This is a genomic window from Mycobacterium sp. NGS62 (assembly GCF_059812285.1).
On sequence record NZ_JCALCK010000002.1, the window covers coordinates 1 to 114086 of the forward strand.

At 66.8% G+C, this 114086-nt stretch carries 106 protein-coding genes and 7 pseudogenes (1 of these 113 running past the window's edge); 71 read left to right on the forward strand and 42 right to left on the reverse strand.

All coding sequences use genetic code 11. The annotated features are described in order from the left end of the window. Positions 1-57: 57 nt before the first annotated feature. The 3 genes and pseudogenes from AC5Y49_RS04760 to AC5Y49_RS04770 form a co-directional block, all read right to left on the reverse strand. Positions 58-1677: a helix-turn-helix domain-containing protein gene (locus AC5Y49_RS04760; RefSeq protein WP_499884669.1), complete on the reverse strand. Its 1620-nt coding sequence runs from the start codon at positions 1675-1677 to the stop codon at positions 58-60. 446 nt (positions 1678-2123) lie between these two features. After that, a complete protein-coding gene (locus AC5Y49_RS04765) occupies positions 2124-3083 on the reverse strand; it encodes a cation diffusion facilitator family transporter (RefSeq protein WP_499884670.1) in 960 nt (319 codons plus the stop codon). A 118-nt stretch (positions 3084-3201) separates the two neighbouring features. Continuing rightward, positions 3202-3352, reverse strand: a pseudogene (locus AC5Y49_RS04770) (transposase); the annotation flags it as partial. A gap of 311 nt (positions 3353-3663) precedes the next feature. Between AC5Y49_RS04770 and AC5Y49_RS04775 the strand changes: the two are divergent. Continuing rightward, positions 3664-3813, forward strand: a pseudogene (locus AC5Y49_RS04775) (IS1380 family transposase); the annotation flags it as partial. Between the two features lie 121 nt (positions 3814-3934). On the opposite strand, the pseudogene AC5Y49_RS04780 reads toward AC5Y49_RS04775, so the two are convergent. Beyond that, positions 3935-5376 (reverse strand): annotated as a pseudogene (locus tag AC5Y49_RS04780) (IS1380 family transposase). A 75-nt stretch (positions 5377-5451) separates the two neighbouring features. Here AC5Y49_RS04780 and AC5Y49_RS04785 point away from each other — a divergent pair. Next, positions 5452-6724 (forward strand): annotated as a pseudogene (locus AC5Y49_RS04785) (IS1380 family transposase); the annotation flags it as partial. Between the two features lie 345 nt (positions 6725-7069). On the opposite strand, the pseudogene AC5Y49_RS04790 reads toward AC5Y49_RS04785, so the two are convergent. Beyond that, positions 7070-7342: pseudogene (locus AC5Y49_RS04790) on the reverse strand (ATP-binding protein); the annotation flags it as partial. A gap of 20 nt (positions 7343-7362) precedes the next feature. Between AC5Y49_RS04790 and AC5Y49_RS04795 the strand changes: the two are divergent. Next, a pseudogene (locus AC5Y49_RS04795) lies at positions 7363-7620 on the forward strand (ATP-binding protein); the annotation flags it as partial. 1181 nt (positions 7621-8801) lie between these two features. Here AC5Y49_RS04795 and AC5Y49_RS04800 read toward each other — a convergent pair. Continuing rightward, on the reverse strand, positions 8802-9419 hold the full coding sequence (locus AC5Y49_RS04800) for an LmeA family phospholipid-binding protein (protein ID WP_499884671.1): 618 nt from the start codon (positions 9417-9419) through the stop codon (positions 8802-8804). Positions 9420-10097: 678 nt separating this feature from the next. Here AC5Y49_RS04800 and AC5Y49_RS04805 point away from each other — a divergent pair. From AC5Y49_RS04805 to AC5Y49_RS04815, 3 genes are read left to right on the forward strand one after another with little or no spacing between them, the layout of a single operon-like run. Further along, the gene (locus tag AC5Y49_RS04805; protein WP_499884672.1) at positions 10098-10382 is read left to right on the forward strand and encodes a DUF1490 family protein; all 285 of its coding nucleotides are present in this window, start codon (positions 10098-10100) and stop codon (positions 10380-10382) included. An 8-nt stretch (positions 10383-10390) separates the two neighbouring features. Further along, the gene (ctpC, locus tag AC5Y49_RS04810) at positions 10391-12643 is read left to right on the forward strand and encodes a manganese-exporting P-type ATPase CtpC (RefSeq protein ID WP_499884673.1); all 2253 of its coding nucleotides are present in this window, start codon (positions 10391-10393) and stop codon (positions 12641-12643) included. Between the two features lie 24 nt (positions 12644-12667). Then, positions 12668-13258, forward strand: coding sequence for a class I SAM-dependent methyltransferase (locus AC5Y49_RS04815; protein ID WP_499886224.1), 591 nt, complete (start codon positions 12668-12670; stop codon positions 13256-13258). A 179-nt stretch (positions 13259-13437) separates the two neighbouring features. On the opposite strand, the gene AC5Y49_RS04820 is transcribed toward AC5Y49_RS04815, so the two are convergent. Continuing rightward, the gene (locus AC5Y49_RS04820; RefSeq protein WP_499886225.1) at positions 13438-14058 is read right to left on the reverse strand and encodes a cation efflux transmembrane domain-containing protein; all 621 of its coding nucleotides are present in this window, start codon (positions 14056-14058) and stop codon (positions 13438-13440) included. 400 nt (positions 14059-14458) lie between these two features. Between AC5Y49_RS04820 and AC5Y49_RS04825 the strand changes: the two genes are divergently transcribed. Further along, the gene (locus AC5Y49_RS04825; protein WP_499884674.1) at positions 14459-14902 is read left to right on the forward strand and encodes a cation transporter dimerization domain-containing protein; all 444 of its coding nucleotides are present in this window, start codon (positions 14459-14461) and stop codon (positions 14900-14902) included. A 129-nt stretch (positions 14903-15031) separates the two neighbouring features. Here AC5Y49_RS04825 and ctpC (AC5Y49_RS04830) read toward each other — a convergent pair whose 3' ends face one another. From ctpC (AC5Y49_RS04830) to AC5Y49_RS04845, 4 genes are all read right to left on the reverse strand, one after another. Then, positions 15032-17209 (reverse strand): manganese-exporting P-type ATPase CtpC, encoded by a 2178-nt coding sequence (gene ctpC, locus AC5Y49_RS04830; protein ID WP_499884675.1) that lies wholly within the window; start codon positions 17207-17209, stop codon positions 15032-15034. Between the two features lie 9 nt (positions 17210-17218). After that, a complete protein-coding gene (locus tag AC5Y49_RS04835) occupies positions 17219-17497 on the reverse strand; it encodes a DUF1490 family protein (RefSeq protein WP_499884676.1) in 279 nt (92 codons plus the stop codon). Positions 17498-17678: 181 nt separating this feature from the next. Continuing rightward, complete coding sequence (locus AC5Y49_RS04840) at positions 17679-18356, reverse strand: TIGR03089 family protein (protein ID WP_499886227.1); 678 nt, start codon at positions 18354-18356, stop codon at positions 17679-17681. A gap of 34 nt (positions 18357-18390) precedes the next feature. Next, the gene (locus AC5Y49_RS04845) at positions 18391-19854 is read right to left on the reverse strand and encodes an LCP family protein (protein ID WP_499884677.1); all 1464 of its coding nucleotides are present in this window, start codon (positions 19852-19854) and stop codon (positions 18391-18393) included. Positions 19855-19931: 77 nt separating this feature from the next. On the opposite strand from AC5Y49_RS04845, the gene rfbD reads away from it, so the two are divergent. Genes rfbD through manB form a run of 3 tightly spaced genes read left to right on the forward strand, consistent with a single transcriptional unit; the run spans position 19932 to position 22763 of the window. Further along, positions 19932-20801: a dTDP-4-dehydrorhamnose reductase gene (rfbD, locus tag AC5Y49_RS04850; protein ID WP_499884678.1), complete on the forward strand. Its 870-nt coding sequence runs from the start codon at positions 19932-19934 to the stop codon at positions 20799-20801. Between the two features lie 16 nt (positions 20802-20817). Beyond that, positions 20818-21687 (forward strand): glycosyltransferase family 2 protein, encoded by an 870-nt coding sequence (locus tag AC5Y49_RS04855; protein WP_499884679.1) that lies wholly within the window; start codon positions 20818-20820, stop codon positions 21685-21687. Between the two features lie 2 nt (positions 21688-21689). Beyond that, positions 21690-22763 carry a mannose-1-phosphate guanylyltransferase gene (gene manB / locus AC5Y49_RS04860; protein WP_499884680.1) on the forward strand — a complete coding sequence of 358 codons (1074 nt, stop codon included), beginning with the start codon at positions 21690-21692 and terminating at the stop codon, positions 22761-22763. A gap of 261 nt (positions 22764-23024) precedes the next feature. Here manB and AC5Y49_RS04865 read toward each other — a convergent pair whose 3' ends face one another. Continuing rightward, positions 23025-23369 carry a transposase gene (locus tag AC5Y49_RS04865; RefSeq protein WP_499884681.1) on the reverse strand — a complete coding sequence of 115 codons (345 nt, stop codon included), beginning with the start codon at positions 23367-23369 and terminating at the stop codon, positions 23025-23027. 86 nt (positions 23370-23455) lie between these two features. Between AC5Y49_RS04865 and AC5Y49_RS04870 the strand changes: the two genes are divergently transcribed. Further along, on the forward strand, positions 23456-24967 hold the full coding sequence (locus tag AC5Y49_RS04870; protein WP_499884682.1) for an HNH endonuclease signature motif containing protein: 1512 nt from the start codon (positions 23456-23458) through the stop codon (positions 24965-24967). Here the strand turns inward: AC5Y49_RS04870 and AC5Y49_RS04875 are convergent. The 3 genes from AC5Y49_RS04875 to cofD are packed head-to-tail and all read right to left on the reverse strand — an operon-like array spanning position 24916 to position 27865. Continuing rightward, positions 24916-25509: an NUDIX hydrolase gene (locus AC5Y49_RS04875; protein WP_499884683.1), complete on the reverse strand. Its 594-nt coding sequence runs from the start codon at positions 25507-25509 to the stop codon at positions 24916-24918. The two genes, AC5Y49_RS04870 and AC5Y49_RS04875, sit on opposite strands and share 52 nt — an antisense overlap. Further along, a complete protein-coding gene (locus AC5Y49_RS04880) occupies positions 25506-26879 on the reverse strand; it encodes a coenzyme F420-0:L-glutamate ligase (RefSeq protein ID WP_499884684.1) in 1374 nt (457 codons plus the stop codon). The genes AC5Y49_RS04875 and AC5Y49_RS04880 overlap by 4 nt, the downstream gene beginning before the upstream one ends. Next, complete coding sequence (cofD, locus tag AC5Y49_RS04885) at positions 26876-27865, reverse strand: 2-phospho-L-lactate transferase (RefSeq protein ID WP_499884685.1); 990 nt, start codon at positions 27863-27865, stop codon at positions 26876-26878. Before cofD ends, AC5Y49_RS04880 begins: the two co-directional genes overlap by 4 nt. Positions 27866-28243: 378 nt before the next feature. Between cofD and AC5Y49_RS04890 the strand changes: the two genes are divergently transcribed. Beyond that, complete coding sequence (locus tag AC5Y49_RS04890) at positions 28244-28576, forward strand: WhiB family transcriptional regulator (protein WP_499886229.1); 333 nt, start codon at positions 28244-28246, stop codon at positions 28574-28576. A 10-nt stretch (positions 28577-28586) separates the two neighbouring features. Here AC5Y49_RS04890 and AC5Y49_RS04895 read toward each other — a convergent pair whose 3' ends face one another. Beyond that, positions 28587-29009: a metallopeptidase family protein gene (locus tag AC5Y49_RS04895; protein WP_499886231.1), complete on the reverse strand. Its 423-nt coding sequence runs from the start codon at positions 29007-29009 to the stop codon at positions 28587-28589. Positions 29010-29161: 152 nt separating this feature from the next. Here AC5Y49_RS04895 and AC5Y49_RS04900 point away from each other — a divergent pair, with 152 nt between their 5' ends. The 5 genes from AC5Y49_RS04900 to AC5Y49_RS04920 all read left to right on the forward strand — a co-directional run bounded on the left by AC5Y49_RS04900 (position 29162) and on the right by AC5Y49_RS04920 (position 34343). Further along, a complete protein-coding gene (locus tag AC5Y49_RS04900) occupies positions 29162-29593 on the forward strand; it encodes a DUF3499 domain-containing protein (protein WP_499884686.1) in 432 nt (143 codons plus the stop codon). Positions 29594-29689: 96 nt separating this feature from the next. Beyond that, positions 29690-31090: a phosphomannomutase/phosphoglucomutase gene (locus tag AC5Y49_RS04905; RefSeq protein WP_499884687.1), complete on the forward strand. Its 1401-nt coding sequence runs from the start codon at positions 29690-29692 to the stop codon at positions 31088-31090. Beyond that, positions 31087-32190, forward strand: coding sequence for a TobH protein (locus AC5Y49_RS04910; RefSeq protein WP_499884688.1), 1104 nt, complete (start codon positions 31087-31089; stop codon positions 32188-32190). The genes AC5Y49_RS04905 and AC5Y49_RS04910 overlap by 4 nt, the downstream gene beginning before the upstream one ends. A gap of 9 nt (positions 32191-32199) precedes the next feature. Further along, the gene (gene manA, locus AC5Y49_RS04915; protein WP_499884689.1) at positions 32200-33426 is read left to right on the forward strand and encodes a mannose-6-phosphate isomerase, class I; all 1227 of its coding nucleotides are present in this window, start codon (positions 32200-32202) and stop codon (positions 33424-33426) included. Beyond that, positions 33423-34343: a cation diffusion facilitator family transporter gene (locus tag AC5Y49_RS04920; protein ID WP_499884690.1), complete on the forward strand. Its 921-nt coding sequence runs from the start codon at positions 33423-33425 to the stop codon at positions 34341-34343. Before manA ends, AC5Y49_RS04920 begins: the two co-directional genes overlap by 4 nt. Here AC5Y49_RS04920 and AC5Y49_RS04925 read toward each other — a convergent pair. Beyond that, entirely contained in the window at positions 34304-35707 is a 1404-nt protein-coding gene (locus AC5Y49_RS04925) for an FAD-dependent oxidoreductase (RefSeq protein WP_499884691.1), read from the reverse strand. The two genes, AC5Y49_RS04920 and AC5Y49_RS04925, sit on opposite strands and share 40 nt — an antisense overlap. Positions 35708-35761: 54 nt before the next feature. Here AC5Y49_RS04925 and AC5Y49_RS04930 point away from each other — a divergent pair, with 54 nt between their 5' ends. The 6 genes from AC5Y49_RS04930 (at position 35762) to ahcY (ending at position 41211) form a co-directional block, all read left to right on the forward strand. Beyond that, the gene (locus AC5Y49_RS04930; protein WP_499884692.1) at positions 35762-37267 is read left to right on the forward strand and encodes an amino acid permease; all 1506 of its coding nucleotides are present in this window, start codon (positions 35762-35764) and stop codon (positions 37265-37267) included. 101 nt (positions 37268-37368) lie between these two features. After that, on the forward strand, positions 37369-38580 hold the full coding sequence (locus AC5Y49_RS04935) for an alkane 1-monooxygenase (RefSeq protein ID WP_499884693.1): 1212 nt from the start codon (positions 37369-37371) through the stop codon (positions 38578-38580). After that, a complete protein-coding gene (locus AC5Y49_RS04940) occupies positions 38580-38804 on the forward strand; it encodes a rubredoxin (protein ID WP_499884694.1) in 225 nt (74 codons plus the stop codon). Before AC5Y49_RS04935 ends, AC5Y49_RS04940 begins: the two co-directional genes overlap by 1 nt. Then, positions 38801-38983, forward strand: a complete 183-nt coding sequence (locus AC5Y49_RS04945; RefSeq protein WP_499884695.1) for a rubredoxin — start codon at positions 38801-38803, stop codon at positions 38981-38983. The genes AC5Y49_RS04940 and AC5Y49_RS04945 overlap by 4 nt, the downstream gene beginning before the upstream one ends. Next, positions 38980-39603, forward strand: coding sequence for a TetR family transcriptional regulator AlkX (gene alkX / locus AC5Y49_RS04950; RefSeq protein ID WP_499884696.1), 624 nt, complete (start codon positions 38980-38982; stop codon positions 39601-39603). Before AC5Y49_RS04945 ends, alkX begins: the two co-directional genes overlap by 4 nt. A gap of 135 nt (positions 39604-39738) precedes the next feature. After that, entirely contained in the window at positions 39739-41211 is a 1473-nt protein-coding gene (gene ahcY / locus AC5Y49_RS04955; RefSeq protein WP_499884697.1) for an adenosylhomocysteinase, read from the forward strand. An 88-nt stretch (positions 41212-41299) separates the two neighbouring features. Here the strand turns inward: ahcY and sigC are convergent, their stop codons facing one another. Continuing rightward, positions 41300-41854 carry an RNA polymerase sigma factor SigC gene (gene sigC, locus AC5Y49_RS04960; protein WP_499884698.1) on the reverse strand — a complete coding sequence of 185 codons (555 nt, stop codon included), beginning with the start codon at positions 41852-41854 and terminating at the stop codon, positions 41300-41302. 62 nt (positions 41855-41916) lie between these two features. Beyond that, positions 41917-42675 carry a DUF2275 domain-containing protein gene (locus AC5Y49_RS04965; RefSeq protein WP_499884699.1) on the reverse strand — a complete coding sequence of 253 codons (759 nt, stop codon included), beginning with the start codon at positions 42673-42675 and terminating at the stop codon, positions 41917-41919. A gap of 99 nt (positions 42676-42774) precedes the next feature. On the opposite strand from AC5Y49_RS04965, the gene AC5Y49_RS04970 reads away from it, so the two are divergent. The 16 genes from AC5Y49_RS04970 (at position 42775) to AC5Y49_RS05045 (ending at position 58792) form a co-directional block, all read left to right on the forward strand. After that, positions 42775-43086: a PE family protein gene (locus tag AC5Y49_RS04970; protein WP_499884700.1), complete on the forward strand. Its 312-nt coding sequence runs from the start codon at positions 42775-42777 to the stop codon at positions 43084-43086. Then, entirely contained in the window at positions 43083-44696 is a 1614-nt protein-coding gene (locus AC5Y49_RS04975) for a PPE family protein (RefSeq protein WP_499884701.1), read from the forward strand. Before AC5Y49_RS04970 ends, AC5Y49_RS04975 begins: the two co-directional genes overlap by 4 nt. 19 nt (positions 44697-44715) lie before the next feature. Then, positions 44716-45009: a type VII secretion system protein EsxG gene (gene esxG / locus AC5Y49_RS04980; protein WP_499884702.1), complete on the forward strand. Its 294-nt coding sequence runs from the start codon at positions 44716-44718 to the stop codon at positions 45007-45009. Between the two features lie 17 nt (positions 45010-45026). Next, the gene (locus AC5Y49_RS04985; RefSeq protein ID WP_499884703.1) at positions 45027-45317 is read left to right on the forward strand and encodes a WXG100 family type VII secretion target; all 291 of its coding nucleotides are present in this window, start codon (positions 45027-45029) and stop codon (positions 45315-45317) included. Between the two features lie 71 nt (positions 45318-45388). Further along, a complete protein-coding gene (locus AC5Y49_RS04990) occupies positions 45389-46021 on the forward strand; it encodes a dTMP kinase (protein WP_499884704.1) in 633 nt (210 codons plus the stop codon). A gap of 53 nt (positions 46022-46074) precedes the next feature. Continuing rightward, positions 46075-46761: a two-component system response regulator MtrA gene (mtrA, locus tag AC5Y49_RS04995; protein WP_015354856.1), complete on the forward strand. Its 687-nt coding sequence runs from the start codon at positions 46075-46077 to the stop codon at positions 46759-46761. Between the two features lie 37 nt (positions 46762-46798). Beyond that, positions 46799-48445: an MtrAB system histidine kinase MtrB gene (gene mtrB / locus AC5Y49_RS05000; protein ID WP_499884705.1), complete on the forward strand. Its 1647-nt coding sequence runs from the start codon at positions 46799-46801 to the stop codon at positions 48443-48445. Then, positions 48445-50205, forward strand: a complete 1761-nt coding sequence (gene lpqB, locus AC5Y49_RS05005) for an MtrAB system accessory lipoprotein LpqB (RefSeq protein WP_499884706.1) — start codon at positions 48445-48447, stop codon at positions 50203-50205. Before mtrB ends, lpqB begins: the two co-directional genes overlap by 1 nt. Before the next feature lie 53 nt (positions 50206-50258). Further along, the gene (locus tag AC5Y49_RS05010; RefSeq protein WP_499884707.1) at positions 50259-50480 is read left to right on the forward strand and encodes an antitoxin; all 222 of its coding nucleotides are present in this window, start codon (positions 50259-50261) and stop codon (positions 50478-50480) included. After that, positions 50477-50860: a type II toxin-antitoxin system VapC family toxin gene (locus AC5Y49_RS05015; protein ID WP_499884708.1), complete on the forward strand. Its 384-nt coding sequence runs from the start codon at positions 50477-50479 to the stop codon at positions 50858-50860. The genes AC5Y49_RS05010 and AC5Y49_RS05015 overlap by 4 nt, the downstream gene beginning before the upstream one ends. 158 nt (positions 50861-51018) lie before the next feature. Next, entirely contained in the window at positions 51019-52485 is a 1467-nt protein-coding gene (locus AC5Y49_RS05020) for a glycoside hydrolase family 183 protein (RefSeq protein WP_499884709.1), read from the forward strand. 42 nt (positions 52486-52527) lie between these two features. Next, on the forward strand, positions 52528-53157 hold the full coding sequence (locus AC5Y49_RS05025) for a ComF family protein (protein ID WP_499884710.1): 630 nt from the start codon (positions 52528-52530) through the stop codon (positions 53155-53157). Between the two features lie 261 nt (positions 53158-53418). Next, positions 53419-54090: a ribosome hibernation-promoting factor, HPF/YfiA family gene (gene hpf / locus AC5Y49_RS05030; RefSeq protein ID WP_499884711.1), complete on the forward strand. Its 672-nt coding sequence runs from the start codon at positions 53419-53421 to the stop codon at positions 54088-54090. Between the two features lie 125 nt (positions 54091-54215). Continuing rightward, positions 54216-57044: a preprotein translocase subunit SecA gene (gene secA, locus AC5Y49_RS05035; protein ID WP_499884712.1), complete on the forward strand. Its 2829-nt coding sequence runs from the start codon at positions 54216-54218 to the stop codon at positions 57042-57044. A gap of 103 nt (positions 57045-57147) precedes the next feature. Then, positions 57148-57630: a cation:proton antiporter regulatory subunit gene (locus AC5Y49_RS05040; RefSeq protein ID WP_499884713.1), complete on the forward strand. Its 483-nt coding sequence runs from the start codon at positions 57148-57150 to the stop codon at positions 57628-57630. Positions 57631-57634: 4 nt separating this feature from the next. Next, positions 57635-58792: a cation:proton antiporter gene (locus AC5Y49_RS05045; RefSeq protein ID WP_499884714.1), complete on the forward strand. Its 1158-nt coding sequence runs from the start codon at positions 57635-57637 to the stop codon at positions 58790-58792. A 7-nt stretch (positions 58793-58799) separates the two neighbouring features. On the opposite strand, the gene AC5Y49_RS05050 is transcribed toward AC5Y49_RS05045, so the two are convergent. After that, positions 58800-59312 (reverse strand): Rv3235 family protein, encoded by a 513-nt coding sequence (locus AC5Y49_RS05050; protein WP_499884715.1) that lies wholly within the window; start codon positions 59310-59312, stop codon positions 58800-58802. 241 nt (positions 59313-59553) lie between these two features. Here AC5Y49_RS05050 and AC5Y49_RS05055 point away from each other — a divergent pair, with 241 nt between their 5' ends. The 4 genes from AC5Y49_RS05055 (at position 59554) to AC5Y49_RS05070 (ending at position 64065) form a co-directional block, all read left to right on the forward strand. After that, positions 59554-60960: a WS/DGAT/MGAT family O-acyltransferase gene (locus AC5Y49_RS05055; protein ID WP_499884716.1), complete on the forward strand. Its 1407-nt coding sequence runs from the start codon at positions 59554-59556 to the stop codon at positions 60958-60960. Positions 60961-60982: 22 nt separating this feature from the next. Then, the gene (locus tag AC5Y49_RS05060) at positions 60983-61480 is read left to right on the forward strand and encodes a DUF6912 family protein (RefSeq protein ID WP_499886234.1); all 498 of its coding nucleotides are present in this window, start codon (positions 60983-60985) and stop codon (positions 61478-61480) included. Positions 61481-61581: 101 nt separating this feature from the next. Next, on the forward strand, positions 61582-62718 hold the full coding sequence (locus tag AC5Y49_RS05065; RefSeq protein ID WP_499884717.1) for a ferredoxin reductase: 1137 nt from the start codon (positions 61582-61584) through the stop codon (positions 62716-62718). An 81-nt stretch (positions 62719-62799) separates the two neighbouring features. Next, positions 62800-64065, forward strand: a complete 1266-nt coding sequence (locus tag AC5Y49_RS05070) for a fatty acid desaturase family protein (RefSeq protein WP_499884718.1) — start codon at positions 62800-62802, stop codon at positions 64063-64065. 13 nt (positions 64066-64078) lie between these two features. Here the strand turns inward: AC5Y49_RS05070 and rsgA are convergent, their stop codons facing one another. Together rsgA and aroA are read right to left on the reverse strand one after the other, a co-directional pair. Further along, positions 64079-65059 carry a ribosome small subunit-dependent GTPase A gene (gene rsgA, locus AC5Y49_RS05075; RefSeq protein WP_499886237.1) on the reverse strand — a complete coding sequence of 327 codons (981 nt, stop codon included), beginning with the start codon at positions 65057-65059 and terminating at the stop codon, positions 64079-64081. Further along, complete coding sequence (gene aroA, locus AC5Y49_RS05080; RefSeq protein ID WP_499884719.1) at positions 65056-66339, reverse strand: 3-phosphoshikimate 1-carboxyvinyltransferase; 1284 nt, start codon at positions 66337-66339, stop codon at positions 65056-65058. Before aroA ends, rsgA begins: the two co-directional genes overlap by 4 nt. A 45-nt stretch (positions 66340-66384) precedes the next feature. Here aroA and AC5Y49_RS05085 point away from each other — a divergent pair, with 45 nt between their 5' ends. From AC5Y49_RS05085 to AC5Y49_RS05110, 6 genes are all read left to right on the forward strand, one after another. Beyond that, on the forward strand, positions 66385-67140 hold the full coding sequence (locus AC5Y49_RS05085; RefSeq protein ID WP_499884720.1) for an SOS response-associated peptidase: 756 nt from the start codon (positions 66385-66387) through the stop codon (positions 67138-67140). A 71-nt stretch (positions 67141-67211) separates the two neighbouring features. After that, entirely contained in the window at positions 67212-68756 is a 1545-nt protein-coding gene (locus tag AC5Y49_RS05090) for an aldehyde dehydrogenase family protein (RefSeq protein ID WP_499884721.1), read from the forward strand. Continuing rightward, positions 68753-69916: an NDMA-dependent alcohol dehydrogenase gene (locus AC5Y49_RS05095; protein ID WP_499884722.1), complete on the forward strand. Its 1164-nt coding sequence runs from the start codon at positions 68753-68755 to the stop codon at positions 69914-69916. Before AC5Y49_RS05090 ends, AC5Y49_RS05095 begins: the two co-directional genes overlap by 4 nt. A 51-nt stretch (positions 69917-69967) precedes the next feature. Continuing rightward, on the forward strand, positions 69968-70561 hold the full coding sequence (locus tag AC5Y49_RS05100) for a TetR/AcrR family transcriptional regulator (RefSeq protein ID WP_499884723.1): 594 nt from the start codon (positions 69968-69970) through the stop codon (positions 70559-70561). 20 nt (positions 70562-70581) lie between these two features. Continuing rightward, complete coding sequence (locus AC5Y49_RS05105; protein ID WP_499886238.1) at positions 70582-71391, forward strand: enoyl-CoA hydratase/isomerase family protein; 810 nt, start codon at positions 70582-70584, stop codon at positions 71389-71391. Next, positions 71388-72143 carry a class I SAM-dependent methyltransferase gene (locus tag AC5Y49_RS05110; protein WP_499884724.1) on the forward strand — a complete coding sequence of 252 codons (756 nt, stop codon included), beginning with the start codon at positions 71388-71390 and terminating at the stop codon, positions 72141-72143. Before AC5Y49_RS05105 ends, AC5Y49_RS05110 begins: the two co-directional genes overlap by 4 nt. On the opposite strand, the gene AC5Y49_RS05115 is transcribed toward AC5Y49_RS05110, so the two are convergent. Beyond that, positions 72134-72622: a YbaK/EbsC family protein gene (locus AC5Y49_RS05115; protein WP_499884725.1), complete on the reverse strand. Its 489-nt coding sequence runs from the start codon at positions 72620-72622 to the stop codon at positions 72134-72136. The genes AC5Y49_RS05110 and AC5Y49_RS05115 overlap by 10 nt on opposite strands. 3 nt (positions 72623-72625) lie before the next feature. Next, positions 72626-73474 carry an SDR family oxidoreductase gene (locus tag AC5Y49_RS05120; protein WP_499884726.1) on the reverse strand — a complete coding sequence of 283 codons (849 nt, stop codon included), beginning with the start codon at positions 73472-73474 and terminating at the stop codon, positions 72626-72628. Positions 73475-73749: 275 nt separating this feature from the next. On the opposite strand from AC5Y49_RS05120, the gene AC5Y49_RS05125 reads away from it, so the two are divergent. Further along, the gene (locus AC5Y49_RS05125; protein WP_499886240.1) at positions 73750-74400 is read left to right on the forward strand and encodes a sigma-70 family RNA polymerase sigma factor; all 651 of its coding nucleotides are present in this window, start codon (positions 73750-73752) and stop codon (positions 74398-74400) included. Further along, positions 74397-74705 (forward strand): mycothiol system anti-sigma-R factor, encoded by a 309-nt coding sequence (gene rsrA, locus AC5Y49_RS05130; RefSeq protein WP_499884727.1) that lies wholly within the window; start codon positions 74397-74399, stop codon positions 74703-74705. The genes AC5Y49_RS05125 and rsrA overlap by 4 nt, the downstream gene beginning before the upstream one ends. 36 nt (positions 74706-74741) lie before the next feature. On the opposite strand, the gene AC5Y49_RS05135 is transcribed toward rsrA, so the two are convergent. Together AC5Y49_RS05135 and AC5Y49_RS05140 are read right to left on the reverse strand one after the other, a co-directional pair. Beyond that, on the reverse strand, positions 74742-74816 hold the full coding sequence (locus AC5Y49_RS05135) for a 50S ribosomal protein bL37 (protein WP_003416889.1): 75 nt from the start codon (positions 74814-74816) through the stop codon (positions 74742-74744). Between the two features lie 70 nt (positions 74817-74886). Continuing rightward, complete coding sequence (locus AC5Y49_RS05140) at positions 74887-75585, reverse strand: hypothetical protein (RefSeq protein WP_499884728.1); 699 nt, start codon at positions 75583-75585, stop codon at positions 74887-74889. A 310-nt stretch (positions 75586-75895) separates the two neighbouring features. Between AC5Y49_RS05140 and AC5Y49_RS05145 the strand changes: the two genes are divergently transcribed. Continuing rightward, entirely contained in the window at positions 75896-76111 is a 216-nt protein-coding gene (locus AC5Y49_RS05145; RefSeq protein WP_065016657.1) for a biotin/lipoyl-binding carrier protein, read from the forward strand. Positions 76112-76148: 37 nt separating this feature from the next. Continuing rightward, positions 76149-77675 (forward strand): sensor histidine kinase, encoded by a 1527-nt coding sequence (locus tag AC5Y49_RS05150; protein WP_499884729.1) that lies wholly within the window; start codon positions 76149-76151, stop codon positions 77673-77675. Between the two features lie 188 nt (positions 77676-77863). Here AC5Y49_RS05150 and whiB1 read toward each other — a convergent pair whose 3' ends face one another. Then, positions 77864-78118: a transcriptional regulator WhiB1 gene (whiB1, locus tag AC5Y49_RS05155; protein ID WP_023371700.1), complete on the reverse strand. Its 255-nt coding sequence runs from the start codon at positions 78116-78118 to the stop codon at positions 77864-77866. Positions 78119-78374: 256 nt separating this feature from the next. After that, positions 78375-79340 (reverse strand): diacylglycerol/lipid kinase family protein, encoded by a 966-nt coding sequence (locus AC5Y49_RS05160; protein WP_499884730.1) that lies wholly within the window; start codon positions 79338-79340, stop codon positions 78375-78377. Positions 79341-79426: 86 nt separating this feature from the next. On the opposite strand from AC5Y49_RS05160, the pseudogene AC5Y49_RS05165 reads away from it, so the two are divergent. Continuing rightward, a pseudogene (locus tag AC5Y49_RS05165) lies at positions 79427-79856 on the forward strand (hypothetical protein). Here the strand turns inward: AC5Y49_RS05165 and AC5Y49_RS05170 are convergent. The 3 genes from AC5Y49_RS05170 to AC5Y49_RS05180 are packed head-to-tail and all read right to left on the reverse strand — an operon-like array spanning position 79808 to position 81980. After that, positions 79808-80290 (reverse strand): GNAT family N-acetyltransferase, encoded by a 483-nt coding sequence (locus AC5Y49_RS05170; RefSeq protein WP_499884731.1) that lies wholly within the window; start codon positions 80288-80290, stop codon positions 79808-79810. The pseudogene AC5Y49_RS05165 and the gene AC5Y49_RS05170 overlap by 49 nt on opposite strands. Further along, the gene (locus tag AC5Y49_RS05175; protein WP_499884732.1) at positions 80287-81384 is read right to left on the reverse strand and encodes an isochorismate synthase; all 1098 of its coding nucleotides are present in this window, start codon (positions 81382-81384) and stop codon (positions 80287-80289) included. The genes AC5Y49_RS05170 and AC5Y49_RS05175 overlap by 4 nt, the downstream gene beginning before the upstream one ends. Further along, positions 81381-81980: an acid phosphatase gene (locus AC5Y49_RS05180; RefSeq protein WP_499884733.1), complete on the reverse strand. Its 600-nt coding sequence runs from the start codon at positions 81978-81980 to the stop codon at positions 81381-81383. The genes AC5Y49_RS05175 and AC5Y49_RS05180 overlap by 4 nt, the downstream gene beginning before the upstream one ends. Before the next feature lie 126 nt (positions 81981-82106). On the opposite strand from AC5Y49_RS05180, the gene AC5Y49_RS05185 reads away from it, so the two are divergent. Then, complete coding sequence (locus tag AC5Y49_RS05185) at positions 82107-82901, forward strand: ParA family protein (protein WP_499884734.1); 795 nt, start codon at positions 82107-82109, stop codon at positions 82899-82901. Positions 82902-82903: 2 nt separating this feature from the next. Here the strand turns inward: AC5Y49_RS05185 and AC5Y49_RS05190 are convergent, their stop codons facing one another. Next, entirely contained in the window at positions 82904-84121 is a 1218-nt protein-coding gene (locus AC5Y49_RS05190; RefSeq protein ID WP_499884735.1) for an Rv3212 family protein, read from the reverse strand. Between the two features lie 20 nt (positions 84122-84141). Next, positions 84142-85632, reverse strand: coding sequence for a DEAD/DEAH box helicase (locus AC5Y49_RS05195; protein ID WP_499886242.1), 1491 nt, complete (start codon positions 85630-85632; stop codon positions 84142-84144). Between the two features lie 314 nt (positions 85633-85946). Between AC5Y49_RS05195 and AC5Y49_RS05200 the strand changes: the two genes are divergently transcribed. Continuing rightward, positions 85947-86642, forward strand: a complete 696-nt coding sequence (locus AC5Y49_RS05200; protein ID WP_499884736.1) for a ferritin-like fold-containing protein — start codon at positions 85947-85949, stop codon at positions 86640-86642. A 16-nt stretch (positions 86643-86658) separates the two neighbouring features. On the opposite strand, the gene AC5Y49_RS05205 is transcribed toward AC5Y49_RS05200, so the two are convergent. Next, positions 86659-87309, reverse strand: a complete 651-nt coding sequence (locus tag AC5Y49_RS05205; RefSeq protein ID WP_499884737.1) for an MmpS family transport accessory protein — start codon at positions 87307-87309, stop codon at positions 86659-86661. 191 nt (positions 87310-87500) lie between these two features. Between AC5Y49_RS05205 and AC5Y49_RS05210 the strand changes: the two genes are divergently transcribed. Beyond that, on the forward strand, positions 87501-87749 hold the full coding sequence (locus AC5Y49_RS05210) for a DUF3107 domain-containing protein (RefSeq protein ID WP_499884738.1): 249 nt from the start codon (positions 87501-87503) through the stop codon (positions 87747-87749). Here the strand turns inward: AC5Y49_RS05210 and fasR are convergent. Continuing rightward, entirely contained in the window at positions 87736-88392 is a 657-nt protein-coding gene (gene fasR / locus AC5Y49_RS05215; protein WP_499884739.1) for an HTH-type transcriptional activator FasR, read from the reverse strand. The two genes, AC5Y49_RS05210 and fasR, sit on opposite strands and share 14 nt — an antisense overlap. 180 nt (positions 88393-88572) lie before the next feature. Between fasR and AC5Y49_RS05220 the strand changes: the two genes are divergently transcribed. From AC5Y49_RS05220 to AC5Y49_RS05230, 3 genes are all read left to right on the forward strand, one after another. Beyond that, positions 88573-89625, forward strand: coding sequence for a DUF3152 domain-containing protein (locus tag AC5Y49_RS05220; protein WP_499884740.1), 1053 nt, complete (start codon positions 88573-88575; stop codon positions 89623-89625). Positions 89626-89715: 90 nt separating this feature from the next. Beyond that, the gene (gene moeZ, locus AC5Y49_RS05225; protein ID WP_499884741.1) at positions 89716-90894 is read left to right on the forward strand and encodes an adenylyltransferase/sulfurtransferase MoeZ; all 1179 of its coding nucleotides are present in this window, start codon (positions 89716-89718) and stop codon (positions 90892-90894) included. A gap of 36 nt (positions 90895-90930) precedes the next feature. Next, a complete protein-coding gene (locus AC5Y49_RS05230) occupies positions 90931-91785 on the forward strand; it encodes a TIGR02569 family protein (protein ID WP_499884742.1) in 855 nt (284 codons plus the stop codon). A gap of 45 nt (positions 91786-91830) precedes the next feature. Here AC5Y49_RS05230 and AC5Y49_RS05235 read toward each other — a convergent pair whose 3' ends face one another. Both AC5Y49_RS05235 and AC5Y49_RS05240 read right to left on the reverse strand, forming a co-directional pair. Beyond that, the gene (locus AC5Y49_RS05235) at positions 91831-92142 is read right to left on the reverse strand and encodes an MGMT family protein (RefSeq protein ID WP_499884743.1); all 312 of its coding nucleotides are present in this window, start codon (positions 92140-92142) and stop codon (positions 91831-91833) included. A 2-nt stretch (positions 92143-92144) separates the two neighbouring features. Beyond that, positions 92145-92918: an alpha/beta fold hydrolase gene (locus tag AC5Y49_RS05240; RefSeq protein WP_499884744.1), complete on the reverse strand. Its 774-nt coding sequence runs from the start codon at positions 92916-92918 to the stop codon at positions 92145-92147. A 128-nt stretch (positions 92919-93046) separates the two neighbouring features. Between AC5Y49_RS05240 and AC5Y49_RS05245 the strand changes: the two genes are divergently transcribed. The 4 genes from AC5Y49_RS05245 to AC5Y49_RS05260 all read left to right on the forward strand — a co-directional run bounded on the left by AC5Y49_RS05245 (position 93047) and on the right by AC5Y49_RS05260 (position 101331). Then, positions 93047-94153 (forward strand): hypothetical protein, encoded by a 1107-nt coding sequence (locus AC5Y49_RS05245; protein WP_499884745.1) that lies wholly within the window; start codon positions 93047-93049, stop codon positions 94151-94153. A gap of 9 nt (positions 94154-94162) precedes the next feature. Further along, a complete protein-coding gene (locus AC5Y49_RS05250; protein WP_499884746.1) occupies positions 94163-94855 on the forward strand; it encodes a hypothetical protein in 693 nt (230 codons plus the stop codon). Between the two features lie 87 nt (positions 94856-94942). Further along, on the forward strand, positions 94943-98080 hold the full coding sequence (locus AC5Y49_RS05255; protein WP_499884747.1) for an ATP-dependent helicase: 3138 nt from the start codon (positions 94943-94945) through the stop codon (positions 98078-98080). Beyond that, complete coding sequence (locus AC5Y49_RS05260) at positions 98077-101331, forward strand: ATP-dependent helicase (protein WP_499884748.1); 3255 nt, start codon at positions 98077-98079, stop codon at positions 101329-101331. The genes AC5Y49_RS05255 and AC5Y49_RS05260 overlap by 4 nt, the downstream gene beginning before the upstream one ends. On the opposite strand, the gene AC5Y49_RS05265 is transcribed toward AC5Y49_RS05260, so the two are convergent. Further along, the gene (locus AC5Y49_RS05265) at positions 101328-101711 is read right to left on the reverse strand and encodes a DoxX family protein (protein WP_499884749.1); all 384 of its coding nucleotides are present in this window, start codon (positions 101709-101711) and stop codon (positions 101328-101330) included. The two genes, AC5Y49_RS05260 and AC5Y49_RS05265, sit on opposite strands and share 4 nt — an antisense overlap. 39 nt (positions 101712-101750) lie before the next feature. On the opposite strand from AC5Y49_RS05265, the gene AC5Y49_RS05270 reads away from it, so the two are divergent. Both AC5Y49_RS05270 and nudC read left to right on the forward strand, forming a co-directional pair. Next, on the forward strand, positions 101751-102821 hold the full coding sequence (locus tag AC5Y49_RS05270) for a potassium channel family protein (protein ID WP_499884750.1): 1071 nt from the start codon (positions 101751-101753) through the stop codon (positions 102819-102821). Beyond that, positions 102799-103761 (forward strand): NAD(+) diphosphatase, encoded by a 963-nt coding sequence (nudC, locus tag AC5Y49_RS05275; RefSeq protein WP_499884751.1) that lies wholly within the window; start codon positions 102799-102801, stop codon positions 103759-103761. Before AC5Y49_RS05270 ends, nudC begins: the two co-directional genes overlap by 23 nt. On the opposite strand, the gene mrx1 is transcribed toward nudC, so the two are convergent. Further along, positions 103758-104009: a mycoredoxin Mrx1 gene (gene mrx1, locus AC5Y49_RS05280; RefSeq protein ID WP_499884752.1), complete on the reverse strand. Its 252-nt coding sequence runs from the start codon at positions 104007-104009 to the stop codon at positions 103758-103760. The two genes, nudC and mrx1, sit on opposite strands and share 4 nt — an antisense overlap. An 88-nt stretch (positions 104010-104097) precedes the next feature. Between mrx1 and AC5Y49_RS05285 the strand changes: the two genes are divergently transcribed. From AC5Y49_RS05285 to AC5Y49_RS05295, 3 genes are all read left to right on the forward strand, one after another. Next, on the forward strand, positions 104098-106200 hold the full coding sequence (locus tag AC5Y49_RS05285; RefSeq protein ID WP_499884753.1) for an ATP-dependent DNA helicase UvrD2: 2103 nt from the start codon (positions 104098-104100) through the stop codon (positions 106198-106200). Positions 106201-106301: 101 nt separating this feature from the next. Then, entirely contained in the window at positions 106302-106433 is a 132-nt protein-coding gene (locus AC5Y49_RS05290) for a hypothetical protein (protein ID WP_499884754.1), read from the forward strand. A gap of 127 nt (positions 106434-106560) precedes the next feature. Further along, on the forward strand, positions 106561-106830 hold the full coding sequence (locus AC5Y49_RS05295; protein WP_499884755.1) for a WhiB family transcriptional regulator: 270 nt from the start codon (positions 106561-106563) through the stop codon (positions 106828-106830). 83 nt (positions 106831-106913) lie between these two features. On the opposite strand, the gene AC5Y49_RS05300 is transcribed toward AC5Y49_RS05295, so the two are convergent. Genes AC5Y49_RS05300 through AC5Y49_RS05310 form a run of 3 tightly spaced genes read right to left on the reverse strand, consistent with a single transcriptional unit; the run spans position 106914 to position 110568 of the window. Then, positions 106914-108257 carry a macrolide-binding ATPase MABP-1 gene (locus tag AC5Y49_RS05300; protein WP_499884756.1) on the reverse strand — a complete coding sequence of 448 codons (1344 nt, stop codon included), beginning with the start codon at positions 108255-108257 and terminating at the stop codon, positions 106914-106916. A gap of 43 nt (positions 108258-108300) precedes the next feature. Beyond that, the gene (locus AC5Y49_RS05305) at positions 108301-109155 is read right to left on the reverse strand and encodes a cyclodehydratase (protein ID WP_499884757.1); all 855 of its coding nucleotides are present in this window, start codon (positions 109153-109155) and stop codon (positions 108301-108303) included. A gap of 36 nt (positions 109156-109191) precedes the next feature. After that, a complete protein-coding gene (locus tag AC5Y49_RS05310; protein ID WP_499884758.1) occupies positions 109192-110568 on the reverse strand; it encodes a zinc-dependent metalloprotease in 1377 nt (458 codons plus the stop codon). A gap of 112 nt (positions 110569-110680) precedes the next feature. Between AC5Y49_RS05310 and AC5Y49_RS05315 the strand changes: the two genes are divergently transcribed. After that, positions 110681-111703 (forward strand): YlbL family protein, encoded by a 1023-nt coding sequence (locus AC5Y49_RS05315; RefSeq protein WP_499884759.1) that lies wholly within the window; start codon positions 110681-110683, stop codon positions 111701-111703. A 91-nt stretch (positions 111704-111794) separates the two neighbouring features. Further along, positions 111795-114086 carry the 5' portion of a UPF0182 family protein gene (locus tag AC5Y49_RS05320; RefSeq protein ID WP_499884760.1) on the forward strand. It continues 696 nt past the right edge of the window, so 2292 of the gene's 2988 nt are visible here — the first part of the coding sequence; its start codon is at positions 111795-111797; its stop codon lies off the right edge, out of view.

A 114086-nucleotide genomic window follows, 5' to 3' on the forward strand; every position in this document is an offset into this window, starting at 1 on the left:
GGCCCTTGGTCCCTAGGGGCCCTTGGTCCCTAGAACTCATGGACTTGTCTTGAGTTTTCAGGCTGCTTTGAGTGGCAGTCTGGCGGCGTCGATGTACTGTACTACATGAGTATCGATGGTGTGCAAGGCTTTTCGGAGTTCTGGTGGTGCGGGTGGTTGGTCGGCGGCGAGCAGGGGGCGCAGCAGCCGGTCGTGGACTTTGGTGTAGAAGATCGCCACCCGTAGTCCCTGGTCGGTTAGCACGTAGGTGTTGGTGTGCGGGAGGCGTTCGATGAGCCCGTTGCGGCGCAGCCGGGCCAGGTCGTAGCTCATCTGGTTGACGGTGTATCTGGTGGCGAGCAGGGCGGTCACCTGGGCACGCAGGCTCCGATTGGTGAATCCGACCACGGCGTTGAGCGTGATACACAGGGCGCCGACCAGGGCCATGACCCGAGGGTCGCCGAACCGCAGGGCCGGGGCCCTCCTGCCGTCCGGGGTGAGCGTGGGCAGCGCGACCCGCTCAAAGGCTGGGCTCGCAAGGACACAGCTCTGGCCGACTCGTTCAGTATCGAGCAGTCGGCGGTTGACGTCACGCGCTTTGGCCTGCAGTTCATCAAGGAATCGCAGGCGTCGGTGACAGCCCAGGTCATCGGGTGAGTTGATGACGGCCTCGACGCGCAGCGCCCGCCCGTCTTTCAAATACTGTTTGATGCGCGAATGCTTGTAGAACGCATTGATGCTGACCTCGGTGCCGTAGGTAACGATCCTGGTCTTGTAGACCGGCGCGATCTTCGGGGGCCGACCGCGGCGTTCGTTGCGGCCGGTGAAGATCAGCTCCACGCTGTCGTGGCGGCCCAGATCGAGGTTGTCGGTCACCAACGCCTCGAAAAACGCCCGCGCCCGTCGAGGCGCGTCGAACACCAGGGTCCGCGACACCTCGATCTGACGTATGGAGAGCTCCCACCAGTACCCCGCGTCGCGGTCCGCGTCGGTTAACGGCAGCGGCAACCGGCTCATCCACCGCTGGAAAAACACCTCGATGGCGCCGGGACCGAGCCGATCGCAGATAGCCTGCAACGCGGCGGGATCGGCGCAGGTGGCGAACCCGTTGGACAGTTCGGTGAACTCAACACCCGCGGCGGCGGCCTGGCGTTTGGCCCATTCGTGGCCGTTGAGCCACACCTTGACCGGGTACGGAAAGTAAGCGCACACCTTGATGAACCCGGGGCCGAAATCGGCGTCCCAGACATAAAAGTAAAAACACGAGACCCGCCGGTCGGCCTTGAAAAACGAAAACCACGGAACGCCGTTATCGCCGGTGCGTTGCGCTGCAGCGAACACATTCTGGAACTCCTGAGCGGTCCCGATCGCGGCCACCCCGGACCGGCCGGTACGCGCCTGGGCGGCCAGATACGGCCGCATCACGTCGATCTTGCGGTCATCTTTGGAAAACCGCAGTACCGGGATCGCGTTATCGGCAGCGAAACGCTCCACCGCGTTGCGGAATGAAGTACCGATCTTGTCCATGATCGCCGGCGACGGGATCGGATAGCCCAAATGCGTAGTCATAAACGACACCACCTGACCACCCACCTGCAGGTTCGGCACATAGCCGTTGAAATAGATCCGATCCAGACATTCGATATCCAACTGCACATGCCCATCGAGCACATCGTTGACCGTTACCGTTGCAGCCATGCCCCCAAGCGTGGCCCCAACATACGGACCTGACCAGCCGCGTTCAGGGCCGGTGTCGGACCGCCAGCGCAACAACCGCATCACCGCACCCGAACCAACCAACCCGACCACCGCCTCGACGGTCCGAGGCCGGCCTCATTAGCTACTTCGACCTGAAAAAGTCGGCGCGTTGATCCGCGGTTGGATGGCGCTGAGCACAGAAGATGGCCACCCCTTGGGCTAGAAGGGATCGAGGCCGTCGTGTTGAGAACTGTAAATGATCAGCCGACGTTGTGGGACGCGATCTTGCCGGCCGAGCTGTTGGTGTTGCCCGACGAGTTGGCGCGGGTGGATGTCGCGTCGCGCGAGCTTGGTTCACGACAGATGCAAGGTGTCGGTCAGCGCCGTCCCGGCGTGCCCACGTTGGTGTCGCGGCTTCGCTTCGGACGCCCGTTTGCTCGCTGCGGTCAGAAGCCGGCGGATTGTTCGACGTGGCCGGCAGGCTCGACCTCGATTGTGGAATGGGTGACCCCGTAGCGTTCGGCAAGGAGTTGGCGGCTTGAGTCCAGCACGGCGTGCCAGTTGGCGCCATCGGTGATCACCACGTGCGCGGTGGCGGCCTCCATGCCGCTGGTGACCGTCCAGATGTGCAGGTCGTGGACCTCACGGACGCCTGGAAGCGCGGTCAGGTCACGGGCGGCGCCGTTGACGTCGACTCCGGGAGGTGCGACCTCCATGATGATGCGCAGCGCCTGACGCATGAGTTGCCAGGTGCGGGGCAGGATGAACAGGCCGATAGCCGCGGCGACGATGGCGTCGATGTAGCGGAATCCGGTGACCGCAATCACGATGGCCCCGACGACGACCCCGATCGACCCGAGCATGTCTGAGAGCACCTCGAGGTAGGCGCCCTTGACGTTCAGGCTCTCCTTGGCGCCGGCGGTGAGCAGCCGGAACGAAATGACGTTGACCGCCAGTCCGACCGTGGCGACGATCAACATCGGCACACCCAGTACCTCTGGGGGCGCCGCGAAGCGCCGCACTGCCTCGTAGAGGATGTAGAAGGCGACGCCGAATAGCAGCAGCCCGTTGATGATCGCGGCCAGCACTTCCAACCGGTATGTGCCATAGGTGCGCTGGTCTGCGGCCGGCCGCTTCGCCATGTAGATCGCGGACAAGGCGAGCCCGAGTCCGAGCACATCGGTACCCATGTGGGCAGCGTCGCTGATCAGCGCCAGGGACCCGGTGACAATACCGCCGATGACCTCCACAATGGCATAGGTGGCGGTCAATGCAAATGCGATCATCAACGGTTTTTGATGGCGTTCACCGGCGCTCCCGATGCGCGGGCCATGCGCGTGCCCGTCGCGATCGGGCTGGCTGGCTGCGGGCCCCACAGTGTTATCGCGCTTGCTGGATGAGCTCATCTGGATGTCTCCCGCGTTTAGCTAAATGACCACTACATGTTTCGCGCCGGCGAGCTGAGGGTTTCGTCGCCTTCACCATGTTGGCGCAGTTCACTCGCCATATTGCCAGTGGCGGCCGCAGATCGCAGGTCGTGCCCACGGTGGTGAGCGCCAGCCCTGCGTGCTTGCGCCACTCGGCAAGCCAGTCCGGGAAATGGCTGGCCGGACCGCCGCTTGGGAATCGCCACATCGCGCCTGGCGGCGCGGGTGTCGAGATCCCGGTGCCGATACAATTGCAGCGGTTGGACGCGCCGCGCCGCTTTCGCCAAGTCAGCGCGGCAGGGGCGTCGGCGTCCATTAATTTAACTGCATGTCGGTGTAGGCCGATAGCATTGTCGACCTTACGGCCATATAGCAACGCGACCTCGATGTTCGGTAGTTATCAGTGACATTCGATGCGGATGGGTAGGGTTCTGCTAGCCCGAATTTTTCGCGAGATGTAGTGAGTTTTGGGGGTGTAGGTACACGAAAGTGCCTGTCCTGCAAGGAATAATCGGACTTCTCCAGGGTTCGATATCGCTGACGGGAAGGCGCCTCGCAGGTGAAGACTATCGCGGTCGGGTCGCGGGTGAAAGTGTCGGCCGACCGTCAGGGTGTCGTGTCGCATGCCGGGATGGCCATGGTGCGCGAACTCGCCGACCGCACGGGGTTATCGGCGCAGGTCACCGTTGCTTTAGCCTCGATCCACCGACGGGCCTTGATGAATTGGTGCGCGGTCTTTGATCTTGATTGTGCGGCATTGTGACGTGAAGGTTCTGCTGGTCTACCCAGCATTTCCTGTGTGCTCCGGTCGGGCCTTGTCGGCGGGGTGGTCAAGCGGTCATAGGTAAGGGTGGACTGTAACCGATGGTGTTGTGCCACAGTGCAAGCCAATGTGTGGACCAGGGCCAGTGGCTGGGCAGGTGCAGGACTGGTCGGCGTTGCGGTCGGGCCAGTCGGGCTGGAACGTTGACGATTTTGCGTCGCAGCGTGGATCCGCGTGCCCTGGTGTGCTGGTCTCCGGCGAGCACGCCGGCGGCGCGTAGCAGGTTGTAGGAGATCGCGGCGCACAGCACCCAGGCGGAGTTCGCCCCGAAGCGTCCCGAGGGGATGTGGGCCAGCGGCCCGTCGATCAGGTCGGCGAACACGGTTTCGATGATGGCGTGTTGACGGTGGGTGATGTCAGCGTCGGCGACGGGGGCATTGGTGTTGGTGAAGAACGGGTGATATCGCCACACCGGGAACAGTGCGTCGGGGTACCAGGCGTCCTTGACCCTGCGCACGACCAGGCGGGCGGTGATCCGGTCCTTGGTGGATGCGAAAGCGGTGTAGGGGATTTCGGCGACTTCGGCATCGGAGATCCAGGCGCCGGTGTCGGGGTCGCGGACTGCGCCGGGGTAGGACACCGGGGTCCACGCCGTGTCGTCGATGGCGTTGATTGCCCGGTCCACCGCGGCGTTGCGGGTCATCACCAGGGAAAACTGGGCTCCTGTGCCCACACACGCCCGCACCACCTTGCGGTTGCCGTAGGCCGAGTCCCCGCGCACCAGGATCTGCCCACTCACGCCTGCGGCGCGGGCGGTGGCGATCGCTTGGGCGACCATCCGCCCGGCGCCTTTACCGGAGTTGGTTTTGCCGGCGCGCAAACGCATCCCGGCGATCACCGCCGCGGCGCCCGGGGCGCTGATCGTGGTGGCCAGCGGCGAGAGTCCCTGCGCAGGATCTGCTTGCCGGCGATCTTGGTGTGCCCGTAGGAGGCGCCCTGTTTGGCGTGCCCGTAGGTCGGGCGCAGTAGCGAATCGATATCGACGAACACCCGCTCATCGGCACCAGGCAGCAGCTCGACCCGCTCACACAACGCCACGAGATGCTCACGCAGCACCGACTCCAACTGGCGGGCATGTCCGAAGGTGAACTCCCGCAACAACGTTCCGACCGTCGAAGGTGCATACACCCCCTTGAAGAGGGTCTTCATCCCGCCCGATCGGATCAGGTCGATATCGTCGATGCAGTCGGCGCCAGCGCACATCCCGGCGACCACGGTGGCCAGCTTGGGCGCCGGGTTCGCCGCCCCGGACTTGATCCGCGGCACGCTGATGTGGACCTTGTCGGCGAGCAGTCGCCGTAGGCCGGTCTGCTCGGCCAACCCCATCACCGGGACCAGCCCGGCGCACGACACGAGATAGTCATCGTCGAACACCGCGGACTCCGCGGCAAACCTATGCGAAACTTGTCGTGCCTTTCCGAACTGGACTCGATTGTTGCCTGAGAACACCAATCATCCCAGCTCAGAGGGCACTTTCCTCGTTCCGACACTCACACAACAGCAGGTCAATCCATGGATCGAGGTTTAGCGGACACCTACCGCGGCCCGTGGGTGTACGCGCCCGGAGAGGTGTTCGCGGATCTGGCGGCCGCGGTCGCCGACGGCGCGGACTGCATCGACGGCGTCGGACAACTCTGCGGCGACCGTGAGCACGTTCTTGGGGCGAAGGCCTCGACCACCACGATGTGGCGGCTGGTCGACGAGCGCATCGACACCGCTCACCGACCCAGAATCCGTGCGGCCCAAGGCGTCGCCAGAGCGGCGGCGTGGGCAGCGGGGGCGGCGCCCGCCACTGGTGAGTGGTTGCATGTCGACATCGACGCCACCCTGGTGATCGATCACTCCGACAACAAGGAACTGGCAACGCCGACCTGGAAGAAGTCCTTCGGACACCATCCGCTGCTGGCGTTTCTGGATCGCCCGGCAATCGCCGGGGTGAGGCGCTGGCCGGGCTGCTGCGCAGCGGCCGCGCCGGGTCCAACACCGCCGCCGACCACATCGCCGTCCTGGACCAAGCCCTGGCATCCCTGCCGCCGGCGTGGCGGCCCGATCCCGGTCGTGGCGGCGATCCGGAGGCACCCAGGGTGTTGATGCGCTGCGACACTGCCGGGGCCACCCATGATTTCGCCACGGCCTGCCGCACCGCCGGGTGGGGTTCTCGTTCGGGTATCTCGTGGATTGGCGGGTGCAAGACGCCGTGGACACCCTCAACCTCGGCGACGCCTGGTATCCGGCGATCGACACCGACGGCGGTATCCGCGACGGCGCGTGGGTCGCCGAGGCCACCGACCTGGTCAATCTGTCCACCTGGCCGGCCGGCACCAGGTTGATCCTGCGCAAGGAAAGACCCCACCCCGGTGCACAGTTGCGGTTCACCGACGCCGACGGCATGCGGGTCACCGCGTTCATCACCGACACCCCCACCGGTGTGGTGCCCGGACAAGTCGCCGGTCTGGAGTTGCGCCACCGTCAGCACGCCCGCGTCGAGGACCGCATCCGCGAACTCAAGAACACCGGCCTGCGCAATCTGCCGTGTCACTCCTTTGACGCCAACGCCGCCTGGCTGGAAATCGTCCTGGCAGCCACCGATCTGGTCACCTGGACTCGGCTCCTCGGCTTCGCCGCCCATCCCGAACTCGGCCGCGCCGAGATCTCCACCTTCCGCTACCGGGTCCTACACGTGGCCGCCCGAATCACCCGCGGAGCACGACAGGTGCGGCTGCGTATCGACGCCACCTGGCGCTGGGCGGCGATCATCGCGACCGCCTGGCAGACCATCCGCACCGCCTTCGACTGACACCAACCTCCCGTGACCAACCAACACGAAAGAACCACAGGCCCTGGGAAAGCCCGCCCCACCCGGCGACACGGGACCACCCCAACGCGGCTCGACCCGCCCACACCGGCTCAACACGCTCTGGCCGCCCCCGCACACCATCAACACCAGCCGTACGAAAAATCGAGGCTAGCTTCTGAGGGGATTCGCTCCGCCGTGGTGGACGAAAATGTGCTGGTGTCCACCGGTCGTGTATGTGGTTGTGTCGCTTGCCAGGGTGATGGGACCACCGTTTTGCCATGAGCATGGGACCGGTTGTTTCTGGTTACTGGCCGTTGTGATGGTGACTGACGAGATGGCTGCCGGTCAATTCGGCTGGTCCGAATTGACCGGCGTTCCGGGGCGGGGTTTCTGGCGTTGCCGGTAGGACTCGCCCTCGACGACGAGTTCGTAGGCCGCGGATTGGAGGCGGTCCATCGCCGACTGCGTGAGCAGTGGGTCGGCCATCATGGTGAGAATCTCTGGGGGTTCGCGGTTGCTGGTGATGATCGTTGAGGCGGTGCGGTGGCGTTCCACGATGATTTCGTAGAAGTCATTGGTCTCGGTGGTTTCGAGCCGGTGCAACGCGAGGTCATCGATCTATGCCGACCTCGGCATAGATCGACGACGTCAGACTGCTGCCGGTGGGCACCGACGCCGCCGAAGGCCTCTACCGCGTCGTAGAAGCAGCCTACGAGCGCAAATCGGTGACGATGTCATCAAATCTGCATCCGAGCGGATTCGACGAGCTGATGCCCAAGACGCTGGCCACCGCCACCGTCGACCGGCTGCTGCACCACGCCCACCTGCGTCAGACCAGCGGTGATGCCGTCCGGCTGACCCAGGCACTGCAAGGACAGGGGGTCAAAGCCTTGACCGAACCAACCCAAGAACCACCAGTGGCCGACAACCTCATCACGGGCAGATCCGTGTCCGCCACCGGGCAGTTCTTAATGGCCACCAACGGGCAGTCCTCGTGGCCACCAGTGGGCAATTTCAAATGGCCATTGACACCCGACTACCACCTCGTGCCGCCCCCGCCAGCTCGATGCCGTAGTGGTCGAGCAGCCCGATGATCACAACACGCCGTTCGCGCCGACGGGCCACAGCTTCCACACGGTTCACACGGGGTTGCGATTCAGCCCGCCCGGGCCGACGATTTTGCCACAGCCCGGTGTGCGTGTGGGTGATTCAACACCGCTCGGCGCCTCGGCGCATCCGCGGCCAAGAGGATGACGGCGCATTGTCAGGGTTGGACGGCATCCCCGGCAGAGACGAAACCGTGCCACGCACGAAATTCTTGACGGCTGCGAGTGACTCGACATGGCCGTTGCGGATTAGTCCTGCAGCGTCGGCAACGTTTTCTCCCTTCTCGTCTAGCGATTTAGCGATAGCGGCGAGCCATTTCGAGAGCAGCGACACCCGTATGGACCGGGGTGTTGCCGGCGCGTGGACCGGCCATGGCGTGCCGCGGTGCGGTTCGGTCGGCCGGATCCGCGCAATCACTGACGAGCTGGTGCAGATCAGCTGTCGCCTCGGCGATTCCGGCACCAGTTTTCGTCGAAATTGGCGGCGGCCAGGTCGATGGGCGGCGATCATCGCAGCGTCCCTCTCGTGGTCGACAGTCGCCAGTATTGCATAGGTTTGCGACACCGGCGGTCCGCAACTATTTGGGCAGGCTCGTTAGGTACGGCACCGGCCGCCCACGACGCTGCCCGCGCGGACGTTCCAACCTGCGAGAGAGCCGGTGATGGCAAATCGCGGTCACAAGATCTATCCCGCCCAAGCGGCTGGCCTCTGCGTAGCGCTGTGTCAGTACCTGGACGGTTAGCAGGGCCACAGGCGTCCCCTCACCGCACACCTTCCTTAACACAGGATTCACACAATCTTGTCAAGCATCCCTTGAGTGTCGGACAGAGCCAGGGTTTAATGCGGTACCGGCCCGTGAGAGGTTGCGATGACCAGTCGCAGCCCGCAAACACAACAGATGATCGGACTGATTCGATCGCGTCAACCCGAGGTGCGTGGTCCTCAGCGGTTTGGGGTAGCTCGCGGTGTGTTAGAGCTTGCTGAAGCAGTCTTGACCGGACTGCGATTGCGAGGAGGCTGGGATGGTGGCGTTGCGCGTGGAGAACGTGGCCTGCACCCCGCTTTCGGTCACCTTCACGCTGTCGGCGCGGATGCCCAACGGGTAGTTTTTGGTGGTTTTGGAGGTGAGGTCGTCGAGGTGCTGTTGCACCGACTGCGTGGACATGTCAGAGCCTAACGCCTTCAGGTCGACCACCTGCAGCGACAGCCCGTTGTCGACGATCTGTGGTTTGACTGTGGCGCTGTTTAGCAGACCCTTCAAACTGACGGTGCCGCCGGCGGGGTTGGTTTCCACTTTGCTGGTCACCAGCTCGCCAATCATCGGGATGGCATCCTGAATCGACTGCTTGATGCCATCCGCCGACCAGGCGATGCTGCCGTTCAGCGCGCCGATGGTGCCCTTGGCGTCGCCAGTCTTGTTCACCCGGATGTTCTGGATGGCGATGCTGACCTGCATGCCTTTGGCGCTGCGCACCTGATTGCCCGCGGTCTGCACGGAGATGTCCGTGTAGTGGCTGGTGAGGTATTGCCACACCGGGGGCGCCGCGCTGAAAGACACGCTGGCGCTGTCTTCGACCTCGCACTGCACCCGCGTCAGCCATCACGCCGGCCGCGTAGTGCCGGGCGTAGAACTCGGCGCCGACCAGGCCGGCGACCACCAGCGCCAGCCCGGTCGCTACGATCAAAACGATGGTCTCGCGCCCGCGAACGATGCGCCGCTTCGGGGACGCCGGTGCTGGCGTGGTCGTTGTCGCCGACTGGCCGGGCGCAGGCCCTGCGGTCGGCGGCACGGGCCCGCGGCCACACGGGATCGGCTGCGCAGGTCGCGGCAGCACCGGACCGCCCGCAGGAATCCGGCGAGTTGGAGATGCCGATGGCATCCTGCCGGGCCGGGCAGGAAGAACCGGACCAGCCGGGCGACTCCATCTTGACCGGTCGCCGGGCGGCGGTCCTGGCGCATTCGTCACCCGTGCGGGTGTGCCCGAACAACCTAAACAGCGCGACCCCCTTGCGTGGGGCCCCACGTCAAGCCTGCCGACTCTAGGCTTACCGTCTTCGCAGTCTCGGCACGTGCCGCCCGCTCGTGTGAGATTGCAAAGCATCCTCCGCCTTCATCACCGCAACCGCGCTACCCCCAGTCGAGCAGCGGGAACCAGGCCATCTTGGATTTATTCTGATATTGCGATATGCTGATGTTTCTATATCGATGAGGGCCGGATGGGCGCTCGACACCGGCGGCAGAACAAAAAAGGAGATTGGGGTAGTAATGCTTCCGCATGGGCTTTTGGTCAAGGCAGCCAGCACGGTGTTCACCGGGCTAGTTGGGGTGAGCGCGTTTGAGGTGCTGCGTAAAGCGGTGGGCACCAAGCCGGTTCGGCGGGCCACGGTGGCGGCCGCGGAGTTGAGTCTGCGGGGAACGCGGCGCGCAGAAGTGGCCGCGGAGTCGACCCGACTGAAGGTGGCCGACGTGGTCGCCGAGGCCCGCGAGCGTATCGGCGAGGAGGCGCCTCCGCCGGCCGCGGCCGCCGAGGTCCACGACCACGACCACTGATCGCTGACATGACTGGTACCAACGACGCTGACTTGGTGGTCCTCTCGGACGCGGCCGGACGGATGCGAGTGCAGGTTCCGTGGGTGCGTGCGAATCCGCGGCGCGCCGTGGCGGTCGAGGAGGCGGTGGGCCGCGAGACCGGTGTGCGCACGGTGCACGCTTATCCCCACACCGGATCGGTGGTGGTGTGGTACTCACCGAAACGCTGCGATCGTTCGGCGATCATGGCGGCGATCTCGGCGGCCCAGCATGTGGCCGCCGAGCTGATCCCGGCGCGCACACCACGCTCGTCGGACGTGCGTAACACCGAGGTGCTGCGGCTGGTGATCGGGGGGGTCGCGCTGTTCCTGCTCGGGGTGCGCCGCTACGGTTTCCGACGGCCACCGCTGCTGGGTCCCAGTGGTCAGCTGGTGGCCACCGGCGCGACGATCTTCATGGGATATCCGTTCTTCCGCGGTGCGCTGCGCTCGCTGCGTTCAGGCCGCGCGGGCACGGACACGTTGGTGACGGTGGCTACGGTGGCCAGCCTGGTGCTGCGGGAGAACGTGGTGGCGCTGACCGTGTTGTGGCTGCTCAACATCGGCGAGTACCTGCAGGATCTGACGCTGCGGCGCACCCGCCGCGCCATCTCGGATCTGCTGCGGGGCACCGCGGACACGGCCTGGGTCCGGCTGGCCGATGGCACCGAAGTGCAGGTGCCGATCGATACCCTGCAGATCGGCGATGAGGTGGTGATCCACGATCACGTGGCGATCCCGGTCGACGGTGAGGTCATCGACGGTGAGGCGGCAGTCGACCAGTCCGCCATCACCGGCGAAACGCTGCCGGTCAGCATGGTCGTCGGGTCGGCGGTGCACGGGGGTTCGGTGGTGGTGCGCGGACGGTTGGTGGTGCGCGCGGCCGCGGTGGGCAACGACACCACCATCGGGCGCATCATCAGCCGCGTGGAAGAAGCTCAGCTTGACCGGGCGCCTATCCAAACCGTGGGCGAGAACTTCTCGCGGCGCTTTGTGCCGATATCGTTCATCGTGTCCGCGCTCACGCTGGCGCTCACCGGTGATGTTCGGCGCGCGATGACCATGTTGCTGATCGCCTGCCCGTGCGCGGTGGGGTTGTCCACCCCGACCGCGATCAGCGCCGCGATCGGCAACGGGGCGCGCCGCGGCATTCTGATAAAAGGCGGCTCGCATCTCGAACAGGCCGGCCGGGTCGACGCCATCGTATTCGACAAAACCGGAACCCTGACCGTCGGGCGCCCCGTCGTCACGAATGTCGTCGCCCTGCACAAAGACTGGCAACCCGAAGAGGTACTCGCCTATGCGGCCAGCTCGGAAATCCACTCCCGTCATCCGCTGGCCGAGGCGGTGATCCGCTCCACCGAGGAACGCCACATCATGATTCCGCCGCACGAGCAATGCGAGGTGCTGGTGGGCCTGGGCATGCGGACCTGGGCTGATGGCCGGGTTCTGCTGCTGGGCAGCCCGTCGCTACTGCGTAGCGAAAAAGTCACGGTGTCCAAGAAGGCCACCGAGTGGGTATCGCGGCTGCGCGGCCAGGCCGAGACCCCGCTGCTGCTGGCGGTCGATGGCAAACTGGTGGGGTTGATCAGTCTGCGCGACGAGGTCCGGCCCGACGCACCCGAGGTGCTGACGAAGTTGCGCGCCAACGGAATCCGTAGGATCGTCATGCTCACCGGCGATCATCCCGAAACCGCCGAGGTGGTCGCCCGTGAGCTCGGTATCGATGAATGGCGCGCCGAGGTGCTACCCGAGGACAAACTCCAAGTGGTACGCCAACTTCAAGACGAAGGTTACGTGGTCGGGATGGTCGGCGACGGCGTCAACGACGCCCCGGCGCTGGCCACCGCCGACATCGGCATCGCCATGGGCCTGGCCGGCACCGACGTCGCCGTCGAGACCGCCGACATCGCGCTGGCCAACGACAACCTGCAGCGCCTGCTCGACGTACCCGACCTGGGCGCCCGCGCAGTCGAAGTGATCCGGCAGAACTACGGTATGTCCATCGCGGTCAACTCGATCGGGCTGCTCATGGGCGCCGGCGGCGCGCTGTCCCCGGTGCTGGCCGCGATCCTGCACAACGCCTCCTCGGTGGCCGTCGTCACCAACAGCTCCCGGCTGATCCGCTACCGCCTCACCAACGGGCAACCACGGACCAACTCCGCCGACACCGTCCAAACAGACACGGCGCCAGCCTCACAGGGCGTGATAGCGGAGACCACCGTGGCTGAAATCGCACAGTGAGGAGCCTCGGTGCCGACAACGTGGTTGGACACTTTCACAAAGCAAGCCCGCCGGGCAGGAACATCCGCCTTCCCGCATCAGTTCGCGTTCGTCTTGGAAAACCCGATCCGCCGACTGCTATCCAATCCCGCGCACGTCGTCGACAGCCTCACGCTCACTGGTTCCGAACATGTCTTGGAAATCGGGCCGGGGCCGGGATTCTTCAGCGTGGAGGTCGCTCGTCGGCTGACCAGTGGCCGAATGGAGTTGCTGGACGTCCAGCCCGAAATGCTCGCCAAGGTACGACGCAAACTCGCCCGAACCGGGCAACCGAATGTGGGTTTCCATACCGGCGACGCAAGCGCCGGACTTCCGTTCCCGGACAGAACTTTCGACGTCGCGCTCCTAGCCTCGGTGCTCGGCGAAGTGCCCGATAAGGCCGCGTGCATCCGCTGCCTGGGCCGGGTTTTGAAGCCCGGCGGCTTGCTCGTGTTACTCGAACGCTTCCCCGACCCTGACCGCCTGAGCGTGCCGGAACTGCGGGGGCTCGTCGAGGCCGGGAATTTCGGTTTCCTCGACACCCACGGAACGATCTGGCACGACATCGTTCGGTTCAGGCGGCTCGGCATGTCGTGAGTGCCGCCTGTTGCGAACACACCCATGCTGACGTGCCCGGGCGCGGACGTGGCTCCGTCGGCGAAGGCGAACGACGCCGCGACAGCTTGGGTTCGGCGAATCATGTTTGAACACAAAATTCAGCAACAGTAAAAAGTTCGTGTGAGAGCATAGTCTGGGCTGAGACGTTTGACCGCGGTTCAGCAGCCGCAGTCTTCGCCGCGCCAGGACCGAAAGCCCTGCCAGACTGAGACGCCGGCGATCCCCAACCCGATCACCGGGTCCAGCCACCAACCACTCGACCAGTTGGCGGTAACCGCGAGACCGACCAACACCGCGGCGGCCTGCACGGCGCACAAATAGTTCTGGGCGCCCTCACCCGCGGTGGCCGACGATGCCAACCGCGCGCCGAGCCGACGCTGCGCGCGACCCAGCACCGCCATCGCCAGCAACTCGACCACAGCCAACACGATGCCGATGACACTGGTCTCGGGCTGGTGCTCCCCCGACAGGCTCTGGACCGATTCAGCGGCGATATACGGGGCCATCAGCCAAAACGACACCGCCACCAGGATCTGAGCCCGCCGCTCGGCGGTCTCGGACAGCATCCGCGAGCCCGTGAAGCGCCAAATCACCACCGCGCCGGCCAACCCCTCGGGCACACTACCCAGCGCCCAGCCGGTCAGGGCAATCGACCCGGCCGCCAACCCCTGCCACAGTCCTACCACGCCCTGGACGGCCACGAACGCCAGGCTGATCCAGGCCAGCAGCCGCGCCCAGCGAGCAGCCCGGCGCCAACCAGCATCGCGTGCAACCAGCATCGCATGAGCGTGACCGTGTTCTGCTCCGCAGACGTCGTCGACGAGCTCGGCGGGATGGTCGACGGGGCCGGAGGCGGTCACGACGCCGGTTCCATTGCAAAACCGTCCAGGCCGCACGGCGAACACGACACCACCGCAGGTCCCGGCTTCGCCGGGCTCACCGCATCAGCGGAGGTCATTATCGCCGCTCGGCGAAGATGCGGTAACGGGCGACAGGCGATCATCGCTTTCACGGTCAACTTTTCACTCATTTCGTTCTTGTCTTGATTTGTGACGACTTCACCGGTCTGACTAGCTCAACAGCGCGCGGCAGTGAGCATAAAGGTAGGTGTATGTGCTGGTGAGCCCGCACTCGACGGCGGCCACCGTCACCATATTAGGACCTAACTGGCCTGCACTCGTGACGACCCGCCCGTCGTTGCCACTATCGCGTGAGCAGCCGACCGCCGGCCCGGCCCAGGATCGCCCGCATAATGAGGGCGCTGGCGGTGCCGATCGTCTGGTGGTGTGGGTGACCGGCTTCGCCCGCGCCGACGCGATCGCCGCTTTGGCCGTCGCGGCGTTGACGGCCAAGATCGGCGCATGGCTGGCGACCGTCCCGCAGATGGTCGAGGTGCAGGATCTGCACGTTTCGGAAATCACCTCCGGCCAGGCGCCGCTGACCGCCCACATGCTCGTCGGCGACGACGCCGCCTGCCACGCGGTGCGCTCAGGAGCGCAAACGATGTTGCACAACGAGTTTGGGATTGAGCGCACAACCCTGCAAGTCCACCCCGCCGTCCCCGAAGGCCACGTGCGCGACGGTCACTGCGCCGAACCGCATGGACAAGTGCAGCACCCCTGATATCCGACCGGTGTGATTCCGGCAATCCGCCGTAGCCGTGTGCCCTGCCTGGCGTCACCTCGATGGCGGCATAGCACGGCCCGGACCGGCGAGTCGAGCAGGTACCTAGCATCCTTGGGGCGCCGTGGGTCACGCCGGTGCCGTGGTCCCTGTGGCTTCTGCCAGGCGGTATCGGATCAGCCGGGAACTGTTGGTGACAACCGCCACCGATGACGCGTTGTGCATGATCGCCGCGAGCACGGGGGATAGTGCGCCGCCGGCGCCGATGAGCAGCCCGGTGGCGTTGACCGCGATGGACATGCCGTAGTTCTGGCGGATGACCTTGACCGCTCGTGCGCCCAGGTCTGGCACGTCGAGGAGGCGTTGCAGGTTGTCGTTGGCCAATGCGATGTCGGCGGTTTCCACCGCGACGTCGGTTCCGGCCAGGCCCATGGCGATCCCGATGTCGGCGGTCGCCAGCGCCGGGGCGTCGTTGACGCCGTCGCCGACCATCCCGACAACGTGGCCCTCGTTCTGGAGCTGGCGTACCACTTCGAGTTTGTCATCCGGCAACACCTCGGCGCGCCACTCGTCGATGCCCAGTTCACGTGCGACCGCCTCGGCGGTCTCGGCATGATCGCCGGTCAGCATGACAATTCGGCGAACTCCCTTGTCCCGCAGCTTCTTCACAACATCAGCCGACTCGCGGCGGACCTCATCACGCAGGCTGATCAACCCCACCAACTTGCCGTCCACCGCCAGCAACAGCGGGGTCTCGGCCTCGCGCCGCAGCTTGTCGACCCACTCCGTTGCCTTCTTCGACACCCGCACACGTTCCTCGCGCATCAGCGACGGGCTGCCCAATAGCAAAATCCGCCCGTCGGCCCAGGTGCGCATTCCAAGGCCCACCAGCACCTCGCATTCCTCATGCGGCGGAATGATGATGCGGCGTTCTTCGGTCGAGCGGATCACCGCCGCGGCCAGCGGATGACGAGAATGGATCTCCGAGCTGGCCGCATATGCGAGCACCTGCTCGGGCTCCCAATCCTTATGGATCGCAATGATATTCGTCACTACCGGGCGCCCAACAGTCAGCGTGCCGGTCTTGTCGAACACGATCGCGTCCACCCGACCGGCCTGCTCGAGGTGTGAGCCGCCCTTGATCAGGATGCCGCGGCGCGCCCCGTTGCCGATCGCGGCGCTGATTGCCGTGGGCGTAGACAACCCCACCGCGCACGGGCAGGCGATCAAAAGCATGGTCATCGCGCGCCGAACGTCGCCGGTGAGCATCAAGGTGATCGCGGAAAGGATGAACGATGCGGGCACGAAGCGGCGGGAGAAATTCTCGCCGACGGTTTGAATCGGTGCCCGGTCGAGCTGGGCCTCTTCGACCCGGGTGACGATGCGGCCAATAACGGTTTGGCTGCCCACCGCGCTGGCGCGCACCACCAGCCGGCCGCGCACCACTACCGAACCGGCATGCACGTTGGACCCGACGACGATGCTGACCGGCAGGTTTTCCCCAGTGATCGCGGACTGGTCGACAATCGCCTCCCCGTCGATCACCTCGCCATCGACCGGTATCGCCACATGGTCGTGGACCACCACAGCGTCGCCGATCTCCACCGTATCGATCGGCACCTGGACCTCGGTGCCATCGTCCAGGCGAATCCATGCGGTGTCGGCGGTGCCGCGCAGCAGCTCGGAGATGGCCCGCCGGGTCCGCCGCACCGTGAGATCCTGCAAATATTCGCCGATGTTGAGCAGCCACAGCACGGTCAGGGCGACCACATTCTCGCGCAGGATGAGGCTGGCCACCGTTGCCGCCGTTACCAACGCATCGGTGCCGGCGCGACCCGAACGCAGCGACCGCAGCGCGCCGCGGAAGAACGGGTAACCCATGAACACCGTCGCGCCGGTCGCGACTAGCTGACCGGTCGGGCCCAGCAGCGGCGGTCGCCGGAAGCCGTAGCGGCGCATACCCAATAAGGCCAGCGCCGCCCCACCGATCACCATGCGCAACACATCGGTGTTGCGCACATCGGCCGACCGCGGGGAGCGCACCGGTATCAACTCGGCCGCGACATGGGCCGCACTGTCGACCGCCGCCAGCACCGCAGCGCGGTCGCAGCGCTTGGGCGAATACCACACGACCACCGATCCGGTATGCGGATAGGCGTGCACCGCCCGCACACCGTGCTGGCGGCCCACCGACTCCTCGACCGCAACGGCACGACGCGAATCCGAGCGAACCCATGGGACGACGACCCGCATCCGCCCGGCCGCCTCCGAAACAACCCCTAGCGCAGCATCATTGGCAACAGCCATATCCAGCGGTCAGTGGTCGTGGTCGTGGACGTCGGAGGCCGCTGGCGGAGGTACCTCTTCACCGATGCGCTCGCGGGCCTCGGCCACCACATCGGCGGCTTTCAGCCGGGCCGACTCCGCTACCACCTCAGCGCGCCGAGTCCCGCGCAATCCCACCTCCGTCGCCGCGACCGCGGCGCGCCGAACCGGAGCCTTGCCCACCGCCTTCTTCAAAACCTCATAGGCACTCACCCCGACCAGCCCGGTAAATACCGCAGCACCCGCCTTGCCCAATAGCCCATGCAGCATTACTAACCTTCCTCCCGTTCTTTTTTGCCCGGCACGAGTTCATCCGGCTTTCTGCCGACGTTAACATCAAAACATTGCCATATCAACATGGATTGGGACCCGCCGGATGCGCATGCGGGCGTAGCGGAATCGGCTTTATCGCATCGATGTTGATGGTCTTAGGCTGTCGCCTTCATGAGGACTACTCGAGGACGCGGGTGACTTTCTCGGTCTCCACCTTGCGCGGCAGCGCCGCGGCATCGGGGTTGGCCACCTGCACCAGCGACCCGCCGACCGCCAAGACCGCCAGCAAGCCGTCGATCAGCCCCGTCGGCTGGTCCCACGCGGCGGTGGAAAGTACCCGGTCCGATTCCGTCAGACCTCTTGCGGCAGCAGAAGTTTCGCAGTCGGCGAGCATGTCGTCGGCTGATCGGCCCGCCAGAGCGGGGCCGGGGTGCGGTTCGGCGACGATTTGGTCACCGTGGACGCGCACCGCGGTCGCGTAGTCGGTGACACCGATCGGCAGGTCGGGCGCCGGGCGGCCGAACGCATCCAGCGACATCACCGCGACCTCGGCGGCGCCGGTGGCGTCGGCCTCGTCGAGTCGGGCCGCGGTGCACAGCGCGATGTCTGCCTCGGGCCCGCCGAGCAGCACTTCGGCGCCGATCCACCACACGCCGAACAGCACCGCCGCCGTCTGCCAATGGGCCGGCAGCAGGACTGCCACCCGGCTGGCCGGCCCACCGCCCAACTCGTCGCGCAGCAGGTTGCCGGTCTTGGCGGCCCAGTTGGCCAGCGTCACCGCGGAGAGCTCGATGCGCTCGCCGGTCGCGTCGTCGTAGTAGGTGATGCGCGGGCCGACCGGATCGGCGCGCAGCATCGGGCCGAGAATCGCCTCGCTGAGGTTGATCGCTTTAGTTGACACACTCCGGATTGTCCGACCCGGCGGTCAGGATCGGTGACGGCGGGGGAGCGGTACTGTCGCTGGCGCCCGCGTTCGAGGCCGCCATCGGCATCACGCTGCCGTCCAGCCCGGACCCCGGACCGGTGTAATCGTTGGCCAGCACCACCCGCACCGACCCCGGCGGCACCGACGCATTGGCGATGACGGGCAGTCCGCCGAGATCTTTGGCGACCGCCTGCGCACCCAAGTCGTCGGCCTTGGCGGCCTGCACCTGACTGCCGGTCACGTGTCCCGCGTCGTTATTGGCGACACCGCCACTATTGAAACCCTTGGCTGCCAACACTTCTGAGACCGCCGCGGCCAGCCCGTTGATGTCGGTGTCGTTGAGGACGTTGGCGGTGGTCTTGGACGGTGTGTACGCGATCTCCTCGGTCTTGCCCTCGTCTTGGTTGTGCAGCAGGCCCGCGACCCAGTCTTGAACCTGACTCGGGTTCACCCGCACCACGCTGTGCATGCCGTCGTCGCTCCAGCCCGACTCGTCGAGCACCGGAATGGTGGCGAAGGCTACGTTCCCGCCGGCCAGCTTCTCCAGCTGCTTCACGAAATCCATGATGTCCCAACCGGAAGACAGCACCACCGAGCGCTGAATGGCGCCTTGGAGCCGGCCTAGAATGGCCGGACTGGACAGCGTCTTGCCGGAGATCACCTGATGGGCCAGCGACGCCATCACCACCTGCTGGCGCACCACCCGGTCGAGGTCACCGCGCGGTAGGTCGTGCCGTTGGCGGACAAAGCTCAGCGCTTGCGGGCCGTTGAGCTTCTGCCATCCGGCCGGGAAGTCTGCGCCGGAAAGTGGTTCGTACACTGGCTCTTTGAGGCACACATTGACTCCGCCGAGCGCATCGGTGATCAACGCGAATCCCAACAGCCCGATTTCGGCGTAGTGGTCGACCGTGACGCCGGTGAGGTCGGCGACCGTCTTGATCAGGGCCTCCCGGCCGGCTTCGGTTCCACGGCTCTCGGCCTCGGCCGCGTCGATCCCCGATTCGACCAGGCTGACCCGCTTTTCTTCCTTGACCTGGCCGTAGACGCCGTTGATTTTCGTCTTGCCCAGCCCGGGCGCCTGCACATAGGTGTCGCGCGGAATCGAGATTGCGGTGGCTGACTTCCCGCTGTTGGGCACCCGGACCAAGATGATCGTGTCGGTGTTGGTGGCGACCTCGTCGCCGGCCCGAAGCGTTGCCAATTCCTCGGCGCTCAGCGGGTTGCCGTGGGCGTCGGTGCGGCTGTCCATGCCGACCAGCAGGATGTCGATGGCGCCGTCGTCGCCGCCCTGGCCCAGTGAGGGAGCGAAGACGTGAAAGATCCCGTCCTCGAACGACCGGATTCTGCTCCACGCCACCCCGGTGCCGAGCACGACGACGACGGCCATCACGGTCGCAACCACACGAACCACACGTTCCGCAGGCATCACATTAGATTACTTACGCCACAGCTGTATCGCGGGTAGCCCGGGCTTCGGCGTGCCCGGGGCGTGCCAGACTTGTGACCGTGGAGGGCAGGATCGTGATCACCGGCGCCGGTGGGCAGGTCGGCAGCTTGCTGGCAGAACAGGCCGGCCAGCAGGGACGGGACGTGCTGGCGCTGACCTCGTCACAGTGGGACATCACCGACCCGGCCGCCGCCGACCGGTTCATCGAAAGCGGCGACGTGGTCGTCAACTGTGCGGCCTACACCGACGTCGACGGGGCCGAAAGCGACGAGCAGACCGCGCATGCGGTCAACACGGACGGGCCCGGGCACCTTGCGCGGACGTGTGCACGGGTGGGTGCGCAACTGATCCATATCTCCACCGACTACGTGTTCAGCGGCGACTTCGGCGGCTCGGCGCCGCACCCCTACGAGCCGGGCGATCAGACCGCGCCGCTGAGCGTGTACGGGCGTACCAAATTGTCCGGCGAACTGGCCGTGCTGGCGGCGCTGCCGGAGGCCACCGTGGTGCGCACCGCCTGGGTCTACACCGGCGCCGCCGGCAAGGACTTCGTCGCCACCATGCGCCGGTTGGCCGGCGGCGACGGCACCTTGGACGTGGTCGACGACCAGATCGGCTCACCGACCTATGCCGGTGACCTGGTGGGCGCGTTGCTGCAGGTGGCCGACGGCGGGGTGGACGCCCCGCTGGTGCACGCCGCCAACCAGGGCGCCGTCTCCCGGTTCGAGCAGGCCCGCGCGGTGTTCGAGGGCGTCGGCGCCGATCCCGAACGCATCCGCCCGGTGAGCAGCGACCGCATGCCGCGGCCGGCGCCGCGACCGCCCTACACCGCGCTGTCGGGCCGGGTCTCCGCGCAGGCGGGCCTCTCGCCGCTGCGGCCGTGGCGGGAGGCGTTGAGCCAAGCGCTGTCCGTGGCCGTTGACGCCTGACCGATACCCTCTACGGGTGAGTGACGTCCTGTCGGTCGTGACGGTGACCTATTCGCCGGGCCCGCATCTGGACCGGTTTTTGGCTTCGCTGTCGCTGGCCACCGAGCGGCCGGTGAGCGTGCTGATGGCCGACAACGGCTCGACCGACGGGGCGCCGCAGGCGGCGCTCGAGCGGTACCCGAACGTGCGGATGTTCTCGACGGGCGCCAACCTCGGCTACGGCACCGCAGTGAACCGCGGGGTCGCCCAATTGGGCGACGGTGAGGAATGGCTGATCGTGGCCAACCCGGACGTGCAGTGGGGTCCCGGCAGCATCGACGCGTTGCTGGACGCCGCCGCCCGGTGGCCGCACGCGGGCACGCTGGGCCCGCTGATCCGCGAACCCGACGGGTCGGTGTATCCGTCGGCGCGGCATCTGCCGAGCCTGGTCCGGGGCGGCATGCACGCCGTCGTCGGCCCGCTGTGGCGCGACAACCCGTGGTCGACGGCGTACCGCCAGCAGCGGCTGGAGCCCACCGAGCGGGCGGTGGGCTGGCTGTCGGGGGCGTGTCTTTTGGTGCGCCGCGCGGCCTTCGATCAGATCGGCGGTTTCGACGAGCGCTACTTCATGTACATGGAGGACGTCGATTTGGGCGACCGGCTCGGCAGGGCCGGCTGGCTGAACGTCTACGTCCCGTCGGCCGAAGTGCTGCATCACAAGGGCCACGCCGCTGGACGCGATGCGGCCCGCAACCTGGTTGCCCACCACGAAAGCACCTATAGATTCCTCGCCGACCGGCATTCTGGGTGGTGGCGCGCCCCGCTGCGCCGGGCCATGCGGAGCGGGTTGAAGGTGCGTGCGCGGCTGCAGGTGCGTAGCTCGCGGCGCAACCTGAAAGAAGGATGACGGTGGCGAACCCCCAAGTCGACGCGGTTGTGCTCGTGGGTGGCAAGGGCACCCGACTACGGCCGCTGACGCTGTCGGCGCCCAAGCCGATGCTGCCGACCGCCGGGCTGCCGTTCGTCACCCACCTGCTGTCGCGGATCGCCGCGGCCGGTATCGAGCACGTCATCCTGGGCACGTCCTATCAGCCGGCGGTGTTCGAGGCGGAGTTCGGCGACGGCTCCAAACTCGGTTTGCAGATCGAATACGTCACCGAAGAGCATCCGCTGGGCACCGGCGGCGGTATCGCCAACGTTGCGCCGCGGTTGCGCCACGACACCGTGATGGTGTTCAACGGGGATGTGCTCTCCGGCGCCGACCTGGGGCAGCTGCTGGATTTCCACCGCACCAACGAGGCTGACCTGACTCTGCATTTGGTGCGGGTCTCCGACCCGCGGGCGTTTGGTTGCGTCACCACTGAAAACAGCCGAGTCACCGCGTTTTTGGAGAAGACACAGGATCCGCCGACCGACCAGATCAACGCCGGCTGCTACGTGTTCTCCCGCGAGACCATCGACCGGATTCCGCGCGGCCGGGAAGTCTCGGTGGAGCGCGAGGTGTTCCCGGCGCTGCTCTCCGACGGGGTGAAAGTGTGCGGCTACGTCGACACGAGCTACTGGCGGGATATGGGCACGCCGGAGGATTTCGTGCGCGGCTCGGCGGATTTGGTGCGAGGCATTGCGCCGTCGCCGGCGCTACACGGGCATCGCGGCGAACAGTTGGTGCACGACGGCGCGGCGGTGTCGCCCGGCGCGCTGTTGATCGGCGGCACGGTCGTCGGGCGGGGCGCCGAGATCGGCCCCGGCGCCCGGTTGGACGGCGCGGTGATCTTCGACGGAGCGCGGATCGAGGCGGGCAGCGTGATCGAGCGCTCGATCATCGGCTTCGGCGCCCGGATCGGTCCGCGGGCGCTGATCCGCGACGGCGTAATCGGCGACGGCGCCGACATCGGCGCCCGCTGCGAGCTGCTGCGTGGCGCCCGGGTGTGGCCCGGTGTCTCGATCCCCGACGGCGGGATCCGCTACTCGACCGACGTCTAGGTGTTGGCTTTCCCGACGTCCGGGAGTTCGACACGTCGTGACCGTCAGCCCGCATCAACGCAGCGATTTTGCGGTAGCCCCATGCCGGCCATGTCGCGGCGTACTTGGCCGCCAGCGCTTCGATGCGGTCGACCACAGGAGCCGGCCAGGGCCCCTTGGCTGGTTGCCAGTGTCGCAGTTGGGCTCGTCGCCGCCGGTAGGTGCGCTCGGGGATTCCAGTCAATGGCGCGTACCTCGAAACCGGCAGACCCGCTGCTTCTCTTAGGGTTTCGAGGTCTGCGAAGGGACCTGGTCGGCGAACATCGCACCCCGTTGCCAGATCCGCAACTGCACCGTGGCTTCGGCCAATGCAAGCTTGAGCTGCTCGTTTTCCATCCGCAACCGGCGTTGCTCGGGACTGCCGGCCCGGCCCGCCGGCCCACCGGGGACTTCTTCCATCCGGGTCGCCCCGGCTTCGAGGAACTGGTGTTTCCACTTGGTCACCTGGACCGCACTGACCCCGCACCGCCGCGCGGCCTCGGCCCCTGTCATCTCCCCGGTAAGCACCGACAACACGATCCGCGTCTTGTCCTCGGCCGACACCTTCGACCGCCGCGACCTAGCCATCCCAGACCCCTTTCAGCCCTGCCGCCATCCTTGCCGACGGCCCTGCCAAAAAGTTTGAGTCAGTGGAGTCTGCTATACTCGAATGTATGTTCGATGAAGCGGCGCGGTTGGCGGTGATCGCCCGGTTTGATGAGCTGTTTGAGCGGCGTCATCCCTCGACCACACCAGAGTCGACCGCGCTGGTGGACCGGATCTGCGGGTCGGCGCGGGCGGAGAATCAGGCGGCCGCTGCCCAGCTGGTCGCGATCGGGGAGCTGTTCGGCTACCGGTTGTCGCGCTGTTCCAACACCGAAGAATGGGCCATCGATACCGAAGAGGCGGTGACTGCGGAGGTGGCCGCGGCGCTGCGGATCAGCCAGGGGTTGGCGGGAAGCCGGTTGCGGTATGCGCGGGCCATGCGCGAGCGGCTGCCGAAGCTGGCAGAGGTGTTCGAGGCCGGTGATATCGACTATCGGGTGTTTCAGACGATCGTGTTTCGCACCGATTTGATTACCGATCGCGACGTGTTGGCGACGGTGGACGGGCAACTGGCCGTCAATGTGCCGCGCTGGCCGTCGATGACCCAGGGGCGGCTTGCCGGGCAGATCGACAAGATCGTGGCGCGCGCCGACGCCGATGCTGTCCGGCGGCGCAATAAGCGTCAGGGTGATCGAGAGATTTGGATCGGCGACGGCGACGGAGGTATCTCCGAGATTCATGGCAGCCTGCTGACCTCCGATGCGCATGCTCTCGACAAGCAGCTGGATGCACTTGCTGCCACGGTGTGTGAGCATGATCCGCGTAGCCGCGATCAGCGCCGTGCTGACGCGTTGGGTGCGCTGGCCGCACACGCTGATCGACTGGGCTGTCGGTGTGGGCGATCTGATTGTGCTGCGGGAAAGCGGCCTGCTGCCACGCCAGTCGTGATCCACGTGATCGCCGAGCAGGCCGCGATCTGCGGCAGCGGCTCAGCGGTGGCTTCGCAGGTCGGTGCCGATGGGCTGATCCCGGCTGAATTGGTGGCGGAGCTGGCCACAACGGCCAAGCTGGTGCCGTTGGTTCACCCAGGCGATGCGCCACCCGAGTCGGGGTATGTGGCTTCGAAGGCGCTGGCGGATTTTGTGCGGTGCCGGGATTTGACGTGTCGCTGGCCGGGCTGCGACCGGCCGGCAGTCGACTGCGATCTTGATCATACGATCCCGTTCGCCGTTGGCGGGCCCACGCATGCGTCGAATCTCAAATGTTATTGCCGCACACATCATTTGGTGAAGACGTTCTGGGGTTGGCGTGATCAGCAGTTGCCCGACGGCACACTGATCTTGACGTCGCCTTCGGGGCAGACCTATGTCACCACGCCGGGCAGTGCGCTGCTGTTTCCCAGCTTGTGCCACTCCACCGGCGGCGTCCCGGCCATCGAAGCCGATCTCCCGGATGATTATTGCGGCGAGCGCACCGCGATGATGCCCAAACGCCGCCGCACCCGCGCCCAAAACCGAGCCCACCGCATCGCCGCCGAACGCCGAGCCAACCACGACGCCCGCGCAACACGGCGCGACGAGCGCATGAGCTACTTCGGACTGCCCCCACCCGATCCAGACGACGAACCACCACCGTTCTGAGTTGAGCCCACGCTCGAGGCCCGGGCGACCAGATACGCCAGCGCGGCGTCGCTGCCTGGCGGCAAGGCGTCGGCCGGCCACCACCGCAGATCATCTGATTCGTCGCTGACGACGATCTGCGCATCCGGCGGCGCGTGTGCGACGAACTGCAGGTCGAGGTGGCGGGTCGGCACCCCCAGCGAGCAGGTGACCGGATGTACATGCACGGCAGCGAGATCGGGTGCAAGCCGCAGGCCCGCGACACCGGATTCCTCGGTAGCCTCCCGCAGCGCCGCAGCTAGGATGTCGTCGTCGCTGTCTTCGCAGTGCCCGCCCAGCTGAACCCAGCGGCCCAGCCGCGGATGCAGGGTGAGCAGCACCTGGGCGCCGGCGTGATCGAGCACCAGCGCGGAGGCGGTGATGTGCCCGGGCACGCACTCCCGGCGGCAGGCGTCCTCGCGGGCATACAGGAAGGCCAGCACAGCATGCCGCAGTGCGTCCTGCGCCGGATCCGGTGCCTGCCAATCGGATAGCAGCGTGATCGCGGAGTCCCGCACGCTCACTTGCGCACCAGCAGATCGGCGACGGGTACCGGATCTTTGGGCTCCTGCGGCTGCGCCGGGTAGCCGATCGCGATGGCGCCCAACGGCTCCCAATCGCCCGGAAGTGCCAGCTCGTCGCGAACCAGGTCGGCGGCAAAGATCGTCGAGCCGATCCAGCAGCTGCCCAGCCCGCGTACCGCCAAGGCGACCAGCAGCCCTTGCACCGCCGCGCCCACGGCGACGGTGAACATGGTGCGCTCGGCATCGGTGCGGACAGCGTCGGGGTAGCTGTGCGCGCCGTCGGGGGCCAGCATCGGGACGATGACTTCCGGTGCGTCGTAGAGGATCTGACCGCGCGCCACTCGCCGCTCGATGGCATCGGCGGGCTTGCCGTCACCGGCCAGGTCGGTGCGCCACTTGTCGCGCAGGCGGTCCAGCAGGCGGGTGCGGGTCGAGGTGGTCTGCAGCCACACGAACCGCACCGGCCGGGTGTGGTGGGGAGCGGGTGCGGTGAGCGCCTCGGCGACAGCGGCCTCGACCAGGTGCGGCGGTACCGGTTCGTCGGCGAATTGGCGTACCGAGCGGCGCAGCAGCTGAGCTTGCCGGCGGCCCTGCTCCAGCGCTTCGGCGGTGCCGAGCCAAAACAGGTCTTCGGTGCCCGGCCGAACCAGGTGCCGCGCCGTCGAGCCGTCGTCGAGTACGGGCAGGCCGCGCACCACGGCCACCGGGATCGCGGTCAGTTTGCCCTTGACCAGATCGGCGGCCGCCGCGATCTCGTCGGCCACGGCGACTTCGGTGACGACCAACTCGTTGCCGTGCGGGTCGACGGCACCGGCATAGTTGTGTAGCACGGCCAAACCCGCCGAACCGACGGTGGCGTCGATCTGCCCGTTGCGCCAAGCGCGACCCATGGTGTCAGTGATCACCACGGCGACGGTGATTCCCAGCCGCTCGTGCAGCTGGGCGCGCAACGCCGCGGCGCTGGCGTCCGGGTCGACGGGCAACAGTGCCAGCTCCGCGGCGCCGACGTTCGAGCCGTCCACGCCTGCGGCGGCCTGCACCAGTCCCTGTCGGTTCTCGGTGATCAATGTGCGGCCCTTGCGGGCCAGTACTCGCACCGCCTCGCTGTCGACAAGCTTGCGCCGCAACGTGTCCCGTGCATCCGGGTCGTCGGGCGCTGGGACCAGTCGGCCTTCGCACTTGGACACCACCTTGCTGGTGACCACGACCACGTCGCCGTCGCGCAGCCAGGGTGCGGCCGCGGCGATCCCGGCGCTCAAATCGTCGCCCGGGCGGAATTCAGGAAGGCCGGTGACGGGCAAGATTTCGACCGCCGACGCGCTGCCGTGCTCGCGAGCGCTGCGCTGCTCTGGCTTGGCGTCGGGGGTCACGCCGCCACGCCTGCGAGTTCCAAACCGGCGCTGACCATCTGCGCCGTCGCATCGGGATCGGCCATCAGCAGTGGTATCGAGCGCACCGCCACACCGTCGATGTCGGCATGGTCACCATCGTGGATCAGCCAGCAATCCAGGATGCCGGTGGCTGCACGCGAGCCGTAGTGCCGACCTACCGCTTCGGCGGTGGATGGCACGCCGATGACGGTCAGGCACTCATGGGCCATGCCGCGCAGTGGTTTTCCACCGACAATGGGGGAGTAGCCGACGACGGGAGCACTGGTCGATCGCAACGCACCGCGGACGCCGGGAATGGCCAGGAGGGCACCGATGCTCACCACCGGGTTGGACGGCGCCAGCAGGACGATATCGGCATCGGCGATCGCATCCACGACTTCGGTTGTCGCCTGCGCCTTTTCGGCGCCAACAAAGGCGAAGCTGTGGGTGGGCACCTGGGCGCGATAGCGCACCCACCATTCCTGGAAGTGGATCGCGCGTTGGTCGCCGTCGGTGGGATCGGTGATGACCACATGGGTTTCGCAGCGGTCGTCGCTGACCGGCAACAGCGTTGCCCCCGGTTGCCACCGGTCGCACAGCGCCGCGGTGATCTGTGACAGCGGATAGCCGGCCCGCAGCATCTGGGTACGCACCAAGTGGGTCGCCAAATCGCGGTCACCAAGCTCGAACCAGTCCGGCTGCACGCCGTAGCGCACCAGTTCCTCCTTGGCGTGCCAGGTTTCGTCGCGATGACCCCAGCCGCGCTGTGGGTCGACGCCGCCGCCCAGGGTGTACATGCAGGTGTCCAGGTCCGGGCAGATACGCACGCCGTGCATCCAGGCGTCGTCGCCGATGTTGACGATCGCGGTCAGTTCGTGCTGGTCGCCTGCCGGCCCGGAGGCAAATTGGCCCAGGCCCAGCAGCCGTTGCACACCGATGAGGAAGCGGGCGCCGCCGACCCCGCCAACGAGAACCGTGACCTTCACATCGCACGACAGTACGCCCGGCGAGGATGCCCGCCGCACGGCGGCGTGAGGCACGCGACGGCGAGGTGGTCGGGTCCGCGCAGACGCGTCGACGACCACTCCGCGCCCGACACGCGGAGGGTCAACCGGGGCAGTGCCATCAAAAAATGGTCACGAGATGATATGGAATTCCGGCCAATCGCTTGACCTGCGGTGCTAACACGTGTGTAATCTCATCAGTGTCATTTCCCGGTTAGCCGGCCGGATTCGGTGTCGCAGACCGAGATTCGATCGTTTGTTCGAATCGAGATGGCCGCACATCAAAACAGTGGCGACATTCACGATCAACGAAACCAGGTGAGGAGGCGGAGCATGTCCTATGAACACCTTCGGGGCCTAATGGGAAGCACACCGCACACCACTGCCGGCTCGGCGATGATGGGGGCCACCGCACGACCCCATTTGAGTTTGGTGCCCGAAGCGCCGGAAGTCTTTGAGCCGGCGCCGGTTACACCCGACCAATGGCAAGACCGCGCCTTGTGCGCGCAAACCGACCCCGAGGCGTTCTTTCCCGAAAAGGGCGGCTCCACTCGCGAAGCCAAGAAGATCTGCCTGGGCTGCGAGGTGCGTACCGAGTGCCTGGAGTACGCCTTGGCGCACGACGAGCGCTTCGGCATCTGGGGTGGCCTTTCCGAACGGGAACGCCGCCGCCTCAAGCGCGGCATCATCTAGCCGCGCGGGGCTACTCGTCGTCGATCGTCGGGTCGATGACCGAGGGTTCGACGTCCAGATAGGTGGCCACCTGCGCCACCAGAATCTCGTGCAGCAAGTCAGCCAGTTCGACAGTGTCTTTGGCTCGTCGCTCGATCGGCTTGCGGAACAATACGATCCGCGCCCGGGTGGCGCTGCCTCGCACGTCGACACCGGCGGGGATCAACCTGGCCAGCGCGATGGGCCCGTCGGCGACCACCTCGGGCGGCCACTGCACGCTGGCGGGATCCTTGGCCGAGATCCGCGGGATCTCGTCGACCGCCACGTCCAGCCCCGACAACCGCTCCTGCCAGCGGCGCTCGATGGGCTCGTAGGCCTCGAGCACCGCCATATCGAACCGCTCGCCGCGCGTGCGCCATCCCGGCACCGTCGGCGGCAGCAGGGGACCGCGCATATCGCGGCCGCGGCGGGAAACCGGTCTGCGTACCGACCGGCCGGAGCTGCGCGAATCGCTCACGCGCCGATGGTAACGGTTGGGAATCGCGACCGACCGCAATGCGCGTGTCCGCCGCTGTGGGGGCCTTTGGGCGCGATAGCCTTCCGAACGTGAATCTTCCGCGTCGCTGCTGTCGGCCGGGGTGCCCGCACTACGCGGTGGCGACGCTGACGTTCGTCTACTCGGACTCGACGGCGGTGGTTGGCCCGCTCGCGACCGCGCGTGAGCCACACTCCTGGGACCTGTGCGTCAGCCACGCCAGCCGTATCACCGCGCCGCGTGGGTGGGAGCTCGTCCGGCATGCCGGCCCGCTGCCCCTCTATTCCGACGACGACGACTTGATCGCGTTGGCCGAGGCCGTGCGTGAGGGCCGCGAGGTGGTGGCGAGCGGACCACCGGTCAACGGGTTTTCCGAGGCTCACAACGGCGGTGTGTCGCCCGCGCTGCCCGACGGCGGCGTGCTGGCGTCGACCGCGCAACGGCCCGCCGGCACCGGGCGTCGCCGCGGTCACCTGCGGGTGCTTCCCGACCCCGCCGATTAATACGATCGATCGCCCGCACGCTTGCGGGCCGACCCGGCATGCATCCTCGCCGGGCTAAGCTGACGGCCAAGAGTCCCCATAGTCAGGAGCCTTTTCATGTCTCGGCCCGCCGCGGCTGTCAACCGTGTGATCAAGGCTTATGACGTGCGGGGCTTGGTCGACGACGAGATCGACGAATCGTTTGCCGCCGACGTCGGCGCAGCCTTCGCCAGGCTGGTACGCGACGACGAGGCGGGGCGGGTCGTCATCGGCTACGACATGCGGGACAGCTCACCGTCGTTGGCAAATGCCTTCGCGACAGGGGTCACCGAGCAGGGTCTCGACGTCGTCCGCATCGGCCTGGCATCCACCGATCAGCTCTACTTCGCCTCCGGCAAGTTGGACTGCCCCGGGGCGATGTTCACCGCCAGCCATAACCCGGCCGCCTACAACGGCATCAAGATGTGCCGGGCCGGGGCCAAGCCGGTCGGTGCCGACACCGGGTTGACCGCCATCCGCGACGATCTCGTCGCCGGCGTCCCGCATTACGACGGCGCGCCGGGCAGTATCACCGAGCAGGACGTGCTCGCCGACTACGGCGCCTTCCTGCGCTCGTTGGTAGACACCTCCGGACTGCGTCCATTGCGGGTGGCCGTCGACGCCGGCAACGGCATGGCCGGCCACACCGCGCCGGCGGTGCTCGGGGCCATCGAGTCGATCACGCTGTCGCCGTTGTACTTCGAGCTCGACGGCACCTTCCCCAACCATGAGGCCAACCCGCTGGACCCGGCAAATCTGGTGGACCTGCAAAAGCATGTGCAGACCAGCGAAGCCGATATCGGCCTGGCCTTCGACGGGGACGCCGACCGGTGTTTCGTGGTCGACGAGCGCGGCCGGCCGGTGTCGCCGTCGACGGTGACCGCACTGGTCGCCGCTCGCGAGCTCACCCGAGAAATCGGCGCGACCGTCATTCACAACTTGATCACTTCCCGTGCGGTGCCCGAATTGGTGGTGGAGCGCGGCGGCACACCGGTGCGCTCCCGGGTCGGGCACTCCTACATCAAGGCGCTGATGGCCGACACCGGTGCGATCTTCGGCGGCGAGCACTCCGCGCACTATTACTTCCGCGACTTTTGGGGCGCTGATTCCGGGATGCTGGCTGCACTGTATGTGCTGGCTGCGCTCGGCGAGCAGCAGCGGCCGCTGTCGGAACTCACCGCCGACTACCAGCGGTACGAATCCTCGGGCGAGATCAACTTCACCGTCGCCGACGCCGCGTCGGCCACCGAGGCGGTCCTGAAGTCTTTCGGCACCCATATCCACTCCATCGACCACCTGGACGGGGTGACGGTGGACCTGGGCGACGGTAGCTGGTTCAACCTGCGCAGCTCCAACACCGAGCCGCTGTTGCGGCTCAACGTGGAGGGCCGCTGCGCCGAGGACGTCGACGCGGTGGTGCAACAGGTCAGCGCTCAGATCAATGCCGACATCGCCGGGCAGACTCAGGCCCTCACGTGAACGCCACTCACGCCACCATCGACCTCGACGACGCCGACGCCCTGATCGCCGCCGACCATGACGGGTTGCTGCGTGCGGCGTCGATGGCGGGAGCGCAGGTGCGCGCGACGGCCGCGGCGATCGACGAGGGCGCCCTGGATCCGGTGCGCGGCGAAGATCGTTCCCGCACGGTGATCTGGGTGGCCGGCCGCGGCACCGCCGAGACCGCGGGCAGCCTGCTGGCCGCGACGCTGGGCCGGTCGGCCGCCGAGCCGATCGTGCTCGCCGCGGAGGCCCCGCCCTGGGTCGGCGCGCTCGACGTGCTGGTCGTGGCCGGCGACGACCCCGGCGATCCGGCGCTGGTGGGCGCTGCCGCCACCGGCGTTCGCCGCGGCGCGCGGGTCGTGGTCGCAGCACCCTACGAAGGCCCGCTACGCGACATCACGGCCGGGCGGGTGGCGGTGCTCGAGCCACGGTTGCCGGTTCCCGAGGAGTTCGGCTTGCCCCGGTACCTGGCCGCCGGCCTGGCCGCGTTGCACAGCGTCGACGCCGGCCTGCGCACCGACTTGGCTGCGCTGGCCGACGAGCTGGACGCCGAGGCGTTGCGCAACAGCGCCGGGCGTGAATTGTTCACCAATCCGGCCAAGGCGCTGGCCGCGCGGATATCGGGGCGCCGTGTCGCGCTGGCCGGCGACTGTGCGGCGACACTGGCGCTGGCCCGGCACGGGTCTTCGGCGCTACTGCGGACCGGTCATCGGGTGGTCGCCGCGACCGGCCTGGGGGATGCGCTGATCGCGCTACGCACCGGGCTGCCGCCCGGATTCCGGGATCCGGCCGACGCGCTGTTTCACGACGACCAGATCGACGGGCCGGTGCCCGAGCGGCTGCGGGTGCTGGCTCTGACGCTGGCCGCCGAGCGGACGGTGGTCGCGGCCAGAGTCGGCCGCCTCGAGGACGTCGACGTCGTGGGCGCGGAGGATGTGCCCGACGCGCCTGATGCCACCGAGGTGACCGGCGGGCCGTCGAGCCCGCTCGGTTCGCAGCGGCCCGAGCATCAGCTGGCAGTATTGGCTGTTCGGTTGGAGATGGCCGCGGTTTACCTGCGCCTGCTGGGGGAATAGACGACAGAAGTGGAACTACTACGGGGAGCGATACGGACGTACGCCTGGGGCTCGCGTACGGCCATCGCCGAATTCACCGGACGACCGGTCCCGGCTGCCCATCCGGAGGCCGAGTTGTGGTTGGGTGCGCATCCGGCCGACCCGGCCTGGCTGGAGACAGCGGGCGGCGAAACCTCGTTGTTGCAAACATTGGTCGCCGACCCCGATGGCCAGCTCGGCTCGGTGGCCCGGGCGCGGTTCGGCGATGTGCTGCCATTTTTGGTCAAGGTCCTCGCGGCTGACGAGCCGCTGTCGCTGCAGGCCCATCCCAGCGCCGAGCAGGCCGCCGAGGGGTACCTGCGCGAGGAGCGGCTGGGCATTCCGGTGTCGTCCCCGGTGCGCAACTATCGCGATTCCAGTCACAAGCCGGAGTTGCTGGTGGCGCTGCAACCGTTCGAGGCGCTGGCCGGGTTCCGTCCGGCGGCGCACACCATCGAACTTCTGCGGGCGTTGGCGGTCTCCGACCTCGACCCGTTCATCGAGCTGCTGAACGACCAGTCCGACGCCGATGGTTTGCGCGCGCTGTTCACCACCTGGATCACCGCTCCGCAGCCCGACATCGATGTGCTGGTGCCCGCGGTGCTCGACGGCGCTATCAACTACGTCAGTTCCGGCGCAACGCAATTCGCCGCCGAAGCCAAGACCGTGCTGGAGCTGGGTGAGCGTTATCCCGGCGACGCCGGTGTGCTGGCCGCGTTGCTGCTCAACCGCATCAGCCTGGCGCCCGGCGAGGCGATCTTTTTGTCGGCCGGCAACCTGCACACCTATCTGCGCGGCATCGCCGTGGAGGTTATGGCCAACTCCGACAATGTGTTACGGGGCGGCTTGACGCCCAAACACGTCGATGTGCCCGAATTGCTGCGGGTGCTGGACTTCACGCCCACCACCGAAGCGCAGCTGCGGCCGGCGACGCACCGCGACGGGCTGTCGCAGGTCTACGACACCCCGACCGACGAGTTCGCGGTGTCGGTGCTGACCCTCGATCACGACCATCTCGGTCACGAGGTCGATGCACCGTCGCGCCACGACGGTCCGCAGATCCTGCTGTGCACCGAGGGCCGCGCCACGGTGCACGGGAAAACCGCGGCGTTGACGCTCGAACGCGGCGCAGCTGCTTGGGTGGGCGCCGACGACGGGCCGATCCGACTGGTCGCTGACCAGCCCAGCAAGTTGTTCCGGGCCACCGTGGGCCTGTGAGCGAGGCCGGTAGCACCCGCGCGATTCTGGCCGCGCTGGCCGCCAACGCCGGCATTGCCGTCGCCAAGTTCATCGGGTTTTTGATCACCGGCAGTTCCTCGATGCTCGCTGAGGCGGTGCATTCGGTGGCCGATACGTCCAATCAAGCACTGCTGCTGTTGGGACAGCGAGAAGCGCGTAAACAAGCCGACGCCCTGCACCCGTTCGGATATGGCCGCAGTCGCTACTTCTGGTCGTTTGTCGTGGCGTTGGTGTTGTTCACCCTCGGTGCGGTATTCGCGCTCTACGAGGGCTACCACAAGATCACTCACCCCACCGAGCTCGATTCCGCGGTGGTGGCGCTGATAATCCTGTTTGCGGCAATCATGTTGGAAGCGTTCAGTTTTCGCACCGCCATGAAAGAATCGCGGCCGCTGAAGGGCGACGCGAGCTGGTGGCGATTCATTCGCAACTCGCGCAATCCCGAACTGCCGGTGGTGTTGCTGGAGGACACCGGTGCGCTCATCGGGTTGGTGTTCGCCCTGGCCGGCGTCGGCTTGAGCGTCGCCACCGGTGACCCGGTGTGGGACGGGATCGGCACCGTCGGCATCGGCCTGCTGCTGGGCCTTATCGCGATCATCCTGATGGTCGAGATGCACAGCCTGTTGATCGGCGAAGGCGCCACCATTGCCCAGACCCAAGCGATCCGGGCGGCGTTGGAATCAACCGAGCACGTCGACCGGCTGATCCACCTCCGTACCCAGTACCTGGGCCCCGACGAGCTGCTGGTGGCGGCCAAGATCGCGGTGGGTCCGCACGTCGAGTTGGCCACGGTCGCGGCCACCATCGACGCGGCCGAGGCCAACATCCGGGCCGCGGTGCCGGCGGCGCGGGTGATTTACCTCGAACCCGATCTGGATCGCGCGCTTTCGGGGTAGCCCCCGCCCCGGGATGGCCGGCGCTCGGTCAGCCAAAGTCGCATGTTGTGTCGGATCGCGCGGCCGACGAGCCGCGCCGAAGGCACCATGTAAAGGCTGTCGAGCAAGGAGAATCGACGCAAAAACCATTCGGCCAGAACGGGATCGGTCTCGGCGGCACCGAGGAACTGGTCGAACAAGTTACCGACCGTGCGATACCACCGCGGCATCGAGCCGCCGGCGTGATGAAACGAAAAGTCGCCGATAGCGTTCATCATCCACACCGGGAAGGTGGTCTTGGCGGTGGCCCGGTTCAGTTCGCTCGCTACATCGCCGTCCGGTTGCTGCAGCGCTCGGCGAAGGTGACCGGCCTGCAGCGACGTCATCGTCATCCCCTGCCCGAAGGTCGGGTCGAAGCTGGCTACCGCATCCCCGAGCGGCACGATCCCAGCCGGGAAGCGGTCGAGTTTGTCATAACGGCGCCATCTGCTGGTCGGGAAGCGGTGGAACGCCATCTCGCCGATCGGTTCGGACTGGTCGAGCGCGGCGGTGAATTCGGCGGGCAGCAGCTTTTTGGCAAGCGTCAGCATTTCGGAAAAGTCATGCGGTGGTTCGACTTTGGCCACGCCGAAGGTAGTCAGCATCCAAGTCCCGTCTTCGTAACCCAGCATCCCCAGGCCGAGTGGCTGCTGGCGCGATGCGCCGGCAACGACCACCCGCTCCCGGATGACTGCGTCAGGCAGACGGAACTGGTGTGAGGCATAGCCGATGCCGACGTCGACAACGTCCTCACGCGGCCGCTGATATCCCCACTGCTCCAGCCATACCGGTAGCCGGGTGCCCCGGCCCGCCGCGTCGACGACGAGGTCGGCGGCGACTTCGGTCGGGCCATCGTCGCCCTCGACCAAGACGCCGGTCACCCGGTGCGCGGCAGCATCGAACCGTGGTTCGCGGACCGCGCCGCGCTGGATCTCGACGTTGCCGATTTCGCGCACCCGGCGCCGGATCTGCCATTCCAGTTGCGGCCGGCTGGGTACATAGGCGGTGAACTCGTCGCGCAGGGTTCGCCCGGTTCCCAGCACATGGCCGGCGGCGCCGAAGTAAATGCAGTCCGGCCGGTTCTCCAGAATCGGCACCCCGGCGGCCACCATGTCGTCGAGCAGACCCGGGAACAACGCCTCGAATTCCACCGCGCCGCGCGCCATCAGCAGGTGCACATGCCGGCCCTGGGGGACCGCCGAGCGGTTGGCGGGGGCGCTGGGCATCTCGTCGCGCTCGAACACCGTCACCCGGTCATAGAAATCCGAGAGCACCCGCGCGGCGCAGAGCCCGGCGATGCTGGCCCCGATGACGGCTGCATGCCCCCGTGTGCTGTCCCCACCCATTAACCGCAGCGTACTCGGTACTGTGCCGTCAGATCGTGGGGAAAGGATGGGGGCATGGCCGGTCGATGGCGCACCAAATCAGTCGAACAATCGATCGCCGACACCGACGAGCCGAGCACTCGGTTGCGCAGGGAGCTGTCCTGGTGGCATCTGACCGTCTTCGGGGTTTCGGTGGTGATCGGCGCGGGGATCTTCACCGTCACCGCCTCGACAGCGGGCAACATCACCGGTCCGGCCATCTGGGTGTCGTTTTTGATCGCTGCATCCACCTGCGGATTGGCGGCGCTGTGCTACGCGGAGTTTTCCTCGACGCTTCCGGTGGCGGGCAGCGCCTACACCTTCTCTTACGCCACCTTCGGTGAGTTCCTGGCCTGGGTGATTGGCTGGAACCTGGTGCTGGAGTTGGCGATCGGCGCCGCTGTAGTGGCGAAGGGCTGGTCGAGTTACCTGGGCATGCTCCTCGGATTCCAAGCGGGCATAGTCATTTTCGATTCGGTCATGCTGGACTGGGGTGCATTGCTCATCGTCACGCTGGTGGCCACGTTGCTTGCGTTGGGCACCAAGCTCTCATCGCATTTCTCCGCTGTCGTCACCGCGATCAAGGTCGGCGTGGTGGTGTTGGTCGTGATCGTCGGGGCGTTCTACATCAAGCGCGCCAACTATTCACCGTTCATCCCGCCGCCGGAAGCCGACCACGCCGGAACCGGTGTCGACCAGTCGGTGTTGTCGCTGCTGACCGGTGCACAGACCAGCCACTACGGCTGGTACGGCGTGTTGGCCGGGGCGTCAATCGTGTTCTTCGCGTTCATCGGGTTCGACATCGTGGCCACGATGGCCGAGGAGACCAAGCACCCCCAGCGCGACGTCCCGCGCGGCATCCTGGCCTCGCTGGGAATCGTCACCGTGCTCTATGTCGCCGTGTCGATCGTGTTGTCCGGCATGGTGCCCTACACCGTGCTTCGGGACCGCCCTGATGGCCGGCACGCCAACCTCGCCACCGCGTTCACCGCCAACGGTGTGCATTGGGCCTCCAACATCATCTCCGTCGGGGCGCTGGCGGGCCTGACCACCGTGGTGATGGTGCTGATGCTCGGCCAGTGCCGGGTGCTGTTTGCGATGTCGCGCGACGGGTTGCTGCCCCGACAACTGGCCAGGACCGGCCCGCGCGGCACCCCGGTGCGCATCACCGTGGTGGTCGCGTTGCTGGTGGCGTTGGCCGCGTCGGCGTTTCCGATGACCAAGCTCGAAGAGATGGTCAACGTCGGGACACTGTTCGCCTTCGTGCTGGTGTCGGCCGGCGTGATCGTGCTGCGCCGGACCCGCCCGGACCTGCCGCGCGGCTTCCGCGCGCCCTGGGTGCCGTTGCTGCCGATCACGTCGGTGTGTGCATGCCTGTGGCTGATGCTCAACCTGACCGGGGTGACCTGGATCCGGTTCGGGGTGTGGATGGCCGTTGGCATCGTCATCTATGTCGGCTACGGGCGTCGGCATTCCGTCGTGGCAATCCGCGAGGCCGAGGCCGTCGACGTCCAGGTCGCCGCGGGCACCGCCACGCCCTAACTACTAATTTTACAAAATAGGGCTTTGTGTCTAGACAGGAGACACGAGAGTCGCTACTGTCAATCTCAACGTGCTTTGACTCACAAGGAGGGATTGACGATATGACCGCCGGACCCGGCCCGGACACGATGGTGTGGCAGGACAAAAAGCGCTACCTCTGGCTGCTTGGGCTGATCGCTCCGACCGCGTTGTTGGTGATCCTGCCCATCGTGTGGGCGATGAACCAGGCCGGCTGGCAGACCGCCTCGACGGTGCTGTTCTGGATCGGGCCGATCCTGGTCTATGTGGTGCTGCCACTGCTCGACCTGCGCTACGGGCCCGACGGACAAAATGCCCCCGACGAGGTGATGGAGCGGCTGGAGAACGACAAGTACTACCGCTACTGCACCTACATCTACATCCCGTTCCAGTACCTTTCCGTCATCGTCGGCGCTTATCTGTTCACCGCGTCGAACCTGAGCTGGCTAGGTTTCGAGGGGGCGCTCAACTGGCCGGCCAAGATCGGTTTGGCGCTGTCGGTGGGTGCGTTGGGCGGCATCGGCATCAACACCGCCCATGAGATGGGACACAAGAAGGACTCGCTGGAACGCTGGCTATCCAAGATCACTCTGGCGCAGACCTGGTACGGACACTTCTACATCGAGCACAACCGCGGCCACCATGTGCGGGTGGCCACCCCGGAAGACCCCGCGTCGGCCCGGTTCGGCGAGACGTTCTGGGAGTTCTTCCCCCGCAGCGTCATCGGCAGCCTGCGTTCGGCCTGGCGGCTGGAAGCGCAACGGATGCGTCGGCTCGAAAAGAGTCCCTGGCACCTGTCCAACGACGTGCTCAACGCCTGGCTGATGTCGGTGGTGTTCTGGGCGGTGATGCTCGCGATCTTCGGGCCGGCGCTGATTCCGTTCATGATCATCCAGGCGGTCTACGGATTCTCGTTGCTGGAGTCGGTCAACTACCTTGAGCACTACGGTCTGCTGCGACAACAACTTCCGAATGGCCGCTACGAGCGCTGTACGCCCGAACACAGCTGGAACTCCGACCACATCGTGACCAACCTGTTCCTGTATCACCTGCAGCGGCACAGTGATCACCACGCCAACCCGACCCGGCGCTACCAGACGCTGCGCAGCATGGCCGACGCGCCGAATCTGCCCAGCGGCTATGCATCACTGATCGGGCTGACCTACTTCCCGCCACTGTGGCGACGGCTGATGGACCACCGGGTGCTGGAGCACTACAGCGGCGACATCACCCGCGTCAACGTGCAGCCGCGGCTGCGGGAGAAGATGCTGGCTCGGTATGGGGCGGTGGCGTGATGGCGTCGTACCGGTGCCCGGGCTGCGGCTACGTGTACGACGAAGCCAAAGGCGCTGCCCGGGAAGGCTTTCCGGCCGGCACGCCATGGGACCGCGTTCCCGACGATTGGTGCTGCCCCGACTGTGGAGTTCGCGAGAAAGTCGATTTCGAGATGCGTCCGATGACGATGCGTGCCGGAACGGCACGAGGAGGAGTCGGACAATTAAAGGAGGTAACCCGATGAGCGACTACAAGCTGTTCGTCTGCGTCCAGTGCGGCTTCGAATACGACGAGGCCAAGGGCTGGCCGGAAGACGGCATCGCCCCCGGCACCCGCTGGGACGACATCCCCGACGACTGGAGTTGCCCGGACTGCGGCGCGGCCAAGTCCGACTTCGACATGGTGGAGATCGCGCGCTCGTGACAACTACCCTCACGCATGTGAAGCAACGGGTCCCGTACGCCGAGGCGTCGCGGGTCCTCTTGCGCGATTCGGTGCTCGACGCGATGCGCGAATTGCTGGGCACCCGCGACTGGTCGGCCATCACGCTTGCGGACGTGGCCGGCGCTGCGGGCATCAGCCGCCAGACCATCTACAACGAGTTCGGGTCGCGCCAAGGCCTGGCGCAGGGTTACGCGCTCCGACTGGCCGATCGGTTGGTCGATGCCGTCGCCGACGCGATCTGCTCCAACGTCGGCGATGTCTACGCCGCGTTCCTGGAGGGCTTCCGCAACTTCTTCACCGAGTCAGCCGCCGACCCGCTGGTCATCTCGCTGCTCACCGGAGTTGCCAAGCCCGACCTGCTGCAGATCATCACCATCGACAGCGGCCCGATCATCACCCGGTGCTCGCAGCGATTGACGGCCACGTTCCAGCACAGCTGGGTCAAAGCCAGCGAGGAAGATTCCGGCATACTGGCACGCGCCGTCGTGCGGCTGGCCATCAGCTATGTGTCCATGCCGCCGGAGGCCGATCACGACGTGGCCGCCGATCTGGCCCGGCTCTTCACTCCGGCCGCTGAACGCTACGGGGAGCTCGGTTAGCGGGCAGGTGGGCGCACGGCCCAGTGGAGCAATAGGGTTTAGTCGGGACCGACTGAACCCGGCATTCGCGCGCCGGCTGCGGCGGACTAATATGTATGCAAGCTAACTAGTTGACCAGACGAGGATTGGGCCTACATGACGACCACCGAAAACGCGCTGAGCGCCGACGTGCGCAACGGCATCGAATACAAGGTCGCTGACCTGTCGTTGGCCGACTTCGGCCGCAAGGAGATTCGGCTGGCCGAGCACGAGATGCCGGGCCTGATGTCACTGCGCCGCGAGTACGCCGAGGTGGCGCCGCTCAAGGGTGCCCGGATCTCGGGTTCGTTGCACATGACCGTGCAGACCGCGGTGTTGATCGAGACGCTGGTGTCGCTGGGCGCCGAGGTGCGCTGGGCATCCTGCAACATCTTCTCCACTCAAGACCATGCGGCGGCCGCAGTGGTCGTCGGCCCGCACGGCACCCCCGAGGAGCCGAAGGGCACCTCGGTGTTCGCCTGGAAAGGCGAGACGCTGGAGGAATACTGGTGGGCCGCTGAGCAGATGCTGACCTGGTCGGGCGAGCCGGCCAACATGATCCTCGACGACGGCGGCGACGCCACCATGCTGGTGTTGCGCGGCGCGCAATTCGAAAAGGCCGGTGTGGTGCCGCCTGCCGAGGAAGACGACTCGGCCGAGTACCGGATCTTCCTCGACTTGCTGCGCAATCGCTTCGAGACCGACAAGGGTAAGTGGACGAAGATCGCCGAGTCGATCAAGGGCGTCACCGAGGAGACCACCACCGGGGTGTTGCGGCTCTACCAGTTCGCCGCCGCCGGCGACCTGGAGTTCCCGGCGATCAACGTCAACGACTCGGTGACCAAGTCCAAGTTCGACAACAAGTACGGCTGCCGGCACTCGCTGATCGACGGCATCAACCGCGGCACCGACGTGCTGATCGGTGGAAAGAAGGCGTTGGTCTGCGGGTACGGCGACGTCGGCAAGGGCTGCGCGGAGTCGCTGGCCGGCCAGGGGGCCCGGGTCACCGTCACCGAGATCGACCCGATCAACGCGCTGCAGGCGCTGATGGAGGGCTACGACGTCAAAACCGTCGAGCAGGCCATCGGCGAGGCCGACATCGTCGTCACCACCACCGGCAACAAGGACATCATCACGCTGGAGCACATGAAGGCGATGAAGGACCAGGCGATCCTGGGCAACATCGGCCACTTCGACAACGAGATCCAGATGGCCGCGCTGGAAAAGTCCGGCGCCACCCGCGACAACATCAAGCCGCAGGTCGACGTGTGGACGTTCGGCGATACCGGCCGCTCGATCATCGTGCTGTCCGAGGGCCGGTTGCTCAACCTCGGCAACGCCACCGGTCACCCGTCGTTCGTGATGAGCAACAGCTTCTCCAACCAGGTGATCGCCCAGATCGAGTTGTGGACCAAGAACGACGAGTACGACAACGAGGTCTACCGACTGCCTAAGCACCTCGACGAGAAGGTGGCCCGCATCCACGTCACCGCGCTCGGCGGTGAACTCACGAAGCTGACCAAGGAGCAGGCCGAGTACATCGGCGTCGACGTCGAGGGCCCGTACAAGCCCGACCACTACCGCTACTAAGCGGGTTCGGTTCACCGAGATCGACGTTAGAGCTGATTTTCGCGAGAAAAGTGGCGCTACTGTCGATCTCGGTGAAAATGAGGAGCGGCTAGCCGGTCGCTTCGTCGCGGTCTAGTCCGGCCAGCAGCGCATCACGGGCGCGGGCGACGCGGGATCGAATGGTGCCCACCGGGCAGCCGCACACTGCGGCGGCGTCGGCATAGGACAGGCCGAGGAACTGCGTGAGCAGCAGCGCCTCTCGCTGCTCGGTGGACAGACCGGCAATCATCGTGGTCACCTCGACGAGGTCCTCGAATCCCCGGGTAGGGCGGTCGCGGTTGAGGAGCTGCTCAGGATCAGCACCGTGGGCGGTGCGAGGCCGGGACTGGGCATGACGGATGTGGTCGGCGACGACGCGTCGCGCGATGGCCAACAGCCAGGTTCGCGCGCTGGAACGCCCGGAGAAGCGCTGGATGGCGCCGATCGCCCGCAGAAAGGTTTCCTGAGCCAGGTCGTCGGCGCTGGTGCCGTCCGACAGGTACGCGACAAAACGCCACACGTCTTGTTGGGTGGCTTTGATAAACGCCTCGAGTGCCCGGGCGTCGCCGCGTGCGGCGGTCAAAGCTAGTGCGGTAACGGCCTCGTCGTCGCTACGCGCAGTCATGACCACTCACCTTAAACTCGACCGACCCACCCGTCTACGACGGGCCGTCGTAGACCATGATGTCAGGCCGCTGAACGATTGACCGGGCGCAGGTGTCCGCGCCGTCGAGCACTGGTCACCGCCGCGGTCAGCACAAGTTCGCTCGTGGCCGCGTCGCCGGCTGCGCTGGGCCGACCTGCTCCGGCGCGGTTTCGCGCCACCAGCAACGCGAACAACAAACCAACCAGCAACGGCAGGTGGCTGGCGACCCGAGAAGCGGTCACCTGCCCGGTGTAGCTGTCGACGGCCACATAACCCAGCAGCGCAACCGCATACGCGCCGGCGATCGCCGCGACACCTACCGCGGCGGTGGTCCAGATGCCCGCGGCAATCATCGCGGCTCCGAGCGCCAGTAACCATGCAGTGGACTCGTGCAGCAGGTGCGCGCCGGTTGCCGCGCCGTGCATGTGAGTGGACACCATGCCGAAATCGATGCCGGCGATCTGCGCCGACGCCAGCGCGACCTGGATCAGCCCGGCCATGATCAGCGCCCACCGGCGGTAGTCCGACGCCAGCCCTCGCCACCAACGCCGATGCAGCGCAACGGGCGCCACGCCGACAGCCGCCATGATCTGCTCGACCATGTCCGGTCCGTGGCCCGCTTCGAGCGAGGCCAGTTGTCGGGTCTGTACCGCCACGCCGATCAGCCAGGCACGGCAATCCGGACACGATCCCAGATGGGCATCGACCCGCTGGGCCGGCACCTGCTGCGGCTCGCCGTCCAGCCGCGCCGATAGCGCTTCACGCGCAACCTCACACCGCATCTTTGTATCGTCGCTCATTTCTGTGTCTTTTGCACAAAGGCTTCTTCGGCGGGAACCAAACCGCGCCGCGTGCCGACCACTGTAGGTACACAACGCGAGATTCCGGAAGGGGTGTTTGTGTCCCTGCGAGTTGTTCCCGAGGGCCTCAGCGCGACCAGCGCTGCCGTCGAGGCATTGACCGCGCGGCTTGCGGCCGCGGAGGCCGGTGCATCGCCGTTGATTTCGGCGGTGCTGCCGCCCGCCGCTGATCCGGTCTCGCTGCAGACGGCGGTCGGATTCAGCGCGCATGGCGCCGAGCATTCCGTGGTCGGCGCCCAAGGCGTGGCCGAGCTCGGCCGGGCGGGGGTCGGCACTGGTGAGTCCGCCGCCAGTTATGCCACCGGCGATGCCTCCGCGGCGTCGTCGTATCTGATCGCCGGCGGCCTATGACGGCGCCAATCTGGATGGCCTTGCCGCCGGAGGTGCATTCGGCAATGCTCAGCAGCGGCCCGGGCCCCGGGTCGTTGCTGGCGGCCGCAGCGGCGTGGTCGTCGTTGGGCGCCGAGTACGGTTCGGCGGCAGGCGAACTCAGCGCGGTGTTGGCCGGCGCGCAGGCGGTGTGGGAAGGCCCCAGCGCGGCGCGATATGTGGCCGCGCACGGGCCGTATCTGAGCTGGCTATCTGAGAGTGCCGAGAAGAGCACAGTCGCGGCGGCTCTGCACGAGACCGCTGCCGGCGCCTACGTGTCCGCGCTGGCCGTCATGCCCACGCTGCCAGAACTCGCCGCAAACCACGCCATCCACGCGACATTGGTGGCCACCAACTTCTTCGGGATCAACACCATCCCGATTGCGCTCAACGAAGCCGACTACCTGCGCATGTGGGTGCTGGCCGCCGAGACGATGACCACCTATCAGGTGGTCGCCGGGTCGGCTCTGGCCGCGGTGCCCGCGACGGTGCCTGCCCCACCGATCATGGTGCCGGGGGGTGAGGCCAGCACCGCGGCTGCGACAACCCAATCGGCCGCTGCGGCCCCGGCGGCTGACGCCGGCGCTCATCTCAACAGCGCGGATGCGAGTTCGTCGTGGCAAGACCGCCTGGCGGCCCGCCTCTCGGACATCACCCAGAACATCCTTTGGCCGCTCGGCAAGGAGATCTACCCCGATGGATGGCCGATTCCCGCGGTTCCGTTCGTCAATGGCATCACCTCAATCCTGATGCAGATCCCCGGAATGTCACCTGCGCTCGCAACCGCTATGGGCTGGTTCATCTTCCATTCGTTGATGCTGGTGTGGCCTTTCGTGCAGATGGCCCCGACCTTGTTGATGGCTGTTGTTCCAATGGTGGGGGCCGTCGCAATCGGCGGCGTGGCGGGAGTAGCGGCCGGGATCGCCGCAGCCGCGGCCAGCGTCTCGGTTCCTCCGGTAGCGGACATGCCGGCCGCGGCGGCGATTCCGGCGCCCTTGGGCTCGGCGCCGGCGCCACTGACGGCGGGCGGTACCGCAACAACGGTGACGAACGCCCCGAGCACATCCACCGCCGCAACCCCCAGCACGGCCTCAGCGATGGGCGGCGGACCGGCCGGCGGCGGTCCCGGAGTTGGCTTCGGTCCGACCGCCACCGACACACTGGGAGCCAACGCGTCGATGACCGACGTGTCCTACGCGGTGGGCGCGACGGGACTGTCGGCCCGGAGCAGCGCTGCAAGCCGTCGCTCACGCGATCAGGAGCAGGAATCGCCGGTGGACAATTCCGCGGCGGCCGCAGCAAAGGCGGCGGCGACCCGTGAGCAAGCGCGGGCCCGGCGGCGCGCAAAAGTCACAGAGCTGGGCCGCGGTTACGAGTACATGGATCTGGAGCCGGGGAACGACGACGACGCAGTTGACGCAGTGAGCGCCTCGGATCGGGGTGCTGGACCGCTGGGTTTTGCCGGGACGGGACGACAAGGCTCGACGGCCGAGGCGGCGGGGTTGACCACGCTGGCGGGTGACGAGTTCGGCGGTGGCCCGGCAATGCCGATGGTGCCGGGCAGTTGGACGCCCGGCAGCGGTGGACCGTAGTTAAAGGAAAGGGAACAGGATGAGTTTGTTGGATGCCCATATTCCGCAGTTGGTGGCGTCGCAGTCGGCGTTTGGGGCTAAGGCGGGGTTGATGCGCTCCACGATTGGGCAGGCTGAGCAGGAGGCTTTGTCGGCGCAGGCGTTTCATGTCGGGGAGTCCTCGGCGGCGTTTCAGGCTTCGCATGCCCGGTTTGTGGAGGTGGCGGCCAAGGTGAATGCGTTGTTGGATATCGCCCAGGCCAATTTGGGTGATGCCGCGGGCACTTATGTGGCGGCTGATGCGGCTGCGGCCAGTGGTTATAGCGGGTTCTGAGGCGAAGGGGTAACGCAATGTCGCAGATTATGTACAACTACCCGGCGATGTTGGCGCATGCCGGGGATATGGCTTCCTATGCGGCGACCATGCAGGGGTTGGGTGCCGATATCTCCAGTGAGCAGGCCGCGTTGTCGGGTGCTTGGCAAGGTGATACCGGGATGACCTATCAGGCGTGGCAGGCGCAGTGGAATCAGGCGATGGAAGAGTTGGTGCGGGCCTATCACGCGATGGCGGGCACCCATGAGACCAACACCATGGCCATGCTGGCCCGCGACCAAGCCGAAGCCGCCAAATGGGGCGGCTAACCCTCACCATCGCGACTGCGGTCAGCGCGGGCTAAACAGGCGTCGAAGGGCCGCGGCGATAGGCTCGCCCGGTGTTGATCGCAATCGAAGGCGTCGACGGCGCCGGCAAGCGGACCTTGTCGGGCGGGCTGCGCACCGCCTTCGAAGCCGCCGGTAAGTCGGTGGCCACGTGTGCGTTTCCCCGCTACGGGCAATCGGTGGCCGCCGACGTCGCGCACGAAGCTCTGCACGGACAGCACGGTGACCTCGCCTCGTCGGTGTATGCGATGGCCATGCTGTTCGCGCTGGACCGTGCCGGCGCGGCCGAGCAGATCCGCGAACTGTGCCGAGAGCACGATGTGGTGATCCTGGATCGCTACGTGGCGTCCAACGCCGCCTACAGCGCCGCGCGCCTGCATCAGCACGCCGACGGAGACGTGGCGGCCTGGGTGCAGCAGATCGAATACCAGCGGTTGCAGCTTCCTGTACCGGATTGGCAAGTGCTGCTTGGAGTTTCGGCTGAGCTGGCCGGTCAGCGCGCCCGCCGGCGGGCCCGGCAGGAGGCAAGCAGGGCGCGTGACGCCTACGAACGCGACGACGCACTGCAGCAGCGAACCCGGGAGGTCTATGCGGGTCTGGCGGCCGCGCAATGGGGCGGCCGATGGCTGGTCGTCGACGCCGACGTCGACCCCGAAGACCTGGCGGCTACCCTCGCCGGCGGCTGAACTGGAAGAAACGCGCGTGTGGTAGCCCAGTTTTGTCCCGTTCTGGTGACACCATGGACACCATGAGGCAAAGGATTCTCGTCGTCGATGACGACGCTTCGCTGGCCGAGATGCTCACCATCGTGCTGCGGGGGGAAGGTTTCGACACCGCAGTCATCGGTGACGGCACCCAGGCGCTCACCGCTGTGCGCGAACTGCGCCCCGATCTGGTGCTGCTGGACCTGATGCTGCCCGGCATGAATGGCATCGACGTGTGCCGGGTGCTGCGCGCGGACTCCGGTGTGCCCATCGTCATGCTCACCGCCAAGACCGACACCGTCGACGTGGTGTTGGGCTTGGAGTCGGGCGCCGACGACTACATCATGAAGCCGTTCAAGCCCAAGGAGCTGGTGGCCCGGGTGCGGGCACGGCTGCGGCGCAATGACGACGAGCCCGCCGAGATGCTGTCCATCGCCGACGTCGACATCGACGTACCGGCGCACAAGGTCACCCGCAACGGCGAACAGATCTCGCTGACGCCGCTGGAATTCGACCTGCTGGTGGCGCTGGCACGCAAACCACGCCAGGTGTTTACTCGTGATGTGCTGCTCGAACAGGTGTGGGGATACCGTCACCCCGCGGACACCCGCTTGGTGAACGTGCATGTCCAACGTCTGCGCGCCAAGGTTGAAAAAGACCCGGAGAACCCGACCGTTGTCCTGACCGTTCGAGGAGTGGGTTACAAGGCCGGACCTCCGTGATTCCGGGGCGGGTCCCCGCGATTTGGGGCGGACCTCGGTGATCTTCGGGTCGCGGCGACGCATTCGCCGGCGGTCCCCGCCATTGCTCGGCATGAGTGCGTTGAGTCGAGCGGTAGCCGTGGCGTGGCGCCGCTCGCTGCAACTGCGGGTGGTCGCACTGACGCTGGGCATGTCACTTGCGCTGATCCTGGTACTGGGTTTCGTGCTGACCAGCCAGGTCACCAACCGAGTGCTCGACGTCAAGGTCCGCGCGGCCACTGAGCAGATCGAGCGGGCCCGCACCACTGTCAGCGGAGCCGTCAGCGGCGAGGAGGCGCGCTCACTGGAGAGCAGCTTGCAACTGGCCCGCAACACGTTGACATCGAAAACCGATCCGACCTCCGGCGCCGGTCTGGCCGGTGCGTTCGACGCGGTGCTGGTGGTGCCCGGCTACGGGCCCAGGCCGGCGGCGGCGGCCGGTCCCGTCGACCAGTTGCCCCCCGCATTGCGCGAATTCGTCAAGGCCGGGCAGGTGGCGTACCAGTACGCGACGGTGCACACCGACGGCTTCTCCGGGCCGGCGCTGGTGATCGGCACGCCGACGTCGTCGCGGGTGACCAACCTCGAGCTGTATCTGATTTTCCCGCTGGGCAACGAGCAGAGCACGATCGCACTGGTCCGCGGCACCATGACGACCGGAGGGGTGGTGCTGCTGGTGCTGCTGGCCGGCATCGCGTTGCTGGTGTCGCGGCAGGTGGTGGTTCCGGTGCGGTCGGCGTCGCGCATTGCCGAACGGTTCGCCGAAGGCCATCTGTCCGAGCGGATGCCGGTGCGCGGCGAAGACGACATGGCCCGACTGGCGGTGTCGTTCAACGACATGGCCGAGAGCCTGTCTCGCCAGATCGCCCAACTCGAGGAGTTCGGCAACCTGCAGCGGCGGTTCACCTCCGATGTCAGCCACGAACTGCGCACGCCGTTGACGACGGTGCGGATGGCCGCCGACCTGATCTACGACCACAGCGCCGACCTCGATCCGGCGCTGCAGCGCTCCACCGAACTGATGGTCAACGAACTGGACCGGTTCGAGACGCTGCTCAACGATCTGCTGGAGATCTCCCGGCACGACGCGGGGGTGGCCGAGTTGTCGGTCGAGGCGGTCGATTTGCGCTCGACGGTCAACAGCGCGCTGGGCAACGTCGGACATCTGGCCGAAGACGCCGGCGTCAAGCTGATCGTCGACATGCCATCCGAGGACGTGATCGCCGAAGTGGACCCCCGCCGGGTGGAGCGCATTCTGCGCAACCTGATTGCCAATGCGATCGATCACGCCGAGCACAAACCGGTTCGGATTCGGATGGCTGCCGACGAAGACACGGTGGCGGTTACGGTGCGCGACTACGGGGTTGGGCTGCGGCCGGGTGAGGAAAAGCTGGTGTTCAGCCGCTTCTGGCGCTCGGACCCGTCGCGGGTGCGCCGATCCGGCGGGACCGGGCTGGGCCTTGCGATCAGTGTGGAGGATGCGCGTCTGCATCAGGGCCGGCTGGAGGCCTGGGGCGAGCCGGGCAAGGGCGCCTGCTTCCGGCTGACGCTTCCGCTGGTGCGCGGGCATAAGGTGACCACCAGCCCACTGCCGATGAAACCGGTTGCCGGGGAACGCAAAGAGCGTCAGTCGCGTCAGCGCGAACATGCCGAGAGAGGTGCGTGATGCGGCGATTGGCCGCGCTGCTGTTCGCTGTTGCGGTCGTGCTGACTGGTTGTGCCGGCGTGCCCAGTTCGTCGGCGCCGCAGGCCATCGGCACCGTCGAGCGCACGGCGCCGTCCAACCTGCCCAAGCCGGCCCCGGGCATGGACCCCGACGTGCTGCTGCGCGAATTCCTCAAGGCCACAGCCGATCCGGCCAACCGGCATCTGGCAGCGCGGCAATTCCTCACCCAGTCGGCGTCTAACGCATGGGACGACGCTGGCAGCGCGCTGCTGATCGACCATGTGGTGTTCGTTGAAACACGCAGTGCCGACCGGGTTTCGGTGACGATGCACGCAGACATCCTGGGTTCGCTCTCGGACATGGGTGTGTTCGAAACCGGCGAGGGTCAGCTGCCGGATCCAGGGCCCATCGAGCTGGTAAAAACGTCGGGCGGCTGGCGCATCGACCGACTGCCCAACGGAGTGTTTCTGGACTGGCAGCAATTTCAGGCCACCTACAAACGCCACACGCTGTACTTCGCCGATCCGACCGGCAGGACCGTCGTTCCGGATCCACGCTATGTCGCGGTGTCTGACCCCGACCAGTTGGCCACCGAGCTGATGTCCAAGCTGATCGCGGGCCCACGCCCGGAGATGAGCAAAAGCGTGCACAACATGCTCGGACCGCCGGCGCGGTTGCGCGGACCGGTCACCCGGGCCGACGGTGGCAAATCCGGAATCGGCCGCGGCTATAGCGGCGCCCGGATCGACTTGGAAACGCTCACGATCGCCGACCCGCGCAGTAGGCAATTGCTTGCCGCACAAATCATTTGGACGTTGGCCCGCGCCGATATCAGGGGACCGTACGTGATCAACGCCGACGGCGCCCCACTGGATGACCGCTTCGCTGAGGGGTGGAACACCTCCGACGTGGCCGCGACGGATCCCGGAGTGGACGAAGGCGCCGCGGCCGGTGTGCACGCGCTGATCGGTGGGGCGCTGGTGTCGCTGGACGGGCAGCACTCGACACCGGTGGGGGGTGCGTTCGGCCGGCCGACGAATCAGTCCGCCGCCGCGCTGTCGCGCAGCGGTCACCGCGCGGCGTCGGTGGTGACCCTGCGCCCCGGCGCGCCCGATGTGGCCGCGTCGCTGTGGATCGGCGACCTGGGCGGCGAGGCGGTGGAAGCCGCTGACGGCCATAGCCTTTCGCGACCGACGTGGTCGCTGGATGACGCGGTGTGGGTGGTGGCCGACGGCAATAACGTACTGCGCGCGATCCAGGAGACGGCATCGGGGCAGCCGGCGCGGCTTCCGGTGGATTCGGCCGCCGTGTCGAACCGCTTCCCCGGTGCGATCACCGAGTTGCAGTTGTCCCGGGACGGCACGCGGGCGGCGATGGTCATCGAAGGGCAGGTGATCCTCGCCAGTGTCGAGCAGACTCAGGCCGGTCAATTCGCGCTGACCTATCCGCGCCGCCTCGGGTTCGGGCTGGGCGCTTCGGTGGTGTCGCTGTCCTGGCGCACCGGCGATGACCTTGCGGTGAGCCGCACCAATGTCCAGCATCCGGTGTCGTATGTGAACCTCGACGGGGTGAATTCCGATGCCCCGGGCAGCAATCTGCAGCTTCCGGTGACAACGATCGCAGCCAACCCGTCGACGGTGTACGTGGCCGACCCACGCGGGGTGCTGCAGCTGTCGAGTTCGGGTGCCGAAGGGACCCCGACCTGGCTCGATGTCCGGGCATTCATGGTGGGCGGCGCAGTACCGGTGTTGCCTGGCTAACAGTGTGCTTATTGATTGCAGCTGGATTGCTTGCAATTTGCTAGCATAGCTGGATGAAGACGCTCTATTTGCGGAATGTGCCCGACGAGGTCATCGAGCGGCTAGAGCGCTTGGCTGCCCGAGACAACACCTCGGTGTCCGCCTTGGCCGTCCGCGAACTCGCCGAAGCTTCCCGGCGGGCAGACAACCCCGCACTGCTGGGAGCGTTGCCGGATTTGGATGTGGACACCTCATCGCTGATCGACGATGTTGATGCCGAACGCACCGGGCGATGATCGTCGTTGACGCGTCGGCCGCACTTGCGGCGCTGCTCAACGATGGCCGGTCTCGGAGACTAGTTGCTGCCGAGCGTTTACACGCACCGCATTTGATCGATTCTGAGATCGCTGGCGCGCTCCGACGCCAAGTACAGGCACAGCAATTGAGTGCTGCCCAGGGCTGGCGTGCGTTGGACACCTGGCGCCATCTGGCGGTGACTCGCCACGCCATACCCGCGCTGCTCGACCGCATCTGGGATCTGCGTGACAGTCTCTCGGCGTACCCCGCCGGCTACGTCGCGCTCGCCGAAGCGCTCGATTGCCCGTTGGTAACCGCGGACCGGCGGTTAAGCGGTGCGAGCCGAATCCGGTGTGCCGTCACTGTCGTTCCTCGCTAGAGCGCTGTTGCATTGGCCCGCGAGTTTGGTGGTTGCGACACGGTCACGGATGCATACCTATCCGGGTCTCACCGGTCACAGGGACCACATTGATCACTACTGTCACATAGGCCAACTGCGGGCGTCAATGCGACGTCCTGCCCCTGGAAAGGTGTGACATGTCGCCGACTCGTCGAATCGTATCCATATACGTGGCGTCGGCGACCGCACTCGGACTCGTCATTCCGGTAGGTCTCGCCCCAACGGCGTCCGCGCTGCCGTGCAGTGCACCCGAGGCCAACGTCGACCCACCCGCGGCGGCACCGGCAATGCCGCCGCCGTCCCCGGTCGTCCACCCACCAACCGGGCGCCGGCCTCGAGGTGCTAACGAACAGGCGCCGCTACCCAAACTGGGTCCGCTGATCTCTTCGTTGCTTCGTCCCGGCAGTTCTCGATACTCCGCACCGGTGCAACAGGAAGCGGCGATAGTGCCGCCGGGGCCCACTCCTCCCGGCGCGGCCAACCAACAACTCCCGAACGCAACTGAACTGACTCCGAACGCAGCCCCGGTTCCGCAGCCGCCGGAACCGGCGCCTCCTGCCGCGATTGCTGGGGCTCCCACATCGGTTGTTGACTGGGTGACCGGCCCCAACGGTCCGAACAGCACCCTGCAACGTTTCGGGATCTCCGGCACCGACCTCGGAATCCTCTGGGACAACGGCGATCCCGTCAACCGTCAGGTGCTGATGGCCTTTGGTGACACGTTCGGCTATTGCCGCGTCCACGGCCAACAATGGCGGCATAATGTGCTGTTTCGCAGCCAAGACAACAATCTCGCCGATGGAATCACCGTGCCGCAGGGCTCGACGACCGACAAATACTCCGGCTCACCGGTACTGGCATCAGGTATCTCCAGAGCGATTCTGCCCGGCGTCAAGTGGGCACCCAATGAGACCGGAATGATCCCGACTGCCGGCATCTCGGTCGGGAATACCCAATACATCAACTTCATGTCCATCAGGGAATGGGGCCGCGACGGCGAATGGTCGACGAACTACTCGGCGATCGCGACGTCTCCCGACAATGGCCAGCACTGGGGGATCTACCCCGGCAGCGTCCGCACGCCCGCGCCCGACAGCATCCCGGGAGCCCGTCACATTGCGGGGAACGAGAACTTCCAAATGGGCGCGTTCATGCGGCCGGGCGACGGATACGTTTACTCGTTCGGCACCCCGTCCGGACGCGGCGGTTCGGCTTACTTGGCGCGAGTCCCGCAGAACGCCGTGCCGGATGTCACCAAATACCAGTACTGGAACGGTGACGGTAACGGGTGGGTCCCGAACAACCCCGGCGCCGCCACCCCGGTCATCCCGGGTCCGGTGGGCGAGATGTCAGCGCAATACAACAACTATCTCAAGCAGTACGTGGCGCTCTACACCAACGGCGGCAACGACGTCGTGGCAAGAACCGCGCCGGCCCCACAAGGGCCGTGGAGTCCCGAGCAAATGCTGGTGTCGTCATTCCAGATTCCCGGTGGCATCTACGCGCCGATGATCCATCCCTGGTCGTCGGGTAAAGACCTGTACTTTAATTTGTCGTCCTGGTCGGCCTACGACGTGATGCTGATGCACACCGAGCTGCCGTAGCTGCAGCCGCCGCCTGTCGTCCCCGTCCGCCACACTGCACCCATGCTCGATCTGGTCCTGCCGCTGGAATGCGGGGGCTGCGGCGCACCGTCGACGCGCTGGTGTGACACCTGCGCTCAAGAACTGACCGTCGCACCCGATGCACCGCACGTTGCGAGTCCGCGGGTCGACCCGCAGGTGCCGGTGTTCGCACTCGGTCGCTACGCCGGCGCGCGTCGGAACGCCATCGTGGCGATGAAGGACCACGGCCGCACCGACCTGATAACACCGCTGGCGCGCGCGCTGGCCGTCGGCGTGCATCGCCTCGGCACGTGGGGCCTGCTCGATGTGCCGCTGACGATCGTGCCGGCGCCGACTCGTCGTGCGGCAGCGCGAAGACGGGGCGGTGACCCGGTCACCCGGATTGCAGAGGCAGCGGTCCAAGACCATCCGCAGATCGCCGTCGTTCCGGCACTACGAATGAAAGCGCTGGCCCGGGATTCGGCTGGCCTGGGCACCGCCGAGCGTGAGCGCAACATCGCCGGACGGGTGGTGCTGCGAAGGCCGGTCAAGGCCGAGGTGCTGCTGGTCGACGACATTGTCACCACCGGAGCGACCGCGCGCGAGTCGGTCCGCGTGCTGTGGTCAGCAGGCGTCCAAGTGGCCGCGGTGCTGACTATCGCCGCCGCGTAATGATCGTGAAGAAGTCGCAACACAAAAGTACTGGCACTTCCACCTGCCCGCGGCTACCGTCGGGATCAAGCACCCGTGAACGCCTCACGGCGGCGCCGTTCAATAGGCGCCATGTCACCGACGTCGGTAGGGGGTGAATTCTCGACACCTCGCACCGGCGGGCGGCCTCCGTCATCGACACCAACCCCGTCGGCGCATTCATCTGAAAGCCAGTCACGTCATACAGTGCGTGCGTCGCGAGAGGGAAACGAGTTGTCAAGTATGTCAAGGCAAACCGCGGATTCCAACCAGCTTCTGGCCGACCCCGAAGAGCGGGATGAACCCACGTTGCAGGCCGAGGTCGTCGTCAAAGGCCGCAACGTCGAGGTCCCCGACCACTACCGCGTCTACGTCTCGCAGAAACTCGCCCGCTTGGAGCGGTTCGACCGAACCATCTATTTGTTCGACGTCGAACTCAAACATGCCCGTAACCGGCGCCAGCGCAAGTCGTGCCAGCAGGTGGAAATCACCGCCCGCGGGCGCGGCCCGGTGGTTCGCGGTGAGGCCCGCGCCGACAGCTTCTACGCCGCCTTCGAGGCGGCCGTCGACCGGTTGGAAAGCCGGCTGCGTCGCGGCAACGATCGGCGCAAGGTGCACTACGGCGACAAGACCCCGGTGTCGGTGGCCGAGGCGACGGCGGTGGCGCCTCCGCTACAGCCGGCCGACAGCGGCCAAGCGCCGCCCGAGCACGACGGCGTCGACGGGCACCGCGAGCCGGGACGGGTAGTGCGGACCAAGGAGCACCCGGCCAAGCCGATGTCGGTGGACGACGCCCTCTACGAGATGGAACTCGTAGGACACGACTTCTTTCTCTTCTATGACAAGCACACCGAATGTCCGTCGGTGGTCTACCGCCGGCACGCCTACGACTACGGCCTAATCCGACTGTCCTGACGCGCTCAGGGCGCGAACGTCGACTTGTTGCGGGTTTTCGCCGAAGACCGCCGCGACAAGTCGACGTTCGGCGTCGAAAGATACGATGGTGAGCGCCAAAGACTCCAATTCCTAGGGGACACGCCTTGCTGTCGAAGTTGCTGCGCCTTGGCGAAGGTCGCATGGTCAAGCGCCTCAAGCGCGTCGCCGACTACGTCAATACCTTGTCCGAGGACGTCGAGAAGCTCACCGACGCCCAACTGCGGGCCAAGACCGACGAGTTCAAGAAGCGCCACGCCGACGGTGAAAGCCTCGATGACCTGCTGCCCGAAGCATTCGCAGTAGCCCGCGAGGCGGCCTGGCGGGTGCTCGACCAGCGCCCGTTCGACGTGCAGGTGATGGGCGCCGCGGCGCTGCACTTCGGCAACGTCGCCGAGATGAAAACCGGCGAGGGCAAGACCCTGACCTGTGTGCTGCCGGCCTACCTCAACGCACTGGCGGGCAACGGCGTGCACATCGTCACCGTCAACGACTACCTGGCCAAACGGGACAGCGAGTGGATGGGGCGGGTGCACCGCTTCCTGGGCCTGCAGGTCGGCGTGATCCTGGCCGGGCTGAACCCCGACGAACGCCGCGACGCCTACTACGCCGACATCACCTACGGGACCAACAACGAGTTCGGCTTCGACTACCTGCGTGACAACATGGCCCATTCGCTGGAGGACCTCGTGCAGCGCGGGCACAACTACGCCATCGTCGACGAGGTCGACTCCATCCTGATCGACGAAGCCCGCACCCCGTTGATCATCTCCGGCCCGGCCGACGGCGCCTCCAACTGGTACACCGAGTTCGCCCGGATCGCGCCGCTGATGGAAAAAGACACTCACTACGAGATCGACCTGCGCAAACGCACCGTCGGCGTGCACGAACTCGGCGTGGAGTTCGTCGAAGACCAACTCGGCATCGACAACCTCTACGAGGCCGCCAACTCCCCGCTGGTCAGCTACCTCAACAACGCGCTGAAGGCCAAGGAGCTTTTCCAGCGCGACAAGGACTACATCGTTCGCGACGGCGAAGTGCTCATCGTCGACGAGTTCACCGGCCGGGTGCTGATCGGGCGGCGCTACAACGAGGGCATGCACCAGGCGATTGAGGCCAAAGAGCATGTCGAGATCAAGGCCGAGAACCAGACGCTGGCCACCATCACGCTGCAGAACTACTTCCGGCTCTACGACAAACTCGCCGGCATGACCGGCACCGCCCAGACTGAGGCGGCCGAGCTGCATGAGATCTACAAGCTCGGGGTGGTGTCGATCCCGACCAACAAACCGATGATCCGTGGCGACCAGTCCGACCTCATCTACAAGACCGAGGAAGCCAAGTACATCGCGGTCGTCGACGACGTCTCCGAGCGTTACGAAAAAGGGCAGCCGGTGCTGATCGGTACCACCAGCGTGGAGCGCTCGGAGTATCTGTCCCGGCAGTTCCAGAAGCGGCGCATCCCGCACAACGTGCTCAACGCCAAGTACCACGAGCAGGAGGCCGGCATCATCGCCGAGGCCGGCCGGCGCGGCGCGATCACGGTGGCCACCAACATGGCCGGCCGCGGCACCGACATCGTGCTGGGCGGCAACCCGGACTTTCTCGCCGATAAGCAGCTGCGCGAGCAGGGCCTGGACCCGGTGGAAACACCCGACGAGTACGAGGCCGCCTGGGATGAGCTGCTTCCCCGGATCAAGTCCGAAGCCTCCAGCGAGGCCGAGGAAGTGATCGACGCCGGCGGTCTGTACGTGCTGGGCACCGAACGGCACGAGTCCCGGCGCATCGACAACCAGCTGCGGGGCCGGTCCGGTCGGCAGGGCGACCCCGGCGAGTCGCGGTTCTACCTGTCGCTGGGTGACGAGCTGATGCGCCGCTTCAATGGCGCCGCACTGGAATCGCTGCTGACTCGGCTCAACCTGCCCGACGACGTGCCCATCGAGGCCAAGATGGTGACCCGCGCGATCAAGAGCGCGCAGACCCAGGTCGAGCAGCAGAACTTCGAGGTCAGAAAGAACGTCCTCAAATACGACGAGGTGATGAATCAGCAGCGCAAGGTCATCTACGAGGAGCGTCGTCGCATCCTGGAGGGCGAGAACCTGGCCCAGCAGGCCCACGACATGCTCGTCGACGTGATCACCGCGTACGTCGACGGGGCCACCGCCGAGGGGTACGCCGAAGACTGGGATCTGGACAAGCTGTGGGAGGCGCTGAAGACGCTGTACCCGCTGGGCATCGAGCACAAGGACCTGTTCGATCCCGACGCGGTCGGCGAGCCCGGTGAGCTGACCCGCGAGGAGCTGCTCGACGCGTTGATCAAAGACGCCGAACGCGCCTACGCGGCGCGCGAGGCCCAGCTCGAGGAGCTGGCCGGCGACGGTGCGATGCGCCAGCTGGAACGCAACGTGCTGCTCAATGTCATCGACCGCAAATGGCGTGAGCACCTCTACGAGATGGACTATCTGAAAGAGGGCATCGGGCTGCGTGCGATGGCGCAGCGCGACCCGCTGGTCGAATACCAGCGCGAGGGCTACGACATGTTCACCGGCATGCTCGAGGGGCTGAAAGAGGAGTCGGTCGGCTTCTTGTTCAACGTGGCCGTCGAAGCGGTCCCGACGCCGGAGGTGGCTCCGGTGGCTGAGCCGGAGGATTTGGCCGAGTTCGCCACCGCCGCCGCGGCCACCGCCCAGCAACGAACCGCCGCGTCCGGCGGAGGCCGCTCCGCAGCACCGAGTGCGTTGCGCGCCAAGGGAATTGAGAACGAGTCACCGGCATTGACCTATTCCGGCCCGGCCGAGGACGGCTCGGCGCAGGTACAGGGCAACGGCGGTGGAGCGCAGAAGAGTGTCGCCGGCGGCACGCGGCGGGAGCGGCGGGAAGCCGCACGCCGCCAGGCTCGCGGCGCCAAATCGTCGAAATCGAGTAAGCGGCGATAGCGCCTGCGATACCGATGATTTGAGGCATCCGCCTCATGGGCGGTAGCCACCCATCCCCGGAAATGCTCGCTATCGCCATGACTTTCCGTTAAGTATTGACGGTATGGACGTCAAGGAGGTGCTGCTGCCCGGCATCGGTCTGCGATACGAGTTCACCAGCCACGGCGGCGACCGGATCGGCATCATCGCGCGTCGAGGCGGCGACTTCGAGATCGTGTTGTATGCCGGAGACGACCCCGACCAGGCGACGCCGGTCCTCCGCCTCAACGACGACGAGGCCGACGCGGTGGCGCAGATTCTGGGGGCACCACGCATCGCCGAACGGTTCACCGAGCTGACCCGCGAAGTACCCGGGATAGATACCAGTCAGGTTCAAATCCGGGCGGGCAGTCCGTTTGTGGACCACCCGCTCGGCGAGACCCGCGCCCGCACCCGCACCGGCGCCTCGATCGTGGCGATCGTGCGCAACGAAGAGGTACTCGCCTCGCCGGGCCCGGCCGAAATGCTGCACGCACAAGACGTTCTCATCGTCATCGGAACCGAAGACGGCATCGCCGGCGTCGAACAGATCGTCGATAAGGGCTGAGTCGGTGCAAGTCTCGGTGGCGCTGCTGTTCGAAGTCGGCGCCATCCTGACCGTGCTCGCGCTGTTCGGTGCCGTTGCGCGCCGGTTCGCGTTGTCACCGATTCCGGTGTATCTGCTTGCCGGTCTGGCGCTGGGTAATGGTGGCATCAATCCGGTCCCCGCAGCCGGTGAGTTCATCGCCACCGGCGCGCCGATCGGTGTCGTGCTGCTGCTGCTCACCCTGGGCGTGGAATTCTCCGCCACCGAGTTCGCCAGCAGCTTGCGCCACCATCTGCCGTCGGCAGCGGTCGACATCCTGCTGAACGCTACGCCCGGCGCGCTGGTCGGGGGGCTGCTCGGGCTGGACGGCGTGGGCATCCTGGCGTTGGCCGGCGTCACCTATATCTCGTCGTCGGGCGTCATCGCTCGTCTGCTCGAGGACCTGCACCGCGTCGCCAACCGGGAGACGCCGGCCGTGCTGGCGGTACTGGTCCTTGAAGACTTCGCGATGGCCGCCTACCTGCCGCTGTTCGCGGTGCTGGCATCGCGCGGCAGTTGGTTGCATGCGATCGGCGGGATGGCCGCCGCAGTGGCCGCGCTGTGCATAGCGCTGGCCGCGTCGTATCGATGGGGCCACCACGTCGCCCGTCTGGTGGGGCACTCCGATTCCGAACAGCTGATGTTGCGGGTTCTCGGCATCACCTTGATCGTGGCCGCACTGGCCGAATTCGTGCACGCGTCGGCGGCGGTGGGCGCGTTTCTGGTGGGCCTGACGCTGACCGGTGAGACCGCCGACCGGGCCCGCAAGGTGCTTGGTCCGCTGCGCGACTTGTTCGCCGCCATCTTTTTTCTGGCCATCGGTTTGTCGGTCGATCCCGAACGTCTGCTGCCGATGCTGCCGGTGGCGCTGGCACTGGCCGGCGTCACCGCCGTGACGAAGGTGGGCACTGGGGTATTCGCCGCGCGACGCGACGGCGTGGCATGGCGTGGGCAGTTGCGTGCCGGCACCGCCCTCATCGCCAGGGGCGAGTTTTCGCTGATCATCATCGGGCTGGCCGGCTCGTCGATCAGCGGCATGGCTGCGCTGGCGACGTCGTATGTGTTCGTGATGGCGATCATCGGTCCGGTGGTGACGCGGTTCGCGGGCGGCGCGGCCCCAGCGGCCGCGCGCACCGCGACTTAGCCGGGCACTAGCCGATATGCAGGGCGACCACCTGCCAGCCAGCGTCCGTCACCGGCTCGACGCGGCAGGCGATGGCGTGCACGCGGCAGCCGCGACTGTAGGTCGCGAACACCTCGGCGGCGGTGAGCCGGTCGTGCGGCCCGACGGCCTGTAGTCGCAATCGGCGCAACACCGCGGCCTCCTGGCGGTTGGCCGTGACCCGGTTGGCGGCGAGCACCGAGTCGGCGAGGCCGCCGGCCAGCAGACCGTGCAGTTGCGCCACCGGACGGCGGCGGTCGATCACTTCCAGCACTCGGCGCAGTGCCGCGTCGGCGAAGACCGCTGCCTGCCGCATTCCCGGCGGCATGCTCGTCGCCGGCTGCCGACTGGAAAACCGTTGCGGCGCGGGCGTGTTGACGCGGCGCAACGCGGTGGCCGAGGGTGCTCGGCATTGGCGGACATCGCGGGGCGGTGGTTCATAGTCTGCGACGGGCCGGACAGCCGACACGGCGCGGTCGGGAACAGGGCGAACGATCGACATGGCGCACTCTCCGGTGTTATCTCGGCGACCCGCTGCGCCCGGCTGCGCCGCGCTTGCGATCGCCGATGTTGTCTCGAATGGGTGGGCCTGCTGGAGAGTGGCAGATGGGTGTGATCATCATCGCACAACCGCCGCCTGCGCGTACCCACGCTGCACAGCGGCGCCCGCGACGGTTACCGTGAGCGGCAGTACCGGTAGACGTGGTTGGCGAATTGCCAACGGCGGAAAAGGGAGAAGCGACGTGACGCGGTTGTCCACAACGGACGCGTCCTTCTATCGGATGGTGACCAGCGCCACGCCGATGTCCATCGGCTCGCTATCGATTCTGCGCCGGCCACGGGCCGGGCTGAGCTACGAGACGCTGCTGGCCACCATCGAACAGCGGCTACCGCAAGTCCCGCGATATCGGCAGAAGGTCCGGGAAGTCAGCATGAGCCTGGCCCGGCCAGTGTGGATCGACGACCGAGACTTTGACATCACCTACCACGTCCGGCGCTCGGCACTGCCGTCGCCGGGCAGCGACGAACAGTTGCACGAGCTGATCGCCCGACTGGCGGCCCGATCGCTGGACAAGTCCCGGCCGTTGTGGGAGATGTATCTCGTCGAGGGGCTGGCCAATAACCGCATCGCGCTCTACACCAAGTCACATCAAGCACTGATCAACGGGATCAGTGAGCTGGAGATCGGCCATGTCATCGCCGACCGGGCGCGGCGGCCGCCGCCGTTTCCCGAAGACATCTGGGTGCCGGCCCGCGAACCCGGCACTACCCGGCTGCTGTTGGGCGCAATCGGCGACTGGGCCACCCGCCCGGGGGCGCAAATGCAGGCGGTGAGCTCCGGAATCACCAGGCTGGCAACGAATTCCGGGCAGCTGGTCGACGCCGGGCGGCGGTTGTTCGACGTGGCCCGCACGTTGGCGCGGGGGAATGCCCCCAGCAGCCCGCTCAACAGCACGGTGTCGCGCAACCGCCGGTTCACTGTCGCGCGGGGGCGCTTGGAGGACTACCGCATCGTGCGGGCGCGCTACAACTGCGACGTCAACGATGTGGTGCTGGCGGTGATTGCCGGCGCACTGCGCAACTGGTTGCTGTCGCGTGGCGAGGCGGTGGCGTCGACGACGACGGTGCGGGCGATGGCGCCGCTGCCGGTCTATGTCGACGAAGCATTCGACTCGGCCAGTCGTGGTGAGGCGATCAGACAGGTGGCACCGTTCTTGGTCGACCTGCCGGTGGGCGAGGGCAACGCCGTGGTACGGCTGTCCCAGATTGCGCACGCCACCGAGTCGAACCCTACCGCTGCCAGCCTGGTTGACGCCCGCACCATCGTGACGATGTCGGGGTTCGCGCCGCCCACCCTGCACGGGATGGGCATCCGGGTCGCCAACAGCTTGTCGCCGCGGCTGTTCAATTTGTTGATCACCAATGCGCCTGGGGCGCAGTCGCAGATGTACATCGCCGGCGCGAAGTTGTTGGAGACCTACGCCGTGCCGCCGTTGTTGCGGAAGCAGGTGCTGGCCATTTCGGTGACGTCGTACAACGGCACGCTGTATTTCGGGATCAACGCCGACCGCGACGCGATGAGCGACGTCGAGGTATTGCCGGGGCTGCTCAGCGAAGCGCTCGACGAGCTGCTGGAAGCCGCGCAATAGCCCGCATCATGATTACAGTCGCCTGATGCGGGTCTACATTCCGGCGACTCTGGCCATGCTGCAGCAACTGGTCGCCGATGGATCGCTGGTGCCGGTCAACGGCACTGCATTCGCGGTGACGCCCACACTGCGCGAGGCCTACGCCGAGGGCGACGACGACGAACTCGGTGAGGTCGCGCTGCGTGACGCCGCCCTGGCCTCGTTACGGCTGCTGTCTACGGCCAATGCGGACTTGCCGCGGCGGCGCGCGGTGCTGATCGCCGACGTCGACGACGTCACGCTGCGGCCCGACCTCGATGATGCCGTCGTCCGGCTGGGCACAGCGGTGATGATCGACCGTGTGGTGGCGGCCTATGTCGACAACGCCGCGGCAGAAGCGGACGTGACGGCGGCGATCGCGGCCGTCGACGCGGCCGACCTGGGCGACGAGGACGCCGACTTGGTTGTCGGTGACGCGCAAGACCATGACCTGGCCTGGTACGCCACCCAGGAGCTGCCGTTTTTGCTCGAACTGCTTTGAGGTGCCCGCGATCTCGAGTGGATGCGAATTCGTAAGTTACGGTACCGTAGGTTGTATCGGGCGGGTTGCATCCGCTGACCGTCTGGTAAGCAGGAGTCCCCATGGCTAAGAAGGTTTCGAGGCCCACTGCGGAGGTCGTCGAGACCCCGCGTCCAACCGTCGCCCGCACCTACCGGCATCCGGCTCGGCATGCGCTGCGCAAGCTGGCGGCCCGGATCACCACACCGCTGCTGCCCGACGACTATCTGCAGCTGGCCAATCCACTGTGGTCGGCCCGTGAACTGCGGGGTCGCATTTTGGAGGTGCGCCGTGAAACCGAGGACTCCGCGACGCTGGTCATCAAGCCCGGCTGGGGTTTCAGTTTCGACTACCAGCCCGGCCAGTACATCGGGATCGGGCTGTTGGTCGACGGACGCTGGCGCTGGCGGTCGTATTCGCTGACATCGAGCCCGGTCGCCGCGGCGCGCACGGTGACGATCACCGTGAAGGCGATGCCGGAGGGCTTTTTATCGACTCACCTGGTGGCCGGGGTGGCGCCCGGGACCATCGTGCGTCTGGCTGCGCCACAAGGCAACTTCGTGCTGCCTGACCCGGCGCCACCGGCCATCCTGTTTATCACCGCGGGATCAGGCATCACCCCGGTGATGTCGATGCTGCGCACGCTGGTGCGTCACAACCAGATCACCGACGTAATCCACCTGCATTCCGCGCCGACGGACGCCGACGTGATGTTCGGCGCCGAGTTGGACCAGCTGTCGCGTGACCACAGCGGATACCAGCTGCGGGTGCGCACCACGCGCCAGCAGGGCCGACTGGACCTGAGTCGGCTCGACACCGAGGTGCCCGATTGGCGGGAGCGGCAGACCTGGGCATGTGGGCCCGAAGCGCTGCTGAATGACGCCGAACGCGCCTGGGCGGCCGCCGGTGCAGCCGAGCAACTGCACCTCGAACGGTTCGCGGTGTCGCGCGCTGCGCCCGCCGGGGCCGGCGGGACGGTCACGTTCGCACGCAGCGGCAAACGCGCCGTTGCCGATGCCGCGACGTCGTTGATGGACGCCGGTGAGCAGGCCGGAGTGCAGATGCCGTTCGGCTGCCGGATGGGCATCTGCCAATCATGTGTGGTTCCGCTGGCGGACGGCCACGTCCGTGACCTGCGGACCGGCGTGGAACACGAGCCCGGAACCCGGATTCAGACGTGCATCTCGGCCGCTTCCGGCGACTGCGTGCTGGATATTTAGTGGGCTACTGGCTGGTAACCTACGCAAACGTAGCTTACGATGGCGTAGGTAAGCGACGAAGGACTGCAGGAAGGCAACACAGTGGCCGTCACTGACGTCGACGTATTCGCACACCTCACAGACACGGACATCGAAAACCTGGCGGTTGAGTTGGATGCCATCCGCCAGGACATCGAAGACTCCCGCGGCGAGCGGGACGCCCGCTACATCCACCGCAGCATTGCCGCCCAGCGCGCGCTGGAAGTCACCGGCCGGGTGCTGCTGGCGGCCAGCTCACGGCGCCCGGCCTGGTGGGCCGGCGTCGCCACGCTGAGCGTGGCCAAGATCGTCGAGAACATGGAACTCGGCCACAACATCATGCACGGCCAGTGGGACTGGATGAACGACCCCGAGATCCACTCCTCGACCTGGGAGTGGGACATGAGCGGCGCCTCCAAGCACTGGCGCTACACCCACAACTTCGTGCATCACAAGTACACGAACATCCTCGGCATGGACGACGACGTCGGGTACGGCTTGCTCCGGGTCACCCGAGACGACCGCTGGAAGCGCTTCAACATCTTCAACCTGCTCTACAACGCCATGCTTGCGCTGCTCTTTGAATGGGGCGTCGGCTTGCAGCACGTAGAGATCGGCAAGATCCTCAAGAAGCGGATGGATCACGACGAGGCCCGGCAGAAGGTCGACGAGTTTTTGGCCAAGGCCGGCCGCCAGGTGTTCAAGGACTACATCGCGTTCCCGGCGCTGACAGCGCTGTCGCCGGCCGCGACGTTCATGTCCACTTTGAAGGCCAACGCCGTGGCCAACATGATCCGCAATGTGTGGGCCAACGCGGTGATCTTCTGCGGTCACTTCCCCGACGGCGCCGAGAAATTCACCAAAACCGACATGATCGGCGAGACAAAGGGCCAGTGGTATCTGCGGCAGATGCTGGGCAGCGCCAACTTCAACGCCGGGCCGGCAATGCGGTTCATGAGCGGCAACCTGTGCCACCAGATCGAACACCACCTCTATCCCGATCTGCCCAGCAACCGGCTCGCAGAAATCTCCGTGCGGGTGCGCGAAGTCTGCGACAAGTACGACCTCCCGTACACCACGGGTCCGTTCCTGGTGCAGTACGGCAAGACCTGGCGAACCATCGCCAAGTTGTCGCTGCCGGACCGCTACCTGACCGACACTGCCGACGATGCCCCGGAGACCCGCAGCGAGCGGATGTTCGCGGGACTGGAGTTGGGTGTCGACCCGGCGAACGGGCGGCGCCGCGGCCTGAAGACCGCAATCGCGGCGGTACGGCAACGGCGACGGGACAAGCGAACGCGGGCCCGCGACGACGACGTGGCGGCCTGACGCGGGTATTGGCCTAGCTTTCGCGCAGCACGACCAGTAGCCGTCGGGCCGCGGCGACGCGTCGCGCTGCCGGCCCGGTCAGGTGGTTCAGCGCGCATTCTGGGTCCGCGGGTGGACCCAGATGCCCGCAGCCGCGCGGGCAGTCCTCGATCGCCTCGGCCAGATCGGAAAACGCCATCATCACGTCGTCGGGCTCGATGTGGGCCAGCCCGAAGGAGCGGATCCCCGGCGTATCGATCACCCAGCCGCTGCTGTTGAGCGGCAGCGCCACCGACTGCGTCGACGTATGCCGGCCTCTCCCGATTTCGGTGACTGCGCCGACAGCTCGACCAGCTTCTGGCACAAGCCGATTCACCAGAGTCGACTTGCCCACCCCGGAGTGACCCAACAGCACGGTGACCTTGCCCACCAGCATCGGCGCGACAACGTTCAGCGGATCGTCGCGGCCCGCGGTGATCACCGCGAGGTCGAGGTCGGCGAACTGCTCGGCGAACGGAGCCGCCGGCGCGAGATCCGTCTTGGTCAGGCACAGCACTGGGGTCAGGCCGCCGGCAAAAGCGGCGATCAGGGCCCGGTCCACCAGGCCGCTGCGTGGCGGCGGGTCGGCCAGCGCCACCACGATCAACAGCTGATCAGCGTTGGCGACAACCACCCGTTCGGTGGTGTCGGTGTCATCGGCGGTGCGCCGCAACACCGTTCGCCGCGGGCCCCGCCGCACGATGCGGGCCAGGGTGTCCGGTCGGCCTGACACGTCGCCGACCACATCGACGTCGTCGCCGACGACGATGGGAGTGCGACCCAGTTCTCGGGCCCGCATTGCGGTGACGCGACGGTCAGGGTCGCCGCCGAGCACACATCCCCAGCGGCCGCGGTCAACACTGACCACCATCGCTGCGCGGGCGTCAGCATGCTCAGGGCGGGTCTTGGTCCGGGGACGCGAACCCCGGCCGGAGCGGACTTTGACGTCGGATTCGTCGTAGTCGCCGGGCCTCAACCGCGCGGCCCCTGCAGCATTCGCGTCCACAGCTGTGGAAAGTCCGGCAGCGTTTTGGCGGTGGTGGCGATGTCGTCCACCTCGACACCGGCCACCCGTAGACCCACGATCGCGCCGGCCATCGCCATGCGGTGGTCGGCATAGGAACGCCAGATTCCCGGTCCCAGCGGCGTCGCGGTGATCCGCAGGCCATCGGCAGTTTCTCGGCAGTCACCGCCCAGCCGGTTGATCTCGGTGCTCAGCGCGGCGAGCCGATCGGTTTCGTGGCCGCGCAGATGCGCGATACCGCTCAACTGCGACACCGATCCCGGGGCGGCCAGCGCCGCCAGCACGGCCACCGCGGGGGTGAGCTCACCGACGTCGCGCAAATCGACGTCCAACCCGCCGTATGTCGCCGGACCGCGCACTTCGAGGCACGAATCAGAACGGCCGACAACGGCATTCACGCGTCGCAGGATGTCCAGAATGGTGCTGGCCGGCTGGATGCTGGTGGATGGCCAGTCGGTGATGCGCACGGTACCGCCGCTGACCACCGCGGCCGCCAGAAACGGGACAGCGTTGGACAGATCCGGTTCGATGTCCCAGTGCCGGGCGGCCACCGGGCCCGGGCGCACCAGCCAGCGGTTGGGTGCCGAATCGTCGACGTCGACGCCGGCTTGGCGCAGCATCGCCACGGTCATCGCGATGTGCGGGGCCGACGGTAGCGCCGCGCCGGTGTGCTGCACGGTCAACCCCTCGGTGAACGACGCCGCGGACAGCAGCAACCCGGACACGAACTGGGACGACGCCGAGGCGTCGATGCCCACGGTGCCGCCGGTGATCGACCCGGTGCCGCGTACCCGAAACGGCAGTGCGCCACCGTCGACGTCGACGCCCAGGCCGCGCAGGGCGTCCAGCAGCGGTGCGATCGGCCGGTCACGGGCCTGTTCGTCGCCGTCGAAGGTGACCGTCGCGACCCCCAGCGCGGCCAGCGGCGGAACGAAGCGCAGCACGGTGCCGGCCAGCCCGCACTCCACCCGGGCGTCCGGGCCGGGGGTGATCTGACCGCTGACCTTCAACTCTGACTCGGCGCCCTCGACGTGCAGGCCCAGCGCCCCCAGCGCGCCGATCATCAGGTCGGTATCGCGGCTGCGCAGCGCGCCGCGGATCGTGGAGACGCCGCCGCCCGCGGCTGCCAGGGCTGAGAGCACCAGGGCCCGGTTGGTTTGCGATTTCGAGCCGGGGACGGTCACCGTCGCCGTGACAGGCGACGGCATGGCGGGTGCTGACCAGGTGCTCACGCGTCCATCATTGCGTGTCTGCGCCTACCCGGCACCATGGAAGGTATGTGCGGACGATTCGCGGTCACCACCGACCCGGCAGTGCTGGCCGAGAAGATCCAGGCGATCGATGAAAGGAGGGCGGCCCAATCCTCAGACGCGCCGAACTACAACGTCGCGCCCACCACCACCATTGCGACGGTGGTTCGTCGACACGACGAGCCCGACGACGAGCCCACTCGGCGCGTGCGGCTGATGCGTTGGGGGCTGGTGCCCCCGTGGGCCAAAGCGGACGCTGACGGCACACCGGAGTCCAAAGGCCCACAGCTGATCAACGCCCGCGCCGACAAGGCCACCACCTCGCCGGCGTTCCGCTCCAGCGCCAAGTCCAAGCGCTGCCTGATCCCGATGGACGGCTACTACGAATGGCGCGCCAACCCCGGCGCCGGCAAGAAGGCCCGCAAGACGCCGTTCTACATGTATCGCGAGGATGGCGAGCCGCTTTTCATGGCCGGCTTGTGGTCGGTATGGAAGCCCGCCAAGGACGCCACCCCGCTGCTCAGTTGCACGATCATCACCACCGACGCGGTCGGCGAGCTCGCCGAGGTCCACGATCGCATGCCGCTGGTGGTGGCTGAACGTGATTGGGACCATTGGCTGGATCCCGACGCTCCGCCGGATCTCGAATTGCTGGCGGGCCCGCCCGATGTGCGCGGCATCCGGATGCGAGAGATTTCGACGCTGGTCAACAACGTGCGTAACAACGGGCCCGAGCTGCTGGAGCCGGCCCAGCAGCAGCCAGAACAGGTGACGCTGCTCTAACGCTGATGCAGCGCAAGTGGGGTAGCCGGCTACTCTAGGTAGCTCGCCTGAGCTGGCGAGATGATCGCGCCATGACCGCGATTCAGCCCAAAACCGACACCGCCACCATCCTGGTACGCAACCCCGCCGACGGTCGTGTTGTCGGCACGGTACCGATCGAAACCTCCGAGGCCGTCGCCGCGAAAGCGCGTGAGCTGCGGCTGTTCCAACCAGACTGGGCGGCGCTGGGGCCGCGCGGCCGCAAGCGGTGGCTGCTCAAGTACCAGGATTGGGTGCTCGACAACGCTGAACACATCATCGACGTGGTGCAGTCCGAAACCGGCAAGACCCGGGCCGATGCCAGCGGCGAGCCCACCAGCACGGCATCCCTGCTGGATTATTGGGCCGGTCATGCGGAGCAATTCCTCACCGATGAGCATCCGCGGTCTTTCAACCCGCTGGCGATGACCAAGAAGCTCACCACCACGTACCGGCCCTATCCGGTGGTGGGCGTCATCACGCCGTGGAACTTTCCGTTCCTGATGCCCGGGTTGGACGTGGTGCCCGCATTGGCCGCCGGCGCGGCGGTGCTGCTCAAGCCGTCTGAAGTGACGCCGCTGTCCGCGGTGGAATTCGTCCGCGGCTGGACCGAGATCGGTGCACCGCCGGTGCTCGCACTGGCAACCGGCTATGGCGCCACGGGTGCCGCGGTCATCGCCAACGCCGATTTCGTGCAATTCACCGGGTCCACCGCCACAGGCAGAAAGGTGGCCGTCGCCTGTGGGGAGCGGCTGCTGCCCTACAGCCTCGAACTCGGCGGCAAGGACCCGGCGCTGGTGCTGGCCGACGCCGATTTGGACCGGGCCGCCAATGGAATCGCCTGGGGCGGCATGTTCAACTCCGGTCAGGTGTGCGTGTCGGTGGAGCGGGTGTACGTCGAGGCACCGGTCTACGACGAGTTCGTGGCCAAGCTCACCGACAACGTCCGGCGGCTGCGCCAGGGCCAGGACGACCGCGCGTTCGCCTTCGACGTCGGAGCACTGGCAACCAGCGCCCAGCGCGACATCGTGCAACGCCATGTCGACGGGGCGGTCGCCGCGGGCGCCCGGGTAGTGACGGGCGGCAAGCCGACGGGAACGGGAACCTTCTTTCAGCCAACGGTTCTCGTTGACGTCGACCACTCCATGGCGTGCATGACCGAGGAGACGTTCGGACCCACCCTGCCGGTGGTCAAGGTCGCAGACGAAGCCGAGGCGATCCGGCTGGCTAACGACTCGGTATACGGGCTGTCGGCCACAGTGTGGACCGGCGACAAGGAACGCGGTGACCGGGTCGCCCGCCAGCTCGACGTCGGTGCGGTCAACATCAACGACGTTCTCTCCAATGCATTCGCCTGTGACGTCCCGATGGGCGGCTGGAAGCAGTCGGGGGTCGGCGCTCGTTGGGGGGGTGCAGCCGGGGTGCTCAAATACTGTCGGCCCCAAGCCATCACGTCGCCACGGATTCCTACCCAATCCAAGGAACTGCTTTGGTATCCGACCTCGCCACGTCGGGTCAAATTTGCATTGAGTCTGTTGCGCGCGTCCGCCGCTCGAGGGGTGCGGCGGCTCGGGTTCGCGCCGAGGGCCGCCCGGTGAAGTGCCGGGCGGCGGTGCTGCGCGGCATCGGTAAAGACTGGGAGATCTGTGACATCACGCTGGATCCGCCGCGCGCCGGCGAGGTGCTGGTGAAGATGTCGGCGGCCGGGTTGTGTCATTCCGACGACCACTTCGCCACCGGCGACCTGGTTCCGGGGCCGGAGATCGCGGAGATGATGCGCGCCAACGGGATCGAAGTTCCAGAGACCTTCCCGCTGCTGGGTGGTCACGAGGGTGCCGGCGTGGTGGCCGAGGTCGGTCCGGAGGTGCACTCGGTGCGCCCCGGTGACCGGGTGGCGATGTCGTTCATTCCCGCCTGCGGCAGCTGCCGGTTCTGTGTGTCGGGCATGACTTACCTGTGTGATCTCGGCGCCGGCGCATATGCCAGGGAAATGACGACCGACGGCACGGTGCGCCGCCACGTCGACGATGAGGACCTGTTGGCACTGATGCAACTCGGCACCTTCGCTGAGTATGTGGTGGCCTCGGACAAGTCAGTAATCAAGATCGACGACACGACGCCGATGCACGCCGCCGCTCTGGTGTCGTGTGGTGTCACCACCGGGTGGGGATCGGCCACGGTGACCGCCGGCACGGAGCCGGGCGACACCGTGGTCGTGATCGGCGTCGGCGGCGTCGGGATGAATGCCCTGCAAGGTGCCCGCGCAGCTGGCGCGAAATACGTAGTTGGTGTGGATCCTGTTGCATTCAAACGTGATTCCGCCGTAGCATTCGGCGCCACCCATACCGCGGAATCGGTGGAGGCGGCGTTGCCACTGGTGCGAAGCCTCACGCAAGGCGTGATGGCCGACCGGGTGGTGCTGACCGCCAGCGTGGTGCATACCGATTTGCTTGCTCCGGCGATGATGTTGACCCGCAAGGGTGGAACGTGCGTGCTGACCGGGATAACGCCGTACAGCGAAATGCTGGTGCCGCTCATGCTCACCGACATGATCGTGTCGCATAAACGACTGCAGGGCGCGTTGTTCGGTGGAATGAACCCGCGGGCGAGCATGCCCATGCTGCTGTCGATGTATCAGAACGGCAAGCTCAAACTCGACGAACTGGTGACGCGGCGCTACCGGCTCGAGGACATCAACGATGCCGTCGCCGACATGCGAGAGGGTCGAAACATCCGCGGCATCATCGAATTCGATTAGGGCAGACGCCCAGGCTACCGAGATTTACTCGGTTCCGATAGAGTTAATCTCGTGACCCCGAGCGGACGGCCCGACGCCCGGACCCGGCTGCTCGAAGTAGCCCGGCGGCGGTTCGCGGTCGACGGAGCGTTGGCAGCGACGCTGGACGAGGTCCGCCGTGAGGCCGAGGTGAGCGTCGGGGCGCTCTATCACCACTTTCCGGACAAGTCGGCGCTGGCAGCGGCCGTTTACGCCCAGGTGATGGGGGAGTACCAAGCCGGGTTCGTGACCATGCTGAAAGAGCAGGCCACCGCCGAGGGCGGGATTCGCGGTGGCGTCGAGCATCACCTGCGGTGGGTGGCCGCCAACCGCACCGAGGCGGCGCTGTTGCTCGGTGATCGGCTCGACAGCCCCACCTTGCGCGAGTCCAACCATGAGTTCTTCACCGCCATCCGGGACTGGTGGCGGCCGCACCACAGCTACGGCGTGCTGCAGCCGATCCGCCCGGGCATCACCGCTGCGCTGTGGTTCGGCCCGGCACAAGAATTCAGCCGGCACTGGATCGCTGACGGCGAAACGAGAATGCCACCGGCAGCCGTCCGGGCATTCGCCGATGCCGCGTGGACGGCATTGCGCGCCAACGATAGTGAGGAGGACGACCGTTGAACGAATCCTTGTACGAGCGCATGGTCGCCGATGGCGACGATCGGCAGGCGCCGCAGCGGGTTCGCGTCGAGCATCGCGGCGACCGCGCGGTGGTGACTCTCGACGAACCCGACCGACTCAATGTGCTTTCCGCGCCGCTGGTACGACAACTGCGCCGGGCACTGGAGGACCTCGCCGCCGACACCGATATCCGCGCGGTCGTGGTGACTGGCGAGGACCCCGGCTTCAGCGCCGGCGGCGACCTGAAAATGATGCGTGCGGCCACCGAGCGGCTGAGCCAGCCCGAAGGAGTCGCCGACGTCTGGCGGTGGATCCGTCGTGAATTCGGCGGCATCGCAAGGCTGATCGCCGGATCGGACACCATCTTCGTGGCTGCGCTCAACGGTCCCGCCGCCGGCGTCGGGCTGGCCTGGGCCCTGACCTGTGACCTCACCATCGCCAGCGAACGCGCGGTGATCGTCCCCGCGTTCGGCCATCTCGGCCTGATTCCCGAGGTCGGCACCAGCTGGGCGCTGACCCGGCGTCTCGGCTACCAGGGCGCGCTGGCGTACTACCTACGGGGCGAGCACATCGACGCCCACGCCGCGCAACGACTCGGCCTGGTGCACGAGGTCGTCGCCCATGACCAGCTTCTCGCCGTGGCGGACGGCTGGTGTTCGCGCGTCGCCTCGATTCCCGCCCACGCCATCGCCATGACGAAGCCGCTGCTGCGCACCGCCGCTGATGCCAGCTGGAACGACGCGCTGACGCTGGAGGAATTCGCCGAACCGATCTGCTTCACCACCGCCGCATTCGCCGATAGCGTGCACGCCATGCTGGCCAGACATTGACTCGGTACGACCAAGCCGGGCGCACGTATTCGGTTACCCGACAATCGGATCCACGGATCGGCGCGGTTATCGACCATGCTTTGCAGGGCATCGCGACGATTGCGAACATCGGCGCCGGAACCGGCTCCTACGAACCGTCGAACACCGTCGTCGCGGTGGAACCCAGTCGCGTCATGATCGCGCAACGCCCGGTTGGTGCTGCACCGGTGATCGAGGCTGTTGCAGAACGACTGCCTCTTCGCACCGGTGCCGTCGATGCCGCACTCGCGGTCCTGACCGTCCACCACTGGGCCAAGCTGGAGGTCGGGATCGCTGAGATGACGCGCATCGCACGCCGCCGTGTTGTCATCCTCACCTGGGACGACGCCGTGTTTCGTGAGTTCTGGCTCTTGCGCGAATACCTGCCCGCTGCCGCGGAGACGGATGCGCGGCTGGCTGTGCCGATCACCAAATTGGGGTCGTTGCTTGGCAATGCGTCGATCCAGACGGTCCCGATTCCGTACGACTGCGTTGACGGATTCGGCGGAGCCTATTGGCGCCGCCCACACGCCTACCTCGAGGCAGAAGCCCGAGCCGGGATGTCGATGCTTGCCCTGACACCGGAACCTCTGCTCCGAGAGGGACTCTCACGGCTGCGCACCGATCTTGCCACTGGCGAGTGGACACGTCGGCATGCCGATCTTCTGGGCAAGCCACAGCTGGATCTCGGATATCGGCTCGTTGTTGCGGACCTGCCGGGGAGTCAGGCTTGAATGTTGGCGGTCACCGCGCCGGTGAGCCGGATCAGATCTGCGGGAGTCACCGCGACGTCCCAGCCGCGCCGGCCGGCACTGCAATACACCCGATCCCAGCCCAGCACGTCGGCGTCGATGACAGTTGGCAGCGGTTTGCGCTGCCCAAGTGGCGACACCGCGCCCACCACATAACCGGTCGCCCGCTCTGCAATAGTGCGGTCAGCCATCGTCGCGCGGGAAAGCCCTAATGCCGCGGCCGCGGCCTTCAGCGACAGTCGGGACGGCACCGGCAGTACGGCAACGGCCAGTCCGTCGGGCCCGGCAATGACCAGCGTTTTGTAGATCTGTGCCGGTGCGATGCCGTGCGCGTCGGTCAGCAGGCGGACAGCTTCGTCACCGAACGCGCCTTCCTGCGGATCGTGGGCGAACCTCACCACCTCATGCGCCACGCCCGCAGCCGATAGCGCCGCAAGCGCCGGAGTCGCTGCACCCGGCATCGACTACGGCGCGCGGTATCCGGGCGGGTTCGGGCTTTCCACCCACAGGTCAACCCCGAGCTCACCGCCCGGTGTGCAGTCATATACCGACAAATCGCTGACCCCGGATTCGACCAATACGTCCTCGCACAGCACCGAGTTACCGGTGTAGTCACCGGCGGGCTTGTTGAGGATGACGTAGGCGGCGTCGGCGTACACCTCGGGCTTGCGCGCCCGCGCCATCGCCTCGTCGCCGCCCAGCAGGTTCTGTACGGCGGCGGTGGCCACCAGGGTGCGTGGCCACAGGGTATTGGATGCGATGCCGTCGGCACGCAGCTCCTCGGCAATACCCAAGGCGCACAACGTCATTCCGAATTTAGCCATCATGTACGCGGTCGGCTTGAGCCACTTGGACTCGAGCAGTATCGGCGGCGAGAGGGTCAGAATGTGCGGGTTGTCCCGGCCTTTCATGTGCGGGATACAGGCCGCCGACACCGCATAGGTGCCGCGCACCTGGATGCCGTTCATCAGGTCGAAACGCTTCAGCGGCACCTCGGTGATGGATCCCAGGTTGATCGCCGACGCGTTATTCACGCACATGTCGATGCCACCGAACTGCTCCACGGTCTGGGCGACTGCCGCCTCAACCGAGTCGCCGTCGCGAATGTCACCGACGATCGGCAGCGCCTGCCCGCCGGCGTCCTCCAACTCTTTCGCCGCGGTGTACACCGTGCCCGGCAGTTTGGGGTGCGGTTCGGCGGTCTTGGCGATCAGCGCAATGTTGGCCCCGTCGCGCGCGGCCCGCATGGCGATCGCCAGGCCGATACCGCGGCTGGCCCCGGAAATGAACATGGTTTTGCCGTTCAGAGACATGGCGTCACAGTAACGCCGCGGGCGCCGGGCCGGGATCAGCGGTCCAAATCAGGTACCGACGGTTGGCCTGGCCAGGAAATAGCCGGATCGCCGAAGCTGTTGACCATCACAGTTCGGTGGCCGCCGTGACGGCCACACAAGACACTGTCGGGTGCAGCCTTTAGATTGGGGAGAAGGGGAGTCTGGTGTCAACGGCGATGAGCCTGCTGGAGCGTCCGGTGTTGGTGCCCGGGCTGTCCGGTGATACCGCTACCGAAGGGATTGTGACAACCAAGATGGCCGACAGCGATGGCTCGACCGGGCCCGAAGTGGCCGCGCCCGATCCCAGGGAGGAGACGGACGAGCAGCTCACGGCACGCTTCGAACGCGACGCGATCCCGCTGCTAGATCAGCTTTACGGTGGCGCCCTGCGCATGACGCGCAATCCGGCCGACGCCGAAGACCTGCTACAGGAGACCATGGTGAAGGCCTATGCGGGCTTCCGCTCGTTCACGCCGGGCACCAATCTCAAGGCGTGGCTGTACCGCATTCTGACCAACACCTACATCAACAGCTACCGCAAAAAGCAGCGCCAGCCGGCCCAGTACCCGACCGACGAAATCACCGACTGGCAGCTGGCCGCCAGCGCTGAGCACTCTTCGACGGGCTTGCGCTCCGCAGAAGTGGAGGCGCTGGAGGCGCTGCCGGATACCGAGATCAAAGAAGCGCTCCAGGCGCTGCCCGAAGACTTCCGGATGGCGGTGTATTACGCGGATGTAGAGGGTTTCCCGTACAAGGAGATCGCCGAGATCATGGATACGCCGATCGGCACGGTGATGTCGCGCCTCCACCGCGGCAGACGCCAGCTGCGTGGGTTGTTGGCCGACGTGGCCAAGGAACGGGGCTTCCTGCGGGGCGGCCAGGCACCCGAGGAGGTGTCGTCGTGACTGAGTTCTCTTGCGGATCGGGCAGCGCTGAGGACGCCCGCGCCAAGGCTGACTGCGCCGAAGTCATCGCAGAGGTATGGACCCTGCTCGACGGTGAATGCACCGCGGAAACCCGACAGAAGCTGCGTCAGCACCTCGAGGAATGCCCCGGTTGCTTGCGGCACTACGGGCTCGAGGAGCGGATCAAGTCGTTGATCGCCATGAAATGCCGAGGCGAGAAGGCCCCGGAGGGCCTTCGCGAACGGTTACGCCTGGAAATCAGCCGAACCACCATCATCCGCCGACAGGGCACCTGGCCCCTCTGAGACTGGATTGCCCCGCCGGTCCGCGACGACGCCGGATTAGGAATTGGGGCGCTTGCCGTGGTTGGCCTTGCTGTACTTGCGGTCGCGCTTCTTCCGGCCTCGTTTGGCCATGACTGATCCTCCTTGTAGCTATACCGGCTGGTCAGTCTTTCATGCGGCCGAAGTTCGGCGGTGCCAGGGTCTAGACGACCGGGACGGCCTGGCCCGGGGCCGGAAGGCTGGTCGCCCCGGGCGTTTGGGCGGGTAAGCCCGGTATCGCCGGGGTCTGGCCCGGCGTCAGGGCGCTGGGTTGGCCCGGCACTGTGGGGGTCTGGCCGGGCGAAAGCAGCCCTGGGGTCGCCGGCGCCTGGCCAGGAGTCAAAGTGCCCGGTGTTGTTGGTGTCTGGCCGGGGGTCAGCGTGCCCGGAACCTGGCCGGGCAGCGTGCTGGGAACCTGGCCCGGCAGCGTGCCGGGAACCTGGCCGGGCAGCGTGCTGGGTGTCTGGCCGGGGGTCAGTGTGCCCGGAACCTGACCAGGCAGCGTGCCGGGAAGCTGGCCAGGAACCTGGCCGGGCAACGTGCTCGGAACCTGACCAGGCAGTGTGCCGGGCAGCTGGCCGGGCAGCGTGCTGGGGTATCCGGGAGTCACCGGGCTTGCACCGGAGCTGGCGGGCATGAACACCGATCCGCTGCCCGGGAAAACAGCGTTCAGCAGCGCACCTAACTCGTTGAAGATCGCATTGCTGATGCCCACCCCGCTGGTGGGGTCGGCGGCGGGAACAGGTACTGGATCATCGACCAGGACAGGTTGCTGGGGAGTCGCCCCGGCAACGCCGCTGCCAAGACCGATCCCAGCCATCGCGGCAAGCGCAACCCCCGCGCCGACGGTCGCGCGAACCACCGGCCTACATGACTTCGAAATCTCAAACATGTTCGTGAACAACGGAATTGCACCTCCACTCAATTCGTACACCCAATGCTCTTCAGCCACTCAAATCACTCTGGAAACAATGCTGCTCAATAGTCACAAAAGAAACACGACACGGTCACGGAACGAACTCTATAGATTTGCTTACCAATCTTGGAGTTTGCTTACTCTCTGCGAGGCGGTCCCCGGAGGACCCTCTCGGCGCACCGCCGGTGGCCGATTGTGGTTCGATGTGAGCGACGGGAATGGCGCAAACAGCGGCTGGGTGACGAACGGGGTAATGATGGCCGAGGACGTCCGCGCGGAGATCGTGGCCAGCGTGCTCGAAGTCGTGGTCAAAGAGGGCGACCAGATCGGCGAAGGCGACACTGTCGTGCTGTTGGAGTCGATGAAGATGGAAATTCCGGTCCTGGCCGAAGTCGCCGGCACAGTCAGCAAAGTGAGCGTATCGGTGGGAGATGTCATTCAGGCCGGCGACCTTATCGCGGTCATCAGTTAGCCATTGGCTTTGCCGAACCCAGCACCGGGAGTGACTTATGTCGACTCTGGGTGATCTGCTCGCCGAACACACCATCCTGCCGGGTAGCGCCGTCGACCACCTGCACGCAGTGGTCGGGGAATGGCAGCTGCTCGCTGATCTGTCGTTCGCCGATTACCTGATGTGGGTACGCCGGGACGACGGCGCGCTGGTATGTGTGGCGCAATGCCGGCCCAATACTGCGCCGACGGTCCTACTACGGGATGCTGTCGGCACCGTCTTTCCCGCCGACAAGGTGCCGCTGGTCGCAGCGGCGTTCGATTCCGGTGTCATTGGGCGCGGAAATGTTGCGGCTCACGAGGATCCGCGGTTACAGACCGGTCTGAACGTCGAAGCGGTGCCTGTCAGGTACGGCGACCGGGTGGTCGCGGTGCTGACCCATCAAACCGCAGCGGCGGCCGCGGTGCGCAAATCCAGTCCGCTGGAGACCGCCTACGTCGACTGCGCAGCAGATCTCGTGCACATGCTGTCGGAAGGCACCTTTCCCAATGTGGGCGACGTGGCAATGTCGCGCTCCAGCCCGCGGGCCGGTGACGGCTTCATCCGCCTCGATGTCAACGGTGTGGTGTCCTACGCCAGCCCGAACGCGCTGTCGGCCTATCACCGGATGGGTCTGACCTCGGAATTGGAGGGTCACAACCTCGTCGAGGTGACCCGTCCGTTGATCTCCGATCCGTTCGAAGCCCAGGAACTCGCCGACCATGTGCAGGACTCGTTGGCCGGCGGCTCGAGCATGCGCATGGAGGTGGACGCCGGCGGCGCGGCGGTGTTGTTGCGCACGCTGCCGCTGGTGGTGCACGGCGCGGCGGCCGGGGCGGCGGTGCTGGTCCGCGACGTGACCGAGGTCAAGCGCCGCGATCGTGCGCTGATGTCCAAAGACGCCACGATTCGAGAAATCCACCACCGGGTGAAGAACAATCTGCAGACCGTGGCTGCGCTACTGCGCCTGCAGGCACGCCGGACGACGAACTCAGAAGGCCGTGAGGCGCTGATCGAATCGGTGCGCCGAGTGTCGTCGATCGCGCTGGTCCATGACGCGTTATCGATGTCGGTCAACGAAGAAGTCAACCTCGACGAGGTGATCGACCGAATCCTGCCGATCATGAACGACGTGGCGACGGTGGATACGCCGATCCGGATCAACCGGACCGGCATGCTCGGCGTGCTGGACTCCGACCGGGCCACAGCGCTGATCATGGTGATCACCGAACTGGTGCAAAACGCCATCGAGCACGCTTTCGACCCGAACGGCGGCGGTTTTGCCGGTCGTGTCGGCGGGACCGGCTCGGTGACCATTCGCTCCGAGAGGTCCGCCCGCTGGCTCGACGTGGTGGTTCATGACAATGGCCGCGGGCTGCCCGACGGGTTCAGCGTGGAAAAGTCCGACCGCCTCGGCCTGCAGATCGTGCGGACCCTGGTATCCGCCGAACTCGACGGGTCGCTGCGCATGCACGATGCCGCCGAGGGCGGCACCGATGTGGTGTTACGTGTCCCGATTGGGCGCCGCGCCAGGCTCGTCCAATAGTGTGCGCAGCGGCCCGCTTCGCCCGGCTCCGCCAATTGTGGCGACCCGCTTCGCCCGGCTCCGCCGCGCTCGCGATCGCCACGGCCGCGCTCGCGATCGCCACGGCCGCGCTCGCGATCGCCACGGGACCCTTCACACAATGTCGCGGCCCCGGCAGTTGCCGAGGCCGCGACGTCAAAGGGTTTTTGTCAGACTCCGCTGCGAGCCTTGGTCCGAGCGTTGCGGCGCTTGAGCGCGCGTCGTTCGTCTTCACTCATTCCGCCCCACACGCCGGAGTCCTGGCCGGTATTCAGCGCCCAGGACAGGCATTCGGTGGTCACCGGGCAGCGGTTACAGACCAGTTTCGCGTCAGCGATCTGGGCGAGCGCCGGCCCGCTGTTCCCCACCGGGAAGAACAGCTCCGGGTCTTCGTCGCGACAGACCGCCTTGTGGCGCCAATCCATACGTCGTTACTCCTCACTATGTGCGCAGCAGAGCGCACGGGCATTTTTCTTCGGCTGTTAACGCGGGCACAAGAAAGTCTCGGTACCGTTGCACGCGATCATTCGATCGTTTCACAGGCTCAACGGATGTCAATAGCGCGCGCGGACAGGTGGGCAATCTCACTTTGAGGGTCTGGTTCTAAAACCCTTAATCGTTTGTACTACGATCCCGGCGCAGTTGCGTCCTCGATTAGCCTGAATTGGCGGTTACCGCAGTTCAGGCATGATTTTTTGCCGGCGGAGCCACAACGGACAGCGCGTCGGGAACGGCTCGAAAGGTCATCTGCTCACGCTCGCCGAGATAGTCACCGTCAAATTGGCTGGCAATCGGTGGCCCGTCGCAGGTGACCCGCACGCAGGCTGCATCGTCGTCGCGGACCAGCTGCTTGGCCCGCATTTTCGGCTGCTTGGCAAGCATCTGCCGGACAACCTTCAACGTCGGGATCACCTTCAGGCTGGTGACACCGAAAACGCCCAGGCCGGATTCGAAGCTGCAGTCGGGGTTTGTCCACACCGGCCGGTCGTCGGCGAAGGTCCACGGGCTGGAGTTGGACACGAAGACGAAGTGCACCCCCGAAACCGGGTCGCGACCGGGCAGGTGCACCGTCAACCGCGGTTCGCGACGCGTGCTGGCCAGCACCGCCGGCACCGCCGTGCGGATATAGCGCGACGGCGTCACTTTGCGGCCCTTTTCGCGTTGCGCTTCGACCGCGGCCACTACCTCGGCGTCGACGCCCATCCCGGCGTTGAGCACTGCCCAACGCTCGCCACAGTCGATCACTCCGATCCGGCGCCAGTTCGGCTGGTGCCCGTATTGGTCGAGCAGCCCGATCAGCTGGTTGGTGGCGTCGACCGGGTCGGGATAGATGCCCAACGAGCGGGCCAGCACATTCGCCGAGCCGCCGGGCACGATCGCCACCGCCGGGACGTGGCCGGTCGGCAACTGGCCCGGCGCTCCGAGCAGGCCGTTGACAATGTTGCTGACGGTGCCGTCGCCGCCGTGCACGACCAGCAAATCGACACCGTCATCGGCGGCCGCCTGTGCGATTTCACCGCCGTGGCCGCGGTGGGTGGTGTGTTCGACGGTCAGTTGAAGACGGCTCTGCAGCGCGTGCGTCAACAGGTCGCGCCCTGCGGAAGTGGTGGAGGTCGCGGTCGGGTTGACGATCAGCACGGCGCGCATGACGCCAAAGCCTACGGGACCGGCGGTGATGCCGAGCCGTGCAGCGGCGCGGTCCATTGGGTTCAGTCGGTGGCTACGCTGACGCCATGACTGTCCCGGCTCCGACCAGCCTGCGCGCCGCGGGCCTGATCGTTGCCGTACAAGGTAGCGCCGGTTTGGTAGTGGCCGCAGTGCTGCTGTTACGGGGACTCGGTGGCGCCGATCAGCACGCGGTCAACGGTTTTGGGACCGCAGTGTGGTTCATCCTCATCGGCGGCGGGCTGCTGGCGGCTGGATGCGCGTTGCTGGCCGGGAAGCGATGGGGACGCGGACCCGCGGTGTTCGCCCAACTGCTGTTACTGCCGGTCGCGTGGTATCTCGCGGCGGGATCTCATCGGCTGCCAGCCGGGATTCTGCTGGGCCTTATGGCGGTGACCGTGCTGGCGTTGCTGTTCAGTTCCCCTGTGCTGCGCTGGCTCTCCGACTGGTCAGTGTGATTCGGCCAGCTCGGCCAGCTCTGAGCCGGACAGCCGATAGGTTGTCCACTCCCGCTGCGGCTGACCGCCGACGGCGTCATAGAGCGTGATCGCATCGGAGTTCCAGTTCAGCACCGCCCACGACAGTCGCGTGTAGCCGTTGTCGATGCATTCGCGCGCCAGCGTCGCCAGCAGCGCACGGGCCAGCCCGCGACGGCGAAATTGCGGGCGCACGTAGAGATCCTCCAGATGGATACCCGCAACACCGTCCCACGTGGAGAAGGTGAGGAACCACAGCGCCGCCGCAGCGATGTCACCGTGCATGTCGGCGACGTGTCCCCGCAGCGTCACCGGCTCGTCGAAAAGCGCAGTGCTGATGTGCCGTTCGGTGACGGTGCAGTCGTCGGACGCGCGCTCGAAGTCGGCCAGCTCATGGATCATCGCGGTGATCATCGCGACGTCTGACCGTGTCGCTGGTCGGATCTGCGCTGTCACGGCTGAACCCCCAGCGCGCTCAGAATCGTGACGAATTTCATTGTGGTTTCCTCTACTTCGTCGTCCGGATCGCTTTCGGCGACGATGCCGCCGCCGGAGTGAGCAAGCGCGGTGCGGCGGTCGGCCGACAGCTGCGCACAGCGGATGGACACTACCCACCGGCCGTCGCCGCGCGCGTCACACCAGCCAACCGCGCCGGCGTAGAACCCGCGGTCGCCCTCCAGCTGGCTGATGAGCTGCGCCGCAGTGCTTGTGGGAGAGCCGCCGACCGCCGGTGTGGGATGCAGTGCCAGCGCCAAATCCATTGCGGTCACCGAAGGTCGGCGTAGCCGTCCGCTGATCGGGGTGCTCAGATGCCACAGCGCCGCGGTGTGACTCAGCTGCGGTGTGGACGCAATCGTCAACTCACTGCACAGCGGCTCAAGGGCCTCAACCATCGCGTCGATGACCAATTGGTGCTCGTGACGGTTCTTGGCCGATTCGGCCAGCGCGGCACCGGTTGCGGCGTCGACGTCGGGGTCGACGGCGCGCGGTGCCGAGCCGGCGAAGGGCTGACACGTCACTCGGTCACCGTCGCGGGCAACCAGCAGTTCTGGGCTGGCGCCGACCAGCGTCATCCCCTCATACTGGTCGCCCGCCGCCGTGAGGTCGACGAGATAGCCGTAAGCGCCAGGGTCGTTGGCGGTCAGTCGGCGCAGAACCACTCGGGCATCCAGCGGCGTCTCGGCAACCAACCGCAATGCGCGCGCCAGCACGACTTTCTGCAGAGCGCTGCCCGGCGCGGCCAGCTGATCGCATGCCCGCCGTACTCGGGCGCGGTGTTCCGCGGGCGGGGGGACCATCTCGGCAATGTGTACCGGCGGCAGCGGGCCGGACGGCCACTCGGACAAGGTCTGCTCGTGCCGCACGGCGTGCGGCGACATCAGCGCAGCCGGTTTGTTCACGTCAAAGGGCAACGCGCCCAGTATGATTGACGCCGCACCTGAACGCAGCGCGGCTTGTGCGCTGGCCACGTCGCGATAGCGGCCTCGAACGCGGTCGCCAAGCAGTACCCCGCCCGGACCGCTCAGAACGAACGGCGGCTCGGATGTCATCGGCCGGTCGTGCGTGGTTGCACGAGCCCGCCGAGCTGGCGGATTTGATGTTCGAAGCCGCAGACCGCGATCGAACCGGCGGCCATGCCGACGCGGCTCCCCTCGAACAGCGGCAGTTCGAGCCACCGAGCGATCACCGCACGGGAGAAGTGGCCGTGGCCGACAAACAGCACATCGCGAGTCGCCAGGTGCTCGAGCGCCAACTCGACAGCCCGATCTGCGCGGTCGCTGACCTGGTCGACGGTCTCGCCGTCCGGGCAACCGTGCGTCCAAACCAGCCAGTCCGGTTGGGACTGCTGAATTTGCGCGGTCGTCAGGCCCTCGTAGGAGCCGTAATCCCATTCGGCGATCAGCGGCGCTGTCTGGTGGATGGCCAAGCCGGCCAGCTCGGCGGTCGCCACGGCGCGTCGCCGTGGGCTGGCGATCACCATCGGATCCTCCACGTGCAGCTCACCGAGCGCTTGCCCCGCGGCAACGGCTTGGCTCCGGCCATCATCGGTGAGGTCGAGATCGGTGCGACTGGTGTGCCGGCCCGACTTGGACCATTCGGTCTCACCGTGGCGGAGTAGCACCAGTCGGTGGTTCTCGACGCCCATGGCGACCGATTGTGCCTGACACACATCGCGATCGCCGCGCGGGCAGCAGGGGATAGATGCCAGGATGGCATGGACGCCCCCATCGGGCGACGACGCAGGGGAAGCGATCAGGAGGAGCGGCGCTTAATGACCCGGGTATTGGCGATAGCCAACCAGAAGGGCGGAGTGGCCAAGACGACCACGGTGGCCTCGCTGGGAGCCGCGATGGCGGACAGTGGACAACGAGTGCTGTTGGTCGATCTCGATCCGCAGGGCTGTCTGACCTTTTCGCTTGGCCAAGATCCCGACAAGCTGCCGGTTTCCGTGCACGAGGTGCTGCTCGGCGAGGTGGAACCCAGTGCCGCGCTGGTCGCCACCGTCGAGGGCATGACGCTGCTACCGGCCAACATCGATTTGGCCGGCGCGGAGGCGATGCTGCTGATGCGAGCCGGCCGCGAGTACGCGCTCAAACGCGCGCTGGACAAGCTCAGCGACCAGTTCGACGTGGTCGTCATCGACTGCCCGCCCTCATTGGGGGTGCTCACCCTCAACGGGCTGACGGCCGCCGACGAGGTCATGGTGCCGCTGCAGTGCGAAACGTTGGCTCACCGCGGCGTCGGCCAGTTCCTGCGCACGGTCGCCGACGTGCAGCAGATCACCAACCCCCGACTGCGGTTATTGGGCGCGCTACCGACGCTGTATGACCCGCGCACCACCCACACCCGCGATGTGCTGCTCGACGTCGCCGACCGCTACGAGCTGCCGGTGCTTGCGCCGCCCATCCCGCGCACGGTTCGTTTCGCCGAGGCCAGCGCGTCGGGGTCGTCGGTGATGGCCGCACGCAAGAACAAGGGCGCCGCCGCCTATCGCGACCTGGCGCAAGCGCTGCTCAAGCACTGGAAGTCGGGCAAGCCGCTGCCAAGCTTCAGCCTGGAGATGTAGCGCTAGCCACCCAGCGCCACGACCGTGTCGCCGCGCTGCTCGACGATCTGCGAACCCAGCACAGCGGGGATCACCGGCGACGGGATCGGCGCCCGGTTCACCGGCAGGACGTGATCGTCGGCGCCGGTGGCCGGGTCGTAGACACCGAGCCCACCGGTAACCGGGACCAGCAGCCGGCCAGCCATAATCGTCGCCGGCCCGAGCGGCACGGCCGGCCCTGCCGCCGCGATCGTGTAGCGGTAGCTCAACGTGGCCGCGTCGAACACCAGCACCGCATCGCCGGTCCACCAGGTGACCAGGTTGCCGGGCTTGGAGACCGCGCTAGCCGGCCACGGCTGCTTGGGCAGCAGCGTGCTGGAAACGGTGGTGCCGGTTTCGTCGACCACGTCGACTCTGGGCTGCGGGGAGGGCAGATACAGCAGGGTGCTGGTCTCCGACACCGCCAGTACCCGCGCACCGGAACCGGCTCCGATGCCCGGCTGGGGGACATACCGTTGCTCGGGTTCGTCTTCTTCCTTGCTCGGGCGCAGCAGTGTGAGCCGCAGATCGGCCTGGTTGGGGCATGCCTCCAGCACCGACGCCGCCGACGAGCTGGCCGCCGCCGAGGTCAACGTGCAGCCGGTGTGCAGCCCTTGCGACGACGGTTTGATGCGAGCGTCGATCTCGCCGTAGGACAGCATCCGGACCATGTCCGAGCGCCAAAGCTCAAGCCGGGTATCGCCCACCGACAACACCGTCGTCCCGTCCGAGGACACCTCGACCTGCTTGTCGGCATAGCTGCTGCGGGCGGGGCCACGCTGGCCGGTCGATCCGTCGATGGCGCTGACCTGGCCGCAACCCCGGCCATCGCGATAAACCGCGACCGCGTAGCGGTAGACCCAGGACACCGCGCACAAATCGGTGCCGCGGGCATAGGACCAGCGCACCTCACCGCTGGCCGGATCGTGTCCGGCGACCGAGCGGGCGTCGCCGGTGACAACCGTGCCGCCGACCACTACCGGCGCGGTGGTTGCCGCGCTGTCGGCGGTCCAGAGCTGCCTCAGCGTTGCGGGCACCTCAGTGGCCGACCGGGGAGTGGGCGCCGGCACCGCCGCGGGGTTGCTGTTGGTTGCCCGGGCGTCGCTGGTCCACCAGATCAGCGCCGCGACGACGGCGACCACCGCCGCGATCACCGCTGCAGCCACCATGTCGGCCCTGGTACGACGTTCGGGTTTGACCATGGCGCGGCAGTGGCGCGGACTCAGTTGGTGTTCGCGGCGACCTCCGCCGCTTTGCGGGGCCGCCTGCGGCGACGGCGGCGTCCGTTGTGCGCGCTTTCGCCGGACGACGTGCCGGACGGGGCTTCGGCCGGGCCCTCGCCATTGCTGGCACCGGCGTCCGGATGCCCAGTCGCCGGCTTGCCGCCGCGAGTGCGTCGGCGTGAGCGGGTGCTCTTGCGCGGTCGTTGGCCGTCGCCTTCGTTCGACGGGGCGCGTTTGACCTGCGACTTCCGCGGCGTACCGACTGTGCCGTTGGCGTCAGTCGGGATGCCCAATTCGGTGTACAGGTGCGGTGAGCTGGAGTAGGTCTCCGCCGGATCCGGGCAGCCCAGACCGAGCGCCTTGTCGATCATCGTCCAGCGGGCCAACTCGTCCCAGTCCACCAAGGTGACTGCCACGCCGGTGCGGCCGGCCCGGCCGGTCCGGCCGATGCGGTGCACATACGTCTTCTCGTCGTCGGGACACTGGTAATTGATGACGTGGGTGACGTCGTCGATGTCGATGCCCCGGGCAGCCACGTCGGTCGCGACCAAGACATCGATATCCCCGGCCCGAAATGACTTGAGTGCTTTCTCGCGGGCCACTTGACCGAGGTCGCCATGGACCGCGCCGACCGCGAAACCACGTTCGGCCAGCTCGTCGGCCACCTTCTGGGCGGTGCGCTTGGTGCGCGTGAAGATCATCGTGGCGCCGCGCTCGCGGGCCTGCAGTATCCGGCTGACCAGCTCGACCTTGTCCAGCGCGTGCGCGCGGTAGACGAACTGCTCGGTGGCGTCATGCACGGCCGACGAGTGTGGCGCCTCCGCCCGGATGTGGGTCGGTTGGTTCATGAACGTGCGGGCCAGCGTGATGATGGGATCGGGCATGGTCGCCGAGAACAGCATGGCTTGCCGCTCGTCGGGGATCTGCCGCAGGATGCGTTCGATGTCCGGCAGAAAGCCCAGGTCCAGCATCTCGTCGGCTTCGTCGAGCACCAGCACGGCCAGGCCGCCCAGTTGCAGGTGGCCCTGCTGGGCCAGATCCAGCAACCGGCCGGGGGTGCCCACCACGACGTCGGCTCCGGCGCGCAGCGCCTCGATCTGCGGCTCGTAGGGCCGGCCGCCGTAGATGGAAACCACGGACAACGGCCGGCCATTGTCGGCTTGCAAGTGCTTGGCCGCGGTGGCCAGGTCGCCGGACACCTGCAGGCACAGTTCGCGGGTGGGCACCACGACGAGCGCTCGGGGGATGCCGGTCAGCGGTGGCTCGCTGGTCGTGATCCGCTGCAGCAGCGGCACGCCGAACGCGAAGGTCTTGCCCATGCCGGTGCGGGCCTGACCGATCAGGTCATCTCCGGCAAGCGCCAGGGGGAGCGTGAGCTCCTGAATGGCGAACGGACGCTCGATGCCTTGTTCGGTCAGTGCGCGCACGATTTCGTCGCGGACGCCGAGTTCGGCAAATGTGGATGGGGGCGGGGTGCGGGTTGGGGTGATCAGTGGAGTCATGCGTGCGCGCATATGCCTTTCGGTGTTGCATTTCGGTCAGTTCGTCGCGGTCCACGCGCGCACGGTCCAACTGCCGAATACGTTGCCGATTCGCGAAGCCCTGCGCTCAACTAGGCGGGCTAACGGCGTGCACGCACATTTCGCCGGCAATAGCGGTAAGGGTCTACAGCCACCACCTTTTCTCATGGTACCTGGTCGGCGGTATGCGATAGAGATCTCGGCCCAACTGGGCGGCGAAGCCGGACATCGCGGGTCACCACCGGTGCATTCGTGGCAATCGCCACCGCGCATAGAGTGTTGCCATGACTTCGCCTTCGCGCGCCGATGAGTTGGACGATCCGCCCACCCCGCGGCTGCCGGCGGACCACCCCGGCGTCAACGAGTTGTTCGCGCTGTTGGCTTACGGCGAAGTTGCGGCGTTCTATCGGCTCACCGACGAGGCACGGATGGCGCCCGATCTGCGCGGCCGCATTTCGATGGCGCGCATGGCCGCCGCCGAGATGGGGCACTACGAGCTACTGCGCGACGCGCTGGAACAGCGTGGTGTCGACATAGTGCCGGCGATGTCGAAATATGCCGCGGCACTTGACGATTACCACCGGCTGACGACTCCGAGCACCTGGCTGGAAGCGCTGGTGAAAACCTACGTCGGCGATGCCCTGGCCGCCGACTTGTATCTGGAGATCGCGGGCGGCCTGCCCGGCGAGGTGGCCGACGTCGTGCGCGGGACGCTGTCAGAGACCGGCCACTCCCAGTTCGTCGTGGCCGAGGTGCGTGCCGCGGTGACGACCAGCGCCAAACAGCGTAGCCGGCTGGCGCTGTGGTCACGCCGGCTGCTCGGTGAAGCCATCACCCAGGCTCAGTACGTGTTGGCCGACCACGACGAGCTGGTCGATTTGGTGGTTTCCGGAACCGATGGCCTCACCCAGCTGACGGGGTTCTTCGACCGACTGCAGCACACCCACGATCAACGGATGCGCGAACTGGGCCTGGCCTAACAGCCCGCCGGTCGCCCTAGCGAGTGCAGGTTGCGATGATCGTGCTGGTGGTCGACGCCACGACGGTCTGACCCTCGGCGTTGGTGATCGCACAGCTGAGCCGGCCGGTGAGGCTGGTCGCCACGACGGACTCGGTCTGCACGCCCGGGGCCAGCACGACAGTCCTGGACCAGGGCAGCGACACGTTCACGTCGGTTTGGGGCGTTCCTTGGCCGTCGGTGTAAACGACGGTCACCAGGTCCAGGAACCCCTTGGTCCCGTTCACCCGGTACACGACCGTGTTCGGATCGAGCTGCGTCGGCGGTGGCGGGCCGACTTCCGGTGGTGGCGGTGCTGCCGTCGGCTCCTCGGTGGGGCTGGATTGGCGCGGCGGTGGCGTCACCGTCGTCACGGTCTCCGGCGGGAGCGAGGCGGTGGGCGGCGCCGTGGGTCGCGGGGTGGCGATCACTGTGCGGGTCGGTGGCACGACCGTAGCCGTCGTCGAGGCGCTGTCGCCGCCGTTGAGGATGACGACGGTGGCGATCACGGCAAGCACGAACACGACGCCGGCGACTGCCGCGATCGGCCGCCAGCGTTCGTCGACCGGCCCGACCCAGTCGTCGTCCGGGTAGGTCGCGTAGACCTCGTCATCTGGGTAATCCTGGATGTCGCTATCCAGGTGTTGCATGGTGCTGATGTTGCAGATGTTATCGATGTGACCCGACGTGGATTGCTCCGCGGGTGGGCGTGTTGGTCACGATTTGGCGACGACGACCCGTCGCTACCGGGCCCGCGAATGCTTGGCGCCGACCGGCTTTCACGGCCGCTTCGGCGCGTCTACTAGCCTGCTGGAGAACGCCTACAACGGAAGGGGCCAGCGTGGAGGTCAAGATCGGTGTCACGGACAGCCCGCGCGAGCTGGTCTTCACCAGCGCGCAGGCCCCCGGTGAAGTCGAAGAGCTGGTCACCGCCGCGCTGGGGCAGAACTCGCAGGTGCTGAGCCTGACGGACGACAAGGGCCGTCGCTTCTTGATCCAGGCAGCCAAGATCGCTTACGTCGAAATCGGGGTCGCCGACGCGCGGCGCGTGGGCTTCGGAATCGGCTCGGCGCCGGCTACGAGCGGGTAAGCGGCACGTGCGATAACCCGCCCCAGGCGAACTGCACGGTGCCATCCACCGCGTCCTCTTTGGAGATCGGACGATCGGTGTCCAGCCAGTATCTGGCGCAGTCGACGCTGATACCGACCAGGCCCACGGCGATCATTCGGGCCCGGTGCGGGTCCAACCCGGAATCGGCGCTGATGAGGTCGAACACCGCGTCGATGCACGATTCGGTGGCCACCCGCACCTGGGAGGCCACCTGCGGCTCGGTGACGTTGTCGTTCTCGAAGATCAGCCGGTAGCCCTGGCCGTCGTGCTCGATGAAGTCGAAGAACGCCTGCACCGCCGAACGCAACCGTTGCCGGTTGTCGGTGGTGGTGCGCAGCGCTTGCCGCACGCCCGACACCAAATTCTCGACATGCCGATTCAACACCGCCAAATACAACTCAAGCTTGCTGGAGAAGTGTTGGTACAGAACAGGTTTACTGACACCGGCCCGGTCGGCGATCTCGTCCATGCCGGCGGCGTGATAACCGCGGTACACGAAAACATTACTGGCAGCGATGAGCAGTTGACCTCGCCGCTCGTCACGGGGCAACCGGTTACCGCGCCGCGCGGGGGCGACGGTGTCCGTCGACCGCCTTCCGGCCGCGTTGGCGAGATCGCTCATCAAGTCCTCATCTGATCGTCAGCACACGCGCCGTCGGCGTCGCCGCGCGCTGCTGATCGCAAAGACACTACTACCCGCATGGCCGCCTGTTTGTTATTGACTATTCCAATCACCGCCGAAGCCGTCGTACCGAGCCGCCGGGCGCGCCAAGAGCCCAGCTAGCGGCGTCCTTAGCAGCGAATGTGCGATCCTGGGGCGGTGAGTTTCGACCCAGAGCCACGTGGAACCGGCCAGGTGCCGGTGCTCCGCGACGACTGGCGAGAACCGCTGCGTGCTCAGCGGGATCCGCTCGCTTGGGGCTCGGGCCGAACCCGGTCCAATCGCGACCGGCCGCGCCGTTGGCGCAAACAAACCTGGCTGGGCCGGTTCGTGTCCACCTACGGCTGGCGTGCCTATGCGCTCCCGGTCCTGGCGGCGCTCACTGCAGTGGTGCTGTACCAGACGGCCACCGGGACCAGCGCGCCGGCGCCCGCTTCGGAGGAGCCGGTCCAGGGACCGCCGACGATCGGATCGGTGGGCACCGCCATCATCGGCGCGCCGCCACGCGGGCTGACCGAATTCGACGCCAGCCTGCCCACCGGCGTACTGCCGGACGGCGGTCCGTTCACCCCGGCCGGTGACAAGACCTGGCGCGTCGTCCCAGGTGTTATGCCGCAGGTCGGACAGGGCACCGCGAAGGTGTTCCGCTACACCGTGGAGGTCGAAAACGGGATCGATCCGACCACGTTCGGCGGCGACGATGCGTTCGCGCGAATGGTCGACCAGACGTTGGCCAATCCCAAGAGCTGGACCCACAATCCGCAGATCGCCTTCATCCGGATCGACGGATCCGACGGCACAAACCCTGACTTCCGGATCTCGCTGAGCTCTCCGATGACCGTACGCGAGGGCTGCGGCTACGAGATTCCGCTGGAGGCCTCGTGCTACAACCCGTCGTTCAGTCCCGGCGGCCAGCAGCGGGTGTTCATCAACGAGGCCCGGTGGGTGCGCGGAGCGATGCCCTTCCAAGGTGATGTCGGCTCCTACCGCCAGTACGTGATCAACCACGAGGTGGGTCACGCCATCGGCTATCTGCGTCACGAGCCGTGCGACAAGCAGGGCGGGCTGGCGCCGGTGATGATGCAACAAACCTTTTCGACAGCCAACGACGACGATGCCAAGTTCGACCCGGACTGGGTCAAGGCTGACGGAAAGACATGCCAGTTCAATCCGTGGCCGTACCCGATCGCCTGACTGGTCGTCGGGAAGGTTCCCCGGCTGTTTGCCGTTGATCCAGGCAACTGCTGTGATGGGTCTAGCTGACAAAAATTGAGGAGATATTCGGTGTCGACGTTGTTGCCACCGCTGGTTGAGCCGGCCGCCGGGCTGACGCGCGATGAAGTCGCGCGCTACAGCCGCCATCTGATCATTCCCGACGTCGGCGTCGACGGGCAGAAGCGGCTCAAAAACGCGCGGGTTCTGGTGATCGGCGCGGGCGGACTCGGCGCGCCCGCGTTGCTGTATCTGGCCGCCGCCGGCGTGGGAACCATCGGCATCATCGACTTCGACGTCGTCGACGAGTCCAACCTGCAGCGCCAAATCATCCATGGCGTGTCCGACATCGGCCGCTCGAAGGCGCAGTCGGCGCGCGACTCGATCACCGAAATCAACCCGCTGGTCGAAGTGCGCTTGCACGAAGAGCGATTGGAACCGGACAACGCCGTTGGCCTCTTCGAGCAATACGACCTGATTCTCGACGGCACCGACAACTTCGCCACCCGTTATCTGGTCAACGACGCCGCCGTGCTGGCGCACAAGCCGTATGTCTGGGGCTCGATCTACCGCTTCGAGGGCCAGGTCTCGGTGTTCTGGGAGGATGCGCCCGACGGACACGGCCTCAACTACCGCGATTTGTATCCCGAGCCGCCGCCTCCCGGCATGGTGCCGTCGTGCGCCGAGGGCGGGGTGTTGGGCATCCTGTGCGCGTCGATCGCCTCGGTGATGGGCACCGAGGCGATCAAACTGATCACTGGCATCGGCGAGTCGTTGCTGGGCCGGTTGATGGTCTATGACGCCCTGGAGATGAGCTACCGCACGATCTCGATCCGCAAAGATCCCACGACGCCGAAGATCACCGAGCTGATCGACTACGACGCCTTTTGTGGGGTGGTCTCCGATGAGGCGGCCGACGCAGCGGCAGATGCCACGATCACGCCGCGCGAGTTGCGCGAGTTGCTGGACTCGGGCAAAAAGGTTGCCCTGATCGATGTGCGCGAGCCGGTGGAGTGGGACATCAACCACATCGACGGCGCGCAGTTGATCCCGCAGTCATCGATCAACTCCGGCGAAGGGCTGGCCAAGGTGCCTCAGGACCGGGTACCGGTGCTGTATTGCAAGACCGGTGTGCGGTCAGCCGAGGCTCTGGCGGCGGTGAAGAAGGCCGGATTCGCCGATGCGGTCCATCTGCAGGGCGGCATCGTTGCCTGGGCGCAGCAAATGCAGCCCGACATGGTCATGTACTAACGCGTCTGCCCAGCTGACCCCCGTTAGGCTGAGCGCGTGAGTGTCGACCCGCCGCCCGAGCACGTATTGGCGGCGTTTGGTCTGACCGGAGTGCGGCCTGCGCCGTTGGGTGGCAGCTGGGAAGGCGGCTGGCGGTGCGGTGAAGTGGTGCTGTCGCTGGTTGCCGATCACGCTCGCGCCGCCTGGTCTGCGAAGGTGCGGGAGACGCTGTTCGTCGACGGCGTGCGGCTGGCCCGACCGGTCCGCTCGACCGACGGACGCTATGTGGTCTCCGGCTGGCGGGCAGATACTTTCGTCGCTGGCAAACCCGAGCCCCGTCATGACGAAGTCGTTTCGGCGGCGGTGCGGTTGCACGAGGCCACCGGGAAACTGGAACGCCCTCGGTTCCTCACTCAGGGTCCTACCGCGCCGTGGGCGGATGTCGACGTTTTCATCGCCGCCGATCGGGCCGCGTGGGAAGAACAGCCGCTGGCCTCGGTGCCGCAGGCCGCGCGGGTTGCTCCCGCGACTGCCGACCGGCCGCGTTCGGTCGAGCTGATCCAACAGCTGGCCGGCCTGCGGCGGCGGACCAAAAGCCCCAGTCAACTTGTGCACGGAGACCTTTACGGGACAGTGCTTTTCGCGGGCGCTGCCGCTCCCGGCATCACTGATATCACGCCGTACTGGCGGCCCGCGCCGTGGGCTGCTGGTGTCGTCGTCGTCGACGCGTTGTCATGGGGAGAGGCCGACGACGGACTCATCGAGCGTTGGAACGCCCTGCCGGAGTGGCCACAGATGTTGTTGCGGGCATTGATGTTTCGCCTCGCGGTTCATGCATTGCATCCGCGCTCCACGTCGGCGGCTTTCCCGGGGCTGGCCCGCACCGCGGCCTTGGTCCGGTTGGTGCTCTAAGCGCGAAAGTGCAAGTAGCAACGCGTTTCCCGAGAAGGGCCGTCGCTAGTTGCACTCTCGCGGAAACGCGTGACGCACTTCGCCCAGCGCGACCTTGCCGTCGTCGGCCAGCACCCCTTCGGCACGAAGGAGCTCCAACTGTCGGGTAGCCAGATGTGGTGCGGGGCGGCCGGACGCGGTGATCACCCGATGCCACGGCAAATCCGAGGAGTCGGTTCGCATGATCCAGCCGACGATCCGCGCGCTGGAAAGCCCTGCGGCGGCTGCGATATCGCCATAGGTCACCACCCGGCCGGCGGGGATGGCGGCCACCAGCGCGCGCACCCGCTCGACCTGCTCGTCGGTCACCGCCGCCATCGTCAGCGCATCCGCTCGCGGATCACCGCGGCGACCTCGGCGGGCTTGGCTTGGGCCACCATGTGGTCGCATTCGAATTCCAGCAGCTGAAAGTCGGATCCCAGCCGCTGACGCAGGCCGGCGACCAGGCCGTCGTCGACATATTGCGGCGATGTCCACAGCGCCCGAACCAACGTGGTGGCAATGCCTTTCGGTGGCAGCACCACATCGCGTGCTAACTCGCTCCAGTACGACATCATCGCCGGCAGGCTGATCCGCCAGCCATAGCGCCCACCGGGCAGCGCCACCAGGTGTTCGTGGAGCTCGGCGTCGAGCATGGTCGGGTCGACGTCGGCCCATGCGCCGGTGGCCTTTTCGGCGCGCGCTTCTGCGGTGTCCGGGTAATCGGGCGAGGTCAGCATCGCGTCGGCGATCTCGCGCATCCATGCGCCGTCCAAACCGATGGCCGGATCCAGCAACACCAGCGCGGCCACCCGCTCGGGATGAGCGGCGGCCAGATGCAGCGCGACCGCGCCCCCGAACGAATGGCCGACCACCACCGCCGGGGCCTGATCGTCGAGCAGCGCGGCCAGCGCCGCGACGTTGGCGTCGATCGTCCACGGCGCGGACCACGACGACCTGCCATGGCCGAGCAGATCGGGGGCGGCCACGCTGACCTCGGGCAGGTAGTCGGCTGCCAGCCGTTGCCAGCGCTGCCCATGGCCGGTCAAACCGTGGATGGCCAATAACCGCACCGGCCCCGGGGGGCCGTAACGGTGCACATGAAGCTTCCTCACGCGTCGTATGGTGCCAGCCGCCTGGAGCGCCGCCGGTGCCGCTGCTGCCGAAAATGTGTCAATAGGCGGGCTAGCTGCGCAGTAAGGTTTGACGGTAGATCCGGACACGCTGGGGAAGGGATCGTGTCATGGGGATGGAGCCCGACAGCAGCCCGTATGGGTCGCAGACGTTGCTGGGCCCGGGCTGGCCAAACATTGACGAGGACGTGCTGGCGGCGGCCGCCGCGGAGTTCGAACAGCTGGCGATGCATCTGACCGGGGTGGTGGTGCCTCAGCAGCAGGGGCAGATGATGCAGATCCAGGGCATCTGGCAGGGCGCCGCGGCCACGGCGGCGCTCGGAGAGGCCAGCACGATCATCAACGGCCATGAAATCAACGCCGCTGAGGCTTCAGCCATCGCGCTCAAGCTGCGCGCCATGGAGGCGTCGATCGTCAAAGCCAAGGGGCTGGCCAACGCCACCGCGCAGCTCACCCAGCACACCTGCGAAATGATCGAGGGCTTGCCGCTCCCGGGGGAAGACAAGGAAGCCCTGCTGCAAAGCCAGATCAGGCTGGGCCAGTCGCAGAACATGGCCGACGTGATGACGGGCACGACCGAGCTCGCGGGCAATCTGGGTGTGCCGGCCGTCAACCCCGCCGCGATACCCATCCCGCCCGGCGGGACGGCGGGCGCGGGGCAGGCGAGCAAAGAGTCGCAGGACGGGGTGCAAATGATGACCCAGATGATGTCTCAGGTTGGGCAGCTTCCCCAACAGCTCGGCAAGATGGGCGGGGGCCAAGGGCTGCAACAGCTGACCCAACCCTTGCAGCAGATTTCGTCGATGTTCGGCCAACTGGGCAAAGGCGGTTCCGGCGGGGCGGACGCCTCACCGTTTGCCGCGTTTTCCAATCATCCGGCCGCCGGTGGCTCTGGGGCGACCTCGGGTGGCGGACTGATGCGGGGCGGGGGCGTGCCCGGCTCCGGCGGCAGTCCGCCGCGCACACCGCTGATGGCCAAACTGGTGGACAAGCACACCACCACGGTCGCTCCCACCGCAGTGGAGGAGGGCGCCGCCGCAGGCAGCACTGTCGTCGGCGGTGCGGCACCGGTGGGCGCCGGCGGCGGCATGGGCGGCATGGGCGGCATGGGCATGATGGGACACCGGGGGGAAAGCGGCGGTTCCCGGTCGGGGATGGCGGTTCCAACGCCCCTCGACCACGACCTCAGCGAAGGCGAGGACGACGATGATTGGTGATGACAGCTGATGAGTGAGGGCTTGGAGCACCACGGAACGCCCACCTGGCAGCCAGGTCAGGTGCAAATGCCGCAGATGCCGATGGTGTCGCCCGGCGAAGACCCGATGAGCGCGACGATCGCCGCGGTCTTGCCGACGCTGTCCGTTCCCCTGCAAGCGAATGTCGCGGCGCTGCAAGGCAAGGAGGCCATGTTCGACGGCAAACTCGGTGCCTCGAGCGCGGCCTATCAGGGCGCCGACGAGTCGGGTCAGCAGGGCGTGATGCAGATAGTCCAAACGCTGGGCCAGATGGGCAGCCAGGCTGGCGAGATGGCCGGTGCGCCCGGTCAGATGGGCGGCCAGTTCGGCGGCAGCTTCACGTCACTGATGCAACCGATGATGCAGGCGTTCCAAGGCGCCGGCCACGGCGGGCAGGGCCACGGCGGGCAGGGACAGCCTGCGGGCGGACCGGAGTCCCAAGGCGCCGCTGGAGGCGCGGGTCAAGGCCCCGCTGGTATGGGCACCTCGCAGCAGCAGCAGCGGGAGGACCAGCCTGCCCCGCAGGGCCAGCCCGAAACCCAGCAGAGCACCGAGCGCGACGACGCGGGAGCTGCGGCCGGACCGCAGGCCGGTGGCGACATCCGACACGACGCGGGCCGACCGCCGGTGCTGCCCGAATATCCCCGCCACAGCGGCGGTGAGGATCTCGGCCGCCGGATGTGATGCCGGTGGGCGCCATGCACCGGTCCTAGCCGGGCGGCGGTAACCGGTTCGGACCGACTTGTCGGACCCGCGTGGTGTCATGCCGCTATGGCACATCGATGGGATCCCGAGGCGCAGGCAGTGCTGGATCCCGGCCTGCGCGGTCAACTGCGGATCGTCGGCGGCCCGGGCACCGGGAAGAGCAGCTTGCTGATCGATGCGGCGGCCGCCCGCATCGCTGCGGGTGCCGACCCGGAATCGGTTCTGTTGCTGACGGGTTCGGGGCGGATCGCGACGCAGGCGCGCAGCGCGTTGATGACGCGGTTGTTGCGTGCGCGGGCCGACGGCGCGGGCCGCGCGGTAATCCGCGAGCCGCTGGTGCGTACCGTGCACAGCTACGCCTTCGCGGTGCTGCGGCTGGCCGCGCAGCGCGCCGGCGGTCCGCCGCCGCGACTGGTCACCAGCGCCGAACAGGACGGCATCATCGCCGAACTGCTGGCCGGTGACCTCCAAGACGGTCCGGCCGCCGCGGTGGGCTGGCCCGCGCAGCTGCAACCTGCGTTGGCTACTGCCGGATTTGCCGCGGAGTTACGGGATCTGTTGGCGCGCTGCGCCGAACGCGGCGTGGATGCCCGAGAGTTAGCGCGGCTGGGCCGGCTGCACGGCCATCCGGAGTGGGTAGCGGCAGGCCAGTTCGCGCGTCAGTACGAACAAGTGATGCTGCTGCGGGGGGCCGTCGGGACGGCAGCCCCACAAGCGACGACGCCGGCGGTCGGCGCCGCCGAATTGGTTGGGGCGGCGCTGGAGGCCTTCGCCGCCGATCCCGAGTTGTTGGCCGCAGAGCGTGCCAGGATTCGGATCCTGCTGGTTGACGACGCCCAGCAACTCGACCCCCAGGCCGCCCGTATGGTGCGGGTGCTGGCGGCCGGGGCCGAGGTGGCGCTGATTGCCGGTGATCCCACCCAGGCGGTGTTCGGTTTCCGCGGTGCCGAGCCGACCCTGCTTTTGAGCGGCGGTCCCGCACCAGAGCACGGCGCGGCTGCGCCGACGGTGACGCTCACGGTGTCGCACCGCTGCCCGCCGACGGTGGCGCGCGCAGTTTCGGGTGTCTCGCGCCGGCTTATCAGCAGCAACGAAATAGCCGGGGCCGGTGAAGATTCCGGTTCGGTGAGGGCGCGCCTGGCGGCCTCGCCGCACGCGGAGGCAGAGGTGATCGCCGATGCGTTACGGCGCGCCCATCTCATCGACGGGCTGCCCTGGTCGCAGATGGCGGTCATCGTCAGGTCAGTGCCGCGTGCCGGCACCGGGTTGTCGCAGGCCCTGATGCGGGCCGGCGTCCCGGTGGCCATGCCGACCACCGGCGGATCGCTGTGGCAACAGCCGGCGGCAGGAGCGCTGCTGACCGTGTTGGCGGCAACAGCCGACGGCCTGGACGGCGAGCAGGCGCTGGCCTTGCTGACCGGCCCGATCGGCAGGGTAAACCCGGTGACTCTTCGCCAACTGCGCCGCACGTTGCGCCGCAACGCAGGTGACCGTGAGTTCGCCGACGTGTTGGTTGCAGCGTTGCGCGGCGAGGCGATTCGGCTTCCCGCCGCGCAGGCCCGCCCGGTGCGACGAGTACGGGCGGTGCTGGACGCAGCCGCCCGCTGTCAACGGGACGGTCACGACCCGCGCTACACGCTGTGGGCCGCGTGGCACCGCTCGGGCCTGCAGCGTCGCTGGCTTTCGGCAGGTGAACGCGGCGGCTCGAGCGGTGCTCAGGCAAGCCGCGACTTGGACGCCGTCACAGCGCTCTTCGACATCACCGAGCAGTACGTGTCGCGTACCGCAGGCACCTCGCTGCGCGGCCTGCTCGACCATGTCGGTGCGCTGCAACTGCCCCCGGTCAGTCCCGAACCGGCGTCGACCGAGGCCGTCAGCGTGCTCAGCGCACACGCCGCGCTAGGGCACCAGTGGGACTTCGTGGCCATCGCCGGCCTACAGGAAGGACTGTGGCCCAACACCATTCCCCGCGGCGGGGTGCTGAGCACCCAGCGGCTGCTCGACGTCCTGGACGGGGTCAGCGAAACCACGTCGATGCGGGCACCGCTGCTGGCCGACGAGCGGCGGCTGCTGATCGCGGCCATGGGCCGCGCCAGCCGACAACTGTTGGTGACCGCCGTCGACGGCGAGGCCGACGGTGGCGGGGAGACCGCGCTGCCGTCGCCGTTCTTCTTCGAAATCGCACAGTGGGCTATCGACGGACCCGACCCCGACGCTCCGCTACCGCCAGTGGCCGCTCCGCGGATGCTGTCGGCCACGGCGATGGTGGGCCGGCTGCGGGCTGTGGTCTGCGCTCCGCGCGACGCGGTGAGCGACGAGATACGCGCGGGCGCGGCAACGCAATTGGCCCGGCTGGCCAATGCCGGTGTGCCCGGTGCGGATCCGGCCGGCTGGTACGGGATGGCGCCGGTCAGCACCACCGAGCCGCTGTGGAGCGGTGATGATCATGTCGTCACGCTGACCCCGTCGAGCCTGCAGACGCTGACCGACTGTCCGCTGCGCTGGCTGGCCGAACGCCATGGCGGCACCGACCCACGCGACCTGCGCTCCACCATCGGGTCGGTGGTGCATGCGCTGATCGCCGACACCGAGAGCAACGAGACACAGCTGTTGGCCGCGCTGAACCGGGCCTGGGAGCAGCTGCCGTTCGAGTCACGGTGGTACGGCGCCAACGAGTTGGCTCGCCACCGCGCGATGCTGGAGACCTTTTTCCAGTGGCGGGCTCAGACACGGCACGAGCTGACCGAGGTTGGCCGTGAGATCGAAGTCGACGGGGTTCTTGAGGGGACCGGCGTTCGGCTGCGGGGACGCGTCGACCGGGTCGAGCGCGACGGCGCCGGCCGTCTGGTGGTCGTCGACGTCAAAACCGGCAAGACGCCGGTCAGCAAGGACGACGCGCAGCGGCACGCCCAGCTGGCCATGTACCAGCTGGCGGTAGCCGAGGGCTTGCTGCCCGACGGCGACGAGCCCGGTGGCGCCCGGTTGGTGTATCCGGCCAGGGCCGGCGCGGGCGGCGCCGCCGAACGCGAACAGGACCCGCTGACACCTGCCGCTCGTGACGACTGGCGCAACCTGGTCCAGCAGGCGGCCGCGGCGACCGCCGGACCTCAATTCGTCGCCCGCATCAACGACGGCTGCACCCATTGCCCGATCCGGCCGAGTTGCCCGGCCCATACCGGCACTGCCAGGGAGGGCCGAACATGACGCCGCGCCACAGTCCTGCTGAATTAGCCGGCGCCTTAGGGCTTTTCGAACCGACGGCGGAGCAGGCCGCGGTGATCGCCGCGCCGCCCGGGCCGCTGGTGGTCATCGCGGGCGCCGGCGCCGGAAAAACCGAGACGATGGCCGCCCGGGTGGTGTGGCTGGTCGCCAACGGCTACGCCGATCCCAGCCAGGTGCTGGGGTTGACGTTCACCCGCAAGGCCGCCGGACAGCTGCTGCGCCGGGTGCGTTCCCGGTTGGCCCGGCTGGCCGGCACCGGCCTGATCGCTCACACCGCCGAACCGATCGGCACCGCGACTGTCAGCACCTACCACGCCTTCGCCGGCCAGTTGCTGCGCGATCACGGTCTGTTGCTGGGCATCGAGCCGCAGACCCGGCTGCTCGGCGAGACCGAACTATGGCAGCTGGCCTTCGATGTGGTCAACGGCTACCGCGGCGAATTGCACACCGATAAGAGCCCGACCACGCTGACCTCGATGGTGCTGCGGCTGTCAGGCCAACTTGCCGAACACCTCGTCGACACCGCGCAACTCCGCGACACCCACGTCGAACTCGAACGGCTGGTGCACACGTTGCCGGCCGGCCCGTACCAGCGTGACCGCGGACCCAGCCAATGGCTGTTGCGGATGCTGGCCACCCAGACCGAGCGCGCCGAGTTAGTGCCGCTGATCGAAGCGCTCCATCAGCGGATGCGGGCCGAGAAGGCGATGGACTTCGGGATGCAGATGGCGTCGGCCGCGCGATTGGTGTCGGCGTTCGGCGAAGTCGGCGAGCAACTGCGGAACCGCTATCGGGTGGTGCTGCTCGACGAATACCAAGACACCGGCCATGCCCAACGGGTCGTGCTGTCCTCGTTGTTCGGTGGCGGAGTCGACGGCGAATTGGCGTTGACCGCCGTCGGCGATCCGATCCAGTCGATCTACGGCTGGCGCGGCGCCTCGGCGACCAATTTGCCCCGGTTCACCACTGACTTCCCGTGCCCCGACGGCACCGCGGCGCCCGTGCTGGAGCTGCGAACCAGCTGGCGCAACCCGCCACGGGCGCTGCGGGTGGCGAACGCGGTATCGGCAGACGCACGGCGACGATCGGTGGCGGTGCACGCACTGCGGCCGCGGCCGAACGCCGAACCGGGCACCGTCCGCTGCGCGCTACTGGCTGATGTGTGCGCCGAACGCGAGTGGGTCGCCGATCACCTGCAGCAGCACTTCCAACGCGCGCATGCTGCTGGCGTCGCACCGCCCACCGCGGCGGTGCTCGTGCGCCGTAACGCCGACGCCGCGCCGATGGCCGAGGTGCTGCGGGCCCGCGGCGTACCGGTGGAGGTGGTCGGGCTGGCCGGGCTGCTGTCCATCCCCGAGGTCGCCGACGTGGTGGCGATGCTGCGGCTGGCCGCCGATCCGACTGCGGGAACAGCCGCGATGCGGGTGCTGACCGGTCCGCGCTGGCGGCTCGGCGCCCGTGACGTCGCGGCGTTGTGGCGACGCGCAGTCGCTCTGGAAGACGGTGCACAGCAACTGGTTTCAGCCCAGCAGATCGCCGCTGCTGCCGGACCTGATACCGACAGCGCAGGTCTGGCCGACGCCATCGAGGACCCGGGGCCCGCGGGCGAGTATTCGGCGGCGGGGTATCGGCGAATCGTCGCGCTGGCCGGAGAGTTGTCGGCGCTGCGGGCACATCTCGACCATCCATTGCCTGACCTGCTGGCCGAGGTGCGCCGGGTACTTGGGCTCGACTGTGAGGTCCGGGCCACCGCGCCAGCAGGCTGGACGGGCACCGAGCACCTCGACGCCTTCGCTGACGAGGTCGCCGCCTACGCCGAGCGGGCCGGTGCCGCCGCCGAGGCGTCGGTCCTGGGCCTGCTGGCCTATCTGGATGCGGCTGCCGTCGTCGAAAACGGGCTGCCGCCCGCGCAGATCGCGGTCGCCCACAACCGGGTTCAGATCCTGACGGTACATGCGGCAAAAGGCCTGGAATGGCAGGTCGTGGCCGTGCCGCACCTGTCGGCAGGCGTGTTCCCGTCCACCGGATCGGCCCGCACCTGGCTCACCGACGCTGCCGATCTACCCCCGCTGCTGCGCGGCGACAGTGCCTCGACCTGCGAGCACGGCGTACCGGTGCTGGACACCTCCGATATCACCAATCGCAAACAGCTCTCCGACAAGATTTCTGCGCATCGCCGCCAGCTCGAACAGCGGCGGATCGACGAGGATCGTCGGCTGCTGTACGTGGCCGTCACCCGCGCCGAGGACACCCTGCTGCTGTCGGGCCACCATTGGGGCGCCACCGGGATCAAGCCGCGCGGCCCGTCGGATTTCCTCTGCGAGATCAAAGACGTCATCGACCGGTCGGCTGACGACGGCGAGCCGTGCGGTGTCGTCGAACACTGGGCACCGTCGCCCGCTGATGGTGAACGAAACCCCCTGCGCGACACCGTGGTCGAAGAGGTTTGGCCGGTTGATCCGCTGGGCGCCCGCCGCACCGACGTCGAGCGTGGCGCGGCGTTGGTGGCTGCGGCAATGTCGGCAGCGGCCCCGTCCGGCAACGCCGGCGACGAGTGGGCCAGCGACGTGGATGCGCTGTTAGCCGAGCGGGAGCGCGCCGCAGCACCAGCCAAACCGCCCAGCCCGGGGGCACCGCCCGCTTGCGGAGGCCTGTCGGTCAGCAGCTTGGTGGACCTGGCCCGTGACCCAGTCGGTGCAGCGCAGCGGCTGACGCGCCGACTGCCTACACGTCCGGAACCACATGCCTTGCTGGGCAACGCGTTTCATGATTGGGTTCAGCGGTTCTACGGTGCCGAGCGGTTGTTCGACCTTGGCGACTTGCCCGGCGCGGCTGATTCCGACACCGCCCAGGGCGACGCCGATGAACTGGCCGCGTTACAGGAGGCATTTCTCGCCTCCCCGTGGGCGGCTCGCACGCCGGTTGCCGTTGAAGTGCCGTTTGAGATGGCCGTCGGTGACACCGTGGTACGCGGCCGCATCGACGCGGTGTTCGCCGATCCGGACGGCGGAGCCACGGTGGTGGACTGGAAGACCGGCGAGGCGCCGCACAGCCCGGAAGCCGCCCGGCACGCCGCGATTCAGCTCGGCGTCTACCGACTGGCCTGGGCGACATTGTCCGGTTGCCCGGAGTCATTGGTGCGTACTGCTTTTCATTACGTACGCACCGGGGCCACCGTGACTCCCGAGGTGTTGCCTGAACCCGATGAACTGGCCGCGCTGGTGGCCGGTTAAGCCGTGCGCCTGATCTTGAGCGCCATGGTGACCATCGGGATCTGCAACGGCAGCCGGGCCAGCGCCACGAGCCGCATCGGCCAGGGCTTGTCCCACCACAACCGCACCATGTTGACATTGCCCGGAAAGACTCCGAGGAAAAGCGCGACCGCGGCCAGCGCACCGAGTCGGCGGGTGTTTCGGATCAGCAGCAGTGCGCCGGTGACCACTTCGGCAACGCCGGAAGCGTAGGTGTAGAAGCGCTGACTTCCGGGCAGTTCGACGGGAACAATGTCGTCGAACGGCTTCGGAACGACAAAGTGGGTGATGCCCATGCCGATCAGCAGCGTTCCCATCCGGTATGCGGGTGCCTGGCTAGCTATTGGTGTGGTGGGGGCCATGGTTACATTGTGTCGTGCGCCAGCCGATGACAGCTAGCCGTGGCCAGAGGTAATTGGCGGCGGCACGGCGGTCTCGACGAGACGCTGACCGCCCAGCGAGGCTATGACCTGGTCCGCGTGCTGCGCATCCCCGAGGGGCGCTCCAACCCCGCGCGGACCGTGTACCGCCGGGTGCTTATCGCGCTGGCGGCGTTGTTCGCCGGGGCCTTTTTCGTCTACATCGACCGCGGCGGCTACCAGGACGTGCGGGGTGAGCCGCTGACGTTCTTGGACTGCCTGTATTACTCCGCGGTGACGTTGTCGACCACTGGGTACGGCGACATCACCCCGGTCTCCGAATACGCGCGCCTGATCAATGTTTTGGTGATCACCCCGCTGCGGATCGCGTTCCTGATCCTGTTGGTCGGGACGACGATCGAGGCGTTCACCGAAACGTCGCGGCAGGTGCTGAAGATCCAACGGTGGAGGAAACGAGTGCGCAACCACACCATCGTCACCGGCTACGGCACCAAGGGCAAAACGGCGGTGGCCGCGATGCGCGGCGACGGGATCGCCTCGGCGGACATCGTGGTCGTCGACCCCGACCAGGCCGCGCTCGACCGCGCGGCGGGCGAGGGCCTGGTGACCGTGCGCGGCGATGCCACCAAATCCGATTTTCTGCGGCTCGCCGGCGCCCAGCACGCCGCCGCGATCGTGGTGGCCACCGGCCGCGACGACACCGCGGTGCTGGTCACGCTGACTGCCCGGGAAATCGCACCCACTGCCAAGATCGTGGCGTCGATCCAGGAAGCCGAAAACCAGCACCTGCTGCGGCAGTCGGGCGCGGACTCGGTGGTGGTGTCCTCGGAGACCGCGGGCCGGCTGCTTGGCATCGCCACCACCACCCCCAGTGTGGTGGAGATGATCGAAGACCTGCTGACCCCCGAGGCCGGGTTCGCGATCGCCGAACGCGAGGTGGAGCAGGCCGAGGTCGGTGGATCACCTCGGCATCTACGCGACATCGTGCTCGGCGTGGTCCGCGACGGCCAGCTGTTGCGGGTGGACGCACCCGAAGTCGACGCGGTCGAGGCCAGCGACCGGCTGCTGTATGTCCGCAGCGTGGGGAATTAGGCGCCCAGTGGCCGACTTCGAACTGCAGAGCGTTCCGCTGCTGTCGCGCATCGGCGCCGACCGGGCCGACCAGTTGCGCACCGACGTCGAGGCCGCCGCCGCGGGATGGCCGGACGCGGCCCTGCTGCGGGTGGATTCCCGCAATCAGGTGCTGGTCGCCGACGGCCGGGTGGTGCTGGGAACGGCGGGCACGTTGGCCGACAAGCCGCCCGCGGACGCGGTATTCCTGGGTCGTATCGACGGCGGACGCCATGTGTGGGCGGTGCGCGGGCCACTGGCAGCCCCCGAGGATCCCGCGATGCAGGCCGAAGTGGCGGATTTACGTCGCGCGGGCCAGCTGTTCGACGACATCAGCGCGCAGTTGGTGTCCTCGGCCCTGGCTCTGCTGAATTGGCATGACGGTGCCCGGTATTCCGCCGTGGACGGCTCACCGACCCGGTCGGCAAGGGCTGGCTGGGCACGGGTCAACCCGCTCACCGGCCACGAGGAATTCCCGCGAATCGACCCGGCAGTGATCTGCCTGGTTCACGACGGTGGCGACCGCGCCGTGCTGGCCCGCCAAACAGTGTGGCCTCAGCGGTTGTTTTCGCTGCTGGCCGGCTTCGTCGAGGCCGGCGAGTCGTTCGAGGTCTGCGTGGCCCGGGAGATCCGTGAGGAAATCGGCCTGACCGTGCGCGAGGTGCGTTATCTGGGCAGCCAACCCTGGCCATTCCCACGCTCACTGATGGTGGGCTTCCACGCGCTCGCCGATCCGGATCAGCCGTTCTCGTTCAACGACGGAGAGATCGCCGAGGCGGCCTGGTTCACCCGCGACGAGGTGCGCACGGCGCTGGCTGTCGGCGACTGGAGCAGCCAATCGGACTCCAAACTTCTTCTGCCCGGCTCGGTTTCCATCGCCCGGGTGATCATCGAATCCTGGGCGACCGCCGGGGGAACCTAGGCCAGCGCGGCGAGCTTCGCCTTGACCTCGTTTGCGCCGGGGTTGGTCAGTGTCGACCCGTCGGCGAAGCGCACGGTGGGCACGGTCCGGTTGCCGCCGTTGACGGAGCCGACGAACTCCGCGGCCGCGGCGTCCTGCTCGATGTCGATCTCGTCGTAGCCGATTCCGGCGGCTTTCAACACCGTCTTGAGCCGATGGCAGTAGCCACACCAGGGCGTCGTGTACATGGTTAGCGAAGCGTTGGTCATAAGTCGTTAAACATAATCGGGGCCCGCGATATTGCCTCGGCGTGGCGATCCGCAGGGTTTGTCGGCCAGCGCTGCCAAGATGGACGCCATGCCGGTGATCGCAGACGTCTTGCTTGCCGATCTTGACGACGAGCAGCGTGAGGCTGTGCTGGCGCCGCGCGGACCGGTGTGCGTGCTGGCCGGCGCCGGAACTGGTAAAACCCGCACCATCACGCACCGCATCGCCCAGCTCGTCGCCTCCGAACATGTCTCTGCCGGGCAGGTTCTGGCGGTCACATTCACTCAGCGCGCGGCCGGCGAGATGCGCAGCCGGCTCCGCGGGCTCGCGGCTGCTGCGCAAAGTGGGCCCGGCGTGAGCGCAGTGCAGGCGCTGACTTTCCACGCGGCCGCGCACCGCCAACTGCGCTATTTCTGGCCGCGGGTGGTCGGCGATACCGGCTGGCAGCTGCTGGACAGCAAATTCGCCATTGTCGCCCGCGCGGCGACGCGCTGCGGCCTGCAGGTGAGCACCGACGACGTGCGGGATCTGGCCGGCGAAATCGAGTGGGCCAAGGCGTCGCTGATCTCGCCGGAGCAGTATCCGGAGGTGGTGGGCGCGGAAGGCCGCGACATTCCGTTGGATGCTGCGCGGGTTGCCGCGGTGTACTCGGGCTATGAGGCGCTCAAGGCCCGCGGCGACGGGGTGTCGTTGCTCGATTTCGACGATCTGTTGCTGCACACCGCGGCGGCAATCGAAAACGACGCCGCAGTGGCCGAGGAGTTCCGCGAACGATACCGCTGCTTCGTCGTCGACGAATACCAGGACGTCACGCCGTTGCAGCAGCGCGTGCTCTCGGCGTGGCTCGGCGAGCGCGATGACCTGACCGTCGTCGGCGACGCCAACCAAACCATCTACTCGTTCACCGGGGCCTCACCGCGTTACCTGCTGGACTTCTCCCGACGGTTCCCCGACGCCACGGTGGTGCGGCTGGAACGTGACTACCGGTCCACCCCCCAGGTGGTGTCGTTGGCCAACCGGGTGATCGCCGCGGCTCGCGGCCGAGTCGCCGGCAGCAAGCTGCACCTGGTCGGCCAGCGTGACCCGGGTCCGGAGCCGTCGTTTGCCGAACATCCCGATGAAGTCGCCGAGGCTGCCGCCGTGGCCAAGTCGATCACCCGTCTCATCGCCGCCGGCACCGCGCCGGCAGAGATCGCGGTGCTCTACCGGATCAACGCCCAGTCCGAGGTCTACGAGGAGGCGCTGACCGAGGCGAACATTCCCTACCAGGTGCGCGGCGGCGAGGGATTTTTCAGCCGCCAGGAGATCCGGCAAGCCCTGCTGGTGGTGCAACGGGCCGCTACCCGAGAGGTGGACGGGCCGCTGCCCGACGTGGTGCGGGCCCTGCTCGAGCCGCTCGGGCTGACCGCGCAGCCGCCGGCCGGCACCCGGGCCCGAGAGCGGTGGGAGGCGCTGACGGCGTTGGCCGAATTGGTCGATGAGGAGGTGGCGCACCGCCCGCAGCTGGATCTACCCGGTCTGCTGGCCGAGCTTCGGCTGCGCGCCGACGCCCGCCACCCGCCGGTGGTCCAAGGCGTCACCTTGGCGTCGCTGCACGCCGCCAAAGGCCTGGAGTGGGACGCGGTGTTTCTGGTCGGGCTGGCCGATGGCACGCTGCCGATCTCGCACGCGTTGGCGCACGGCGCCGACAGCGAACCCGTCGAGGAGGAGCGCCGGTTGCTCTACGTCGGCGTCACCCGAGCCCGGATGCATTTGGCGCTCAGCTGGGCGTTGTCCCGGACGCCGGGCGGGCGGGGTGGCCGCAGGCCGTCGCGGTTCCTCAACGGCATCGCGCCGCAGAGCCGACCGGATTCAGCGCCGAGCAAGCCGCGGCGCAACCGCGGGACCGCGTCGCGCTGCCGGGTCTGCAACAGCCTGCTCACCACCCCGGCGGCCATCATGTTGCGCCGCTGCGAAACCTGCGCCGCCGATATCGACGACGCGCTGTTGCTGCGGCTCAAGGACTGGCGGCTGCGCACGGCCAAAGAGCTCAACGTGCCCGCCTATGTCGTGTTCACCGACAACACGCTGATCGCCATTGCCGAGATGCTGCCGAACGACGACGCGGCGCTGGTTGCGATACCGGGTATCGGCGCCCGCAAGCTGGAACAGTTCGGGCCGGACGTGCTGGAACTGGTGCGTAGCCGCCACTAAAACCCGCAGGTCAGAAAATCGGTTGCTTCGCTCAGCTGCTAAGATTTAACCTCTTAGCCGCAGTTTCTGACGCTCACGCAGCACGAAAGGAGGGAGTCCCGATGATCACCATGAACGCGTTCGGCGTAGGCCTGACCGGCGCTGGCTCCCGCCATGCTGCCGCGGCGGCCGTATTGGCTGTGCTGCGTCATCGCGCCGCCGCCGCCGCGTCCGTGGATCGGGGCTCTACCTAGGTTTCTAGGAATCCCAACGGCCACGGACTCGAACCAGATCCGTGGCCATCTTTTTGGGTCGCCCGCCCGCTACCTGGTCCGGATCTCGCAAAGACCGATATCAGACCAGGAAGCAGGTGACCAGGACATGTCGACCCAGACAGTCTGCGACGAGAAGCTGCCGGAGTTGCCGTGTCATGTCGGTGATCCCGACTTGTGGTTTGCCGACAGCCCGGCCGATCTGGAGCGCGCCAAGGCGCTCTGCGTCGATTGCCCCATCCGCGACGAGTGCCTGGCCGCGGCGTTGGATCGGGCCGAACCGTGGGGAGTGTGGGGCGGCGAAATCCTCGACCGCGGCTGCGTCGTCAACCGCAAGCGTCCCCGTGGCCGTCCACGCAAAGAAACCGTTGCAGCGTGAAACTGCCACCCCGAGATCGACGTTAGCGCCGGATTTTTCGCGAATATCCGCTCTAGCGTCGATCTCGGCGTTGGTTAGGCGCGTCAGACCATCGCGGCGTCGGGCTCGGTGAAGCCCGGAACCAACTCCTCGGTCAGCGCCTTCATCGGTACATGTGCGTCCAACTGGCACAGGATCGCGCCCACCGAGGCGATCACCCGCATCGGGATCGCCAACTTGGCCGGCAGGTCGAGTTGACGCGCGGTCCTGATCTGCGCCACCGACCGGTCGATCTGGCCGACCGTCATCCTCTGCAGCCACTTGCGCCTGTAGTGGAAGACCTCGACCTCGACCGGCTCGACGTACTGGCGCAGCATGTCGTCGATGTCGCGCACCGACACCTGTTGGCCCTTCTGGATGAAGCCGGCCTTCTCCATCGTCGGCAACAGCAGGTCGTAGTTCTTTTCGCGGGCCAGCCGAATCGTCATCCCCAGCTCGATGGGAAAGCCGCCCGGAAGCGGCGCCACCGCGCCGAAATCGATGACGCCCATCCGGTTGTCGGGCAGCAGCATGAAGTTGCCGGGGTGAGCGTCGCCGTGGATTACCTCGAGGCGGCGTGGCGCTTCGAAGGTGAACGCGGCCAGCCGGGTACCCATCAGGTCGCGCTGTTCGACGGTGCCGTTACGGATGATCTCACCCATCGGAATACCGTTGATCCACTCCTGGATCACCACTTTGGGGGCACTGGCCACCACGTGCGGCACCACGAAATGCGGGTCATCCTGGTAGGCCTTGGCGAACAGCCGTTGATTGTCGGCTTCGAGCCGATAGTCGAGTTCCATCTCGGTGCGTTCGATCAACTCGTCGACGATGCCCTGCACATCAACGCCGGGTGCGAGCTGTTTGACCACCCCGACCATGCGTTGCATGGTCTTCAGGTCGGCGCGCAGCGCCTCGTCGGCGCCGGGGTACTGGATTTTGACGGCCACCTCGCGACCGTCGGCCCATACCGCCTTGTGCACTTGGCCGATGCTGGCCGAGGCCATCGGCTTGTCGTCAAAAGAGCTGAACCGAGAGCGCCATTTGGTGCCGAGCTGCGCATCGAGCACCCGGTGCACCTTGGTGGCGGGCAGCGGCGGCGCGTCCTTCTGCAGCTTGGCCAGGGCTTCGCGGTAGGGCTCGCCGAACTCCTCGGGGATGGCGGCTTCCATCACCGACAGCGCCTGGCCGACCTTCATCGCACCGCCCTTGAGTTCACCGAGCACGGTGAACAGCTGGTGGGCGGCCTTTTCCATCAGCTCGGCGTTGACTTCGTCTCTCGACTTGCCGGTTAGGCGCTTGCCGAACCCGAGCGCGGTCCGGCCGGCGATGTTGACCGACAGGCCGGCCAGCTTGGCGTTACGCGCCGCGCGGCCGCGTTTGATGTCTGTCACACACCCATCATCCATGACGGTCCGGTGTCCGCCCGCATCGATCTGGCAACAAGCGATGTCAGCATGAACACAGTGGGTGCCGGGTCCAGTGCCGCGCCACGATCGAGCCGAGATGGACGTCGAATTCCAGGGTGGCGTTGAACGCCGGCGGCGGACCCGGATCCGCGCCCCGCACCGCCCCGATCACCCGGTTGACCTGGCTGAGCGCGAGCGCCGCCGTCGCGAGCAGCGTCGCGCGGTCCGCCGTGCCGACAGTGTCGCGTAGTTGTACGGCGACGGCGGGCCACGCTGCGTCCCGGTCTCTGCGGTGCAGGTCCGCACAGGCCAAACAGCTCGTGACGCCGGGGATGACCAGCGGACCGACCAGCCCGGCGCCGTCGCGCACCCGCACGGCGAGGTGCGGGACACGCTGGCTGTGCAGCTCACGCACCATCCGCGGGTCGGCAATCAGGTAATCGGACAGCACCACCAGGTCGGCTCCGGCCGACGTCACCACCGCGTGCGGCTGGCTGCTGTGCTTGATCCGGGCCCCCGAGCAGCGCAGCGACTCGAGCAGCAGATCCGACAGCGGCCCGCGTCCATGCACCCGAATCGACGCGGACCGCCCGGGCGCCTGCCGGCGGCTGCGGCTGACCACCCCAGCCTCGACCAGTTGCGCGAGGAGGTCGGCAAGGTGGTCGGCGGCCACCGCGGGTGCCTGATGGTGCAGCTCGGTCATCGGCGTCGGTGCGTGCATGGACCGCAGCAGCGTGGCCAGTTGGGCAGCGGTCAGGCCGGTGGGCGGCTGGATCAGCACGGCGCGACGTGGATCCCAGCCCACCTGCACGGCGCCGTCCGGGCGCACCACCACGGGCATCGCCGGGTTCAAGGTGTACACCGGCAGCGCGACCGGCGCAGGTCGGCCCTGAGGCATGCTTCGCACGGTGCCACGCCGAGGCGCCGCGTTGGCTCAGTTATCCACAGGGCCGTCGGAGCCGGGATCGGCGCCACGCTCGAATTCGCTGATCGCCCGATTGATCGCAGTGTCGATACCGCTGGTGTCGCCGCCGATGATTCGGTCGATGAATCCGGCTGGCTCGTCGAGGTCTTCCGAGGCGGGCAGCAGATCGGGGTGCTGCCACACTCCATCGCGGGCATCCCCGCCAGCGGCCTGAGTCAGACGTTCCCACAGCACGGCGGCTTCCCGGAGCTTGCGGGGTCGCAGTTCCAAACCGACCAGCGTGGCGAACGTCTGCTCGGCGGGCCCGCCGGTGGCTCGGCGTCGGCGCAGCGTCTCGGCGAGCGCGTCAGCACCGGGCAGGCGGTCACCCAGCGCGGCCATCACCACGGTCTGTACCCAACCCTCGATCAAGGCCAGCAGTGTCTCCAGCCGTTCGAGTGCTTGGGTCTGCTCCGGTGTTGCCTTGGGTTCGAATACGCCCTGCGTCAGCAGCTCTTCCACAGCTGTTGGGTCAGTCAACGACGCGGGATTGAAATCCTTTGCCAGATCTTCGATTCCGGCCATATCGATCTTCATGCCTTTGGCGTAAGCCTCCACGGCGCCAAGCAGCTGGCTGGGCAGCCATGGGACGTGACTGAACAGCCGATGATGGGCCGCCTCGCGGGCCGCCAGAAACGTCATGATCTCACTACGCGGCTGCTCGAGCCCGGCGGCAAAGGATTCCACAGCATTCGGCAGCACGGCTGCTATTCCCTTGGGGCCCAACGGCAAACCGATATCGGTGGAGGTCAGCACTTCGCGGGACAACCGACCCAGCGCCTGGCCCAGCTGTGAGCCGAACGCCATACCGCCCATCTGCGACATCATCGATAGCAGTGGCCCGGCCATGCTTTTCGCCTCTTCGGGCAGCGCCGCCTCCCATACCGTGGCGATCTGCTGGGCCATCGGATCGCACAACCGCTTCCAGGTCTCCAGGGTGTTGTCGACCCAGTCGTTGGGGCTCCAGGCGACGGCTTTGGCGGTGCCGGCCGGCAATGAGGTCACCCCGTTCAGCCAGGTCTCGGCGAGGTGCACCGCGTCGCTGATCGCCGAGTTGGTCGAGGCCGGGATCGGCGCCACGAAACCGATCGAGTTAGACGCCAGTTGCCGGGCCAGCTCGTAGTTCACCGGGCCGGCCGACTTGCCGGAGGCCGTCGCGGTGCCGGCGCCGCTGAACATCTGCCCCAGGCGGGTGAAGATCTGACCCAGGTCGGCCATGTCGAAATCGCCGCCGAAACCCGACGGGTCAGCTGAGCCGGCGTCGTCTTTTCCCCGCTTGTCGCGGTCGGGGTCATCGCCAGCGGAAAACCCGAAAGGCAGGTCAGCCATGACCCCAACGGTACCCATCGGTGAATCGTGGCGGGCCTTCGGCGGTCACGCTCTCAGTGAACTGGCCGCGACGCGTGGGCCCGCCCGGCTTGCGCGGGTCGGACAGCCTGGTCAGATTAGGGTAGGCGGCGTGAACAGGCGGATTCTGACGCTGGTCGTCGCGTTGGTGCCGATCGTGGCGTTCGGTGTGCTGCTGGCGGTGGTGACGGTGCCGTATGTGTCTTTGGGGCCAGGGCCCACCTTCGACACGCTCGGCGAGGTCGACGGCAAGCAGGTGGTCGACATCCAGGGGACCCAGACGCACCCGACGTCGGGTCATCTGAACATGACGACGGTGTCGCAGCGCGACGGCCTGAGCTTGGGCGAGGCGCTGACATTGTGGCTTTCCGGTCAAGAACAACTGGTGCCGCGCGATTTGGTGTATCCGCCCGGCAAGTCCCGAGACGAGATCGACAAGGACAACAACGCCGATTTCAAGCGATCCGAGGACAGCGCCGCCTATGCGGCCCTGGGCTATCTGAAGTATCCGGAAGCGGTCACGGTGGCGGCCGTCAGCGACCCGGGACCGTCGATGGGCAAGCTGCAGATCGGCGATGCACTCGACGCGGTGAACGGCACCCCGGTCGCCACGGTCGAGCAGTTCACGTCGCTGCTGAAGAAAACCAAAGCCGGCCAAGAGGTGACCATTGACTTCCGCCGCAAGAACGCGCCTCCCGGCACCGCGCGGATCACGCTGGGCAGCAACCCCGATCGCGGTTATGGCTTTTTGGGCGTCTCGGTTCTGGACGCACCGTGGGCGCCGTTTGCGGTTGATTTCAACCTGGCCAACGTCGGTGGGCCCTCGGCCGGGCTGATGTTCAGCCTGGCCGTCGTCGACAAGCTCACCACCGGTGACCTGGCCGGCTCGAAGTTCATCGCGGGCACCGGCACCATCACCGCCGAAGGCAAGGTTGGGCCCATCGGTGGGATCGTCCACAAGATGATCGCCGCTAAGGCGGCCGGCGCGACGGTGTTTTTGGTGCCGGCCAAGAACTGCTACGAGGCACGATCGGACCAGCTGCCCGGGATGGAGTTGGTGAAGGTCGACAACCTCGGACAGGCCGTGGACGCGCTGCACGCGGTGGCCTCCGGTGCGCAGCCGCCGAGTTGCTAGCCCGAGCGACGACGCAGCCGGAACGGCCGCAGGCGAGCCGGTGCGTACAGTTGTGGTCGCCACTGTCAACGGTGACCAGGGAGCGTAACTAGTGGGGATGCGGCCCACGGCGAGAATGCCGAAGCTTACTCGGCGCAGCCGGATTCTGATTGCCATAGCGTTGGCAGTGATCGTGCTGCTGTTGGTCGGCCCACGACTGATCGACGCCTACGTCGACTGGTTGTGGTTCGGCGAATTGGGATACCGGTCGGTGTTCACGACCGTGCTGGTGACCCGGCTGGTGGTGTTCCTGGTGGTGGGGCTACTGGTCGGCGGCATCGTGTTCGGCGGGCTGGCGGCGGCCTACCGCACCCGGCCGGTGTTCGTGCCCAGCAACGGCAACGACCCGGTGGCGCGGTATCGCACCGTGGTGATGTCGCGGCTGCGGGTCATCGGAATCGGGATCCCAGTGATGATCGGCCTGCTGGCCGGCGTCATCGCACAGACCTATTGGGTACGCATCCAGCTGTTCTTGCACGGCGGCGATTTCGGAATCGCGGATCCGCAATTCGGCAAGGACCTTGGCTTCTACGCCTTCGACCTGCCGTTCTACCGGCTGCTGGTCGGTTATCTGTTTGTGGCGATGTTCCTAGCGTTTTTGGCGAATCTGGTGGCGCACTACATCTTCGGCGGTATCCGGCTGTCCGGGCGCACCGGCGCACTGAGCCGCTCGGCACGAATCCAACTGGTCAGCCTGGTCGGGGTACTGGTGCTGCTCAAGGCGGCCGCCTACTGGTTGGACCGCTACGAACTGCTGTCGCACACCCGCGCCGGTAAGCCGTTCACCGGTGCCGGGTATACCGACATCAATGCGGTGCTGCCCGCCAAGCTGATTCTGCTGGCGATCGCGCTGATCTGCGCTGCTGCGGTGTTCTCCGCCGTTGTGCTGCGAGATTTGCGGATTCCGGCGATCGGGCTGGTGCTATTGCTGTTGTCGTCGTTGATCGTCGGCGCCGGCTGGCCGCTGATCATCGAGCAGATCAGTGTCAAACCCAATGCCGCGCAAAAGGAAAGCGAATACATCGGTCGGAGCATCACCGCAACCCGGCATGCGTACGGCCTGACCGAGGACGTGGTGAGTTACCGCAACTACAGCGGCGACGCCCGGGCGACCGCCGAACAGGTGGCCTCCGATCGCGCCACCACGTCCAACATTCGACTGCTCGACCCGACGATCGTCAGCCCCGCGTTCACTCAATTCCAGCAGGGCAAGAACTTCTACTTCTTCCCCGACCAACTGTCCATCGATCGATACGTCGACCACGACGGCAATCTGCGCGACTATGTCGTCGCCGCGCGCGAACTCAACCCGGACCGGCTGATCGACAACCAGCGCGACTGGATCAACCGGCACACCGTCTACACCCACGGCAACGGGTTCATCGCCTCACCGGCGAACACCGTTCGCGGTATCGCCAACGACCCCAACCAAAACGGCGGCTATCCGGAATTTCTGGTCAACGTTGTCGGCGCCAACGGCGGTGTGGTCTCCGACGGTCCGGCGCAATTGGATCAACCGCGCGTGTACTACGGTCCGGTCATCTCCGACACGCCTGCCGACTACGCGATCGTCGGACGCACCGGTGCCGACCGGGAATATGATTACGAGACCAATACCGAAACCAAGAACTACACCTACACTGGCAGTGGCGGTGTGCCGATCGGTAGTTGGATTTCACGCAGTGTGTTTGCCGCGAAGTTCGCTGAGCGAAACTTCTTGTTCTCCAACGTGATCGGCTCCAACAGCAAGGTCCTGTTCAACCGCGACCCCGCCGAGCGGGTAGAGGCGGTCGCGCCGTGGCTGACCACCGACAGTGCGGTGTACCCGGCGATCGTCAACAAGCGGCTGGTGTGGATCATCGACGGCTACACCACGTTGGACAACTACCCATATTCCGAGCTGACGTCGCTGTCGTCGGCCACCGCGGACTCCAACGAGGTGGCGTTCAACCGACTGCTGCCCGACAAGCGGGTTTCCTACATCCGCAACTCGGTGAAGGCCACCGTCGACGCCTACGACGGAACGGTCACGCTGTATCAGCAGGATGAGCAGGATCCGGTGCTCAAAGCGTGGATGAAAGTCTTCCCCGGCACGGTCAAGCCGAAGAGCGACATCACACCGGAACTGGCCGACCATTTGCGCTACCCCGAGGACCTGTTCAAGGTGCAGCGGATGCTGCTGGCCAAGTACCACGTCAACGACCCGGTGACGTTCTTCTCCACGTCCGACTTCTGGGACGTGCCGCTGGACCCGAACCCGACGGCCAGCAGCTATCAGCCGCCGTACTACATCGTCGCGAAAAACCTTGCCAAAGGGGATAATTCGGCGTCGTATCAGTTGACC

Excerpts from the sequence above, each read along its gene's own strand:
- AC5Y49_RS04760 (WP_499884669.1), bottom strand. The coding sequence starts at position 1,677 with ATGGCTGCAACGGTAACGGTCAACGATGTGCTCGATGGGCATGTGCAG.
- AC5Y49_RS04765 (WP_499884670.1), bottom strand. The coding sequence starts at position 3,083 with ATGAGCTCATCCAGCAAGCGCGATAACACTGTGGGGCCCGCAGCCAGC.
- AC5Y49_RS04805 (WP_499884672.1), top strand. The coding sequence starts at position 10,098 with ATGCTTCCGCATGGGCTTTTGGTCAAGGCAGCCAGCACGGTGTTCACC.
- ctpC (WP_499884673.1), top strand. The coding sequence starts at position 10,391 with ATGACTGGTACCAACGACGCTGACTTGGTGGTCCTCTCGGACGCGGCC.
- AC5Y49_RS04820 (WP_499886225.1), bottom strand. The coding sequence starts at position 14,058 with ATGCTGGTTGCACGCGATGCTGGTTGGCGCCGGGCTGCTCGCTGGGCG.
- ctpC (WP_499884675.1), bottom strand. The coding sequence starts at position 17,209 with ATGGCTGTTGCCAATGATGCTGCGCTAGGGGTTGTTTCGGAGGCGGCC.
- AC5Y49_RS04835 (WP_499884676.1), bottom strand. The coding sequence starts at position 17,497 with ATGCTGCATGGGCTATTGGGCAAGGCGGGTGCTGCGGTATTTACCGGG.
- AC5Y49_RS04840 (WP_499886227.1), bottom strand. The coding sequence starts at position 18,356 with ATGCTGCGCGCCGATCCGGTCGGCCCGCGCATCACCTACTACGACGAC.
- AC5Y49_RS04865 (WP_499884681.1), bottom strand. The coding sequence starts at position 23,369 with ATGGCTAGGTCGCGGCGGTCGAAGGTGTCGGCCGAGGACAAGACGCGG.
- AC5Y49_RS04870 (WP_499884682.1), top strand. The coding sequence starts at position 23,456 with ATGTTCGATGAAGCGGCGCGGTTGGCGGTGATCGCCCGGTTTGATGAG.
- AC5Y49_RS04890 (WP_499886229.1), top strand. The coding sequence starts at position 28,244 with ATGGGAAGCACACCGCACACCACTGCCGGCTCGGCGATGATGGGGGCC.
- AC5Y49_RS04895 (WP_499886231.1), bottom strand. The coding sequence starts at position 29,009 with ATGCGCGGTCCCCTGCTGCCGCCGACGGTGCCGGGATGGCGCACGCGC.
- AC5Y49_RS04905 (WP_499884687.1), top strand. The coding sequence starts at position 29,690 with ATGTCTCGGCCCGCCGCGGCTGTCAACCGTGTGATCAAGGCTTATGAC.
- AC5Y49_RS04925 (WP_499884691.1), bottom strand. The coding sequence starts at position 35,707 with ATGGGTGGGGACAGCACACGGGGGCATGCAGCCGTCATCGGGGCCAGC.
- AC5Y49_RS04930 (WP_499884692.1), top strand. The coding sequence starts at position 35,762 with ATGGCCGGTCGATGGCGCACCAAATCAGTCGAACAATCGATCGCCGAC.
- AC5Y49_RS04935 (WP_499884693.1), top strand. The coding sequence starts at position 37,369 with ATGACCGCCGGACCCGGCCCGGACACGATGGTGTGGCAGGACAAAAAG.
- AC5Y49_RS04940 (WP_499884694.1), top strand. The coding sequence starts at position 38,580 with ATGGCGTCGTACCGGTGCCCGGGCTGCGGCTACGTGTACGACGAAGCC.
- AC5Y49_RS04945 (WP_499884695.1), top strand. The coding sequence starts at position 38,801 with ATGAGCGACTACAAGCTGTTCGTCTGCGTCCAGTGCGGCTTCGAATAC.
- ahcY (WP_499884697.1), top strand. The coding sequence starts at position 39,739 with ATGACGACCACCGAAAACGCGCTGAGCGCCGACGTGCGCAACGGCATC.
- sigC (WP_499884698.1), bottom strand. The coding sequence starts at position 41,854 with ATGACTGCGCGTAGCGACGACGAGGCCGTTACCGCACTAGCTTTGACC.
- AC5Y49_RS04965 (WP_499884699.1), bottom strand. The coding sequence starts at position 42,675 with ATGAGCGACGATACAAAGATGCGGTGTGAGGTTGCGCGTGAAGCGCTA.
- AC5Y49_RS04975 (WP_499884701.1), top strand. The coding sequence starts at position 43,083 with ATGACGGCGCCAATCTGGATGGCCTTGCCGCCGGAGGTGCATTCGGCA.
- esxG (WP_499884702.1), top strand. The coding sequence starts at position 44,716 with ATGAGTTTGTTGGATGCCCATATTCCGCAGTTGGTGGCGTCGCAGTCG.
- AC5Y49_RS04985 (WP_499884703.1), top strand. The coding sequence starts at position 45,027 with ATGTCGCAGATTATGTACAACTACCCGGCGATGTTGGCGCATGCCGGG.
- mtrA (WP_015354856.1), top strand. The coding sequence starts at position 46,075 with ATGGACACCATGAGGCAAAGGATTCTCGTCGTCGATGACGACGCTTCG.
- lpqB (WP_499884706.1), top strand. The coding sequence starts at position 48,445 with ATGCGGCGATTGGCCGCGCTGCTGTTCGCTGTTGCGGTCGTGCTGACT.
- AC5Y49_RS05010 (WP_499884707.1), top strand. The coding sequence starts at position 50,259 with ATGAAGACGCTCTATTTGCGGAATGTGCCCGACGAGGTCATCGAGCGG.
- AC5Y49_RS05015 (WP_499884708.1), top strand. The coding sequence starts at position 50,477 with ATGATCGTCGTTGACGCGTCGGCCGCACTTGCGGCGCTGCTCAACGAT.
- AC5Y49_RS05020 (WP_499884709.1), top strand. The coding sequence starts at position 51,019 with ATGTCGCCGACTCGTCGAATCGTATCCATATACGTGGCGTCGGCGACC.
- AC5Y49_RS05025 (WP_499884710.1), top strand. The coding sequence starts at position 52,528 with ATGCTCGATCTGGTCCTGCCGCTGGAATGCGGGGGCTGCGGCGCACCG.
- hpf (WP_499884711.1), top strand. The coding sequence starts at position 53,419 with ATGTCAAGGCAAACCGCGGATTCCAACCAGCTTCTGGCCGACCCCGAA.
- AC5Y49_RS05040 (WP_499884713.1), top strand. The coding sequence starts at position 57,148 with ATGGACGTCAAGGAGGTGCTGCTGCCCGGCATCGGTCTGCGATACGAG.
- AC5Y49_RS05050 (WP_499884715.1), bottom strand. The coding sequence starts at position 59,312 with ATGTCGATCGTTCGCCCTGTTCCCGACCGCGCCGTGTCGGCTGTCCGG.
- AC5Y49_RS05065 (WP_499884717.1), top strand. The coding sequence starts at position 61,582 with ATGGCTAAGAAGGTTTCGAGGCCCACTGCGGAGGTCGTCGAGACCCCG.
- AC5Y49_RS05085 (WP_499884720.1), top strand. The coding sequence starts at position 66,385 with ATGTGCGGACGATTCGCGGTCACCACCGACCCGGCAGTGCTGGCCGAG.
- AC5Y49_RS05090 (WP_499884721.1), top strand. The coding sequence starts at position 67,212 with ATGACCGCGATTCAGCCCAAAACCGACACCGCCACCATCCTGGTACGC.
- AC5Y49_RS05105 (WP_499886238.1), top strand. The coding sequence starts at position 70,582 with ATGGTCGCCGATGGCGACGATCGGCAGGCGCCGCAGCGGGTTCGCGTC.
- AC5Y49_RS05115 (WP_499884725.1), bottom strand. The coding sequence starts at position 72,622 with ATGCCGGGTGCAGCGACTCCGGCGCTTGCGGCGCTATCGGCTGCGGGC.
- AC5Y49_RS05120 (WP_499884726.1), bottom strand. The coding sequence starts at position 73,474 with ATGTCTCTGAACGGCAAAACCATGTTCATTTCCGGGGCCAGCCGCGGT.
- AC5Y49_RS05125 (WP_499886240.1), top strand. The coding sequence starts at position 73,750 with ATGGCCGACAGCGATGGCTCGACCGGGCCCGAAGTGGCCGCGCCCGAT.
- AC5Y49_RS05145 (WP_065016657.1), top strand. The coding sequence starts at position 75,896 with ATGGCCGAGGACGTCCGCGCGGAGATCGTGGCCAGCGTGCTCGAAGTC.
- AC5Y49_RS05150 (WP_499884729.1), top strand. The coding sequence starts at position 76,149 with ATGTCGACTCTGGGTGATCTGCTCGCCGAACACACCATCCTGCCGGGT.
- whiB1 (WP_023371700.1), bottom strand. The coding sequence starts at position 78,118 with ATGGATTGGCGCCACAAGGCGGTCTGTCGCGACGAAGACCCGGAGCTG.
- AC5Y49_RS05160 (WP_499884730.1), bottom strand. The coding sequence starts at position 79,340 with ATGCGCGCCGTGCTGATCGTCAACCCGACCGCGACCTCCACCACTTCC.
- AC5Y49_RS05175 (WP_499884732.1), bottom strand. The coding sequence starts at position 81,384 with ATGACATCCGAGCCGCCGTTCGTTCTGAGCGGTCCGGGCGGGGTACTG.
- AC5Y49_RS05180 (WP_499884733.1), bottom strand. The coding sequence starts at position 81,980 with ATGGGCGTCGAGAACCACCGACTGGTGCTACTCCGCCACGGTGAGACC.
- AC5Y49_RS05185 (WP_499884734.1), top strand. The coding sequence starts at position 82,107 with ATGACCCGGGTATTGGCGATAGCCAACCAGAAGGGCGGAGTGGCCAAG.
- AC5Y49_RS05190 (WP_499884735.1), bottom strand. The coding sequence starts at position 84,121 with ATGGTCAAACCCGAACGTCGTACCAGGGCCGACATGGTGGCTGCAGCG.
- AC5Y49_RS05200 (WP_499884736.1), top strand. The coding sequence starts at position 85,947 with ATGACTTCGCCTTCGCGCGCCGATGAGTTGGACGATCCGCCCACCCCG.
- AC5Y49_RS05205 (WP_499884737.1), bottom strand. The coding sequence starts at position 87,309 with ATGCAACACCTGGATAGCGACATCCAGGATTACCCAGATGACGAGGTC.
- fasR (WP_499884739.1), bottom strand. The coding sequence starts at position 88,392 with ATGAGCGATCTCGCCAACGCGGCCGGAAGGCGGTCGACGGACACCGTC.
- AC5Y49_RS05220 (WP_499884740.1), top strand. The coding sequence starts at position 88,573 with ATGTGCGATCCTGGGGCGGTGAGTTTCGACCCAGAGCCACGTGGAACC.
- AC5Y49_RS05235 (WP_499884743.1), bottom strand. The coding sequence starts at position 92,142 with ATGGCGGCGGTGACCGACGAGCAGGTCGAGCGGGTGCGCGCGCTGGTG.
- AC5Y49_RS05245 (WP_499884745.1), top strand. The coding sequence starts at position 93,047 with ATGGGGATGGAGCCCGACAGCAGCCCGTATGGGTCGCAGACGTTGCTG.
- AC5Y49_RS05250 (WP_499884746.1), top strand. The coding sequence starts at position 94,163 with ATGAGTGAGGGCTTGGAGCACCACGGAACGCCCACCTGGCAGCCAGGT.
- AC5Y49_RS05255 (WP_499884747.1), top strand. The coding sequence starts at position 94,943 with ATGGCACATCGATGGGATCCCGAGGCGCAGGCAGTGCTGGATCCCGGC.
- AC5Y49_RS05260 (WP_499884748.1), top strand. The coding sequence starts at position 98,077 with ATGACGCCGCGCCACAGTCCTGCTGAATTAGCCGGCGCCTTAGGGCTT.
- AC5Y49_RS05265 (WP_499884749.1), bottom strand. The coding sequence starts at position 101,711 with ATGGCCCCCACCACACCAATAGCTAGCCAGGCACCCGCATACCGGATG.
- nudC (WP_499884751.1), top strand. The coding sequence starts at position 102,799 with ATGTCCGCAGCGTGGGGAATTAGGCGCCCAGTGGCCGACTTCGAACTG.
- mrx1 (WP_499884752.1), bottom strand. The coding sequence starts at position 104,009 with ATGACCAACGCTTCGCTAACCATGTACACGACGCCCTGGTGTGGCTAC.
- AC5Y49_RS05285 (WP_499884753.1), top strand. The coding sequence starts at position 104,098 with ATGCCGGTGATCGCAGACGTCTTGCTTGCCGATCTTGACGACGAGCAG.
- AC5Y49_RS05290 (WP_499884754.1), top strand. The coding sequence starts at position 106,302 with ATGATCACCATGAACGCGTTCGGCGTAGGCCTGACCGGCGCTGGCTCC.
- AC5Y49_RS05295 (WP_499884755.1), top strand. The coding sequence starts at position 106,561 with ATGTCGACCCAGACAGTCTGCGACGAGAAGCTGCCGGAGTTGCCGTGT.
- AC5Y49_RS05300 (WP_499884756.1), bottom strand. The coding sequence starts at position 108,257 with ATGGATGATGGGTGTGTGACAGACATCAAACGCGGCCGCGCGGCGCGT.
- AC5Y49_RS05305 (WP_499884757.1), bottom strand. The coding sequence starts at position 109,155 with ATGCCTCAGGGCCGACCTGCGCCGGTCGCGCTGCCGGTGTACACCTTG.
- AC5Y49_RS05310 (WP_499884758.1), bottom strand. The coding sequence starts at position 110,568 with ATGGGTACCGTTGGGGTCATGGCTGACCTGCCTTTCGGGTTTTCCGCT.